This is a genomic window from Dolomitihabitans soli, assembly GCF_022213955.1.
Classification (GTDB): Bacteria; Actinomycetota; Actinomycetes; order Streptosporangiales; family Streptosporangiaceae; genus Streptosporangium_A; species Streptosporangium_A soli.
In genome coordinates this window covers 113,924-229,266 of sequence record NZ_JAKNTW010000020.1, presented here as the reverse complement: position 1 = coordinate 229,266, position 115,343 = coordinate 113,924, and the positions used below count along the sequence as shown (strand labels likewise).

89 protein-coding genes (1 of these 89 cut by a window edge) are annotated in these 115,343 nt (G+C 71.4%); 39 read left to right on the top strand and 50 right to left on the bottom strand.

Annotated elements, in window-relative coordinates; translation table 11 throughout:
• Positions 1-241 precede the first annotated feature (241 nt).
• Positions 242-1,864, top strand: a complete 1,623-nt coding sequence (locus tag MBA17_RS32635; RefSeq protein WP_238500706.1) for an ABC-F family ATP-binding cassette domain-containing protein — start codon at positions 242-244, stop codon at positions 1,862-1,864.
• Positions 1,865-1,992: 128 nt separating this feature from the next.
• Here MBA17_RS32635 and MBA17_RS32630 read toward each other — a convergent pair whose 3' ends face one another.
• Genes MBA17_RS32630 through MBA17_RS32620 form a run of 3 tightly spaced genes read right to left on the bottom strand, consistent with a single transcriptional unit; the run spans position 1,993 to position 4,101 of the window.
• Positions 1,993-2,853 carry a haloalkane dehalogenase gene (locus MBA17_RS32630; protein ID WP_238500704.1) on the bottom strand — a complete coding sequence of 287 codons (861 nt, stop codon included), beginning with the start codon at positions 2,851-2,853 and terminating at the stop codon, positions 1,993-1,995.
• Positions 2,854-2,893: 40 nt separating this feature from the next.
• Entirely contained in the window at positions 2,894-3,289 is a 396-nt protein-coding gene (locus tag MBA17_RS32625) for a pyridoxamine 5'-phosphate oxidase family protein (protein ID WP_238500702.1), read from the bottom strand.
• The gene (locus MBA17_RS32620) at positions 3,286-4,101 is read right to left on the bottom strand and encodes an NAD(P)H-binding protein (RefSeq protein ID WP_238500700.1); all 816 of its coding nucleotides are present in this window, start codon (positions 4,099-4,101) and stop codon (positions 3,286-3,288) included. Before MBA17_RS32620 ends, MBA17_RS32625 begins: the two co-directional genes overlap by 4 nt.
• Positions 4,102-4,184: 83 nt before the next feature.
• Here MBA17_RS32620 and MBA17_RS32615 point away from each other — a divergent pair, with 83 nt between their 5' ends.
• Entirely contained in the window at positions 4,185-4,763 is a 579-nt protein-coding gene (locus MBA17_RS32615) for a TetR/AcrR family transcriptional regulator (RefSeq protein WP_238500698.1), read from the top strand.
• Positions 4,764-4,833: 70 nt separating this feature from the next.
• Here the strand turns inward: MBA17_RS32615 and MBA17_RS32610 are convergent, their stop codons facing one another.
• The 4 genes from MBA17_RS32610 to MBA17_RS32595 form a co-directional block, all read right to left on the bottom strand.
• The gene (locus MBA17_RS32610) at positions 4,834-5,607 is read right to left on the bottom strand and encodes a carbohydrate ABC transporter permease (protein WP_238500696.1); all 774 of its coding nucleotides are present in this window, start codon (positions 5,605-5,607) and stop codon (positions 4,834-4,836) included.
• Positions 5,608-5,651: 44 nt separating this feature from the next.
• Positions 5,652-6,611 (bottom strand): carbohydrate ABC transporter permease, encoded by a 960-nt coding sequence (locus MBA17_RS32605; protein WP_238500694.1) that lies wholly within the window; start codon positions 6,609-6,611, stop codon positions 5,652-5,654.
• Entirely contained in the window at positions 6,601-7,929 is a 1,329-nt protein-coding gene (locus tag MBA17_RS32600; RefSeq protein WP_238500692.1) for an ABC transporter substrate-binding protein, read from the bottom strand. The genes MBA17_RS32605 and MBA17_RS32600 overlap by 11 nt, the downstream gene beginning before the upstream one ends.
• 73 nt (positions 7,930-8,002) lie before the next feature.
• Positions 8,003-9,265 carry an ROK family protein gene (locus MBA17_RS32595; RefSeq protein WP_238500690.1) on the bottom strand — a complete coding sequence of 421 codons (1,263 nt, stop codon included), beginning with the start codon at positions 9,263-9,265 and terminating at the stop codon, positions 8,003-8,005.
• Between the two features lie 89 nt (positions 9,266-9,354).
• On the opposite strand from MBA17_RS32595, the gene MBA17_RS32590 reads away from it, so the two are divergent.
• The 3 genes from MBA17_RS32590 to MBA17_RS32580 are packed head-to-tail and all read left to right on the top strand — an operon-like array spanning position 9,355 to position 13,480.
• Positions 9,355-11,562, top strand: a complete 2,208-nt coding sequence (locus MBA17_RS32590; RefSeq protein WP_238500688.1) for an alpha-N-acetylglucosaminidase — start codon at positions 9,355-9,357, stop codon at positions 11,560-11,562.
• 8 nt (positions 11,563-11,570) lie between these two features.
• Positions 11,571-12,473, top strand: a complete 903-nt coding sequence (locus MBA17_RS32585; RefSeq protein ID WP_238500687.1) for an N-acetylmuramic acid 6-phosphate etherase — start codon at positions 11,571-11,573, stop codon at positions 12,471-12,473.
• On the top strand, positions 12,470-13,480 hold the full coding sequence (locus tag MBA17_RS32580; protein ID WP_238500686.1) for an N-acetylglucosamine kinase: 1,011 nt from the start codon (positions 12,470-12,472) through the stop codon (positions 13,478-13,480). Before MBA17_RS32585 ends, MBA17_RS32580 begins: the two co-directional genes overlap by 4 nt.
• 147 nt (positions 13,481-13,627) lie before the next feature.
• Here MBA17_RS32580 and MBA17_RS49795 read toward each other — a convergent pair whose 3' ends face one another.
• From MBA17_RS49795 to MBA17_RS32560, 3 genes are all read right to left on the bottom strand, one after another.
• On the bottom strand, positions 13,628-14,611 hold the full coding sequence (locus MBA17_RS49795; RefSeq protein ID WP_274386290.1) for an isopenicillin N synthase family dioxygenase: 984 nt from the start codon (positions 14,609-14,611) through the stop codon (positions 13,628-13,630).
• A gap of 136 nt (positions 14,612-14,747) precedes the next feature.
• Entirely contained in the window at positions 14,748-15,635 is an 888-nt protein-coding gene (locus MBA17_RS32565) for a hypothetical protein (protein WP_238500684.1), read from the bottom strand.
• On the bottom strand, positions 15,632-15,988 hold the full coding sequence (locus MBA17_RS32560) for a hypothetical protein (RefSeq protein WP_238500682.1): 357 nt from the start codon (positions 15,986-15,988) through the stop codon (positions 15,632-15,634). Before MBA17_RS32560 ends, MBA17_RS32565 begins: the two co-directional genes overlap by 4 nt.
• A 96-nt stretch (positions 15,989-16,084) precedes the next feature.
• Between MBA17_RS32560 and MBA17_RS32555 the strand changes: the two genes are divergently transcribed.
• Positions 16,085-19,903: a CHAT domain-containing tetratricopeptide repeat protein gene (locus MBA17_RS32555; RefSeq protein WP_238500680.1), complete on the top strand. Its 3,819-nt coding sequence runs from the start codon at positions 16,085-16,087 to the stop codon at positions 19,901-19,903.
• Between the two features lie 71 nt (positions 19,904-19,974).
• Here the strand turns inward: MBA17_RS32555 and MBA17_RS32550 are convergent, their stop codons facing one another.
• The 6 genes from MBA17_RS32550 to MBA17_RS32525 all read right to left on the bottom strand — a co-directional run bounded on the left by MBA17_RS32550 (position 19,975) and on the right by MBA17_RS32525 (position 24,413).
• On the bottom strand, positions 19,975-21,219 hold the full coding sequence (locus MBA17_RS32550) for a cytochrome P450 (RefSeq protein WP_238500677.1): 1,245 nt from the start codon (positions 21,217-21,219) through the stop codon (positions 19,975-19,977).
• Entirely contained in the window at positions 21,216-21,824 is a 609-nt protein-coding gene (locus MBA17_RS32545; RefSeq protein ID WP_238500675.1) for a GTP-binding protein, read from the bottom strand. Before MBA17_RS32545 ends, MBA17_RS32550 begins: the two co-directional genes overlap by 4 nt.
• A complete protein-coding gene (locus MBA17_RS32540) occupies positions 21,805-22,164 on the bottom strand; it encodes a DUF742 domain-containing protein (RefSeq protein ID WP_238500670.1) in 360 nt (119 codons plus the stop codon). Before MBA17_RS32540 ends, MBA17_RS32545 begins: the two co-directional genes overlap by 20 nt.
• Positions 22,161-22,580, bottom strand: a complete 420-nt coding sequence (locus MBA17_RS32535) for a roadblock/LC7 domain-containing protein (RefSeq protein ID WP_238500668.1) — start codon at positions 22,578-22,580, stop codon at positions 22,161-22,163. Before MBA17_RS32535 ends, MBA17_RS32540 begins: the two co-directional genes overlap by 4 nt.
• A gap of 105 nt (positions 22,581-22,685) precedes the next feature.
• Positions 22,686-24,071, bottom strand: a complete 1,386-nt coding sequence (locus MBA17_RS32530) for a sensor histidine kinase (RefSeq protein WP_238500667.1) — start codon at positions 24,069-24,071, stop codon at positions 22,686-22,688.
• Between the two features lie 138 nt (positions 24,072-24,209).
• The gene (locus MBA17_RS32525) at positions 24,210-24,413 is read right to left on the bottom strand and encodes a hypothetical protein (protein ID WP_238500663.1); all 204 of its coding nucleotides are present in this window, start codon (positions 24,411-24,413) and stop codon (positions 24,210-24,212) included.
• Positions 24,414-24,757: 344 nt separating this feature from the next.
• On the opposite strand from MBA17_RS32525, the gene MBA17_RS32520 reads away from it, so the two are divergent.
• Complete coding sequence (locus MBA17_RS32520; protein WP_238500661.1) at positions 24,758-26,335, top strand: RICIN domain-containing protein; 1,578 nt, start codon at positions 24,758-24,760, stop codon at positions 26,333-26,335.
• A gap of 170 nt (positions 26,336-26,505) precedes the next feature.
• On the opposite strand, the gene MBA17_RS32515 is transcribed toward MBA17_RS32520, so the two are convergent.
• Positions 26,506-27,024 carry a MarR family winged helix-turn-helix transcriptional regulator gene (locus tag MBA17_RS32515; RefSeq protein WP_238500659.1) on the bottom strand — a complete coding sequence of 173 codons (519 nt, stop codon included), beginning with the start codon at positions 27,022-27,024 and terminating at the stop codon, positions 26,506-26,508.
• Between the two features lie 100 nt (positions 27,025-27,124).
• Here MBA17_RS32515 and MBA17_RS32510 point away from each other — a divergent pair, with 100 nt between their 5' ends.
• Positions 27,125-27,325: a pyridoxamine 5'-phosphate oxidase family protein gene (locus MBA17_RS32510; RefSeq protein ID WP_238500657.1), complete on the top strand. Its 201-nt coding sequence runs from the start codon at positions 27,125-27,127 to the stop codon at positions 27,323-27,325.
• A complete protein-coding gene (locus MBA17_RS32505; protein ID WP_238500654.1) occupies positions 27,322-27,804 on the top strand; it encodes a nitroreductase/quinone reductase family protein in 483 nt (160 codons plus the stop codon). Before MBA17_RS32510 ends, MBA17_RS32505 begins: the two co-directional genes overlap by 4 nt.
• Before the next feature lie 116 nt (positions 27,805-27,920).
• On the opposite strand, the gene MBA17_RS32500 is transcribed toward MBA17_RS32505, so the two are convergent.
• From MBA17_RS32500 to MBA17_RS32455, 10 genes are all read right to left on the bottom strand, one after another.
• The gene (locus tag MBA17_RS32500; protein ID WP_238500653.1) at positions 27,921-28,733 is read right to left on the bottom strand and encodes an aminoglycoside 3'-phosphotransferase; all 813 of its coding nucleotides are present in this window, start codon (positions 28,731-28,733) and stop codon (positions 27,921-27,923) included.
• Between the two features lie 344 nt (positions 28,734-29,077).
• Positions 29,078-29,869 carry a PIG-L deacetylase family protein gene (locus MBA17_RS32495; protein WP_238500651.1) on the bottom strand — a complete coding sequence of 264 codons (792 nt, stop codon included), beginning with the start codon at positions 29,867-29,869 and terminating at the stop codon, positions 29,078-29,080.
• A 159-nt stretch (positions 29,870-30,028) separates the two neighbouring features.
• On the bottom strand, positions 30,029-31,045 hold the full coding sequence (locus tag MBA17_RS32490; protein WP_238500649.1) for an SGNH/GDSL hydrolase family protein: 1,017 nt from the start codon (positions 31,043-31,045) through the stop codon (positions 30,029-30,031).
• A 174-nt stretch (positions 31,046-31,219) separates the two neighbouring features.
• Positions 31,220-33,055, bottom strand: a complete 1,836-nt coding sequence (locus MBA17_RS32485; RefSeq protein WP_238500648.1) for an ABC transporter ATP-binding protein — start codon at positions 33,053-33,055, stop codon at positions 31,220-31,222.
• Positions 33,056-33,422: 367 nt separating this feature from the next.
• Entirely contained in the window at positions 33,423-36,155 is a 2,733-nt protein-coding gene (gene lanL / locus MBA17_RS32480; protein WP_238500646.1) for a class IV lanthionine synthetase LanL, read from the bottom strand.
• Positions 36,156-36,581: 426 nt separating this feature from the next.
• Positions 36,582-39,347: a sugar-binding protein gene (locus MBA17_RS32475; protein WP_238500643.1), complete on the bottom strand. Its 2,766-nt coding sequence runs from the start codon at positions 39,345-39,347 to the stop codon at positions 36,582-36,584.
• A gap of 14 nt (positions 39,348-39,361) precedes the next feature.
• A complete protein-coding gene (locus tag MBA17_RS32470) occupies positions 39,362-40,189 on the bottom strand; it encodes a carbohydrate ABC transporter permease (protein WP_238500641.1) in 828 nt (275 codons plus the stop codon).
• Positions 40,186-41,106, bottom strand: a complete 921-nt coding sequence (locus tag MBA17_RS32465) for a carbohydrate ABC transporter permease (protein WP_238500639.1) — start codon at positions 41,104-41,106, stop codon at positions 40,186-40,188. Before MBA17_RS32465 ends, MBA17_RS32470 begins: the two co-directional genes overlap by 4 nt.
• A complete protein-coding gene (locus MBA17_RS32460; protein ID WP_238500637.1) occupies positions 41,103-42,482 on the bottom strand; it encodes an extracellular solute-binding protein in 1,380 nt (459 codons plus the stop codon). The genes MBA17_RS32465 and MBA17_RS32460 overlap by 4 nt, the downstream gene beginning before the upstream one ends.
• A 4-nt stretch (positions 42,483-42,486) precedes the next feature.
• Positions 42,487-43,797, bottom strand: a complete 1,311-nt coding sequence (locus MBA17_RS32455; RefSeq protein WP_238500634.1) for a carbohydrate kinase family protein — start codon at positions 43,795-43,797, stop codon at positions 42,487-42,489.
• Between the two features lie 125 nt (positions 43,798-43,922).
• On the opposite strand from MBA17_RS32455, the gene MBA17_RS49790 reads away from it, so the two are divergent.
• Together MBA17_RS49790 and MBA17_RS32450 are read left to right on the top strand one after the other, a co-directional pair.
• Complete coding sequence (locus tag MBA17_RS49790; RefSeq protein WP_274386289.1) at positions 43,923-44,051, top strand: hypothetical protein; 129 nt, start codon at positions 43,923-43,925, stop codon at positions 44,049-44,051.
• A 195-nt stretch (positions 44,052-44,246) separates the two neighbouring features.
• Entirely contained in the window at positions 44,247-45,599 is a 1,353-nt protein-coding gene (locus MBA17_RS32450) for a 6-phospho-beta-glucosidase (protein ID WP_238500631.1), read from the top strand.
• A gap of 117 nt (positions 45,600-45,716) precedes the next feature.
• Here MBA17_RS32450 and MBA17_RS32445 read toward each other — a convergent pair whose 3' ends face one another.
• The gene (locus MBA17_RS32445; protein ID WP_238500629.1) at positions 45,717-46,196 is read right to left on the bottom strand and encodes an Lrp/AsnC family transcriptional regulator; all 480 of its coding nucleotides are present in this window, start codon (positions 46,194-46,196) and stop codon (positions 45,717-45,719) included.
• A gap of 182 nt (positions 46,197-46,378) precedes the next feature.
• On the opposite strand from MBA17_RS32445, the gene MBA17_RS32440 reads away from it, so the two are divergent.
• Entirely contained in the window at positions 46,379-49,834 is a 3,456-nt protein-coding gene (locus MBA17_RS32440; RefSeq protein ID WP_238500628.1) for an indolepyruvate ferredoxin oxidoreductase family protein, read from the top strand.
• A 63-nt stretch (positions 49,835-49,897) separates the two neighbouring features.
• On the opposite strand, the gene MBA17_RS32435 is transcribed toward MBA17_RS32440, so the two are convergent.
• Positions 49,898-50,926 (bottom strand): LacI family DNA-binding transcriptional regulator, encoded by a 1,029-nt coding sequence (locus MBA17_RS32435; RefSeq protein WP_238500623.1) that lies wholly within the window; start codon positions 50,924-50,926, stop codon positions 49,898-49,900.
• 129 nt (positions 50,927-51,055) lie between these two features.
• On the opposite strand from MBA17_RS32435, the gene MBA17_RS32430 reads away from it, so the two are divergent.
• From MBA17_RS32430 to MBA17_RS32360, 13 genes are all read left to right on the top strand, one after another.
• Positions 51,056-52,927 carry a glycoside hydrolase family 127 protein gene (locus MBA17_RS32430; protein WP_238500621.1) on the top strand — a complete coding sequence of 624 codons (1,872 nt, stop codon included), beginning with the start codon at positions 51,056-51,058 and terminating at the stop codon, positions 52,925-52,927.
• A 13-nt stretch (positions 52,928-52,940) separates the two neighbouring features.
• Positions 52,941-54,311 carry an ABC transporter substrate-binding protein gene (locus MBA17_RS32425; RefSeq protein ID WP_238500618.1) on the top strand — a complete coding sequence of 457 codons (1,371 nt, stop codon included), beginning with the start codon at positions 52,941-52,943 and terminating at the stop codon, positions 54,309-54,311.
• 4 nt (positions 54,312-54,315) lie between these two features.
• A complete protein-coding gene (locus MBA17_RS32420; protein WP_238500617.1) occupies positions 54,316-55,215 on the top strand; it encodes a carbohydrate ABC transporter permease in 900 nt (299 codons plus the stop codon).
• Positions 55,212-56,114 carry a carbohydrate ABC transporter permease gene (locus tag MBA17_RS32415; RefSeq protein ID WP_238500616.1) on the top strand — a complete coding sequence of 301 codons (903 nt, stop codon included), beginning with the start codon at positions 55,212-55,214 and terminating at the stop codon, positions 56,112-56,114. Before MBA17_RS32420 ends, MBA17_RS32415 begins: the two co-directional genes overlap by 4 nt.
• Before the next feature lie 118 nt (positions 56,115-56,232).
• Complete coding sequence (locus MBA17_RS32410; RefSeq protein WP_238500614.1) at positions 56,233-57,735, top strand: Ig domain-containing protein; 1,503 nt, start codon at positions 56,233-56,235, stop codon at positions 57,733-57,735.
• A gap of 185 nt (positions 57,736-57,920) precedes the next feature.
• Complete coding sequence (locus MBA17_RS32405) at positions 57,921-59,774, top strand: glycoside hydrolase family 127 protein (RefSeq protein ID WP_238500613.1); 1,854 nt, start codon at positions 57,921-57,923, stop codon at positions 59,772-59,774.
• A gap of 32 nt (positions 59,775-59,806) precedes the next feature.
• Entirely contained in the window at positions 59,807-61,480 is a 1,674-nt protein-coding gene (locus MBA17_RS32400; RefSeq protein ID WP_238500612.1) for an ABC transporter substrate-binding protein, read from the top strand.
• Between the two features lie 9 nt (positions 61,481-61,489).
• Positions 61,490-62,446, top strand: a complete 957-nt coding sequence (locus MBA17_RS32395; protein ID WP_238500611.1) for an ABC transporter permease — start codon at positions 61,490-61,492, stop codon at positions 62,444-62,446.
• Entirely contained in the window at positions 62,446-63,435 is a 990-nt protein-coding gene (locus MBA17_RS32390; protein WP_238500610.1) for an ABC transporter permease, read from the top strand. Before MBA17_RS32395 ends, MBA17_RS32390 begins: the two co-directional genes overlap by 1 nt.
• Positions 63,432-64,232, top strand: coding sequence for an ABC transporter ATP-binding protein (locus MBA17_RS32385; protein ID WP_238500608.1), 801 nt, complete (start codon positions 63,432-63,434; stop codon positions 64,230-64,232). Before MBA17_RS32390 ends, MBA17_RS32385 begins: the two co-directional genes overlap by 4 nt.
• Complete coding sequence (locus MBA17_RS49785; RefSeq protein WP_274386287.1) at positions 64,229-65,047, top strand: ATP-binding cassette domain-containing protein; 819 nt, start codon at positions 64,229-64,231, stop codon at positions 65,045-65,047. The genes MBA17_RS32385 and MBA17_RS49785 overlap by 4 nt, the downstream gene beginning before the upstream one ends.
• Positions 65,044-66,303, top strand: coding sequence for an alpha/beta fold hydrolase (locus MBA17_RS32365; protein ID WP_238500607.1), 1,260 nt, complete (start codon positions 65,044-65,046; stop codon positions 66,301-66,303). Before MBA17_RS49785 ends, MBA17_RS32365 begins: the two co-directional genes overlap by 4 nt.
• Positions 66,296-67,630, top strand: coding sequence for an aminopeptidase P family protein (locus MBA17_RS32360; protein ID WP_238500606.1), 1,335 nt, complete (start codon positions 66,296-66,298; stop codon positions 67,628-67,630). Before MBA17_RS32365 ends, MBA17_RS32360 begins: the two co-directional genes overlap by 8 nt.
• Positions 67,631-67,703: 73 nt before the next feature.
• On the opposite strand, the gene MBA17_RS32355 is transcribed toward MBA17_RS32360, so the two are convergent.
• The 3 genes from MBA17_RS32355 to MBA17_RS32345 form a co-directional block, all read right to left on the bottom strand.
• Entirely contained in the window at positions 67,704-69,317 is a 1,614-nt protein-coding gene (locus tag MBA17_RS32355; RefSeq protein WP_238500605.1) for an NAD(P)/FAD-dependent oxidoreductase, read from the bottom strand.
• Positions 69,318-69,652: 335 nt separating this feature from the next.
• Entirely contained in the window at positions 69,653-71,107 is a 1,455-nt protein-coding gene (locus MBA17_RS32350) for a family 43 glycosylhydrolase (protein WP_238500600.1), read from the bottom strand.
• Positions 71,108-71,205: 98 nt separating this feature from the next.
• Entirely contained in the window at positions 71,206-71,397 is a 192-nt protein-coding gene (locus MBA17_RS32345; protein ID WP_238500596.1) for a GntR family transcriptional regulator, read from the bottom strand.
• A 143-nt stretch (positions 71,398-71,540) separates the two neighbouring features.
• On the opposite strand from MBA17_RS32345, the gene MBA17_RS32340 reads away from it, so the two are divergent.
• The 6 genes from MBA17_RS32340 to MBA17_RS32315 all read left to right on the top strand — a co-directional run bounded on the left by MBA17_RS32340 (position 71,541) and on the right by MBA17_RS32315 (position 75,397).
• On the top strand, positions 71,541-71,693 hold the full coding sequence (locus MBA17_RS32340; protein ID WP_238500595.1) for a hypothetical protein: 153 nt from the start codon (positions 71,541-71,543) through the stop codon (positions 71,691-71,693).
• 111 nt (positions 71,694-71,804) lie between these two features.
• Entirely contained in the window at positions 71,805-72,554 is a 750-nt protein-coding gene (locus MBA17_RS32335; protein ID WP_238500593.1) for an SDR family NAD(P)-dependent oxidoreductase, read from the top strand.
• An 8-nt stretch (positions 72,555-72,562) separates the two neighbouring features.
• Positions 72,563-72,931, top strand: a complete 369-nt coding sequence (locus tag MBA17_RS32330; RefSeq protein ID WP_238500591.1) for a carboxymuconolactone decarboxylase family protein — start codon at positions 72,563-72,565, stop codon at positions 72,929-72,931.
• A 1-nt stretch (position 72,932) separates the two neighbouring features.
• A complete protein-coding gene (locus MBA17_RS32325) occupies positions 72,933-74,162 on the top strand; it encodes a Tm-1-like ATP-binding domain-containing protein (protein WP_238500588.1) in 1,230 nt (409 codons plus the stop codon).
• Positions 74,159-74,980 carry a phosphoenolpyruvate hydrolase family protein gene (locus tag MBA17_RS32320; protein WP_238500587.1) on the top strand — a complete coding sequence of 274 codons (822 nt, stop codon included), beginning with the start codon at positions 74,159-74,161 and terminating at the stop codon, positions 74,978-74,980. Before MBA17_RS32325 ends, MBA17_RS32320 begins: the two co-directional genes overlap by 4 nt.
• Before the next feature lie 9 nt (positions 74,981-74,989).
• Complete coding sequence (locus MBA17_RS32315) at positions 74,990-75,397, top strand: cupin domain-containing protein (RefSeq protein WP_238500586.1); 408 nt, start codon at positions 74,990-74,992, stop codon at positions 75,395-75,397.
• A gap of 255 nt (positions 75,398-75,652) precedes the next feature.
• On the opposite strand, the gene pdxA is transcribed toward MBA17_RS32315, so the two are convergent.
• The 3 genes from pdxA to MBA17_RS32300 form a co-directional block, all read right to left on the bottom strand.
• On the bottom strand, positions 75,653-76,651 hold the full coding sequence (gene pdxA / locus MBA17_RS32310; RefSeq protein WP_238500583.1) for a 4-hydroxythreonine-4-phosphate dehydrogenase PdxA: 999 nt from the start codon (positions 76,649-76,651) through the stop codon (positions 75,653-75,655).
• Positions 76,648-78,003 (bottom strand): four-carbon acid sugar kinase family protein, encoded by a 1,356-nt coding sequence (locus MBA17_RS32305; protein ID WP_238500581.1) that lies wholly within the window; start codon positions 78,001-78,003, stop codon positions 76,648-76,650. The genes pdxA and MBA17_RS32305 overlap by 4 nt, the downstream gene beginning before the upstream one ends.
• Positions 78,004-78,131: 128 nt before the next feature.
• Positions 78,132-79,640 carry an alpha-L-fucosidase gene (locus tag MBA17_RS32300; RefSeq protein ID WP_238500579.1) on the bottom strand — a complete coding sequence of 503 codons (1,509 nt, stop codon included), beginning with the start codon at positions 79,638-79,640 and terminating at the stop codon, positions 78,132-78,134.
• 49 nt (positions 79,641-79,689) lie between these two features.
• Between MBA17_RS32300 and MBA17_RS32295 the strand changes: the two genes are divergently transcribed.
• Positions 79,690-81,792, top strand: coding sequence for a beta-galactosidase (locus MBA17_RS32295; protein ID WP_238500577.1), 2,103 nt, complete (start codon positions 79,690-79,692; stop codon positions 81,790-81,792).
• Between the two features lie 11 nt (positions 81,793-81,803).
• Here MBA17_RS32295 and MBA17_RS32290 read toward each other — a convergent pair whose 3' ends face one another.
• Both MBA17_RS32290 and MBA17_RS32285 read right to left on the bottom strand, forming a co-directional pair.
• Positions 81,804-84,776 (bottom strand): glycoside hydrolase family 2 TIM barrel-domain containing protein, encoded by a 2,973-nt coding sequence (locus MBA17_RS32290; protein WP_455432899.1) that lies wholly within the window; start codon positions 84,774-84,776, stop codon positions 81,804-81,806.
• On the bottom strand, positions 84,773-87,334 hold the full coding sequence (locus MBA17_RS32285) for a family 78 glycoside hydrolase catalytic domain (protein WP_238500575.1): 2,562 nt from the start codon (positions 87,332-87,334) through the stop codon (positions 84,773-84,775). The genes MBA17_RS32290 and MBA17_RS32285 overlap by 4 nt, the downstream gene beginning before the upstream one ends.
• A gap of 271 nt (positions 87,335-87,605) precedes the next feature.
• Between MBA17_RS32285 and MBA17_RS32280 the strand changes: the two genes are divergently transcribed.
• The 3 genes from MBA17_RS32280 to MBA17_RS32270 are packed head-to-tail and all read left to right on the top strand — an operon-like array spanning position 87,606 to position 92,108.
• A complete protein-coding gene (locus tag MBA17_RS32280; RefSeq protein ID WP_238500574.1) occupies positions 87,606-89,066 on the top strand; it encodes a glycoside hydrolase family 28 protein in 1,461 nt (486 codons plus the stop codon).
• Positions 89,066-90,373, top strand: coding sequence for a glycoside hydrolase family 28 protein (locus MBA17_RS32275; RefSeq protein ID WP_238500572.1), 1,308 nt, complete (start codon positions 89,066-89,068; stop codon positions 90,371-90,373). The genes MBA17_RS32280 and MBA17_RS32275 overlap by 1 nt, the downstream gene beginning before the upstream one ends.
• Entirely contained in the window at positions 90,357-92,108 is a 1,752-nt protein-coding gene (locus tag MBA17_RS32270) for an acyltransferase (RefSeq protein WP_238500570.1), read from the top strand. The genes MBA17_RS32275 and MBA17_RS32270 overlap by 17 nt, the downstream gene beginning before the upstream one ends.
• Here MBA17_RS32270 and MBA17_RS32265 read toward each other — a convergent pair.
• Entirely contained in the window at positions 92,042-94,045 is a 2,004-nt protein-coding gene (locus MBA17_RS32265; RefSeq protein WP_238500568.1) for a glycoside hydrolase family protein, read from the bottom strand. The genes MBA17_RS32270 and MBA17_RS32265 overlap by 67 nt on opposite strands.
• A 116-nt stretch (positions 94,046-94,161) precedes the next feature.
• Here MBA17_RS32265 and MBA17_RS32260 point away from each other — a divergent pair, with 116 nt between their 5' ends.
• Positions 94,162-95,616 (top strand): ABC transporter substrate-binding protein, encoded by a 1,455-nt coding sequence (locus MBA17_RS32260; RefSeq protein ID WP_238500566.1) that lies wholly within the window; start codon positions 94,162-94,164, stop codon positions 95,614-95,616.
• Positions 95,617-95,820: 204 nt separating this feature from the next.
• Here MBA17_RS32260 and MBA17_RS32255 read toward each other — a convergent pair whose 3' ends face one another.
• Genes MBA17_RS32255 through MBA17_RS32215 form a run of 9 tightly spaced genes read right to left on the bottom strand, consistent with a single transcriptional unit; the run spans position 95,821 to position 106,376 of the window.
• On the bottom strand, positions 95,821-96,774 hold the full coding sequence (locus tag MBA17_RS32255; protein ID WP_238500562.1) for a DUF5605 domain-containing protein: 954 nt from the start codon (positions 96,772-96,774) through the stop codon (positions 95,821-95,823).
• A complete protein-coding gene (locus MBA17_RS32250; protein WP_238500561.1) occupies positions 96,771-98,165 on the bottom strand; it encodes a DUF5060 domain-containing protein in 1,395 nt (464 codons plus the stop codon). The genes MBA17_RS32255 and MBA17_RS32250 overlap by 4 nt, the downstream gene beginning before the upstream one ends.
• Positions 98,162-99,238 carry a sialidase family protein gene (locus tag MBA17_RS32245; RefSeq protein ID WP_238500560.1) on the bottom strand — a complete coding sequence of 359 codons (1,077 nt, stop codon included), beginning with the start codon at positions 99,236-99,238 and terminating at the stop codon, positions 98,162-98,164. Before MBA17_RS32245 ends, MBA17_RS32250 begins: the two co-directional genes overlap by 4 nt.
• Positions 99,235-100,275 (bottom strand): ABC transporter ATP-binding protein, encoded by a 1,041-nt coding sequence (locus tag MBA17_RS32240; protein WP_238500559.1) that lies wholly within the window; start codon positions 100,273-100,275, stop codon positions 99,235-99,237. Before MBA17_RS32240 ends, MBA17_RS32245 begins: the two co-directional genes overlap by 4 nt.
• On the bottom strand, positions 100,272-101,297 hold the full coding sequence (locus MBA17_RS32235) for an ABC transporter ATP-binding protein (protein WP_238500556.1): 1,026 nt from the start codon (positions 101,295-101,297) through the stop codon (positions 100,272-100,274). The genes MBA17_RS32240 and MBA17_RS32235 overlap by 4 nt, the downstream gene beginning before the upstream one ends.
• An 8-nt stretch (positions 101,298-101,305) precedes the next feature.
• A complete protein-coding gene (locus tag MBA17_RS32230; RefSeq protein WP_238500555.1) occupies positions 101,306-102,439 on the bottom strand; it encodes an ABC transporter permease in 1,134 nt (377 codons plus the stop codon).
• A 3-nt stretch (positions 102,440-102,442) separates the two neighbouring features.
• Positions 102,443-103,444 (bottom strand): ABC transporter permease, encoded by a 1,002-nt coding sequence (locus MBA17_RS32225; protein WP_238500554.1) that lies wholly within the window; start codon positions 103,442-103,444, stop codon positions 102,443-102,445.
• An 11-nt stretch (positions 103,445-103,455) separates the two neighbouring features.
• A complete protein-coding gene (locus MBA17_RS32220) occupies positions 103,456-105,432 on the bottom strand; it encodes an ABC transporter substrate-binding protein (protein ID WP_238500553.1) in 1,977 nt (658 codons plus the stop codon).
• Positions 105,429-106,376 carry a dihydrodipicolinate synthase family protein gene (locus MBA17_RS32215; protein WP_274386285.1) on the bottom strand — a complete coding sequence of 316 codons (948 nt, stop codon included), beginning with the start codon at positions 106,374-106,376 and terminating at the stop codon, positions 105,429-105,431. Before MBA17_RS32215 ends, MBA17_RS32220 begins: the two co-directional genes overlap by 4 nt.
• A 217-nt stretch (positions 106,377-106,593) precedes the next feature.
• Between MBA17_RS32215 and MBA17_RS32210 the strand changes: the two genes are divergently transcribed.
• Both MBA17_RS32210 and MBA17_RS32205 read left to right on the top strand, forming a co-directional pair.
• Positions 106,594-107,277: a GntR family transcriptional regulator gene (locus MBA17_RS32210; RefSeq protein ID WP_238500550.1), complete on the top strand. Its 684-nt coding sequence runs from the start codon at positions 106,594-106,596 to the stop codon at positions 107,275-107,277.
• 8 nt (positions 107,278-107,285) lie between these two features.
• Entirely contained in the window at positions 107,286-109,199 is a 1,914-nt protein-coding gene (locus tag MBA17_RS32205) for a glycoside hydrolase family 127 protein (protein WP_238500548.1), read from the top strand.
• On the opposite strand, the gene MBA17_RS32200 is transcribed toward MBA17_RS32205, so the two are convergent.
• From MBA17_RS32200 to MBA17_RS32190, 3 genes are all read right to left on the bottom strand, one after another.
• Positions 109,189-111,480 carry an Ig-like domain-containing protein gene (locus MBA17_RS32200; RefSeq protein ID WP_238500547.1) on the bottom strand — a complete coding sequence of 764 codons (2,292 nt, stop codon included), beginning with the start codon at positions 111,478-111,480 and terminating at the stop codon, positions 109,189-109,191. The genes MBA17_RS32205 and MBA17_RS32200 overlap by 11 nt on opposite strands.
• A gap of 125 nt (positions 111,481-111,605) precedes the next feature.
• Complete coding sequence (locus tag MBA17_RS32195; protein ID WP_238500544.1) at positions 111,606-112,805, bottom strand: hypothetical protein; 1,200 nt, start codon at positions 112,803-112,805, stop codon at positions 111,606-111,608.
• 25 nt (positions 112,806-112,830) lie between these two features.
• Positions 112,831-114,345 (bottom strand): pectinesterase family protein, encoded by a 1,515-nt coding sequence (locus MBA17_RS32190; RefSeq protein ID WP_238500543.1) that lies wholly within the window; start codon positions 114,343-114,345, stop codon positions 112,831-112,833.
• A gap of 664 nt (positions 114,346-115,009) precedes the next feature.
• Between MBA17_RS32190 and MBA17_RS32185 the strand changes: the two genes are divergently transcribed.
• Positions 115,010-115,343, top strand: the start of a protein-coding gene (locus MBA17_RS32185; protein ID WP_238500540.1) for a hypothetical protein. It continues 1,619 nt past the right edge of the window; 334 of the gene's 1,953 nt are visible here — the first part of the coding sequence; it begins with the start codon at positions 115,010-115,012; the stop codon falls past the right edge of the window.

Genomic DNA, 115,343 nt, shown 5'->3' with positions numbered 1-115,343 from the left:
CTGAGGTCCCTTGATCTGAGGGTGCTTCCAAGATCCGCTGGTAGGCTGGCGGCATGCAGTATCTGTACTTCCTCTGAGGACGACCACCTCGGCCGCCTGTGCTGTCCCGGTTCGACCCCGATCAACGGGCCCGGGCGCGGCCGAGTCTGTGCGCTGACGTCTCTCACCTTTCGCGGGTCTCCCCGTGCCCACGCCTCTTGTCGTGCCGGCGCGCGCGGACGCCTGCGCCCTTGGAGGAAGTGTGTCCCCCCTTACTGCTCTACCGGCACATTCGCGTGCCCATCTCAACGCCACCGACCTGCGTCTCGCCCGAGGCGGCCGGCCGGTTCTGACCGGTGTGGATCTGACCGTCTCCGCCGGTGACCGGCTGGGGGTGGTCGGCGAGAACGGCCGCGGGAAGACCACGTTGCTGCAGGTGCTCGCCGGAACCCTGGTTCCCGACTCCGGCTCGGTACGGCGGGCGGGCACGCTCGGCGTCGCCGACCAGGAGATGCCGGTCGGCGACGACCGTACGGTCGGCGGCCTGATCGACGTCGAACTCGCCCAGGTACGCGCCGTGCTCCGTGAGTTCGAGTCGGCGACCCTCGCACTCGCCGACGAACGGCCCGGTGCCGATCAGGCGTACGCCGACGCGCTCGCGGCCGCCGAGTCCATCGACGCCTGGGACGCCGACCGCCGCGTCGACATCTCGCTCGCCGCACTCGGCGCGGTGGACGACCGCACTCGACCGCTGGCCGGGCTCTCCGTCGGGCAGCGGTACCGGATCCGGCTGGCCTGCCTGCTGGGCGCCGGGTACGACCTGCTGCTGCTCGACGAACCCACCAACCATCTCGACGCGGCGGGCCTCGACCACCTGACCGTCCGCCTCCGTGAGCACGCGGGCGGGGTGGTGCTGGTCAGCCACGACCGTGCGTTGCTGACCGACGTCGTCACCTCGGTGCTCGACCTCGACCCGACCAGCGACGGCCGCCCCCGGACCTACGGCGGCGGATACGCCGGCTACCGGGAGGGGCGTCAGGCCGAGCGCGAACGCTGGGAGACCGAGTACCGGGATCAGCAGAGCGAACAGCAGCGGCTCGCGCAGAATCTCTCCGCGGCGCAGAACCGGCTGTCCACCGGGTGGCGGCCGGAGAAGGGAACCGGCAAGCACACCCGCGCGACCCGGGCACCCGCTCTGGTGCGGGCGGTGCACCGGCGGCAGGAGGAACTCCAGGCACACGTCGTCGACGTTCCCAAGCCGCCGTTGCGGTTCCAGCTGCCGCGGCTCGAGGCGCCACCGGGAGCCACGCTCCTGCGGGCCGATGAGGTGATGGTGAGCGGCAGGCTCGAATCGCCTGGTTCGGTGCATCTGCGGGCCGGTGACCGCCTCGTGGTGACCGGGCCCAACGGTTCCGGCAAGTCGACCCTGCTCGCCGTACTCGCGGGGACGCTGGCGCCGGACTCGGGGGCCGTCCAGCGGAAGCGGGGCGCCCGGGTGGGCCTGCTCGCTCAGGAGTCGCCGCCGCCGTCGCGGCGGCGGGCTTTCGAGGTCTACGAAGAGGTCGTGGGCCGGCTCGTCAGCTCGGGCGAGCTCGACCCGGCCGACCGGTTCGGGCTCTCGCAGCTTGGCCTGCTTCCCGCGAGTGCCGCTCAGCGGCCGGTGACCGAGCTGTCGATCGGCCAGCAACGGCGGCTCGACGTGGCCGTCCTGCTGGCCGCGCGACCGCAGGTCGTACTGCTCGACGAGCCGACCAACCACCTGTCGATGGCCCTGGTCGAGGAACTGACGCAGGCGCTGGCCGTAACGGGTGCCGCCGTGGTGCTGGCCACCCACGACAGGCAACTGCTGCGCGATACGGCAGGCTGGCCGCGGCTCCGGCTCTGACCGCGAGCTCCGGCCACCCCCGGCCGGAGCCCACGGTGCCGTCCTGCCGGGGGCCGCCGCGGCCTCGGCAGGCACGAACGGCGTGGACAGGGCAGGCACGAGCCCGCGCTCGGGGATCGCTCCGGGGTTCAAAGCAGCCGGTGCTTGTCCGCCCATGCCGCGATGTCCGCGGCGATCGTGTGCGGCTGGTCCTCCGGGGTGTGGTGCCCGGCGATCACGTCGTGCCGCGCGATCTCGAGCCCGGCCATGTTCGCCGCGCACCAGCCGACGAGTTCCGGCCCCATCATGGCCCCGGGGCCGGGCTCGAACGTGATCAGCAGCTTCGGCACCTCCGCGCTGGTCGCCAGCCACTGGTCGTAGGCCTCGACCCTGGCCACGACGTCGGCGGGTTCCCCGCCCAGCGGCATCGAACGCGGCCACCGCAGCAGCGGCGACCGGCTTTCCCTGGTGGGGTACGGCGAGCGGTAGACGTCGAGGTCGGCCTGGCTGAGAGGGGTGGCGACGGAGCCGGGCAGGACCTGTTCGATGAAGGCGTTGTCGTCGAGGATCATGGACTCGCCGACGCCTTCTGTCTTGATCGCCTGGAACAGCTGCCGCCCGCCTTCGGGGAACTCCTCCCAGGCCATCGGCTTGACGATGGTCTCGGTGAAGGCGATGCCGCGCACCCGTCCGGGGTGGCGGGCGGCCCAGTCGAAGGCCAGCGCGCCACCCCAGTCATGGCCGACCAGCACCACGTCATCCAGGCCGAGCGCGTCGAACCAGGCGTCCAGATAGCGGGCGTGATCGGCGAAGGTGTAGTCGATGGCGGCCTTGCCTGATTCGCCCATGCCGATCAGGTCCGGGGCCAGGCGGCGGCCTGAGCCGACGGCGGGCAGGATGTGCCGCCACAGATAGGAGGAGGTCGGGTTGCCGTGCAGGAAGACCATCGGCGTGCCGGCGCCGAGTTCCCGGTAGAAGATCGTTGAGTCGAGTACCCGCTGAGTGGCCATGGGGGAGCTCCTGGGAGTTCTGGAAGTTCTGGGAAGTTTTCTAGAAAGAGGTGTTGAGTTTCAGCACGCGGTCCACCGCGATCTGGATCACGACCCGGCCGGGCGGTTCGGGCGGGGGAGAGGCGTAACGCCGGGCGTAGCGGCGTACCCCTTCGGCCACCGCCGGCGGATCCGCGCTGAGCGTCGCGGCGCCTTCGAGGGTGACCCAGCGGAATCCCGCCACCTGGCAGAGCGCGGCGCGGCTACCCGGGTCGGCGATCACGTTCCTGGCCTTACGCGAGGAGGCGACCGTCAGGACGCGCGCCAGGCTCGCGGCGCCGTCCCAGGTGAAGCGCACCGGCACCACGTGCGGCGAGCCGTCGGGCCTGAAGGTGGTCAGGGTGGCCAGGTGCGGCTCGGCGAGGAAGGCCTCGACCGAGCCGGGTGGCCTGTTCATCGGAAGGCGGCGATGTTGCGCGCGGTCCAGTCGGCGAAGGTGCGCGGTGCCCGGCCGAGAAGCCGCTCCACGTCAGGGCTGATCCTCTGCTCGGCGGCCGTGGGCTCACCCAGGATGGCCAGCGTGCCGTCGGCCACCGGTTCGGGCATGAACCGCAGCATCTGCGCCCTGGCCTCGGCGCGGGTCTGCTCGGTGAACCGCACCGGCTCGCCCAGCGCGGCACCGATGACCGCGCCCCGCTCCCGCGGGGTGACCAGCGCGGGACCGGTCAGTTCATAGGTGCGCCCGCCATGGCCTGTCTCGCGCAGGAGCACCGCCGCCACCTCGGCGATGTCGGACGGGTCGATGGCGGGCAGTCCGACGTCGCCGAACGGCGCGGCAGCCGTGCGCTGGAGTCGGACGCTCTCCGCCCATGCGTAGGCGTTGGAGTGGAAACCGCCCGGCCGCATGATCGTCCACTCCAGACCGGACAGGCGTACGGCCTTCTCGAACGCCGCAGGGTGGCGGTAGCTCTCCGGTCGCGTCCCCGCGCCCTGGGAGGAGAGCAGCACGATCCGCCGGACCCCGCCCTTCCTCGCGGCGTCGAGGACGGCCTCCGGATCATCGCCCGCGACGATGAGGAACAATGCCTCGGCCCCCTCGAACGCCGCCCGGAGGCTCGCGGGCTCGGCCAGATCGGCCTGGCGGTGCCGTACCCCCTCGGGCAGTTGCGCGGGTTGCCTGGAGACGGCGGTCACCTGCTCGCCCGCGGTGGCGAGCACCTCTACCAGCGCTCGTCCGACGTTCCCGGTGCCGCCCGTTACTACGATCATGAGTCGCGCTCCGTTATGAGTTAGTTGACTGACTTAATTGGAGACCATAGCGGATCGGAGAAGGTGTGTCTATTCTTAGTTGGGTGACTAACTCAACGAGATCGGGGTCGAGGTCGGGGAAGCGGGAGCGGCTGGCGAACGCCGCCGCGCGGGTGCTGCACGAACAGGGCGCCGAGAAGACGACCCTCGCCGACATCGCCCGGGTGGCGGACGTCCCCGTCGGCAACGTCTACTACTACTTCAAGACGAAGGACCAGCTCATCGAGGCGGCGATCGACGCGCACGCCCGCCGGCTCGACGAGATGCTCACCGAGCTGGCCGAGCTGCCCGCTCCGGAGGAACGACTCAAAACGCTGATCCGCGGCTGGGTCGATCAGCGTGACGTCGCCGCCAAGTACGGGTGCCCCACCGGAACCCTGGCCTCCGAGCTGGACAAACGCGACGACGGCCTGGACCGCGTGATAGCCGAGGTCATGGGGGTGCTGCTCGACTGGGCCGAGCGGCAGTTCCAGGCGATGGGCCGCGGTGACGCCCGCGAGCTCGCGGTCGCCCTGATCGCCGCCTACCAGGGCATCTCCCTGCTCACCAACACCTTCCGCGACCCCGAGCTCATGACGGTCGAAGGCCGTCGCCTGGAGCGCTGGATCGACTCGCTCACCTGACGGTCAGCCGGTCGCGCGCCTCACCGGCGGCGCGCGACCGGGCGTGCACGACAGCCACGGCGCAGGCGCGCTAACCCTTGATCGCGCCCTGCGAGATGCCGTTGACGAAGCTCCGCTGGAACGTGAGGTACACGATAACGATCGGCGCGATGACGATCAGGCTGGCCGCCGCCAGCAACGGGATGTCCGTCGAGTACTGGCCGACGAAGAGCCCCAGGCCGCTCGGCGCGGTCCGCCGGTCCGGGTCCTGCATCATGACCAGGACCAGCAGGAACTGGTTCCACGACCACATGAAGTACAGGACCGACAAGGTGGTGATGGCCGGCCACGAGATCGGCAGCAGCACCCTCAGCAGGACGACGAGGTCCCTGGCGCCGTCGATGCGCGCCGCCTCGACGAGTTCGTCGGGGACGCTCGAGAAGTGGGTCTGCATCCAGTACACGCCGAACGGCATGAACAGCGCGGCCTCGGCGAGGATGATGCCGATGTAGGAGTTGGTGAGGCCGACCTCGCGCAGGTTGAAGTAGAGCGCCACCACCACGAGCTCCACCGGCAGCGTGAGTCCCAGCACGAACCCGGCCGACAGCGTCCGGTTGCCCCAGACCTTGAGGACCGTCAGCCCGAAGGCGGCGAGGACGGCCAGCACCACCGCGAGCGGCACCACGCAGAACGCGATCAGGACGCTGGAACGCATGAGGTTGGTGAAGTTGCCCCGCTCCCAGGCGAGCGCGAAGTTCTGCCACGACCACTGGTCCGGAATGCTCAACCCGCTGATCTGGGCGCCGGGGGAGTGCAGGGCGGCCAGCACGATGCCGACGAACGGCAACAGCACCGTGACCGCCATCACGACGAGTGCACCGTATCGGAGGGTGACGCCGCCGCGCGTACTCAACTCTTGTCCCTTGTCACGTAGCGGATGGTGCTGACGATGGCGACCACGATCACGGTCAGCAGTACGGCGAGCGCGCTGGCGCCGCCGATGTCGCCCTCGTTGAAGGCCAGCCGGTAGACGAGCAGCGCGGGCACGTTGGTCTGCCCTGCCGGACCGCCGTTCGTCGTGACGAAGACGAGGTCGAAGCTGGCCAGCGCGGCGATCGTGGTGATGACCCCGGCGATCGTGATCTCCTTGCGCACCCCGGGCAGGGTGACGTGCCGGAACTGCCGGTACGACCCCGCGCCCTCCAGGGAGGCGGCTTCGTAGAGGGATGGGTCGATCTTCTGCGCCCCGGCGAGGAAGAGCATCATGCACAGCCCGCTCATCGTCCAGGTGCCGATGAGCCCGAGCGCGATCAGCGCCAGGTGGTAGTCGCCCAGCCAGGCCCGGGTGAACGACCCCAGCCCGGCCAGGCCGAGAAGCTGGTTGACGACGCCGTCCTCGCTGTAGAGCCACCGCCAGGTGATGCCGACGGCGACGAGCGGCAGCACCTGGGGCAGGAAGAAGACGACCCGGAAGAACGTCATTCCCCGGCGTACCTTCCCCAGCAGGAGGCCCGTCATGAGCAGGCCGGCGGCGACGGGGATGAGCGAGAAGAAGACGATCAGCACTAGGCTGTGCAGGACGGCCTCGTAGAGCGCCTGGTCCTGGAAGATCTTGACGTAGTTCTCCAGGCCCGCCCAGCTCGGCGGCAGGATCCCGTCCCAGGTCAGGAAGGACAGGCGCAGCGTGTTCAGCGCCGGCCAGATGGCGAACCCCAGGTACACCGCGAGCGCGGGGAGCACGTAGAGCCAGCCGCGCGCCCGGCGCCGGCCGCCGGGCGGGCGAGCTGCCCGCCCGGCGGCGATCCCGTCCCCGCCGCGAGCGGGCGCCGCCCGCCGCGGGGAGACGGGTGCGGCCATGTCAGGAGCCATGGTGCTCGTCCCACGACTTCTGCAGGGAGCGCAGGAAGTCGTCGGCGGTCACCGTGTCGCTGATGAGGCCCTGGACGCCAGGGGTCAGCTTGTCGATCATGCCGGGGGAGGCGAAGTCGGGGAACGGGACGATCCCGTTGCTCTGCGCCACCCTGGTGAAGCCGGTCGTGATCTCCGCGCGCAGGCCTTCCGCGTCCAGTTCGGCCTTGGTGTCGACCGGCATGAACCCCCCGTCGAACTGGATCTTCGCCGCCTCGGGTGAACTCAGGTAGTCGAGGAACGCCGCGGCGACGTTCGGGTTCGCGGTCTTCGCCGAGATGGCGTACGCGACGCTCGCTCCGGAGGCGACGGCCACCGGCTCGCCCGACTCCGAGGGCGTGAGGAAGAAGCCGACGTCGTCCCCCATCTCGTCCTCCAGGGCGGCGGCGGCCCAGTTGCCGGTCACCAGGAACGCGCTCTTGCCCTTGGCGAAGTTCGCCTGCGCGTCGGTGTCGGCCGTGGCGTTCGCCGACGCGGGGACGAACCCCTTGCGCACCCAGCCGGACAGCGTCTGGGTGGCCTTCTGCGCGCCCGGGTTCTCGATCGTGGAGCCCGCCTGGCCGTACACCCAGGGCCGGTAGGCGCCGACGTCGCCGGTGACGTTGAGCAGCGCGTTCCACAGGTGGAACCCGCCGACCTGGAGCGCGCCGACGCTCAGCGGGACCTTCCCCGAGTCCTTCACGCGTTGCATCGCGCCCTCGAAGTCGGCCAGCGTCTTCGGCACGTCCTTGACGCCTGCTTCGGCCAGGATCGATTTGTTGTAGAACACGCCCAGGACGGAAAGCCCGCCGGGTACGGCGTACAGGCTGCCGGTGCCGAACTGTTTGGCCGACTTGTCGGAGGTGAGGACCTCCAGGCCGGCCTGCGGGAACTTCTCGGCCCAGCCGTGCGCCTTGGCCCACGGGCCCAGGTCCAGGATGAGGCCGGCGGGGACCAGGGAGCTCATCGCGCCGGGGTTGTACTGGGCGATGTCCGGTGGCTCGCCGGACGACATCGACAGTTTGATCGACTTGACGTAGTCGTTGAACGGCGTCAGCTGGGGCTTGATGGTGACGTTCGGGTGCTGCTTGGTGAAGCCGTCGATGAGCGCCTTGGTGGGCGGGTCGTTGGTGTAGGCCAGGGTGAGCGTCACCGGTTCGTTGGAGATGGTCGTCGACACGTCGATCTTCCTCTCCGTGCCTCCCGCCGAGCCGCCGCTGCCCGCGCAGGCCGTCAGGGCGAGTGTCGCCGCGGTGCCGACCGCCAGCAATGTCGCGTGCCACCGGACTGGTGTCGTCATACGCATGACCTTTCTCCTATGTGCGATACCGACATCGGGCGCATCGTGTCCGCAGGCGTGGCTTTCGATGCCTTCATCGAGCCTCCTGAAAACCGTTTCTTCCCAGGTCGAACCTGGTGCGCTCGATCTCGTCCAGTGAGTGGCGCAGCGCCCCGTGGACGACGGCGTCGTCCCGCAGCGCCGAGACCTCCAGGGCCGGCTGGTCCAGAAGCTGGTCTGCGAGGTGCCGCCGGACCGCCGTGAGCAGCGTCTCGCCGCATCTCGCCAAGGGTCCGCCGATGACCACAAGCCGTGGGTTGAGGATCGCCCGGAGCACGGCCACGCCTTTGGCGAAGCGGCTCGCGACCACGTCGATCGCCTCCAGAGCCGGCGGTGCGCCGTCGGTGACGGCGTCCAGCACGGCGTCGAACGCGCGTTCCCCGGCGGCGTCGATCCGGGCCAGCAAGGGGTCATCGCCGGCGCGGCGGGCTGCGGCCGTGGCCAGGCGCACGATCTCCGCGCCGCCGACCACGGCCTCGAACGGGCCGAGGCCGTGCGGATGGCGGGACACCGTGGCGGGTGCGGCTCCCGGCGCGTCCGCGAACAGGTCGAGGAAGCCGACGTCGCCGGCGTCGTTGGAGGTGCCGCGGTAGAGCTCGCCGTTCAGCACGATCCCGGCGCCGACGCGTTCGCCCCAGTGGACCATCACCAGGGAGTCCTCGCGCCGTTCGGCGCCTCGCCATCGTTCGCCCTGGGTGGCCAGCTTGACGTCGTTGTCCAGGTAGACGGGGCAGCCGAGCGACTCCTCCAGACGGCGCACGAGGAGGTCGCCGGTCAGGCCGGGCATGCTCGGGATGAGCTTGATGACCCCGGTCGCCGGGTCGACTATGCCGGGAGTGCCCACCGAGGCGAACCAGAGGTCGCCGGTCCTGACGCCCGCCTCCTGCAGTGCCCCCCGCACCGTGGACAGGAGCGTCTCCACCACCTCGGCGCCGCTCGCCCCGCCGCCGAGCGGTGTCACGTCGGCCGCGGTGACCGTCCCGGCCAGGTCCGAGATCGCCACCCGCAGGTCCTGCGGGCTGATCGACAGGCCGAGCACGTGGCCCGCCTCCGCCCGGAACCGCACGAGCTGGGCGGGCCGTCCCGCCCGGGTGGAGTCGCGATCAACGGAACCGAACTCGACGAGCCCCTCGTCGACCAGCGCGTTGAGCGAACGGGCGACCGCCTGCCGGGACAGCCCGACCGCCTTGGCCAGCGCGGACACGCTCATGCTGGTCTCGGTCCGCAGCCGCCGCAGGATGGCCACGGCGTTGACCTCCCGCATGAACCGCGTGCCGGCGGCGACCAGCTGCTCCATGACCTCTCCCGTTGCTCGACCGATGTGCCGGTACGCTAGCATAATAATTATGTACTGTATGTAACTAATTATCGAGGGGGTGCGGTGCGATGCCGGACGATGCCGAACCGCTGTGGGCGGACGCCGTCCACGGTCTCGCCCATCGCGTTCTCGGAGCCGCGGCCGAGTCGATCCGGTTCGCCGCGTCCGACGGCACGGGACGTGACCATGGCGCGGGACGCGGCTACGAGTACGCGGCCGGTGGCGGGGAACTCACCATCGCCGCGACGGACGGGGTGAGCGCGTCCGTCGCCCTCCACCACTACCTGCGGGAACGCTGCGGTCTGTCCGTGGGCTGGGACACCGTGCTGCCGCTGCGGGTGACCGCTCTTCCGGACAGCCCGCTCCGCCGGGGTACGGCGCGCGTCCGCGAGGGGTACTACCTCAACTTCTGCACCTTCAGCTACACGATGCCCTACTGGGACTGGACCGACTGGGAACGCGAGATCGACTGGATGGCTTTGCACGGCATCACCATGCCGCTCGCCATCACCGGCCACGAGGCGGCGCTGCACGCGGCCTACTCCCGCCTCGGCCTCGACGACCACACGATCCGCGGCTTCCTGGGCGGGCCGGGCTACCTGCCGTTCCAGTTCATGGGCTGCCTGGACGGGTTCGCCGGTCCGCTTCCCGCGTCCTGGATCGAACGCCGTCGTGAGCTCGGGGCGCGCATCCTCGACCGTGAGCGCGCCTTCGGCATGACGCCCGTGCTCCCGGCCTTCACCGGACACGTCCCACGCGAGATCGCGTCGTCGTCGGCGGGGGCCGGCCGCCGCGACTGGCAGGGGTTCGAGACCTGGGTCCTCGACCCGGCCGACCCGCTGTACGAGCGGATCGGCACCGAGATCACCCGCGCCCAGATCAAGCTCTTCGGCACCGATCACCGGTACGCCGCCGATCCGTTCATCGAGATGATCCCGGTAGACGCCGACCCGGCCTTCCCGGGGGCCGTGGCGGCGGCGACGCTGGCCGGTCTGCGGGCCGCCGACCCGGACGCGGTCTGGGTCATGCAGGCCTGGCCGTTCTCCTACCAGCGGGAATTCTGGACCGAGGACCGTGTCGCCGCCTTTCTCGGCTCGATCCCGGGCAATCGGATGCTCGTGGCGGACCTGTGGGCGGAACACGACCCCCAGTGGGACCGCCTCGACCAGTTCTCCGGGAAACCGTGGCTCTGGTGCGCGCTGCTCAACTTCGGCGGCCGCACCGACCCGGTCGCCGACCTGCGCGGAGTGCCGTCCGCGATCGACGCCGCGCTGGCGTCGCCGAGCCCGCCCACCGGCCTCGGCCTGGCCATGGAGGCCACCCGCAACAACCCCGTCTTCTTCGAACTCGTCGCCGACCAGATCTGGAACCGGGTCGCCGACGTGGACGCCTGGCTCGACGCCTTCGTGACCCAGCGGTACGGCGGAGCGGGCCGGTGGACGGCCGAGTTGCGGGCGGCCTGGCACGGGTTGCTGGACACGGTCTACGACGCCCGGGGCATGCGGATCTTTCCCGAGCAGTTCAACGGGACCCTCACCGCCAAGCCCTCGTACACGGGGCTGCCCGGCAACGTGGCGGAGTCGCGCGCCGACGTCGCCCGCATGCTCTGGTACCGGCCCGCCGTCCTGGTGCAGGCGTGGGAACGGATGATCGAGGTGGCCGAGCACGATCGTGGCCTGACGGCCGGCCCACTGGGGCACGACCTCGTCGAGGTGGGCCTGGCGTTCATGAGCAGGATCGCCGACCGGTACCGCCTCGACGCCGTGGAGCGGTCGGTACACCTCGGCGCGGGCAGCCCGGCGCATCTCGGCCGGTTCCTGCGCGTCTTCGACGACCTGGACCGGATGCTGGCCGCCCGGCCCGAATACACCTTCCAGTCCTGGGAGGCGAAGGCGCTGTCCTGGGCCGCCGGCCCGGCCGACCGCGAGGTCCTGCTGGACAACGCCCGCCGCGTCATCACGGTGTGGGGCACCACGGACAGCCCGCTGCTCGACGACTACGCGGGACGGCACTGGGCCGGGCTCGTCGGCGGCTACTACCGCGACCGCTGGGAGTTGTGGGCCCGCGGCCTCGACCGCGCGCTCGCCACGCCCGGCGACCACCACGAGGCGGAACTGCGGGAACGGCTCCGCGAACGCGCCCAGCTCTTCCTGCGGGAAGGCCCGGCGTCGCCCCCGGACGATCTGGGCGACCTCGCCACGGAGTCGCGCCGGCTGTTCACCGCGTACGCGGGCCAGGCCGGCTCGCTCGACCGTCCGTCCGACCACGATCGATGAGGAGCACGATGACCCAGGTGGCACCACCGACCGAGCGCCGGAACCCACGCACCGCCGACATCGACACGATGGAGACCCGTGACGTTCTCCGGCTGCTGCGGGAAGAGGACGCCAGGGCGGTCGAGGCCGTCGGCGCGGCGACCGGCCGGCTCGCCCAGGCGGTGGACGAAGCGCATCGCCGGCTGGTCCTGGGCGGGACGGTGCACTACTTCGGCGCCGGCGCGTCGGGACGGCTGGCGGTGCTGGACGCCACGGAGATCACACCGACCTTCGGCGTGCCACGCGACCTGTTCACCGCCCACTTCGCCGGTGGGCTCGCCGCCGTCACCGACTCGTCCGCCGATCACGAGGACTCGGCGGAACTGGGCGCCGCCGACGCCGCCGCACTCGACGAGACGAGCGTGGCGATCGGGATCACGGCGTCCGGGTCCACCCCGTACGTGGCCGGCGCACTTCGCGCGGCCCGCGCCGCCGGCGCCCTCACGGTGCTGGTCACCTGCAACCCGGACGCTCCGCTGCGTGAACTGGCCGAGATCAGCGTCGTCGCCGCCACCGGCCCGGAGGCGCTGACCGGCTCCACCCGGCTCAAGGCGGGCACGGCGACCAAGGTGATCCTGAACTCCTTCTCGACGGCGCTCATGATCAAGGCCGGCCGGACGTACGGCAACCTCATGGTCGGGCTGGTCGCCACCAACGCCAAGCTGCGCGAGCGCGCGGTGAGCCTGCTCGCCGACGCGACGGGCGACGACGAGGCGACCTGCCGCACCGCCTTGACCGAAGCGGGCGGACAGGTCCCGGAGGCGCTCGTCCGGCTGCTCGCCGGTTGCTCGCCCGCACAGGCACGGACCGCGCTCGGCACCCACCCGGGCGTACGGGCGGCCGTCGCCGCGCTCGACGGACACGTTGTATGAGCCGAACCGGCTTGGCCGGCGTGGATGTCGGCGGCGGAGGGGTCAGGGTGCGGATCGAGGCCGGCGGGTCGAGCGCCTACGGGGAGGATGCGGCTCCGGTCCCACGCGAGAAGGGCAGGGTGGACCTCGACCGGCTCGCGGCACGGATCGCCGGGGTCGTCGAGGGCGCGGCGACCGGCCTGGAGGTCGACCGGTTCGCCGGTATGGCGATCGGCGTGACCGGGCTGCCGGGCCTGGTCAGGGACCCGGGCAGGCTCTGGTCCGCGTTGCGGGAGCGATTCGGCCTGGGCACGCTGGTCGTCACCGGGGACATGGTGACCACGCACGTCGGAGCGCTCGGATTCCGCCCGGGAGTCGTGGTCGCCGCGGGCACCGGCGTCATCACGCTCGGCACCGACCTGGCCGGCGTGTGGAACCAGTCCGACGGGTGGGGACACCTGCTCGGCGACCACGGCGGCGGCGCGTGGATCGGCAGGGAGGGCCTGCAGGCCGCACTGCGCGCGCACGACGGCCGGAGCGGCGGGTCGCCCGCCATGCTCGACCATCTGACGGCCCGTTTCGGGGACCCCCTCGACCTGGTGGCGCTCGTCTACGAGTCGGGATCGGCGGCCCACCACCTCGCGTCGTTCGCCCCCTCCGTCGCCGAGGCGGCGCGCGCCGGGGACCATGTGGCCCGGCGGATCTGGATCGAGGCCGGCCGGCACCTCGGCCAGACCGCGGTGGCCGCCGCGTCCGGGCTCGAACCGGACGTCTCCTGGGGCGGCCGGCTGTTCGACGCCGCGGACCTCCTGATGGAGCCGTTCCAGCACACCGTCCGGATGCTCCTTCCCGGCGCCCGCCTCACCCCACCGCTGGGGACCTCCGCCGACGGTTCGCTCGCCCTGGCACGGGCGGCCGCCGACGGTTCGATCCAGCCCCGCCACCCTTACCTCTACGTCTTCGCCGACCACCGGACCCCGGCGCCGGGCGGGTCGCGCGTTCCGCGTGCTGGAGAAGGGCCGGCATAGTGACTTCCTCGACGGTTCCGGTCGGCTGCCGTGCCGAACGGGACGAGTTCCGCTCGCCGTACGGGGGATCTCGACGACGCTCGCGAACCCGTCCGGCGAGTGTCAGGGGGCGGGGTCCCGATCGTTCGGGGTTGAGCGTTTCGCGGCTTAGAGGACGTCTTCGCGCAACGCCGGGAACACCTTCGACACCTTCCCCAGCAGATACTCCCCATAGGTGCCGGAGAACGCCCGCAGGTCCCGCCCGTCCCAGCGCGGCCGTCCACCGTCGTCCGCGACGGCGGCCCGTGACGGCAGCGGCGGCACCTCCGCGTCCCACCCCGGATCGAAGAAGAACGGGAACGACAACCGCCCCCGCCCGCTGACGTTGAGAACCCGGTGCGGCGTCGACCGATACCACCCCCCGGTCAACCGGTCCAGCATGTCACCGATGTTGCACACGAACGTCCCCGGCAACGGCGGCGCGGCCACCCACCCCCGCGGCGTCGCCACCTCCAGGCCGCCGGACTCGTCCTGCGCCAGCAACGTCAGCAACCCGTAGTCGGTGTGCTCACCCACCCCCCACGCATCGCTGCCGGGGGGAGCGGGCGGGTAGTGGAACACCCGGAACAACACCGTCGGATCCGCGGTGTACCCCCGCTCGAAGTACTCCTCCGCCAAGCCCAGGCTCAACGCCACCCCGCGCAGCACCGCCTGAGCCACCCCGCTCAGCGCCGCCAGCCACTCCAGTACCGCCTCCCGCAGCTCCGGCACCCCCGCAGGGAACAGATTGCGCCCGTGCAACGGCAACCCCGCACGAGGATCGTCCTCCGCCACCTCGGTGCCGAAGTAGATCCCCTCCTTCAAATCCGGTCGCCCCGACGTCAGCTCCCCGCCCACCGGGAAGAACCCCCGCCACGCCCGCCCGCCCCGCGCCATGGAGATCTCCATCTTCTCCGCCGGCGGCAACGCGAAGAACCTGCGGCTCGCCTCCTCCAGACGCGCCGGCAATCCCTCCGGCACCCCGTGTCCCGCCACGTAGAAGAACCCGCTGTCCCGGCACGCCCGCTCGATCTCCGCCGCGACCCGCCGCCGCTCGGCGACCGCCCCTCCGCCCGTCAACGGCCCGACATCGATCACCGGCAACGTGTCCATGACCATTAGCCTGCCCCCACCTCGCCGGCCCGCAACCCCCGGCCCCGCTCGAACTCCGCCGCGAAGGTCTTCTCACGCGAGTCCACAGCGCCGCCGCCCACGGTACGGCCGACCCCGCGGGTGCGTCGAAGCGTGGTCAGGCGCCCTTGCGCAACGTCCGGGTGACCTGTTCCCCTACGTCAGGGGTCAGCGGAGCCTCGCCGGAGGCCACGCCCAAGGCGGTCGCGAGGTCCCGGCCGTGGACGTCGACCGTCGCTTCGAGGAGTTCCGCGAAGCCGGCGGCGGCGTCTCGTCCGGTCCGCCATGCCAGGAGGGACATCACCGCTCCGGCCGTCAGCGCGGGCCACCACCAGACGCCGAGCAGGAGGTAGAGGACCGCCCAGGCGGCCGTGTTCGTCGCCTGCTCCAGCCGGCCGTGCGCCAGCCGCAGCTCGCTCCGGGTGGTGTCCGGGATCACCAGCCACAGGCGCGGCCAGACGGTGACCAGGTCGAGCCGGTACTGGCCGTGGACACGGGTCTCCACGGCGCCGATCCGGTCGCCCATCCACGTCGCCCGGCCCGGCCTGGCCGGCGCGATCCGGTTCCTGGCGGTGGCGAGTCCGGCGGCGTACGGCGACGGCGGACCGGGCGAGCTCACCAGCGCGGCGTGCTCGTCGTGCAGCCGTTGCCAGCGTGCGCGCCGCCGCGCCACCAGCGAGCGCGCCGGGGCGCGGTCCGGCGGCGGCCACTGTCCGAGCCAGATCCGCTGGACGCCCCGGGCCAGGCCGCGCACGGCCAGGCCGACGGCGGCGGACGCCAGCAGTACGGCCGGCAAGGCCAGTCCGACCGCGGCCGGACCCTGCCGATCGAGGGCGGTCGTCAGCTTCGTCGCCGCCGCGACGAGGCGCGGGACGTCGTTCCAGGCGCCATGTCCGAGCGTTCCGCCGGCGGCGCACATCCCGAGGAACAGCAGCCCGGGAAAGAGCGCATGGGTCAGCCACCGGTCGGTCAGCTTCTTGGCCAGCTCGGTGAGGAAGGCGTTCATGATCCGAAGGGTCGGTGACTCAGCGGCGCGCCGTACACCGAGCAGAGGGCCACCGGATCACCGGGCGGCCTGACCCAGGTTCGCGAACAGCGAGCTTCCGGGCACCCGTACAGTTCCGTGGCGGGCCGGCCGTCGCCCAGTCCCGGAATGCGCAGGCCGGGCTGACGCGTGGTGCCCGCCGGGATGCCGAGGCGCCGCAACAGCTCGATCCGCCGATCGCGCACTTGCTGGCCGGCGCGGACGGCGGTGAGGAGGGAGTCGAGCGCCCGGCTCAGCCCATGCCGGGACGCGAGGTCGCGCAGTTCGGTCAGCTCCGCGCACAGCAACCCGAGCTGGTGGCCGTCGTCTTCCATGAGATATGCCTCCGCAGGACTCCGACCGTGCGAAACTTCACCAACAATAAGGGCATAACCGGCTGACTCGCGGGAATTTGCTGAAGGCACAGGGACGTGAAACGGCGGACATCCTGGATCGAGCGCGTTTACCGATATCGGCTGACGGCGGCCCTGTTCCGGCTGATGGCCATCGTGTATCCGTTCCGGGCCATTCGACTGCTGATGACGCAAGGGGAGCGGTTCGCCTGCCGGGCGCGGCTGGGCGAGGAGGCGGACCCGGCCCTGCTCGATCGGATCGTCGGGGTGAGCCGGCGGCTGGTGGCGTATTCACCCGAGTCCGGGAAACGCCACCCGCTATTCCTGCTCTGGCTTTCCCACGACCTGAGAACGCGTTTTCTGCATACCAGTGCCCAGCACGACCTGGACGAGGCGATAAGCGCGGCGAAAAGCTCCCTGCGAGCCATCGCGCCGGAGGATCCCACGCGCCTGCGGCACCTGGCGGCCGTGAGTGAGTGCCTGGCCCTGCGCGGGTTCTGGCTCAAGGACGCGGACGCGCGCGAAGAAGCGATCGGACTGCTGGTCGACGCGATGTCCGGGGCCACCGGCGCGATCGCCCGCGAGCGGCTGAGCCTGCTCTGCGAGACCCTGCGGGAACGCGTCGAGCAGGGCGTTACGGCAGGGCTGACCGGTCCGTTGCGGGCCGTCCGGGAGGCCGTGGCGCGACTGCCGCCGAACTCGCCGACGGATGACCTCGCGGGGCTCGGCGACGCGCTGTGCGGCGGGGTCGCCGACACCGGGGACCGGGCACTGGTCGGCGAATCCGTCGCCTTCGCCAGGGCGGTGCTGGCGCATCTGAGTCCCGCGGACCCGGCGCGGCCGTCGCACCGCGCGAACCTGGCCGGGCTTCTCTACACCCAGGGCGTCAGGGACGGTGCCGCCGAACCGCTCGCCGAGTCGGCCCGCCTGCGGCGGGAGACGGTGGAGACGACCCCGGCCGACGACCCCGGACTGCCCTCGCGGCTGGCCGTGCTGGGCGAGGTCCTCCTGACCCTGCACGATGTGGGCGGCGCCACGGAACCGCTGGATGAGGCCGTCACCGTGTATCGGCGGGCACTCGAGCTGAGCCCCGACGGCGATCCGGGCCGTCCCGCTCATGCCGCTCACCTCAGCAACGCGCTACGGCAGCGGTACGGCCGGCACGGCGACCGGTCGGCCCTCGCCGAATCGGCCGACCTGGCCCGGCAGGCGCTGGAGGCGACTCCCGGCCACGATCCCGCCCGTCCCAACCGCCTGAACCTGCTCGCCATCGCACTGTGGTGCTCCTTCGAGGCCGGCGGCGGGCTCGCCGTCCTGGAGGAGGCCGTCGGCCTGTCCCGGCAGGCCGTTCGAAGCGGTGCCGGCGACGATCCAGACCATCCGGTATATCTCGCCAACCTGTCCGGGATGCTGAACGCGCGTTACGGGGTCGCGGGAGCCGTACAGGACGCGCGCGAGGCCGCCGATGCCGGGCGCCGGGCGGCCGCGGCCGCGCAGGACGGGAACCGGCACCTGGCGTTGTCCACCCTCGCCCGCGCCCTGGCGAACCTGTACCGCGCGACCGGCGACGCGGACGTTCTCGACGACGCCGTGGCAGCCGGGCGGGACGCCCTCTCGGCGATCCCGGTCCATTCCTCCTACCAGGAGGGATATCGCTCGGGGCTGGCCCAGCACCTGCTCGTGAGATTCCTGTGTTCGGGGAATCCGGCCGATCTGGACGAAGCCGTCCGCCTCGCCGGGCAGGCGGTGACCGCCGCTCAGCCGCAGGCGCCGGACCGGTGGTGCTACGCCCTGAACCTCGGTGACGCCCTGTTGCTCCGCTCGGTGGCCGAGGACGACGACGCCGCACTGACGGAGGCCGTCCGGGTCCTCCGTGACGGGGCCGCCGGCACACCTTCGGAAGATCCCGACCGGGCGCTCTGCCTCAGCTCACTGGGCGGCGCCCTGTGGCAGCGGTTCCACCGCACCGGCGACGCCTCGGTGCTGGACGAGGGCGTCGAGGCGCTGACCGAGGCCGTCGCCGGCACCCCGCGCGGCAACGGGATCCGCAGGGAGGCGCACGCCAATCTGGCGCTCCTGCTGTGGGCCCGCTTCCAGGCGGCGGGGGACCCGGCCGACCTCGACCAAGCCGTCGCCACAGCGCGGCGGGTCTGCGCGGACATTCCCGACGGGCACCTGCATCGCCCGCTGGCGCTGATGAACCTGGGTGAGATCCTGGACGGCCGCTTCCAGGCCGGCGGCGATCCGCGGGACCGCACGGCGGCGGTGACCGCGCTCCGGCAGGCCGTCGCGGCCGGGCCGGGGGAGATCCGCATCCGTATCGAGGCCGGCGGCAAGCTCGCCGACCTGGCGGCGGACGCGCGCGACTGGTCGCTGGCCGTGGAGTCGCTGAACGCCGCCGTTCGCCTCCTCCCGCGACTGGCTCCCCGTCACTTCCGGCGGCACGACCAGCAACGCGTGCTGACCCGCTTCCCCGGACTGGCCTCCCGCGCGGCGGCGGCCGCGTTGCACCTCGACGAGCCGCACCTGGCCTTGGAACTGCTCGAACACGGACGAGGCGTCCTGCTCTCCCAGGCGCTCGACGTCCGCGGTGAGCTGACCGACCTTCGCGGGCGGTCACCGCGACTCGCCGAGGAGGTCGACCGGCTCAGGGACGCCCTCGACGGGACGGCCGGCTCCCTCTCCGCGCCGGTCACCCTCGGGCGTTCCGCCGCCCAGCCCTCCCCGCGGCTCGGCGACGCCTGGGACCGGCTCGTCGGGGAGATCCGCCGGCTCCCCGGCATGGAACGCTTCCTGCTGCCTCCGTCGGCGGACGAGCTCACCGCGATCGCCGCGCGGGGACCGGTGGCCGTCGTCAACACCAGCCGCTACCGCAGCGACGCGATCCTGCTCACCCCGGCGGGCGTTCAGGTGGTCCCGCTGCCCGGACTGCACCCGGACGAGGTGCCCGAACGCGTCAAGGCGTTCGGCGACGCCATCGAGATCGCCCGGGACGACCACGCCGGCCTGCACGCCCGCCGCCGCGCCGAAGACGACGTACGGGAGACTCTTGGCTGGCTGTGGGACACGATCGCCGAACCGGTGCTCGACGGGCTGGGCCTGCACGGCCCGCCCGATCACGGTGCGCCGCCGCCCCGCATGTGGTGGATGCCGACCGGGTCGCTCGGTTTCCTGCCCCTGCACGCGGCCGGCCACTACTCCCGTCCGGGCGAGACCTCGGACACCGTGCTCGACCGCGTCGTCTGCTCCTACACGCCGACCCTCCGGTCACTGGCACGGGCGAGGTCGGCACCCGGTGACCGGGGAGAGGCGCGCCCGCTGGTCGTCGCGGTGCCCGGCGCCGCCGGCCACCGGCCGCTCCCTGACGTCCGGGCCGAGGCCGACATCGTCACGGCCCGCTTCGCCGGCGCCCGCAGACTCCTCGCGGACGAGGCCACCCGGGAACGGGTGATGGCGGAGATGGCATCCGCCGGATGGGTGCACTTCGCGTGCCACGGCGACAGCGATCCCGCCGATCCCTCCGCCGGCCACCTGGTGCTCCACGACCGGCCGCTGTCCGTGCTCGACATCGCCGGGCTGCGCATCCGGCACGGGCAGTTCGCGATGTTGTCCGCGTGCGGCACCGCCCAGGGGGCCGTCACACTGGCCGACGAGTCCATCCACCTGGCGGGGGCGTTCCAGCTCGCCGGATACCGCCACGTCATCGGCACCATGTGGCCCATCGCCGACGACGTCGCCGGCATGATCGCCACCGAGGTGTACGCCACCCTCCACGCGAGCCCCTTCCCCCGTACCGACGCCTCCGCCACGGCCCTGCACACCGCCGTTCAGCACGCGCGCCGGCTGTGGCCGCACACCCCGTCGATGTGGACCTCGTGGCTGCACGTCGGTGCTTAGCGCCGTCCGCCGACGAGACGCGGATCAGTGGTGGACCGGCCACCGGTCCACCGCGGCGATCGACGCCCGGCTCATCTGACCCCTCCCACGACGTAGCCGGGGGTGAACTCGACCGGCAGGCTGGACAGGCCGCGCATCTGGAGGGAGGTCCGCCAGACGAGTGCGTCGGCGGGGACGCTCAGCATCACGTCCGGGAGCCGGTCGAGGAGTACCTCGACGGCCGTGTGGGCGATGATCTCGGCGATCTCCGGGGCGGGGTGCGGACACCCGTGCTCGCCGTGGCCGAAGGCCATGTGCGCGTGATTCCCCGCGGATCCGCCGTAGGAGTCCGGGCGCACCTGCGGATCGGCGTTCGCGGCGGCGAGGCCGAGAACGAGCGCGTCTCCGGCCCGGATGCGCTGCCCGCCCAGGTGGGTGTCCTGAACCGCCCAGCGGCCGATGGTGCTCTGGCCGGGGGGGTCCTCCCACAGCACTTCGTTCAGCGCCTGGCCGGCACTGCGGCGGCCGCCCGACAGCGTCACGGCGAACCGTTCGTCGGTCAGCATCAGCCGCAGGGTGTTCCCGATCCAGTTGGCGGTGGTGTCCTGGCCCGCGGTCATCGTCACGATCAGGTCCTGGATGAGCTCGTCCTCGGTGAGTTTCGCGGGGTGCGCCAGCAGACGTGAGCACATGTCCGGGCCGGGGCGCTCGCCCTTGGCGACCAGCAGCCGCTGCATCGTGGCCTGGACCCGCTGGAAAGCCTCCATGGCGCCCTCGCCGCCGTTCAGCGACGCGCTCACATCCTCCACCAGGTGCGGCGCGTCGGCGTCGGACAGACCGAATATCGTGGCGACGACCAGCAGCGGCATCGGATGCGCGTAGTGGGCCATCAGGTCGGCCTTGCCGCTTCCGGTGAACGCGTCGATCAGGCGGTCGGCGGTCCGTTCGCACTGGGATCTCAGCTCGAACTGATCGACGGCTGCGAGGGCGTCGCTGATGGCCCCGGCGCGCCGTTGGTGATCGGCTCCCTCGGTGAACAGCATGGACGGCTGGTAGCTGACGAACGCCAGCAGGGGCCAGTCGGGCGGAATGCGATCCCAGGCGTTCCAGCGGCGGGAGTCGCGACCGAAGAGCCGCGCGTTGCTGACGACGTGGCGGAGCTCGCGATACCCGATCACCAGCCACGCGGGTATGTCGCCTTCGAGCAGGATGGGGACGACGGGCCCATGCCGCTGCCGCATCTCCCGATACAGCCCGGCCGGATCCTGGTGGAACCGTGGTCCGTACAGCTTCATGGCTCCCGCGTGCGCGTCTGGCGAGTGGTGATCGTTCGTCATGAAATGCTCTCCCGGGCGGAGGACAGTGTGGAGAGGTGGTTGACGAGAGCGATCAGCACGGCCTTGCTGGACTCACGCCGGCGAGCGTCGCAGTCGATCAGCGGAACGTCGCCGGAGAGGGACAGCGCGTCCCGGACCCGTTCCAGCGGATGCGCCGGTTCGCCGAAGTTGTTGCGGGCGACGATGAACGGCATGCCGTGGTGCTCGAGGCGGTCGATGGCGTACCAGGAATCCGCCAGCCGGCGGGTGTCCACCAGGACGACCGCGCCCAGGGTCCCCGAGAACAGCCGGTCCCACAGGAACCAGAACCGTTCCTGACCCGGCGCGCCGAACAGGTACAACACCATCTGCTCGTTCAGGCTGATCCGCCCGAAGTCGAAGGCGACCGTGGTCGTGGTCTTGGTCTCCACGCCGCTCGCGTCGTCGACTCCGACGCCCGCCCGCGTCATGGTCTCCTCGGTGCTGAGCGGGCGGATCTCGCTGACGGAGCGGACCATGGTCGTCTTGCCCACGCCGAACCCACCGACGACCACGATCTTGAGACCGGTGGTCGTCGTGCTCCGTAGCGGCGTACGGGCGGGTTGCTCAGAGCTTCTGAAGTCCAACGAGCACCTGCTTCAGGATTTCGAGGTCGGGCAGTTGCGCCTTGGCGGGAGCCGAGGGCGGATGACGGGCGGTGATGCGACCGGTGTCGAGCAGGTCGCACAGCAGGATCCGCACGACGCTCACCGGCAGTCCCAGCTCCGCGGAGATCTCCACGACCGCCGTCGGCCGGTGGCACATCCGCAGGATCCTGACGTGCTCGGACTGCATGCCCGGCGTCGGCTCGCATTCGCTCACGATCAGCGAGACCACGTCCAAGGAGTTCTCGTCGGCGCGGCTGCGGCCGCCCGTGACGGTGTACAACCGGTCCGGGTTCTCACTGTCGACCCGCCATGAGGTCATAGCGGCCGGCTGCTCTGGCGTGGGTCACGCGGTGGGGCGGTCAGATACTCGCCGATCTGCTCCACCAGCTCGTTCATGTTGTGACCGATGACGCCGGGGTCGGCGTCGTCGGCCGCCACGACGGCGAGGTGCGCCCCTTCTCCCGCTTCCACGATGAACAGCAGCCCGCCGTGGAACTCCGTCATGGACTGCCGCAGCCCGCCGGTGCCATCGCCGAACTCGACGGACGCGCCATGCGACAGACTCTGGATGCCCGAGGCGATGGCGGCCAGCTGATCGGCACGGTCCACACTGAGCCCGTAGGTGTGGGAGAGCTTGAGGCCGTCCTTCGACAGCACCAGGGCGTGCCGGGTCTGGGGCGTCCTCTCCAGAAGGTTCTCCAGCAACCAGGCGAGGTCGCGATCTGAGGTTCTCATCGGGTATCCGGGGCGGTGATCCGGGCGTTGGCGCCGGACGGACGGCCCCTCCCTCCAATCTGTCGTTCTTGCTTCATGCGGTCCGGTGGCGAGGGTCGGGGCCGATCACCGGGTGTCGTCCGCCGGGGGCGTAGTGGGACCGCCTCCCCGGCTGGCCTGGCGGAAGGCGCTGAACCTCGCTCCGGGATCGGAGTGGGGCCGCTCGGTTTTCGCCGTCGGGGGAGGCGGCGAAGGGGGCGGTGACGCCGGGGACGCCGCCGCCAGGGTCTGCCCGCGGCGGCGTTTGGGCAGCCCGTACAGGTCGTCATCCGTACTCGTCTCGGCGGGCGCGGCGGCCACGGGACGGGCGGGGCGCGCGGCGGGAACCCTCGCCGCGCGCGGCGCGTCCATCCTGGGGCTTCGTGCGACCTGTGTGACCAACTGCTGCGGGATCATGACCACGACGCCGGTGCCGCCGCGCGAGGACGGCCGGAAGGAGACGGTCAGGCCGTGCTTACGAGCCAGGCAGCCCACCACCGCCAGACCCAGCCGGGTGCCGGACAGCGTCGTCAGGTCCAGCGGCTCGGCGGAGACGGCCTTCTGGGCGCGGCTCAGCGCGGCGGCGCTCATGACCAGACCGCAGTCCTCGACCGTGATCACGACACCCGCGCTCACGTCCTCCACGTACACGTGCACCTCCTCGGACGGAGGCGAGAAGCTGGTGGCGTTGTCCATCAGTTCGGCGAGGGCGTGCATGACGCCTTCGGCGGCGTACCCGGCGACCGCGACGGTGCTGGCCGAGTGCACCCGCACCCGCTGGTACGCGCTGATGCGGCCCACCGCCCCGCGCAGAATGCTCTCCATCACGATCGGCTTGGTCCAGCGCCGGCCGGAGCGCGCACCGGTCAGCACGGCGATGCTGTCCGCCAGCCGACCGGCCTGCGCGGTGCTGTGGTCGAGCTTCAGCAGGTCGCCGAGGACCTCCTCGCTGTGCCGGTCCTCCATCGCCCGCAGGTCGGCGAGCATGCTGGTCGCCAGAGCCTGGACCCGGCCCGCGGCGTTCGCGCAGGCGGACATCGCGGCCGCGCGCATGCGCTCACCCTTGCCGACCTCCTGGGCGAGCGTCCACAGGATGCGCTGCTGGTTCCGGTCGGCCGGTTTCGGTATCCCGGCGAGCGCGGTGTCCGCCGACGCCCCGTCGCGCAACCGCTGCACCAAGACGGGCAGCGTGTCATCGGCCAGCCGGGCGACGTCCGCGTCCATCTCCGCGAGACGGTCGCGGAGGTGACGTGTCCGCTGCGCGCCGTACACGGCGAACGAGACGGTGACGCACAACAGGACGGCCGCCGCCCCGAGACACCAGGCCACGAGCGTCTGCCCCGCGGCCGGCGTCTCCGCCACCACCCACAGGCACACCCCTCCGGTGATGATCACAGCAGCCGGCAGCACGAGCAGGACCTGACCCATCGGCGGACGCTCTGCCAGACGGCGAATGGGGGTGTGTGCTGACATCTATCAGTTCCTCGTCGGCGGTCGGCGGCCCAGGTGTGGTCGCCCCAGATTCGGGAAAGGCCGGGTTGTACGGCAATGCGGTATTGAAACTCTTGATCGGATCGTAGTGGAGATATGCCGTACTTTGTTAGCGGATGGTCACTGATCGCGACAGGTGGCGATCGAACGGGCCGCACTGGATTCCGCGGACGGCGAGTCGCTGTGCAGGAGGGTCTGAGGACCCAGACCGGCCGACTCCAGTGATCGCCAGAGGGTCCGGTAGAGATCTTCGTGGGCGATGGCTTCGGGCGGCACGGAGTGGGCGCGCTGGACGCCGACGACGCCGCTCGCACCAGTGCCCACTGACCGGTCTCCTTGTTCGCAGGGTGGCCGAATTGACAGTGGATCTTACTCTATGCGCACTAGATCATATCAAGTCTGCATGAGTGGTGAATCTACGGGACATATGGGTTGATATTGCCCCCGCCGGCCACCAGTCGCTCGTCCTACGCGGACGAAGGACGAGGTCGGCGGGGACGGCCCTCGGCCGTCGTGAAAGTTTCAGGCGGGTGCGGTACGGCGGCGCAGCTCAGGGCGTTTTCTGGATGAAAGCTGTTCCATTACATCGAACGCCGTTCTACCTTATGCCATCAGGGAGGCGGTAAGCGCTTTCCTGGAAGGGAGCATCCTTCATGGTGCGTAAAGCGATGACGCGGGGGCGAAAGCTCGCCGGCATCCTCGTGGCGGCGGTCGTCGGTGTCGGTGGAGCGGGGGTGGTCGCCGGCATGGCGACCGCGGCGGCGGCGCCCTCGGCCGGCGTTCACACGATCGTCAACGCGGGGAGCGGCCTGTGCGCGGACATCCCCGGCGGGAGCTCCGCGGCGTCGGTCCAGCTCGTCCAGCAGAGCTGCGCGGGAGCGGCGAGCCAGCGGTGGACGCTGTCCAGCCAGGGGAGTGGATACAAGCTGGCCTCCGTGCACAGCGGCAAGTGCGCGGGCGTCGTCGGGGCGTCGACCAGCGCGGGCAAGGCCGTACAGACCGAGGATTGCAGCGGCGCCGCCTCCCAGACGTGGCGGTTCGAGGAGAACGGCGACGGCTACCGGCTGGTCAACGTGAACAGCGGCAAATGTCTCAACGTCAAGGACGGCGCCTCCTCCTCGGGCGCCGGTCTTCAGCAGAACTCCTGCGACAACGTGACGAGCAAGCAGTGGCGGCTGAGCCCGACCGGCGGCCCGACCGAAGAGCCGACCGGAGAGCCGACCGGAGGGCCAGAGCCGACGCCGACACCCACCCCGACCAGCCCTGACGGCAACGCCGGCGGCCTGGTGGGCTTCGCGACCATGAGCGGGTACGGCCGTACCGGAACGAACGGCGGAGCCGGCGGTCCGACCGTGACCGTCGGCGACTACGCCCAGCTGGCGGCGGCCGTCGCCGACGACGCACCCCGGATCGTCCGGGTGTCGGGCACGATCAGCGGCAACGGCGCGGACATGCTGGACGTCGGATCGAACAAGACCATCATCGGCGTCGGGTCGAACGCGACGATCAGCGGGTTCGGGCTCGATGTGAACGGGTGGGGCCCGGAGGAGGTGGTGTGGGGTGGTTCGCTCTGCGACCCCGCCGAGAAGGACCGGTTCGGGCACGTCCAGAACGTGATCATCCGCAACCTGTCGTTCAGGAACTCCCCGGATGACTCGGTCAACGTGCAGTGCTACTCGCATCACGTGTGGATCGACCACAACACGTTCTACGCGTCCGCCGACGGCTCGGCGGACATCAAGCGCGGCTCGGACCTGGTGACGGTCTCGTACAACCGGTTCGTCGGCACGGACAAGTCGATGCTGCTCGGTCACAGCGACAACAACGGCACGCAGGACAAGGGCTATTTGAAAGTCACGTATCACCACAACTGGTTCGACGGGTCGAACACCCGCCACCCGCGGGTGCGGTTCGGCTACGCCCACCTGTTCGCCAACTACGTCGAGGTCGACGACTACTTCATCGGCCTCGGCGTGGACGGCAAGATCTACGCCGAGAGCAACTACATGAAGAGCGCCAAGACGATCACCCAGGACTTCGGCAACGCCGGCCTCACGTGGACCGGCTCCAACTTCTACGACACGGCCACGATTCGCCGGGCGAACAGCAGCGGAAGCACCATGAGCGACTGGCTTCGCGCCGACGGCAGCGTGTCGCCGCCGCCGTACGCCTACTCCGCCGGTTCCGCGTCCTCCAGCCCGCCGCCTGCGGGCGCCGGTGTCGGGGGCGCCGACACGATCCCCTAACGATCACCTGGGCCGCGGCCTCGCCCTCGGCGAGGTCTGACCGGGGCGAACGCCCACTCCGGCGGGCTTTCCCGTCCGTACCCCCACGGACGGGAAGGCCCGCCGCGTTCGTGGTCGGCGAAGAGGGATCTTCGTTTCTGAGCTCGCCGGACTGCGGGTGAGTCCTGGCCTCAGCACCGGCCCCGGAAAGACGCCGCCCTGCACTCTGTGATGATCTCGGCCATCGCGCCGAGGAAGTGCTTGCGGCCGTCGGGTGTGAGCGGCGAGATGAGGCGGTTGAGCTCCGCGGTAACCTCGGCGTGGAAGGCGACCGCCGCCTGGTGGCCGGCGTCGGTCAGCGTCACCTGCAGGGCGCGCCGGTCGCCTGGCACGGGTGAGCGCCGGGCGAGGCCGCGCCGCTCGGCCCGGTCCGTGAGGCCGGTGAGCGCGGCCTTCTCCACGCCGAAGCAGTGGGCCAGTTCGGCCATGCCCCTGGGGCCGTTGAGCAGGACGCACAGGAGCTTGGCCTGCACGGGAGTCAGATCGTGGCGTTCGGAGACGCGCGCGTACATGCTCTGCACGAGGCCGGTGAGCTGAACCAGCCCGGTGGCGACGTCCAGCTGGGTGTCGTCCGTGCCGGTGTGTTCCGTTGCGGGTCCTTGCCCTGCTGCCGCCCCTGTGGCCGCGATCGTTTGCCCCGTTTTGGTCACATCGCTATGGTACACGGCGAATATGGTTAATGGCGCGTACAGTATGCTTCGTTAATGATTGCGGCCGTGTGTCGCTCATGGCGTGAGGAGGAGGCCCGAGATGTCGTTCAGCGAAGCAGAGATCGCCTATCTGCGGTCCCAGCGGCTGGCCCGCATCGCCACCGTCTCGGCCGATGGCCAGCCGGACGTGGTGCCGGTGGGGTTCGAGTTCGACGGGACGTACGTGTACGTGGGCGGCGTCGATCTCGTGGTGCGACCACGCCACCGACCGACGAGGCACAACCAGGGAGAGGTCACATGAGCTTCGACACACCTGCGGGAACCCGTGGCAGCCGCCAGCCTGGCGGATGGGCGTTCCGATGGTTGAACAAGGTGATGGCCAGGCGGATCCGCCGTACGAGCGGCGGCACGTTCATGGGCATGAACGCCCTGATCCTGACGACCACCGGCCGTAAGAGCGGACTGCAGCGAACGACTCCGGTCGGCTACTTCCCCGGCGAGGAGGGCAGTTGGCTGATCGTGGCGTCGGCGGCCGGGGCGGCGGGCAACCCGGCGTGGTACTACAACCTCGGCGCCCATCCCGACAAGGTCCAGGTAGAGGTGGCGGGCCGCACGGTGTCGGTGATCGCCGAGCAACTCCATGGCGGAGAACGCGAACAGGCCTGGGAGCAGATCATCGCCGCTGCGCCCCGTTTCGCTCAGTACCAGGAGAAGACCGACCGGGAACTACCGATCATCCGTCTGGTGCCCCGATCCGGCGGAGAGGCATCGCAGGAATAGAGCCATGTAGCTCCGGCCAAGCGCACTGCCCCGGGGCGGTGGGCTCCTCATGGCTGCCACCGCGGCTGCCCGGTCTCGTCATGACCGGGCACTCCCCGGCGGCCGGGGCGACCGGGTCAGGCCATGTCCCAGAGCAGGCGGTAGTAGGCGATGCGCTCCGGGTCGGGGGCGATCCCGTACGCGTCGTACACGACGCCGTCGTACCCCGGGCCGTAGTTCCACTCCGTGCTCCACGCCGCCACCGCGAGGTCGGCCCACCGGTCGGCCACCCCGAGCGAACCGAGGTCGACGTGCGCGGCGAACGCGCCGTCATCGTGCAGCAGGGTGTTGGGGACGCACACGTCCCCGTGACAGACGACGAGGCGGTCGATCGCCGGCGGCTCGCCGATGCGCGCCCGGGCCTCCGTGAGGCCGAGGCGCCGGTGCTCGGGGAACCAGTCGGCCGGTCCCTCGCCGTCGGCGATGCGCTCGTCCGCACGTTCGAGCCGTCGATCGATGCTCCATTCGAAGGGGCACTCCGCCACGGGCAGGGCGTCGTGGAACAGACGCAGCCCTCGGCCGATCGCGGCCGCCGCGGTCTCCGGTGCGGCGATCCACCGAGGGTCCACCGCCGACCGGCCGGGCACCGCCGCCGTCACCAGCCACCCGCCGTCGGCGTCCGTGCCGTGCTCGATGACTCGCGGGACGGTCACCCATCGCTGCGCCCAGGCCAGGCGTTCCGCCTCAGCGGGAAGGTCGATCTCCGGGGTGCCGGCGGCGATCCACTTGACGTATCTGAGGCCGCCGGCGCCGTCCTCGACGCGGAACGTCAGGCCGCCGAGTTGGTTGCGCCACACCGGAGTGATGGTGCCGCCGCCGGCGAGCGTCGTGACCACGTCGGGGACGGTCACGGGGCCGGTCGGGATCTCTGCGATGACAGGGTGGCTCATGAAGACCTGATCCTCCCAGCGCGGCGGCCTCGGCCACAAACGGGTTTCGGGCCTGGAAGATCCGCCGGGTGTGCCGGAGGGCCGACGCGGGCGGGCCGGAGCACCCGAGATCGCGATGGCCGTCCTCGGATGGGTGCGCTCGGCCGACTCCCGCCGTGCGGGATGCCGATGCCCTGTGCCGCGATCATGCCGGAGTCCGCGAGGCCGACCGCCTGTCCGCGCACCTGGCCGGAGACGCCCCTGGCGACCTCGCCGTTGAGCGCGACAGGGTCCGCGCCCATCCCGCTCACCTCCTCCGAACGGGAGGACATCGTCCTGGACCGGTCCGGACACTCACCAGATGGTCATCCCTGGTCCGCCGGCCGATGCGGACCGGCTGGTCCACGGGTCGTGGCGGGGTTCACGAACCACTCGCGGCCGAGGAACAGCCCGAAGACCGGCACCGGAAGCCGGACAAGCAGCCGCATGACGGAGGCGAGCCGGCCGCGCCCGTTCACCTCGGAGCGGTGCGCGGCCAACGCCGCCTGCTTCTGCCGGGCGAACCGCCGCACGTTCACCCGGTGCGTGATGGCCGAGGCGGGGCTGTAGGCGGCGCCCAGCGCCTCGTCGTCGTAACGGAACGGGATCCGCAGCGCACGGATCAGCCGCACCAGGCGCACGACGACGTCACGGGGCATCGTCGCCTCCAGCACGGTGCCCACTCCCGCCAGTACGGCGGCGCGCCTGCCGACCTCGTGCACCTTGACGTGGTCGCGGTGGCCGTATCCGCCGTTGGCGTCGTAGCTGAACAGCACGTCGGCGTGCTCCTCGCGCAGCAGCACGGCGAGCCGCTCCGCGGCCTCCTCGGTGTCGGCGCGGACGAAACGGGTCCGGTCCGGCGGATCGGGGTAGAGGATCGCGCCGTGCCCGCTGCAGGCGTAACCCAGGTGCTCGACCCGGTGCGCGCCGAGCACGGCCGCGCTCGCGCGCAACTCGCCCATCCGCCCCGATCCCTCCGCCGGGACGGGTCCCATGAGCCCGTCGGTGGCCACCACGATCACCACCCGATGGCCCTCCGCCGCGGCGCGGGCGAGGGTGCCACCGGTCAGCAGCACCTCGTCGTCGGGGTGGGCGTGGAATGCTACGACGGTCGCCATCGCCCTATTATCGGGCGCTGCGAACCCCGAGGATCATCGAGCCGGAGTCCTCGGTCGCGTCGTAGACGACGGTTGCGGAGGGGTGGTTGATCCGGGCGGCCGTACGCCCCTCGCGGATCATGCGTTCCCTCAGCTCCGCGCGACCGGTGGCGGGCGGTGTCAGGTACGAGACGCGAGGATGGCCGCTGCCACCTTGGCGGCGGCGTTTCGGTGGCCTTTGGCGTTGGGGTGGACCAGGGCGGGCCGGAGGGTGGTGTCGTAGATGCCTTCGGCCCAGTTGGCCCCGCCGGCCTTTTCGCAGATGCTGTGGCCGCGGCTGGACTCGTACAGGTCGACGTAGTGGTCGTTGTGCCGGGCGGCCTGCTCGCGGATCATCTGGTTGAGCGGTTCGAGGGCGTCGGTGCGCAGCCAGTTCAGGTCGCCCCGGGTGACGGTGGCGAAACCGACGATGCTCGCGTAGACGCATTTGGTGGTGTCGGTGGGGATGAGGTACGGGTAGCCCACGGCGATCACTTCGGCGTGGGGGGCGTCGAGGTGGATCCGGGTGAGCATCCGGTCGTACTCGCCCCGCACCTCCTGCAGCCGGGTGTGGATCCGGCCGGCGTAGTGGTCCTTGCAGGGGGTGCCCCGGCCGCCGTTGGCCAGGCCGCGCTGGACGCAGGTTCGGAGGATCTCGCCGAAGCCCAGGCTGTTGCCGCCGATGCCGACGGTGACCACGTCGGTGGCGGGGGAGACCGCTTCGATCTGGGCGGGCACCGCGGCGAAGGGGTGGTCCGGATCCCGGGAGACGGGCGGGGCGTGACGGCCGTTCGGCTTCTGCTTCTCGGTGACGACGTCGGCGATGGTGGCGCCGCCGCAGCTCACGTTCGTCAGCTTGACCAGCGGGCCCAACTCGCGGAGGGCCACCTGCGGGTAGGACTGGTCGGTGCGCCCGCAGCCGTCCCGGGGGGTCTCGAACTCCTGCCCGGCGGCTTTGATGAGCCCGGCGGTGTAGGAGTCGCCCAGCGCGACCCAGTCGAGGGCCTGCCCCTGCGCGGCCTGCCCCTGCGCGGCCTGCCCCTGCGCGGCCTGCCCCTGCGCGGCCTGCCCCTGCGCGGCCGGCGCGGGCGCGATGGCCAGCGCGCCGGCGGCGACGGTGGCCATGACGAAGGTGAGGGCTCGGCGGGCAGGACGCATGAGGGATCCTCTGTGGGTCGACATCGTGGGCCGCCCGCCACAATACGTCTCCGAGAGTAGTCGTACAACTACTCTCAGTGGTCATATTGATGTGGCCGCTGAGCCCTGAGCGTCCACCGGGGAGAGTCGTCCGTGCCGGTTCGCCGGGCCGTTCGGATCCGCGTCGGCGTGAACCTAGACGGCCTGGGCACGGAGCATCCGCGCGTACAGCCCCTGCCGGTTCCCCAGCAGCTCGGGGTGGGCGCCACGCTCGACGACGCGGCCCTCGTCCAGGACGACCACGACGTCGAAGGAGTCGAGGCCGCCGAACCGATGGGTGATCATCACCGTCGTCATCCCCGCGCGTCGCCGCAGAACCGCGCGGACGACCTCCCGTTCGGTCAACGGGTCGAGCGCGGAGGTCGCCTCGTCGAGGACGAGGATGGGGGCGTCGCTGAGGAGCGCGCGGGCGAGGGCGACGCGCTGGCGCTCACCGCCGGAGAACAGCGCCCCCCGCTCGCCGACCACGGAGTCGTAGCCGTCGGGCAACGCCGTGATCCGGTCGTGGATCATGGTCGTCTCGCAGACCGCGACCAGGTCGTCCAGGCTGGCGCCGGGCGCGGCATAGCGGAGGTTCTCGGCGATGGAGCCCTGGAAGAGCAGGGCCTCCTGCGGAGCCAGGCAGACGCGTCCGCCGCTTCGCACCGATCCCTCCGCCGGCCGGTGCAGCCCGGCGAGCAGGTGGCCGAGGGTCGTCTTGCCCGACCCGCTCGGGCCGACGATCAGCGTCGCGGAGGCGGCCGGCAGATCGAGGGTCACCTCGCGCAGCGCCCACCGCGCCTCGTCCTCCGTCCCCGCGTAGGCGAAGGAGGCCCCGGAGACGCTCAGCCCGCCTCCTGCTCCCGCCCCGCCCGCCGCTTCGGCTCCGTTTGCTCGGTCTGGTCCGCCCGCTGCTCCTGGTCCGCCTGCTGCTCCCGCCCCGCCTGCTGCTTCCGGTCCGTTTGCTCGGTTCGGTCCGCCCGGGGTGGCGGGCCCGGAGGCGGCGGTCCCGATGGCGGTTTCGGTGGCGGGTGGTTCCGGTGGCAGGTCCAGGTAGTCGAAGACCCGCTCGAAGGCCGCCTGGGCGGTGCGGAACTCGGTGGAGATGTGCAGGATCTGCCAGAGCGGCTGGTAGAGCCGCGACTGCAGGACCACGAAGGCGATGAGCGTGCCGGGAGTGATCCCGTCCATCAGTCCGGCCGCGACGAACACGATGTAGGGCGTCAGCACGAAGAAGATGTGCCCCGCGCTCAGCACCGACTGAGCCGCCAGGCTGGCGCGGACGCCCAGCCGGGCCAGCCGCTCGCTCTCCGCGCCGAACATCGCGGCCTCGTGGTCCTCGCGGTCGTGCACCCGCGCCAGCGTGACACCGCCCAGCGAGAGGCGTTCCGCGGCGATGGAGGCGATCTCCGCGCGGGCGCGCTGACCGGCGGCGGAAAGGTTCTTGAGCGCCCGTCCCGAGCGGGCCGAGACCCACAGGATGGCCGGCGCGAGGCACAGGGTGACGCTCGCGAGCGGCGGGGACAGCGAGAACATGGCCCCCAGGGCGAACAGGAATCCCAGGAGGCCGCCGAGCAGGCTGGGCAGCGTGTCCTTGATCGCGTCCTCGATCTGGTCCGTGTCGTTGGCCAGCCTCGACTGGATCTCGCCGCTCCTGGCGGCGGCGAAGAAGCCGAGCGGCATCCGCTGCAGGTGGCCGAAGAGCCGGGTGCGCAGCGCGTGGATGACCTGCTGGGCCAGGCGGGCCGAGATCCAGGTCTGGCCCAGGTCGACGGCGGCCGCGGCGGCCGCCGTCAACGCGGCGGCACCGGCGATCAGGGCCAGCAGGTCCGGCCGCGGGCCGTCCGCGCCGAACAGGGCGCGGTCGAAGACGACCTGGGTGAGCAGGGGGATGGCGGCGTTCAGCGCCGAGTAGATCGCGACCAGCAGTGCGACGAGGAGGACGGCGCGGCGATGCGGCCGGAACAGCCGGATGATCCTGCGGGTCGTCACGGCTGCCGCCCTCTCGGAGATCTGAAGTGGCCGTCCTGGACAACCGGTCCGGCCGGTGGACGGTGCTCGTGAGGGAAACGGCGTGCGGTCCGATGCCGGTCGCACGCCCGTCTGAGGTGGCCGTTCTTGGACGAGCCGGCCGGTGGGGTGGCGCTGGTGCGGAGTACGGCGTGCGGTCTGATGGCGGCCGCACGCCGCTTCGCCGTCTGAAGCGCCGTTCTTGGACGAACGGCCGGTGGACGGTCCTGGTGAGGGGGACGGCGTGCGGTCTGATGCCGGCCGCACGCCGCTTCGCCATCAGTTGGTGTCGGTGCAACCCGGGTGCTTGATGCAGTGGCTGAGCAGCGCGGACTCCGAAGTGCTCGGCTCACGCTCCTGCAGGTTCTGCAGATCCTGAACGTCGAAGGACATGGTTTTCCCCCTCTCTGATTCCGTTTCTCGTGTCACCGTGCACGGGGGCACGGTGAGATCGGTGGGCGTGCCCGACGACGTCGTCGAGCATCCACAGGCGCGGATGTCCGTGCCGCAGGCGCAGCAGGAAGGCGAGCACGCCCGCGGTCCCGCCGAGGTAGGTGGGTACGACCTTGCCCAGGCGGTCGGGTACGTGCAGCCGGCCCGCGCGCACGACGGCCCGCGCGGTCAGGCACTCCGCCAGGTCCTCGGCCCAGCGCCGGTACCGTTCGTCCGCGGTGAATCGGGCCATGTCGAGCAGGAAGTCGCCCTCGCCGGGCAGGCCGTGGCACAGCGCCGAGCCCGACTGCCACCGGGTCCGATGGACGGCTGCCGCCGCCAGTTCCGCGAATCCCCGTGCGGTCGGATCGCCCGTCGCGTCCCAGTAGCGGATGAGGAAGGTGCCGACGCCCGACGATCCGCTGCACCAGTGCGGGCGGCGGGGCCGTACGGACTCGGGTTCGTCGCGTCTGAACGGCCACCAGGCCGTGTCCCCCTCGACCTCGGCGTACTCGTAGAGGGTGTGGGCCACCTCGCGTACGGTCTCCATCCAGTCCGCCCTGCCGAGGACGATGCCGCCGTAGAGCAACGCGGTGCCGACCCCCGCCAGGCCGTGCGCGAAGCCGAAGTGATTGGCGCCGGCCAGGCTGGAGTCGTGGGTGGCGCGGGTCGGCCACTGCGGACGCCCGTCGAGCGAGGACCGGGCGTCGTGCAGGTTCTGGAACATCGCCGCGGCCCGCTCGCGCAGCGCCGGGTCGTCCGCGCGTACGGCGAGGCGCAGCGTGGCCATCGCGCAACCGGCTAGGCCGTGGGTGATGTCGGGGCTGGGATGACCGGTCGGCAGCCGGTGCGCGGATCGCACCGCGAAGGCTCGTGTCTCCTCGTCCCCGGCCGACTCGTACAGGGCCCAGAGGGTGCCGGAGCGCCCGGCGTACAGGCCCGGCGGCCAGACGTCCTCCTCGGTGAGACGCCGGCGGAGCCAGCGCGAGACCACGCCGGTCTGCTCGGGCGGAAGGACGGCGAGGACGCCCGCGGCGCCGGCGCTCACCGAGCACGGATCGGCTTCGAGCCCGTGGGAGACGTTGGGCCAGAGCGTCGGGCTGTCGTCGCGGTCGTCCATCGTTTCGGCCAGCCAGGCGAGCCCGTCGGAGACGAGGTCGTCGATGCTCACCGGGGGGCGTGGGGCTCGGGGCGGGCCGGGCAGTCCGAGGTCGTCCAGGAACCGCGCGCACGCGTCGAGCGTCCAGCGGTCGCCGGGCTCCGTGATCAGGCCCGCCACCATCGGCCGCAACAGCGCCAGGGTGGGGTTGCTCGCGGCGACCCTGGCCAGGTGGCCGGCGACGCGCCCGCCGTACGCGGGGCCCCCCACCTCGTCCTCCGCCAGGCCGAGGTCGGCGCCGGTCGCCAGGAAGTACACCAGGGCGCCGAGGCTGAAGAGGTCCGCCGTCGCCGCGGGGGCCGGGCGGAGGGCTCCGAGGTGGGGGACCAGCTCGGGCGCGAGATAGCCGGGGGTGCCGCCGATCATGACGGTCTCGCCCCGCTTGGCCGCGTATTCGAGGTCGACGAGCCGGATCTCGCCGCCGGGCAGGATCATCACGTTGCCGGGGGAGAGGTCGCGGAAGACGTAGCCGCAGAGATGCACCTTCCGCAGGAGGCCGACCAGGCGGGAGACGACCGGCACGACGTCGTCGACCGCGCACCCGAAGCCGTCGGGGCCGAGCGGTACCACGTGGGCCTCCGACCACCGCTGCGCGGTGTGGCCCGGCACCAGCTCCTCCGCGAGGAAGGCGTGGCCGCCCTGCTCGAAGTAGTCCACCACGGCGGGCACCCCGCCGGTGGCGGCGAGGTCGTCAAGGGCGGCTCGTTCCGCGGCCAGCCGGTCTCTGGCGTCTCTGCCGCCGAGGTCGGAGGAGGCGTGCGGGCGGCCCTCCTTGACGATGACCTCGCGTCCGGTCTTGGTGTCCTCGGCGAGGTACACGCCGCCCTTGTTCGCGTGCCTGATCGCCTCCCGCACCACGAACCGGTCGTTGAGCATCACCGCCGGCGAGCCGGCCTTCTTCGCCGGTGGGTCGGCGAAGGGGGAGACGGCGAAGCCCGGCGGCGTGAAGGCGGCCACCCGCTGGTCGCGGACCAGCTCTCCGCCGGGCGCGCGCAGCCGGATCTCGTAGAACCCGTCGTTGCCCAGAATCCGGTGCCCGGAGAACGCCCCGTAGCGGTAGTGGACGACGCCGCCGGCGCGGTAGGGCCGGTCGGAGAGGATCGCCGGGCCGGGCAGCCCTCTGGTGGCCTCGTCGAGGAGGGCGGCCAGCCGTACCGACTCGGGGTCGCCGACGGGGTAGGCGGTGACGAACTTGCCCGCCTGCGCCCTCGCGCAGTGCGGCGTGAGCAGGTCCCAGTAGTCGCCGAGCCGGGCGGGGAACTTGAATGCGCAGCCGGCCTCGACGAGCACCCGGGCGACCTGCGCGAGCACGATGGGAGCCGACAGCATCGTCGCGGAGACGTGCAGCTTCCATCCCTGGCCGGGCATCGGATAGCCGTCGGGGGTGATCCTGCACCAGAAGCCGGACTCCTCGACCGACCAGCCGGCCCCGCCTGACCGCGCCAGCTCGGCGGTCACGAGGTCACGCAGGATGGTCGCGTCAGTCCGCATGGCACTGCCTCCAGGCTCCCGGCACCTTGCCGGCACCGGAGACGAACGTCGCCGACGGTTCTTGCAGACGGCTGGCAAACGAATCGCAGCCGAGATCAGCGGCCCTGCGGGCGGGCGGATCCCGGGCGGCGCGGGCACTGGTTCCGCGCGACCAGAGATCGTGGTGAGCGGTGAGGGGGCGCCGGCTTCCGGCACGTCCCCCCGGTCCGCACCGTTCCGGCCAGCCGTACCATCCCCAGGTAGTGCGCCGCGAACAGGTCGGCCGGCGTGGCTCGATCGCGGGACTCTGTCATGAGGTCACTCACGTATCAGAGACACACGGGCGGCGTGCAGGTTGACAGGGCGGGACGCCGGATCGCCGCCGGAGGGCGCCCCGCGTGGGGCGGAGCGCCGCTCCGGTGGCATCGCCTGATCGGCGGGTGGCCGTCAGCGCACGCGGGTCCGGGAGGCCAGCGTGCCCCCGCCGGCCGCCTCCCAGCCGGTCACCACCGCCGGGTGGGCGGCCGTGGCGCGGGTCAGCGGCACGCTCACGGTCGTGCTGCCGCCGCGCGGGACGGTGACGACACGGCTGCCCGCCGTCCCCTGGTCGTCGCGGACGAACAGGTGGGCCGTGCCGGCGGCGTTGGCGCGGAGCGTCACCCGCACGGCGTCCCGGACGCCCTTGGCGGAGGTGACCCAGCCGCCGTCCGACGCCTTCGCCGCGGGGCCGCCCGCGAGCGGGACGTCGATCCGGATCGCCTGCTCCAGCGACTGCGGCGAGTCGAGGCTGGCCAGCGCGGCGTCGGGGATCACCGGGGCGGGCGGGGTGGTCGGGCGTCCCGGGGGAGGCAGGTAGCCCGGCAACGTCGCCACGCCCCACCGGTAGGGATCTCCCTGCACGCCGCCCCACGTCGACCAGCCGATCCGGGTCTGGCCGGTCTTGTCCTGGGTGTCGGAGTCGTACACCAGGATGTTCAGCCCGAGGTGCCCGGGATCGACCGCGCCCGGCAGCACCTCCATCGGGACCGACATCTCCACGGTGTACGCGCCGGCGGTGACCTTCGAGGCGACCCGCATTCCCGGAGCGGTCTCCCCGCCCGGTCCCTGACGGTTGTCGGCGTCTCGTTCGAAGCACGGCGGTCCCTCGGCCGTCACCGGCAGCACCGCGGTCTTGAACGTCGTGGAGGTGTTCTCCGACAGGCCGCGCGGATCGAGGGTCACCTCCACCGAGTCGGTGCGCCAGTGCCGCTTGCAGTCGGACGCGGGCAGGCGGGTGCCGATCACGTCGTCCTTCACCTGGACCAGCAGGAACAGCGTGTCATCACGCCAGGCGACCTTGGCGGTGCCCGAGCAGTCGGCCGCCGACGAGCACGCGGCGCCCTCCCACAGGCGGGAGACGTCCAGGGCGGGGCCGGGGTACTCGCCGTCGCCCTCGGCGCCGTCGACGTCCGCCGCCCGCGTGGCCTGCGGGATGGACGTCGCCGGGACCAGTTCGAGCGCGGGCCTGCTCACGCTCGACCCGTCGGCGCTGGTGGTGGTGATCGTGTAGGCGTGATCGCCGCCCTCGTTCGAGGTCTTCAGCGAGGGGTCCGCGTTGGTGACGGTGAACGGCACCGTCGTCGCGGCCCCGGCCGCCAGCCCGCTGTAGGGGGCCTCGGCGCGGTCGGCGGTGAAGCCGGCCGGGAGGTCCAGCCGTACGGTCCCCGACTGGGGGGCGCCGCTCACGTTGGTGACCACGACGCCCACCTGACGGGAGCCGCCGGACGGGACCGTGAGCACGGGCGTGACCAGGCCGCGAAGCTGCGGCGCGGCGAGTTCCGCGGCCCACTTCTCGTACTGGCCGACCTGGGGGAGCCACTGCTGTCCCCCTCGTACGGCCGGGCTGACCTCGACCTCCCTGTCGGTGTGGCCGCCGCCCTTCTCGGTGGTCAGGGTCGCCGCGATGCGCGCCCGGTCGCCGGGGCTCGCGTTCCGCGGCGGCAGCACCGTGAACGTCGCCGATCCGGTGCGTCCCGGCGCGAGCCCGCCGAGGTCGCCGGTCCCGCCGACCTGCCAGCCGTCGGGGACGCGCAGCGTCACGGACGACCGGCCCAGCGATTCGCGGGACGGCGCGGTCGCGGTGACCTTGACGGTGAAGGCCGTCCCCGGGCGAACGTCGAACGTGCTGGGACGCAGCCCGAGCAGGGTGCCGAGCGGGACGGTCCCGCCCGTCCGGACCAGTGCGCCGTCGAGGACCGCGGTCGGCGCGGCGGCCGCCGACGAGCCCGGTGCGGGGAACGGCGCCCGGGAGTCCATCTGGGTGAAGAAGTCGCAGCCGAGCTGGGCGGGGTCGGACGGCACGTCGGGGAAGACGGCCCAGCCCTGCGACCGGTACGAGCGCTGGGCGTCGCGTTCGACGGCGGCCCAGGTCGTGCCGTTGCGTTCGGAGGTCCGTCCGCTCCATACGCCGAACACGTTCTGCGCCGGGTTGGCCGGGCGGAACGTCGAGGCGCAGGCGGGGCCGTTCTGGGAGGTGCCGCGTGCGCGGGAGAGGAGCACGCGGGCCGGTGCGAAGGGACGCAGTCCTTCGCGCGAGATCTGCTCGGGGAACGCCTTGGGGTCGGCCGCCGCGTAGAACGCCTCGACGGCGAGCCGCGCCGCCTGCTGGTGGTTTCCGTGGTTGCCGGGGGAAGGCGCCGGGTCCATGGTCAGCAGGATCTCGGGCCGGGTCTGGCGGACGATCCGGACGACCTTCGCCAGCGTGTCGCCTCCCCAGATCTGCTCGGTCAGCGGGGCGCTCACCGTGTAGTAGAAGTCGACGTCGTCGAGGTTGAACACCTCCCCGACGGCGGCCTTCGCGACCGCCGTACGCTCCTCGGCCTCGCGCACCAGGCCGAGCTCCGGGCCCTCCTCCGGCCCGACGGCGTTGCCGCCGCCCTCGCCCCGGGTGACGGTGAGGACGCCGGACCGGATGCCGTGGTACTCGTTCCACTGGCCGAGGGTCGACAGGGTGGAGGCCTCGTCGTCGGGGTGGGCGCCGACGAACAGCGCGTCGAGGTCGACGGGGGAGCCGGCCGAGGTGGCCGGTCCCGGCGGAGCGGGGGTCGGGGCCGCCGACGCGGGGGTGGCGGGGAACAGGGCGAGCACGGTCGCGGTGACCAGCACCGCCAGACGGCCGGGCGATCTGGAGAGAAGGGATGTCTGCCTGGCTCGGGACAGGTGCGCTGTTGGCATGGAACCTCCGGAAGCTACTCGCGCACCGCCCCTTGGAGCAGCCCGCGGATGAAGTGACGCTGGAGGAACAGGTAGAAGATCACGACCGGGGTCGCGACGATGACCGATCCGGCCGCGAGAAGGGTGAAGCCGGAGGTGTGCTGGCCCTGGAAGAAGGCCAGCCCCAGTGGCGCGGTGCGCAGCGACTCGCTGGTCACCATGATCAACGGGATGAGGAACTCGTTCCACGTCCACATGAAGACCAGGAGGGTCAGGGTGACGATGGCGGGCCGGGCCGGGGGCACCAGCACCTGCCACAGGATGCGCCAGTGCGACGCGCCGTCGATGCGGGCGGCCTCGACGATGGCGCGGCTGCCGGCGCGGAAGTAGGCCCGCATCCAGAAGGTGCCGAACGCCACCGACAGCGCGACCTGCGGCAGCGCGACCGACCAGAAGGTGTCGATCAGGCCGAGCGCGCGCAGGTCGAAGTAGAGCGGCACCGCGATGGCCTCGCTCGGCATCATGATCCCGAGCAGGAACAGGTAGAACAGCACCGCCTGCCCGCGGAAGCGCATGGTGCCGAAGGCGTATCCGCTCATGATCGACAGTACGACGCTGACGACCACCACGAACGACGACACCGCCAGGCTGCTTCGCAGATAGGTGCCGAACCGCCCGATCTCCCAGGCGGACGCGAAGTTGCCCACGTGCAGCCCGGCCACGCTGAACCCCGGTCCGGCCGAGGCGGCGCTGTCGTCGGGACCGAGCGCGGCGAGCACGATCGTCAGGATGGGGAACAGCGCGAACGTGGCGAACGCCGTCAGGATGACGTAGTTGGCCAGACGCTCACCACGAGAGATCACGACTCCCTCCTGTCGGCGAAGCGGTTGATCACGAGCGAGATCGCGAAGATGACGACGGTGAGGGTGACGCCGATCGCCGCCGCCGAGCCGACCTGGCCGAGTCCGAAGGCCCGATGATAGATCTCGTACGACGGCACCGACGTCGAGTCGCCGGGACCGCCCCGCGTGGTGATGTACACCAGGTCGAACGTCCGCAGCGCGGCGATCACGGTCAGCGTCAGCGCGACCGCGATCTCCCCGCGCACCGACGGCAGCGTGACCGCGAAGAACTCCTTGACCGCGCCCGCCCCGTCGAGCCGCGCCGCCTCGTACAGCTCCACCGGGACGCGGCTCATCCCGGCCAGCAGCAGTACGGTCACCAGGCCGGTCTCGAACCACGTGCCGACCACGCCGACCGCCGGCAGCGCGAAGGCGTGGTCGCCCAGCCAGCCTCTCGTGAGGGCGTCGAGTCCCACCGCGCCGAGCAGGTCGTTGAGGGTGCCGTCGGGGGCGTACACACGCCGCCAGGCGACGGCCACCACGACCATGGCGACCACCTGGGGCAGGAACACCACCGTCCGGAAGAAGCCGAGCCCGCGCACCTTGGCGTGGTTGAGTATCGCGGCCAGGACCAGCCCGATGGCCAGCGGCGCCAGCGCGTAGAACACGATGAGCACCAGGGCGTGGCCGAAGGCGGCGCGCAGCCCTTCGTCGGCGGCGATCGCGGCGTAGTTGGCCAGTCCCGCCCACCGGCCGAGGGTCAGCCCGTCCCACTCGTACAGCGACAGGTGCACCGCGCGGCCGATGGGATACAGCAGGAACGCCGCGTAGACGACGAACGCCGGCAGCAGATAGAGGTAGGCGACCCGGCGGGGTTCCCCGGGCGGGTGGCCGGTTCCGGGACCGGCGCGGCGGCGCGGCCGCGTGCCCGTGGTCACCCGTTGCTGTCCGCGAAGGTCTTGTAGTCCTTCTCCAGCGTGGCCAGGAACTCCTCGGGGGTCGACTTCTCGGCCAGCAGATCCTGGAGCGCCGCGCCCAGCGTGTCGGCGAAGGTCGGGGTGGCGTAGTCGAGGTAGGGCACCAGGCCGTCGTTCTTGGTGGCGGTGCCGAACGCGGTGAACACGTCCTGTTGCGGGCCCGCGTTCACGGTCTGCCGGTCCGTGTCGGCCACCGGCAGGTTGCCGGTGGCGGTGAGCACCTTCATGGCGTCGGCGTTGGTGATGAAGTCGATGTACGCCGCCGCCGCGTCCGGGTGCGGGCTCTTGGCCGTGATGGCGAACGGCAGGCCGGTGCCGCCGGTCGCCACGGGGGCGGCGTCGGCCGTGGGGCCGGGCGGCAGGACGAAGCCCAGGTCCTTGCCCAGGGACTTCTCCAGGTCGGCGAGCAGCCAGGTGCCCGCGATCAGGAAGACGCCCTCGCCCTTGCCGAACGCCTGCCACGCCGCGTCGTAGCCCTGGCCGTTGAAGCCCTTGTTGAAGTAGCCCTTGTTCACCCAGTCGACGAGTTGCCCGGCGGCCCTGGTGTTCTCGGGCGTGGTCCACGAGGCGCCCTTGCGGCCGAAGGCCAGCGTGCTGATCTGGTCGGCCGGTACGGCCCGGCCCTGCACGGTGCCGAACAGGTGGACGGCCGGCCACTTGTCGAGGTTGCCCAGCTGGGCCGGCACCTCGCCGGCCTCCTTGGCCTTCGCCAGCGCCGCCTGGAACTCGTCCCAGGTCTTCGGCGGGCCCAGGCCGAGTTTCGACAGCTTGGCGGCGTTGTAGAAGATGCCGACGACCTCGCCGACCTGCGGCAGGCCGTACAGGTCGCCCTCGCCGAACAGCTTGCCGTCCGGGCTGTACCGCGAGTAGCGCAGGACCGACTCCGGATAGCGCTTCTTCCACCCGTACGCCTCGGCGTAGGCGTCCAGCGGGCGGAGTTGGCCGGCCTTCACGAAGGCGCCCATCGAGGACCGGCCGTTGTTGGCCTCGACCACGTCCGGCGGTTCGTTGCCGCTCAGCGCCAGGCGCAGGGTGGTGTTGAGGTCGTCGAAGGAGCGGGACACCCGGTTGAGCTTGATGTTTGGATATTTCGCCTCGAACGCGGCGTTGAGCTGCTTCATCTGGGCGGCCTGCCCGCCGCGTACCTCCTGGTCCCAGATGGTCAGGGTCACGTCGCCGAGGGCCGCGGCGTCGGTGCGCACCGCCGAGGCCTCCGGTCGCGCCGGGGGCGCGGCGGGCGGCGCCGAGGACCCGGGTGCGCACGCCGCCGCGGCGAGGGCCACCAGACCGGCGGAGAGTACGGCGCGCGTCCGGCCGGCTCGGATCGAGGCGATCATGGAGTTACTCCTTCTGGGCGGGCACCCGGGGGGCGTCCGGATCCTCGGGCTCGTCTGGATCGTCGTGTGCTCCGGACGGGACCCCGGCGTCGGTCTCGGCGGTGGCCCATGTCTCGGGTCCGGTCTCGGGTCCTGCCTCGGGTCCGGTCTCGGCGGTCCTCGCAGGTGGCTCCTCCGGTGTCCGTGCGGCCCTCCCGACGTCGGCGTGCCGGGCGATGGTGGCGGCCGCCCGGCGTACCGCGCCCATCGGGACGGTGGGGACCAGCCGGTCGAGGAAGGCGTACCGGCGGGCGAGCGAGTCGGCGTAGGCGCTGCCGCGGCCGTTCGCCGCCCGCACCTCGTGCCACCAGTCGGCGATGTCCCCCCATCCCGGCGCGGCGAGCGAGCCGCCGAACTGCTGTACGGCCAGCGCCGCGCAGAGCCCGGCGAACGCGAGCCGGTCGGGCAGCGGCCAGCGGCAGAGGGTGCCGAGCACGATTCCCGCGCCGAACACGTCGCCCGCGCCGGTCGGGTCGAGCGCCGACACCCGCGGAGCGGGGACGAACGCCTCCTCGCCGGTCATGGAGTCGATGGCCATCGCGCCGTCGGCGCCGTCGGTGACCACGGCGAGGGGCACCCGGTCGGCGAGCGCGTACAGCGCGTCGCGGGGGGTGTCGGCGCTGGTGTAGGCCATCGCCTCGACCGCGTTGGGCATGAACGCGTGGCAGCCCGAGAGCTGGTTCAGCAGGTCGGGGGACCAGGCGCCCGACGGGTCCCAGCCCACGTCGGCGAAGATGAGCGCGCCGTTGCGATGCGCCAGCTCGGCCCAGCTGCACCTGCCGGGCACGCCGAGCGGTTCGTCGGCGGAGAGCGCCACGATCACGGCCCTGGACCGCGGCGGGGAGCCGATCATCTCGGACGCGGACATGGGCGCCGGGTGGCCGTGGGTCACCATGCTGCGGTCGCGGTCGACGGCCATGGACACCGTCACCGGGGAGTGCCAGTGCTCGAATCGCCGTGACCTGGACAGGTCGACCGACTCCTGCTCGGCCAGCGTGCGCCAGCAGAAGTCGCCGTAGTCGTCGTCGCCGAACGCGGCGGCGAGTGAGGTGCGCAGGCCCAGCCGGCTGGTCGCGATGGCGAGGTTGGCGATGCCGCCGGGACAGGAGCCCATGCCCTCGGCCCACACCTCGGTCCCCGCGGTGGGCATCGCGGGCAGGCCGGTGAAGACGATGTCGAGGAAGACGGTACCCGCCAAGAAGACGTCGAACTGCGGCCCTTGCGGGGTTCGCTGATCGGCGAGAGGGTCGTAAGCCTGGACAGACACGCGTTTCATGCCCTCCTCGACAGGGCGAGATGTGCGCAATCTTGCATGTTTGATGCGCACATATCAAGTGTTTTGGTCAGTAGGTTGGCGCATGTTGCTCACTTATGCGCAGTCATGACTGATATAATTCGGCTGTGCTGCAACGCTCCGGCGTCCGGCTGGACGACCCGTTCATGGACATCATCCCCGCCGAGACACCGTCGAAGCTCTTCATGCTCGATGCCGCACCCCGCGGACACACGGTCTCCAGGACCGCGACGTGATCGTCAGTACGGCAAGACCGAGCCATCTCGACCGTGGACCCCAAGAGGCGGGCGCTGGTGCGGGCATGAAGTCTCCCTTCACGGGCGACCGGGCGCCGCTCACGTGATCGCCGCCCACACCGCGCGAGCCGGTCAGCGCAACCGAATCGGGACCGAATCGGGTGCCCGAGCTCCGTGGCAGGTGAGGGGACCCCGATGAAACTGGCCGTTCTCGGCGGCGGAGGCTTCCGGGTCCCGCTCGTGTACCGCGCGCTGCTGCGCGACACCGCGACGCCACGCGTGACGGAGGTGGTGCTGCACGACGTGTCGGCGGAGCGGCTGACGGTCATCCGGCAGGTGCTCGACCAGCTCGCGGCCGGGCACGACCACCCGCCCGCGGTGCGGACCACCACGGACCTGGACACCGCGCTGCGGGACGCCGACTTCGTCTTCTCGGCGATCCGCGTCGGCGGCCTCGCGGGCCGTACCGCGGATGAGCGGGTCGCGCTGGAACTTGGCTGTCTCGGCCAGGAGACGACCGGGCCCGGTGGCATCGCCTTCGGCCTGCGTACCGTACCGGTGGCGGTGCGTGTGGCCGAGCGGGTGGCCGCCCTCGCGCCCCGCGCCTGGGTCATCAACTTCACCAACCCGGCCGGCATGATCACCGAGGCGATGCGGACCGTGCTCGGCGACCGGGTGGTCGGCGTCTGTGACTCCCCGGTCGGGCTGATCCGGCGGGCGGCCGCCGCCCTCGGGCTCGATCCGGCGCGGGTGTCGCCCGACTACGTGGGGCTGAACCATCTCGGCTGGCTGCGCGGGCTCACCTACCAGGGCCGCGACGTGCTGCCCGCCCTGCTCGCCGACGACGTGGCGCTACGGCGGGTCGAGGAGGCCCGGATCTTCGGCGCCGACTGGGTGCGGACTCTGGGCGCGTTGCCCAACGAATACCTGCACTACTACTACTTCACCCGCGAATCCATCGCCGCGATCGGCGACGCCGAGCACACCCGCGGTGAGTCCCTGCTCGACGGGCAGAACCGGTTCTACGCGGCCGTGCGGGAGCGGCCCGAGCACGCCCTCGACGCGTGGGAGCGGGCCCGCGCCGACCGCGACGCGACGTACATGGCCGAGACCCGCGACCTCGCCGACGCCGGCGAACGCGACGCCGCCGACCTGGAGGCGGGAGGGTACGAGGGCATCGCGCTCGCCCTGATGGCCGCCATCGTCCGCGGCGAGTCCGCCACCATGATTCTCAATGTCCGCAACGGCGCCGCGGTGCCCGGTCTGCCTCCGGAGGCGGTCGTCGAGGTCCCCTGCGTGGTGAACGGGTCCGGAGTCCGGCCGCTGGCCACCGACCCGCTCCCCGGCCGTCTCCTCGGTCTCGTGCAGCAGGTGAAGGCGGTCGAGCAGACGGCCATCGCGGCCGCCCTGTCCGGCTCGTCGCGCCTGGCCGTCGAGGCGTTCGCCCTGCATCCCCTGGTCGACTCGGTCGGTACGGCGCGCAAGCTGCTCGACGGCTACCGCGCCCGCATCCCGGAACTGGCCGCCGTCCTCCCCGGCTCCCCGTAACGCCCACGACCGGGGCCGCCCTCGCCCCCCTGGAGGTCACCGATAGCGCGCCCACGACCTGGCCCTCCTGGGGAGATCACCGCCGGCGACCACCGGCCGGATCTGCGGTCCGGCCGGTCAGCCTGGACGGCGCTGGGGAGACCTGGACTCCTGGAGGACGAGGGGGAGCACCCGGTGGGCGACGCGCTCGCTGAGCATCACCTCGGTCTTGGTGCGGACCATGCCCGGCAGCTTGATCACCTGCTGGATGACCTCCTCCAGGTGCGCGTTGTCCCGGGCGACGACCCGGCACACCAGGTCGCCGTCCCCGGCGATCGTGTGCGCCTCGATCACCTCGGCTATGCCGGCGAGCAACCCGGCGATCTCCTCCAGCCGGCCCTGCGCCAGGTGCATGTGGACCTGGGCGAGCACGGGATATCCCAGTTTCTCGGGATTGAGCTGCGGCGCGAAGGTCGCGATCACGCCGTCGCGTTCCAGCCGGGCCAGGCGCGACTGGACCGTGCCCCTGGCCACGCCGAGGATGCGCGCGTACTCCCGCATGCCGGCCCTCGGCTCCTCCAGCAGGAGCCGCAGGAGGGCGGTGTCGAGGTCGTCCACAGTGCTACCGATGGCCTTTCCGGTCGAACGCGGCAGGGGAGGCGACTGGGCCATTGGCCCGATTTCCCGCGTCGGTCATTGACCGAAATAGGTATCAGACTCTTAACATGTGCGCCAGATGCCCGTCTCGACAGGATCGGCAGTTTCGGCAGTTCCGACAGTCTCGACAGTGAGGTGGCCCCATGTCCGCAGTGCCCGCCAGGACGCCGGCCGGCTTCTCCCTCGACGACCGTTACCTGCGCGAGGACGGGACCGTCTATCTCACCGGAACCCAGGCCCTGGTGCGGATGCTGCTCGACCGGGTCAGGCACGATCGGCGGGCGGGACGGGACACCGCCGCGTTCGTCTCCGGCTACGAGGGGTCCCCGCTCGGCGGGTTCGACCTGGAGCTCGCCCGCCGGGCGAGCCTGCTGGCCGAGCACGAGGTGGTGCACCGGCCCGGCCTGAACGAGGAGCTGGCGGCGACGTCGGTGGCGGGCAGCCAGCTCGCGGCCGAAGTGGCCAGACTGCGGCCGGACGGCGTGACCGGCGTGTGGTACGGCAAGGCGCCCGGCCTGGATCGGGCGACCGACGCCCTGCGGCACGCCAATCTCGCGGGCACGCATCCGCGTGGCGGCGCGGTCGCGCTGGTCGGCGACGACCCGGCCGCCAAGTCCTCGACCGTGCCGTGCGCCTCCGAGGCGGCGCTCGCCGAGCTGTCCATCCCGACCTTCTTCCCGGCCGACGTGCAGGACGTGCTCGACTACGGCCTGCACGCGGTGGAGCTGTCGCGGGCCAGCGGGCTGTGGGCCGCGATGAAGTTGGTGGCCGGCGTCGCCGACTCCGCGGGCACGGCGGTGGTCGGGGCGGACTGGGCCGCGCCGGTGGTCGAGCCGGCGGGTTCGGCGCGGCCGTACTCGCATCGTCCCAGCTCGCGGATGCTCGGCGCGGAGCTGGCCGCGCTCGAACGCGGTCTGTACGAGACACGGCTGCCGCTCGCCCTGAGCTACGTGCGGGCCGCCGGCGTCAACCGGGTCTCCGCCGCCGCCGAGGGCGCCCGGATCGGGATCGTCAGCGCGGGCAAGTCATACCTCGACGTACGGCAGGCGCTGCACGAGCTGGGGCTCGACGACGGGGCACTGGAACGGTACGGGATCAGGCTGCTCAAGCTGGGCGTCATCCACCCGCTCGACCCCACCGTCGTGCGGGAGTTCGCCGCTGGCCTGGCCGAGATCGTCGTGGTGGAGGAGAAGCGGTCGTTCATCGAGTCCGCGGTCAAGGAGATCCTGTACGGCCGGCCCGCCGCGCCCGCCGTACACGGGAAGACCGGTCCCGACGGCCGGACGCTGTTCGCCGAGGCCGGCGAGCTGAACCCGGGGGCGATCGCGGCGGGGCTCGCGCGCAGGCTCGCCGACCACGGCGAGATCGAGCCGGTCACGGCCTGGCGGGGACGGCGGCGCGAGGCACGGGTCTCCCTCCCGCTGCTGGCCCGGACGCCGTACTTCTGCTCGGGCTGCCCGCACAGCTCCTCGACGAAGGTGCCCGAGAACACCCTGGTGGGCGCCGGCATCGGGTGCCACACGATGGCCCTGTTCATGGAGCCCGACCAGGTCGGCACCGTCGTCGGGCTCACCCAGATGGGCGGCGAGGGCGCCCAGTGGATCGGCATGGCCCCGTTCGTCGAGGACCGGCACTTCACGCAGAACATCGGGGACGGGACGTTCACCCACTCGGGCAGCCTCGCCGTACGGGCGGCCGTCGCGGCCGGGGCGAACATGACCTTCAAACTGCTGCGCAACTCAGCGGTCGCGATGACCGGCGGTCAGCACCCGGTCGGCGCCATGCCGGTGGACCGGCTGGCCGCGTGGCTGCTCGTCGAGGGCGTGGCGAAGGTGATCATCACCACCGAGGCCCCCGAACGGTTGCGCGGGGCGGACCTGCCCAAGGGCGTGCAGGTCCGGCACCGTGACGAGCTGGTCCGCAGCCAGGAGGAACTGGCCGCGACGCCCGGCGTCACCGTGCTCATCCACGACCAGGAGTGCGCGGCGGAGAAGCGCCGCAAGCGGCGGCGCGGCAAGGCGCCCACCCCGGCCGCCAAGGTCGTGATCAACGAGCGGGTGTGCGAGGGGTGCGGCGACTGCGGAGTCAAGTCGAACTGCCTGTCGGTGCAGCCCGTGGACACCGAGTTCGGCCGGAAGACACGGATCCATCAGGGCTCGTGCAACGTCGACTACTCGTGCCTGGCCGGTGACTGCCCCTCGTTCCTGACCGTGGTGCCGGGCGAGCGGGTGATCGCCACGCCCGCCGATCCGGGACCGCTGCCCGAGCCGGAGAAACGCGACGGCGACTTCACCGTGCGCATCACGGGCGTCGGCGGCACGGGCATCGTCACGGTGGCGCAGATCCTCGGCACCGCCGCGGTGATCGACGGCAGGCAGGTCCGCCTGCTGGACCAGATCGGCCTCGCCCAGAAGGGCGGCGCGGTGGTCTCCGACATCAAGATCACATCCGGCCCGGTGACGGGGGCCGCCAAGCTCGCCGCGGGGGAGTGCGATCTGTATCTGGCCTGCGACGTGCTGGTGGCCGCCGACCCCGCCTACCTGGAGGCGGCGGATCCGGGCCGGACGGCGGCGGTCGTGTCCACCGCGGAGGTGCCGACCGGCCGCATGATCGTCGATCCCGGGGTGTCGTTCCCGGCGCAGCGCAGCGTGCGGTCGGCGATCGAGGCGGCCAGCGCGCGGACCTGCTACCTGGACGCGCGCGAGCTGGCCGAGCGGCTCTTCGGCGACGACCAGTACGCCAACATCCTGCAACTCGGCGCGGCCTACCAGTTCGGGGCGGTCCCGCTGGCGGCGGAGGCGATCGAGCACGCCATCGAACTGAACGGCACGGCCGTCGAGCGCAACCTGCTGGCCTTCCGCTGGGGACGGCAGGCCGTCGCCGACCCCGCCGCGATCACCTCGGACGGTACGGCCGCGCCCCCGCCCGCCCGTACGGCGGCCGCCACCGGGACGCTCGCGCTCGTCCACGCCCCCGAGGACGGCGAACTGGCGCGGCTGCTGGCCGTCCGGGTGCCGGAGCTGATCGCCTACCAGGGCGAGCGATACGCGCGTGACTACGCCGAGTTCGTCGAGCGGATCCGGGTCCTTGAGGCGGGGCCGACGGCCGTCACCGAGGCGGTGGCCCGCAACCTGTACAAGCTGATGGCCTACAAGGACGAGTACGAGGTGGCGCGGCTGTCGCTGAGCGAGGAGTTCACCGCCGGCCTGGAGGCCCGATTCGGCACGGGCGCACGCTACTCCTACCGGCTGCATCCGCCCGTGTTCAGGGCGCTCGGGATGAAGCGCAAGCTCAGTCTGGGGCGGTGGTTCCGGCCGGTCCTCCGGCTGCTGCGCGCGCTGCGCCGGCTCCGCGGAACCCGCCTCGACCCGTTCGGCTACGCCCGTGTGCGACAGGTCGAACGCGCGCTCGTCGTCGAATACCGCGACGCCGTACTCCAGGCGATGTCGGCCGCCGACCCCGCCACCGTGCTGGAGATCGCGGAGCTCCCGGACATGGTCCGCGGCTATGAGCACGTCAAGCTGGCGAACGTGGCGGCCTATCGGGAGAAGCAGGCGAAGCTGCTCGCGGATTCGGAGGCTCCCGCCGGGGCCCGGTGACCGAACGATCAGGTGCCCGGCACCCGGGTGACCGTGCCCGCCCCCGGGAGTCCCGCGCGCCCCTCACGTGCCGAGCCTGGTGGACTCGCGGACCACCAGGCGCGCGGGCACGGTCCGCACGCCCGTCTCGCCCGCCTGCCCGGCGATGACGCCGAGCAGGTGGCGGGCGGCGAGCCGGCCGATCTCGCCGAGGTTCATGTCGACGGTCGTCAGCGGCGGGCGGCAGCCGAGCGCCATCGGCGCCCAGTTGTCGAAGCCGACCAGTGCCACGTCGCCGGGGACCCGCCGGCCGCGCTCGCGCAGGGTCTCGGCGACGCCGCGGGCGATCTGGTCGCTGCCGCAGAAGATCGCCTCGACGTCGGGGTCGGCCTGGAGCAGGATGTCCGCGCCTTGGCGGCCCCATTCCTCGCTCCACTCGCCGTGCAGGACGTCGCCGGCCACCCGCAGGCCGGCCTCGCCGAGCACGCCGCTCAGGCCGGCCGCCCGCTGCCGTGCGGCCCGGAAGCCGTGCGGCCCGGTGATGTGGCCGATCCGGGTGCGGCCGGTGGCCAGCAGGTGCCGCGCGGCGAGGGCTCCGCCGCCCTCGTCGTCGGGTAGGAGCGACAGGTCGGAGGGGTCGAGTGACTGCGTCATGGCGTAGACGACGGGCACGGGCAGGTCGCGGCCGATCCCGGGGCGCGGCTCGGTGCGCCTGCCGGTGACGATGATGCCCTCGACCCGGCGGTCCAGCAGGCGCTCGACGTGGTGCCGTTCCCTGAGCGGGTCGTCGCGGGTGTCGCACAGCAGTACCGAGATCTGGCCGTCGCCCAGCGCGTCCTCCGCGCCCAGCATCACCGGGATGCTGAAGCGGCCGAAGCTGTCGCAGGTGATCAGGCCGACCGTGTAGGTGCGGCCGCCGAGCAGTCCCTGGGCGAGGGGGTTGGGCCGGAAACCCAGCCGGCGAGCGGCGGCCGTCACCCTGGCCCGGGTCTCCTCGCGCATCCTGCCGACGCCGTTCAACGCTTTGGACGCGGTACCGATGGACACGCCGGCGGCGGCCGCGACGTCGCGGATCGTCACGGTACGGCCGGCGTCCTGAGTTGAGTTGGACAATCGTTTTCCTCCCTGATCGCCGCACCCTACCGTCTCGTTCACGTGGGGGAGCTCTCATCCCTTGACGGGTGATGTATCACATCCTACTCTCCCCTTGAGAAAACCTATTCTCACCGTGCGAGGAGCGCGATGCCCGACTTTGACGACCACGTCCGCGGTCCGCTGGCTCCCCTGACAGGTGTGCGGCGGCCACTCGGCATCACTGACGTCGAGATCGACGGCGGCCCGCTCGGCCGCTGGCAGAAGATCAATCGCGAGGCCAGCATCGCGCTCGGCATCGAGCAGATGGAGCGGTCGGGAGCGGTGCCCAACCTCCGGCTGGCGGCGGGGGAGGGGAGCGGGCCCTTCCAGGGCTACCGCTTCCAGGACTCCGACCTCTACAAGCAACTGGAGGCGGTCGCCTGGGAGCACTGCCGGCTGCCCGACGAGAGCTACCCCGCCTTCGTCGCCGAGTCGGCGGCCCTGCTGGGCCGGGCACAGCGGGCGGACGGCTACCTGAACTCGCACTACCAGGTGGTCAAGCCGGACAAGATCTTCACCGAGCTGGAGTACAGCCACGAGATGTACTGCGCCGGGCACCTGTTCCAGGCCGCCGTGGCGAGCGCGCGCGCCGGTGTCGGCGACGAGTTGCTGGCGGTCGCGCGGCGGTTCGCCGACCACCTGGTCGAGGTGTTCCTGACCGGCGGCGACGACGGCATCGACGGGCACGCGGAGGTCGAGACGGCCCTGGTGGAGCTGTACCGCCTGACCGGGGAGCGGGCCTACCTGGAGCTCGCCGGCAAGCTGATCGACAACCGGGGCAAGGGCCTGATCGCCGACAGCGGCATGGGTTCGCTCTACGCCCAGGACCACCTGCCCGTGCGCGAGGCGGGGACCGCGGTCGGGCACGCCGTACGCCAGCTCTACCTGGAGGCCGGCATCGTCGACGTCTACCTGGAGACGGGCGACGAGTCGCTGCTCGAATGCTCGGTCCGCCGCTGGGAGGACATGGTCGCCACCAAGACCTCCATCACCGGCGGCCACGGCTCACGGCACGACGGCGAGGCGTTCGGCGAGCGGTACGAGCTGCCGCCCGACCGCGCGTACAACGAGAGCTGCGCGGCCATCGCGAGCATCCACTGGAACTGGCGGCTGCTGCTCGCCACCGGGCAGAGCCGGTACGCCGACCTGATCGAGCGCACGCTCTACAACGCCTTCGCGGCCTCGACCTCCGCCGACGGCCTCCGGTTCTTCTACGTCAACCCGTTGCAGCGCAGGGCCGACCTGATCGAGGACGCCTACCTGGGCCGGCGCCGGGAGTGGTTCGCCTGCGCGTGCTGCCCGCCGAACATCATGCGGCTGGTCTCCTCCCTCGGCCATTACGTCGCCACGACCGGCGGCGAGGGACTGTCCGTGCACCAGTACGTCCCCGGCGTGATCCGCTCCGGCGAGATCACTCTGGCCGTCGAGACCGAGTACCCGTGGGACGGCCGGGTCCTGTTCACCGTCCAGGACGCGCCGGGCACCGAGTGGACGCTCAGGCTGCGGGTGCCCGCCTGGAGCTCCTCGACCGAGCTCACGCCCGATGCCAGCGGGTACGCCGAGATCCGGCGCGCCTGGCGTCCGGGTGACACCTTCACCCTGGACCTGGACATGTCCCCCCGGCTGGTCCGCCCGGACCGCAGGATCGACGCGCTCCGGGGGGCCGTGGCGATCGAGCGCGGCCCGCTCGTCTACTGCCTGGAGCAGGCCGACCAGAGCGCCGACGTCGAGGATCTGGCGCTCGCCCCCGACGCGGAACTGCGCGTCGTACCGCACGACGACCTGCCCGGCGTCGGCAGGACCGTGCTGATCGAGGCGGACGCCGTGCGCCTCCCCGCCTCGCCCAGAGACGGCCTGCCGTACACGGCGGCCGTCGCAGACCCCCCGGCCGGCACCCCCGTCATCGCCACGGCCGTCCCCTACTACCAGTGGGACAACCGCGACGGCGGCGTGATGCGGGTCTGGATCCCCCTCGTGTAAGGAACACACGCAGATGAGAAGACGAGAGCTGTTCAGGATGGGTGGGCTGGCCGCCCTCGGGGCCGCCGCTGCCGCCTGTGGCGGGGGCGCCGGTCCGACCCCGGCCGGCGCCGCTGAGCTGCAGTTCATGTACTGGGGCTCGACGTTCGAGCGGAAGGCCGTGGCCAAGATGCTGCAGGCCTTCGAGAAGCAGAAGCCCGGGGTGCGGGTGGAGGCGCTGTTCACCCCGGACGAGTACGACGTGAAGCTGAACGCGCTGGTGGCCGGGAACCGTACGCCCGACGTCGGCTATGTGCCGATGGCGATGTCGTTCCGCCTGGCCGAACAGGGCAAGCTGGTCAACCTGCACCCGTACATCAAGAAGTATCCGCAGCTCGGCGGCTACCTCCCCGACGCGTACCTCTGGTACGGGCCGGACAAGCTGCACGGTGTGGCGACCGCCAACGAGAGCATGCTGCTCTGGTACAGCAGGGCGGCCGTCACCGAGGCCGGCATCGCGCCGCCCCCGGCCGACGCGGCGAGCGCGTGGACCTGGGACCAGCTGGTGCAGAACGCCTTCAAGCTGACCGTCGACCAGAGCGGCAAACACCCGGACGAGGCGGGCTTCGACCCCAAGCAGGTCCGCCAGTTCGGCGTCTCGTGCAGCTTCACCTACCCCGCGGCGTGGTACGGCTTCCTGCGTGGCAACGGCGGCGACTTCGCCGACGAGGCGGGCACGAAGTGCCTGCTCGACAGCCCCGAGTCGATCGAGGTGTTCCAGAACCTGCAGGATCTGGTGTACAAGCACCGCGTCGCGCCCGGTCCGGGGCAACTGGCGGCGACCGGCGACGAGGTGCCGGGCACGAGCATCCTGCTGAAGACCAAGCGGGTGGCGATGGTGGTCGACGGGCACTGGAGCCTGCTCGACATGAACGAGAGCAAGGTCGACTTCGGCATCGGCGTGCTGCCCAAGTACGACCAGCCGTACACGACCACGCAGGTGGCCGGGGCGTCGTCGGTCTTCGCGACCACGAAGCACGTTGAGGAGGCGGTCGAGCTCTTCGCCTTCCACATCGACCCGCGCTACGTCGACCTGTACGCGCAGGGCCTGTGGATGCCGCAGGAACGCAAGTACTACGAGGATCAGGCCGCCGTCGACTCCTGGACCAAGAACGCCGGCCATCCACCGGAGTTCAGGACGGCGGTCGTCGACTACACCCGCGACCACGGCGTGCCGGCCTTCGGCAACCGGGTCAAGAACATGACGGCGATCGCCTCCGACGTGCTCACTCCCGCGCTGCAGGAGATCGAGAGCGGCAAGCGGTCCGCCGCCGAGGTGCTCAAAGAGGTCACACCCAAGATCACCGAAATGCTGCAGGGCTGGCACCACGCGCAGGAGGTGTGACGGGGTGCCCGCCCTTTCCGGCCAGCGGCGTATGGAGCGCCGCTGGGGCCTGCTCATGGCCGTGCCCGCGATCCTCGGATTCGTGATCTTCACCGCCGGGCCGATGGTCGCCTCGGCGCTGTTCAGCCTGACCGACTGGCAGATCGGCGGCACCCCGTCGTACGTCGGCTTCGACAACTACACCGCGCTCGTCGACGACGAGCTGTTCTGGAAGTCGCTCAGCGCCACGACGTACTACACCCTCGGTGCGGTCCCGCTCGCGCTGATCGTCGCCTTCGCCGTGGCCATGCTGCTCAACCAGCGGGTGCGCGGCCTGTCCATCTGGCGGACGATCTTCTACCTGCCGACGCTGGTGCCGGCGATCGCCAACGTGGTCCTGTGGATCTGGATCTTCAACCCCGACTTCGGGCTGCTCAACTCCCTGCTGCGCCAGGGCGGGCTGCCCACCGCGCAGTGGATCTACGACGAGGCCACGGCCATCCCCTCGCTGATCATCATGAGCACCTGGGGGTTCGGCAACACCATGGTCATCTTCCTGGCCGGGCTGCAGGGCGTGCCACGGCACCTGTACGAGGCGGTGTCGATCGACGGCGGCGGCCCGTGGCGGCGCTTCTGGCACGTGACGCTGCCGATGATGACCCCGACCATCTTCTACAACCTCGTCGTCGGCGTGGTCGGCACCTTCCAGGTCTTCAACCAGGCGTACGTCATGACCGAGGGCGGGCCCAACCAGTCGACGCTCTTCTACGTCTACTACCTGTTCCGCAAGGCCTTCCACGAGAGCGAGATGGGCTACGCGAGCGCGCTCGCCTGGGTGCTGTTCATGGTGATCATGGTGGTCACGTTCCTGATGTTCCGCAACGCGCGGCGCTGGGTCTACTACGAGATGGCGGGCGCCCGATGACCGCCGTGGCGGCTCCGGAGAAGCCGCGCACCGGGCGGGTCGCCCCCACCGCCGGGCTTCGCCGGCCCAGGCGGTTCGGCAAGGCGCTGCTCTACCTGGCGCTGGTGGCAGGGGCGGTGCCGACGCTGCTGCCGTTCGTCTGGCTGGTGCGCAGCGCGCTGATGCAGGACGCGCAGATGTTCACCGCGCCGCCCGAGTGGATCCCCGCGCCGTTCCAGTGGTCGAACTTCACCGAGGCGCTCACCGCGCAGCCGTTCTGGCTGTACTTCGTCAACACGGTGGTCATCGCGGTCATCAGCGTGCTCGGCACGGTGCTCACCTGCTCCATCGCCGCCTTCAGCTTCTCCCGCCTGCGCTGGCGCGGCCGGAACGTCGTCTTCGCGGTGCTGCTCAGCGGGGTGATGCTGCCCTACGCCGTGACGCTCATCCCGACGTTCGCCATGTGGCAGCAGCTCGGCGCGCTGGACAGCATCATCCCGCTCACCGTGCCGAGCTGGTTCGCCGGGGCGGGCGGCGGCGTGTTCAACGTGTTCCTGCTGCGGCAGTTCTTCCTGACCATCCCGTTCGAGCTGGACGAGGCCGCCTACATCGACGGCGCGTCACCCTGGCGGGTCTTCTGGACCGTCGTCATGCCGTTGTCCAGGCCCGCGATCGTGGTGGTGACCATCTTCACCTTCATCGGCACCTGGAACGACTTCCTCGGGCCGCTGCTCTACCTCACCGATGAGGACAAGTACACGCTCTCGCTCGGCCTGGCGTCGTTCCAGAGCGTCTTCATCACCCAGTGGGGCTACCTGATGGCCGCCTCCGCCGCCGTCATCGCGCCGATCATCGCGCTGTTCTTCTTCCTGCAGCGCTACTTCATCGAGGGAATCACCCTCACCGGCATCAAGAACTGATCGGCGGCCCCGACCGCGCCTTCACCTTCCAGCTCTCCCCGACCATGACGGCCCCGGCACGAGCCGGGGCCGTCGTCGAACCCTGGATCGCCTCGCCACTCCCCGACGAAGGAGCCGTATGAGAAAGACCGGTGTCGCCGTAGTACTCACCGGGCTGGCGCTCGCGCTGAGCGTGCCCCTGCCCTCGGCGGCGCAGGGACGCGCCGCGCCCGAGCTGGACGTGTTCGACATCTTCTACCGCAACGTCAAGGAGTACGGCGTGCAGCTGGTGGACTGGCAGGGCTACCTCGCCAATCCCTCCATCGAGCTGACCGTCCGCGCCCCGAAGGTGGCGGGCGTCGCCTACCCGCTGAAGGTCGACCTGAAGGCCGAGGGCACCTCCCGGCTGATGTTCAACCTGCCCAGCGAGCTGACCGCGACCGGCGCCACCAAGAGCTTCACCCTCACCGGCCCCGCCGACCGGGAGATCGTACGGCTGGCCATCCACTCCAAGCAGGGGCCGGGCCGTGACGAGCGGCACAAGTGGACCATGAAGACGACCGACGCGAAGGGCGCGACGGTGAAGCAGACCCTGCCGATCCGGGTCCAGCAGGACGAGAAACGGAAACTCGAGCCCTCCGTGCCCATCGACTTCGACTACCGCTACGACACCATCACCGGTTACTTCGCGGACCCCGGCACGCGGAAGGCCGCCGAGACGGCCGTGCGGAACTGGTTCGCCTTCTTCGACCTCGAACCCTTCGACACCGTGCCCGCCGGCGACGAGGTCAGTCATCTGCCGGGCGACGACTGGCAGAACGAGGTGAAGACCAGCAACGCCAAGCCGTACGACGGCTTCTACGTGTTCTTCCGCGGCATCCAGACGCCCTACTCCACCGGGTATCCGGCCGACAACGGCAAGAAGCACACCCGGAACGGGGAGGCCACGCCGTACCACCGTTCGTTCTCCACGATCCTGGAGTACGACGAGGCGTTGATGAAGCTGTTCACCTCCCTGTCCGACGACGACTGGTACCGGTCCGACCTCGGCGAGGTCATCGACGTGCACGGGCTGGTGATGCACGAGTTCGGGCACGCCGTCGCCTATCACGACTGGTGGGAGGGGATGGCGAAGTACAAGGAGAGCAAGGGGCGGGACGATCAGGAGGTCATCGACTACCAGGGCTATCCCATCCCGATCGACGGCAGCGGCCACATTCCGGGCGATCAGCCGTACTGGGACCGGATCAGCGGGCAGAGCGGCGGCTGGCACCACGTCTTCCCGACCCGGCGGTGGGAGCTGACCAAGCTGGCCCTGCTGGTGGCGGAGAACGCCGGCTGGAAGCTGAACCGGTCGCTCACCCCGTTCCTCGCCCCGTCGATCGAGACGGCCGCGCTGCGGAACGCCACCGCCGGCACGGCCTACTCCGAGCAGCTCCGGGCCAAGGGCGGCGTGCCGTTCTACGACTGGCAGGTCGCCGGCGGGGCCCTGCCCGAAGGGCTCACCCTGGACCGGTTCACCGGCCGGATCAGCGGCACCACCACGGCCGCCGCCGGGTCCTATCCCGTCACGGTGCAACTGCGTGACTACGACAAGCTCGGTACCCCGCTGACGAAGCAGTTCACCATCACCGTCGGCTGAGGGGCGTCATACACCGCGCCAGGCGTCTCCGGATCGGGAGGCGCCTGGCTTTCGGTCCGGGCGTTACGGTCTGGTAAATAAGGCCGATTTAGCCGGTCGACTCCCTTGGCTGCCTCTTTACTCGGGTCTACAGTGCAATGCTACATAGTACAGATGAAGTGCTGTGGGCGCGGATCGGGGATTCCATGACGTTCGAGCAGGTCAATGCGCGGGTCACCAAGGGCCTGCTGCATCAGTGGCAGGTCCGCAACAGCACGGCGACGATTCCGCACACCATCGGGCAACTGCGCTCAGCCGGCAATGTGGACAACCTGCGGCGCCTCCTCGTGGCGGACGCTCCGCCGTACCGTGGCCGTTATCCGTTTCTGGACACCGACCTGTACAAGACCCTCGAAGGGCTGGCGTACGAGATCGGCGCCGGCACCGCGCCGGACGGGGCACCGGAGTTCTTCGACGAGGTCGTCGAGCAGATCGAGCGGGTGCAGGCCGAGGACGGCTACCTGAACTCCTACTTCCAGGACCCGGCGTGCGCCGGAAAGCCGTGGGAGGACCTGGCCTGGGGGCACGAGCTCTACAACCTGGGCCACCTCATCCAGGCCGCGGTCGCCGCACGGCGGCGGATGGGCGACGGGCGGCTGCTCGCGGTGGCGGTGAAGTTCGCCGATCTGGTGGTGGCACGGTTCGGCCCCGGCGGGGAGGAGGTCACCTGCGGCCACCCCGAGGTCGAGATGGCCCTGGTCGAGCTGTTCAGGGAGACCGGCGACCGTGCCTACCTCGTCCAGGCGGGCCTGTTCGTGGACCGGCGCGGCCAGGGCAAACTGAAGCACCGGATCTTTCCGCCCGAGTACTTCCAGGACCAGCTCCCGTTCCGCGAACTCCCCTCGGTCACCGGGCACGCCGTACGGATGGCCTACCTCGCGGCGGGCGCGGCCGACATCTACCGGGAGACCGGTGACCGCTCGTTGTTCGAGGCGCTCGACCGGCTCTGGGACGACATGACGGCCACCAAGCTTCACCTCACCGGCGGCCTCGGCAGCCGCCACTCCGACGAGGCGATCGGCGACCGCTACGAGTTGCCGCCGGAGCGCGCGTACGCGGAGACCTGCGCCGCGATCGCCACCATGCAGTGGGCCTGGCGGATGTTCCAGGCGACCGGAGGCGCGAAGTACCTCGACGTGTTCGAGCGGGTGCTGTTCAACGCGTACGCCGTGGGCCTGTCCGCGGACGGCAAGGCGTTCTTCTACGACAACCCGCTGCAGCGGCGCCCCGACCACGAGCAGCGCAGCGGCGCGGAAACGGGCGGCGAGGCGCTGCGCCGGTCCTGGTTCGGCTGTGCCTGCTGCCCGCCGAACATCGTTCGCTGGACGGCGCAGCTCGGCGACCACATCGCCGCCGAACTGGACGGCGCGCTCCACATCACGACCTATGCCGGGGCGCGGATCGAGACCGGTCCGATCGCCCTGGCGATGGAGACGGAGTACCCCTGGGACGGCGACGTGCGCGTCGTCGTCGAACGGGCGTCCGGCGAGCCGTACGCGGTCCGGCTGCGCATCCCCGGGTGGGCCCGCTCGGTGACGGCGTCCGTGAACGGCCGGCCGGTCGAGGAAGCCGAGGACGGCTGGCTCACCGTCGAGCGGGTCTGGGCGGCGGGCGACGAGCTACGGCTCCGCCTGCCGATGCCGGTCAGGGCGCACGGCTCGCACCCCTACCTGGACGCCACCCGCGGCACGGTCAGCGTCGCACGCGGGCCGCTCGTCTACTGCGTCGAGCAACAGGACTGCCCGGTACCGGTGGACGATCTCGTCCTCTCCGCCGCCCAGGTCGCCGGCGCGGCCGCAGGGAGGCAGGACGGCCTGCCGGGCGCGGTCGTCCTCCAGGTGACGGCCGGGACGGCTCCGCCGCCGTCTGCCGAGCTCTACCCCGAACTGCCGGCGGAACAGCCGGAACCCGGCGAGACGGTCCCGGCGACCTTCGTCCCCTACTTCCTCTGGGGCAACCGCCGGCCTGCGGCCATGCGCGTCTGGGTCAGGAACAAGTGAGCCGTCGCGCTCATCCATCGAAAGAAGGCGCAATGAGAAGATCGGCAGTCATCGCCGCCGGCGCGGCGCTCAGCGCCCTGGCGCTCACCGCGTGCGGCGGCGCCTCCACCCCGGCCTCCGGCACCGGAGCCACGGGGCCCGCCACCACGGGAGGAACCGTCCACTACCTGCTTTCCTCTGACTACTCCCATCTGGATCCGGTCCGGGGCTGGGACGGCGGGGTCAACAACTTCTACCGGCTCATCTACCGCGGCCTGACGACGTTCGGCGCGGGCCCCGGCAAGGAGGGCACGAAGATCGTCCCCGACCTCGCCACCACCACCGGCACCGCCACCGACGACAACAAGACGTGGACGTTCACCCTCAAGGACGACATCTTCTTCGAGGACGGCACGCCGATCACCAGCGAGGCCATGAAGTTCGGCGTCGCGCGCGCCTGGGACCCGGAGGCCGGGATCGGCTCGCCGTACGCGCGGCTGCTCATCGACGCCCCCAAAAGCTACAAGGGCCCCTACGTCTCCGGTGACCTCGACACGATCGAGACCCCGGACCCCAAGACGATCGTGTTCCACCTGAAGAAGCCGTTCGCGGACTTCGCCAGCGCGCTCGCGCAGCCCAACTTCGTCCCCTTCCCGAAGGGCACGGGGGCGGCCAACGCGTTCGACGCCAAGCCGATCGCGTCCGGGCCGTACAAGGTGGAGAGCTACCAGCGCGGGGCGTCGCTGAAGCTGGTCCGCAACCCGCACTGGAAGGCCGCCACGGACACCGTCCGCGCGGCCAAGCCGGACCGGTTCCAGATCACCTTCGGGCTCGACGGCGCGACCATCGACGAGCGCATGCTGGCGGGGCAGGGCGCCGACGCGAACGCCATCGCGGGCGCGATCCAGGCCGCCACGGTGGCCCGGATCCAGGCTCCGCAGTTCAAGGCGCGCACGCTGTCCACCTACATGGGCTGCACCACCTACATGAGCTTCAACACCACGAAGAAGCCTCTCGGCGACGTGCGGGTCCGGCAGGCGATCAACCACGCGATCAACAAGGACACCGTGGTCGCCGGGGACGGCGGGACGGCCCTGGCGACCAGGGCGACCTCGATCCAGCCGCCGACCATCGTCGGCCGGGTGGACTACGACCCGTACCCGACCGACCTGGCCAAGGCGCGGCAGTTGCTGGAGGAGGCCGGGCTCGCCGACGGGTTCGACCTGACCCTGGACGTCCGCCCGGTGCCCCGCCAGCAGGGCATGGCGGTCGCGATCCAGGAGGCGCTGAAGCCGCTGAAGGTGAACGTCAAGATCAACAATATCGACACGTCCACCTTCTACGAGGTGATCGCCACCCCGGCGCAGCAGCACGACGCGGCCCTCACCGGCTGGTGCCCGGACTGGTCGTCCGGCGCGACCTTCCTGCCGCCGCTGTTCGACGGCCGGAACATCTACGACAAGGGCAACCAGAACCTCGCCCAGATCAACGACAAGGCCGTCAACGAGCGGATCGACGAGATCGCCGAGATGACCGACGTCGACGCCGCCAACGCCGCCTACGCCGAGCTGGACAAGCAGATCATGGAGCTGGCGCCCATCGTGCCCCTCCTGTACGAGAAGAACGTGACGGTCATCGGCGACAACATCGCCGGGGCCTATCTGAGCGACGCGTACTCCGGCGGCATCGACCTGGTCTCCGTCGGTCTCAAAACCCCGGGCAAGTAGGCGCGCACCATGACCACCGCCGCACCCTCGCGCGATGCGAAGGCCGGCCCCGAGGCGGGCGCGACCGGCGCGCCCGCCTCCGCGGGACGCCGGATCGCGGGCGCGCTCCTGCACGACTGGGCCGCCGTCCTCAGCACCGGATTCCTCATCCTGGTCGTCCTGATGGCGATCTGCGCGCCACTGATCACCGCGATCACCGGATACGGGCCGAGCGACTTCGACGCGGCGGCCGTCGACTCCGACCTCGGCGGCCTGCCGCGGGGCGCGTTCGGTGGCGTCAGCGCCGAACACTGGCTCGGCGTCGAGCCGCAGAACGGCCGCGACATCCTGGCCCGCATCATGTACGGCGCGCGCGTGTCGTTCCTGATCGCGTTCTCGGCGACCGTGCTGACCACCCTGCTCGGCGTGGTCTTCGGCATGCTCGCCGGGTTCTACCAGGGCTGGGCCGACCAGGTGATCTCCCGGGTGATGGACTTCCTGATGGCCTTCCCGTCGCTGATCTTCATGATCGCCATCCTGTCGTCGCTGCCGGCCGGGAACCGGTCGGTGCTGCTGGTCGTGGTGATCAGCGTGTTCGGCTGGCCGTACCTCGCGCGGGTGGTGCGCGGGCAGACGATGACGCTGGTGAACCGGGAGTTCGTCGAGGCGGCCCGCGCGTCGGGCGCCGGAGCCGGAGCTTTGGTGTTCAAGGAGATCCTGCCCAACCTGCGCAGCTCGCTCATCGTCATGACGACCCTGGCGGTGCCCGGCTACATCGGCACCGAGGCGGGGCTGTCCTTTCTGGGCGTCGGCGTCACCCCACCGACCCCCTCGTGGGGTCAGATGATCGCCAGTTCGGTGAACTGGTACGCGGTGGACCCGATGTACTTCGCGGTCCCCGGGCTCTTCCTCTTCCTCACCGTGCTGTCCCTCACCGTGCTCGGGGACCGGATCCGGGCCGCCACCGACGCGGGGGAGGCCTCCTGATGGCCCGTTATCTCGCCGGCCGGATCGCCGGGCTCGCGCTGATCCTCTTCATGGTCTGCCTGTTCACGTATCTGATCTTCTTCCAGCTGTCGCCGGACCCGGCGGTGATGATCTGCGGGAAGACCTGCACGCCGGAGCGAATCGTGCAGATCCGCACGATTCTCGGGTTGGACGAGCCGTTCCTCAGCCAGTTCCGGGACTTCCTGGTCGGGCTGTTCGCCGGGCGCGACTACGGGTCGGGCGCGAACCTCATCCACTGCCCGGCGCCCTGTCTCGGGTACTCCTTCCAGACCAGCCAGTCGGTGTGGGAGATGATCGTGGACCGGCTCCCGGTCAGCGCCACCGTCGCGGTCGGCGCGGCCGTGCTCTGGCTGCTCGCCGGCATCGGCGCCGGCCTGCTCAGCGCGGTCAAGGAGGGCACCTGGTGGGACCGGACCCTGATGGGCCTGGCCCTGGGCGGTGCCAGCATCCCCAACTACGTGCTCGCGCTGTCCCTGCAGTACGTCCTGGTGGTCCATCTGCAGATTCTGCCGTTCCCCTCGGCCGTGGCGTTCTCCGACGGCCCGGTCCTGTGGTTCCAGTCGTATCTGATGCCGTGGGTCGTCCTGGCGACCGGGTACGCCTGCCTCTACGCCCGGTTGACCAGGGCGAACGTCATCGACACGCTGGCCGAGAACTTCATGCGGACGGCCCGGGCCAAGGGCCTGTCCCCGGTCCTCACGATGCGGCGGCACGCGCTGCGGCCCGCGCTCACGCCGATCACCACGATCTTCGGCATGGACTTCGCCGCGCTGCTGGGCGGCGCGCTGATCACCGAGACCGTCTTCGGCCTCAACGGCGTCGGCAAGATGGCCGCCGACTCGATCGCCAAGAACGACCAGCCGGTGATCATGGCCGTCACCCTGCTCGCGGCCACGTTCGTGGTGGTGGGCAACGTCGTGGTCGACCTCGTCTACACCGGCCTCGACCCGAGAGTGAGGATCCGTTGAGTGAGCTGCTCGTCGTGGAGGGCCTCACGGTGACCTTCCCGACCACGCGTGGCCTGGTGGACGTGGTCAAGGAGGTGTCGTTCACGGTCGGCAGGGACGAGACCGTCGGCATCGTCGGCGAGTCCGGCTCGGGCAAGTCGATGACCAGCCTGGCCATCCTGGGCCTGTTGCCGCGCGGGGCCGTGACCAGGGGCAGCATCCGGCTGGACGGCGTCGAACTGCTCGGCCGGACGGACCGGGAGATGCGGCGCGTCCGGGGCGAACAGGTTTCGATGATCTTCCAGGACCCGTTGTCGTCGCTGAACCCCTACTACACGGTCGGCCTGCAGATCGAGGAGATGTACCGGGCCCATCGGGGAGGGTCGCGGAAGGCGGCCAGGAAGATCGTCACCGAGGCGCTGACCCAGGTCGGCATCCCCGAGCCGGAGCGGCGGGCGAGCTACTACCCCCACCAGTTCTCCGGCGGGCAGCGCCAGCGCATCATGATCGCGATGGCGCTGGTCTGCTCGCCCGCGCTGCTCATCGCCGACGAGCCCACCACCGCCCTCGACGTCACCGTCCAGGCCCAGATCCTGCGCCTCCTCGCCGGACTCCAGCGGGAGACCGGGACCGGGATGGTCTTCGTCACCCACGACCTCGCGGTGATCAGCACGATCGCCGCCCGGGTGCTCGTGATGCGCCGGGGCGAACAGGTCGAGTACGGCACCGCCGAGCAGATCTTCGCCGAGCCGCGACACGAGTACACCCGGATGCTGCTGGAGAGCATCCCGCGGATCGACGACGAGGTGGCTTCATGAGCGAACCCCTGCTGCGCGCCCGGGACCTGACCAAGCGGTTCACCGTGCGCGGCCCGTTCGGGCGGAAGGCGGAGTTCACCGCCGTCGACACGGTGAGCTTCGACCTGCGGCTCGGCGAGACCCTGGCCGTGGTGGGCGAGTCCGGCAGCGGCAAGTCCACGACGGCCCGCATGGTGGCCAAACTGATGGAACCCACCGGGGGCACCCTGGAGTTCGAGGGCCGTGACGTGACCCGCGCGAAGGGCGCCGAGCTGGCCGGCTTCCGAAACGACGTCCAGGTGGTGTTCCAGGACCCCTTCTCCTCGCTCAATCCCCGGCACACGGTCGAGCGCATCCTGCTGGCGCCCCTCATCTACCAGGGGATCCAGCCCAAAGGCGGAAAGCGGGCGCTCGCCAGGGAGCTGATGGAGCGGGTCGGCCTCGATCCCGATCACTCGCAGCGCTATCCCGCGCAGTTCTCCGGCGGGCAGGCGCAGCGCATCGGGATCGCCCGCGCGCTCGCCGTCGACCCCAAGCTGGTGATCTGCGACGAGGCGGTCTCGGCGCTCGACGTGTCGGTGCGGGCGCAGGTGATCGAGTTGTTGCGGCGCCTTCAGCGGGAGAGTGGCTTCAGCTACATCTTCATCGCGCACGACCTCGCCGTCGTCCGCCAGATCGCGCACCGGGTGGCGGTCATGAGCGAGGGAAGGGTCGTCGAGCAGGGCCCGTGCGAGCAGATCTTCACCGATCCCGCGGACCCGTACACCAGGACGCTGCTGGCCGCGATCCCCCGGATCGACCCCGAGTGGGACCGCAGAAGGAGGGCCGCCGGATGAACTACACGATCCCGGGCATGCACGTGCGGGAACACACGGTGCGGGTGCCGCTCGACTGGGCGGACCCCCGACAGACGATCTCCGTCTTCGCCCGCGAGCTGGTCGACCCGGCCCGGCGCGGCGAGGACCTGCCCTGCCTGCTCTACCTGCAGGGCGGGCCCGGCGGGAAGGGGCCGCGCCCGCTCAAAGCGGACGGGTGGATCGGGCAGGCGCTGCTGACCCACCGGGTCGTCCTGCTCGACCAGCGCGGCACCGGCCGCAGCACCCGGGTCGACGGCCGCGGGATGGGCGGATTCGACGACGCCGAGCAGGCCGCCGACCATCTCGCCTGCTTCCGCGCCGACTCGATCGTGGCCGACGCCGAGCACCTGCGGAAAACCGTCTTCGGCGGTCGCCGCTGGGCGACGCTCGGGCAGAGTTACGGCGGGTTCCTCACGATGACCTACCTGTCGTACGCGCCGGAGGGCCTGAGCGCGTGCTACGTCACCGGTGGCCTGCCCAGTCTGGCCCCGGACGCGGCCGAGGTCTACCGGCGGACCTATCCGCGCGTCGCGGCGAAGAACGCCGAGTTCTACCGGCGCTACCCGCAGCACCTGGATTCGGTCGCACGGATCGCGGACCGGCTGGCCGAGGGCGACGTCCTGCTGCCCGACGGCGACGTGCTCACGGTGCGCCGGCTGCAGTCGCTCGGCGTCGACTTCGGGATGAAGCCCGGGTACGAGCGGATGCACTGGCTGCTCGACGAGGCGTTCAACGACGGCGAACCGTCGTCGGCCTTCCTGCACCAGGTGCTGGCGCGCTCGTCGTACAGCGACAATCCGCTGTTCGCCGCGCTCCAGGAGGCCATCTACGGGCGCGGCTCCTGGACGGCGGCCGAACGGGAACGCGATTCGCGCTTCGCGGAGACCGCGCGGCCGTTGCTGTTCACCGGGGAAATGATCTACCCCTGGATGTTCGAGGAGATCCGTGAGCTCCGGCCGTTCCGCCCCGCGGTGGAGGCGCTGGCGGGACGGGACGACTGGCCGCCGTTGTACGACGCGGACCGGCTGGCCGCCAACGAGGTGCCGATCGCCGCGGCCGTCTACTTCGACGACATGTACGTGGACGCCGGGCTGCAACTGGAGACGGCGGCCCACGTCGGCAACCTCCAAGCCTGGGTGACCAACGAGTACGAACACGACGGGCTCGGCGATGAGCGCGTCTTCACCCGCCTGACCGGGCTGGTCCGCGATAGAGGAGGAGAAATAGGTGAATAACCTGCCGAAGCTGGCGGAGATCCCGGCCTTCAACGCGTACATGGGGCAGGGCTGGGGGATGCCCGACCGGACACCGCCCGTCGTCCCGGGCGCGCCCGGGGCAGCCGCCGCGCACCGGGCGCGGCTCGCGGCGGCACTGCCCGGCAGGGAGATCACGGTCGCCGCGGGGCACGCCCCGGTACGGAGCAACGACACCTCCTACGACTTCCGCCCCGACAGCGACTTCTACTGGCTCACCGGCTGCGCGGTCGAGGCCGCGGTGGTCGTGCTGCGCGATGGCGACGCGACCCTGTACCTGCCGCCCCCGGCGTACCCCGGCGATCCGGGTTTCTTCGGCGACGCCGCGCGCGGCGAGTTGTGGGTCGGCGCCGCGCCGGCGCTCGCCGACTGGTCGGCCGCACTGGGCATCGAGGTGCGCCCGCTGGACGAGGCGCCCGCCGCGGAGAACCCCGAGGAACTCCGCCGTGTCCTGGCCGAACTGCGCATGATCAAGGACGACTGGGAGATCGGCCAGCTCCGCGCGGCCGTGGACCGTACGGTCGAGGGGTTCGCCGCGGTTCTCGCGGAGATCCCTGCGGCCGTCGAGGGCAGGGGCGAGCGCTGGCTCCAGGGCACGTTCGACCGGCACGCCCGGACGTACGGCAACGGCCCCGGCTACGCAGGCATCGTGGGCGGCGGCAAGCACGCGGCGACGCTCCACTGGGTGCGTTGCGACGGCCCCGTCGTGCCGGACGAGCTGGTGCTGCTCGATCTCGGCGTGGAGGTGCACAGTCACTACACCGCCGACGTCACCCGGACCTTCCCCGTGTCCGGCCGGTTCTCCCCGGCGCAGCGGCAGGTTCACGACCTGGTCGAGAGGGCGCACCGGGCGGCGCTCGCCCAGGTGGCTCCCGGCCACCGTTACACCGACTTCCACCACGCCGCGATGGAGGTCATCGCCCACGGGCTGCACGACTGGGGGCTGCTGCCCGTCTCCGTGGACGAGGCGTTGTCGGAGCACGGCCAGCACCACCGCCGCTACCTCATCTGCGGCATCGGGCACCACCTGGGCCTCGACGTGCACGACTGCGCCCAGTCCCGCCCGGAGGCCTACCAGGGCGCGGACATGGCTCCCGGCATGGTGCTCACCGTCGAGCCCGGCCTGTACTTCCACGCCCACGACCTGACGGTTCCGCCCGAGCTGCGCGGGATCGGCGTCCGCATCGAGGACGACCTCCTGGTCACCCGGGACGGCGCCGAGGTGCTGTCCGCGGAACTGCCGCTCGGCGCCGACGGCCTCGAACACTGGATGTCCCAGACCCGGCCCGTGAGCGTCCAATCCAGGTGAACGGGCCCCGGAGCCCTCGCCGTAGCGCGACCCGCCGGCGCCCGACAGGCGCCGGCCGTCTCCTGGGTCGTGGCTAGGCGGCCACGGTGAGGCAGGCCGTGCCCGTCTCCGCCAGCACGGTCCTGGCCAGCGTGTCCGCGGGTGCGGAGAGTCCGGCCGGTTCTCCCGCGAGCACCCACGGACCCAGGGCGAAGCGCCGGGGGTGTACGGCCTGCGCCCGGTCGATCAGGCGGCGGTCCGACGGCCGTACGGCGAGCAGGCCGGACTCCTCCTGGCACTCGCCGCGCGCCCAGAGCCGGGAGAGCAGCGGATCGGTGGTCCGGCTCACGCTCGGCGCGGACGGCCGGGCCTCTACCAGGGTCCTGGCGGTGAGGGCGCCGGGCAGGGTGCTGCCGCGGGCCCGCCAGGCGCGGCGTTCCTCGTCCGGTTCGGCGCGCAGACCCGCCCCGAGGAAGGTGACCACCCCGGCGCGTGCCAGCGCGCGCAGCTCCGCCGTGCGCAGCCAGGACGGGCCGTCGGCGACGAAGCGGGACAGGCTGTCGAACCACGGGTCCGGCGGCCGCCCGCTCAGCACCGCCCGGACCGCGTGCATCCCCTGGATCAGGGCGAGGTCGGCGCTGTACGCGGGGTCGGCGCGTCTGCCGAGGTCGGCGGTCAGATAGCCGTGCATCCACCGCTGTAACCCCGCCGTGTCGCCGAACCGGATCCCGTGCAGCGGGCGGTCCAGCCGGTCGAGACGCAGCCGGTCGGCGTGCCGGGGCACGGCGTTCCTGATCAGCGCGCGCATCGCTCCGTCGTCCCACTCCGCCGCGGCGAACGCGGCCTCGAACTCCGGCCAGTCCATCCTCGCCCGCTCCGGGTGCCCGGTGATCAGTCCGTGGTAGTAGGCGAATGCCAGCTCCTTCGCGATCAGCGTCCGGAGCCCCCGCCCGGCGTCCACCGCCCCGCGTGCCGGCGGGTCCGGGGTGAGGAACCGGGGAATCGGCGGCCGGGCGCCACGCGACGGGTAGCCGGGCGCGGCGTGGTACGGCACGCCTCTGCGTGATCCCACGTGCAGCAGCGGTTCGCGACCGCTCGGCAGATAACCGAGCTCACCGTCCCGGTCGTGGACGAACCGGCCGCCACGTCCGGAGGTCAGCGGCCCGACCAGCTCGGCGAAGACGTGTCCGATGCCCCGGACGATCACCGGCTCGCCGCCGGGCACCAGGTCCGGGCGAAGCTCTCCGGTGGGCAGGTAGGTCAGGCCGTGCCGTACGGCGAAGTCGTCCAGCGCCTGTTCCTCCGGGGTGGGCGGCACACCTCGGCGGCCCTGTGCCAGGATCACCGTCTCGACGTCGTGGAATCGGCCGGTGGACAGTGCCACCCGCTGCCTGCCGAAAACATCGGCCAGGTCCACGGCGGTCGCCCGGTGCAGGTGGACGCGTACGTTCCCGGTGTCCGGCCGGTCGAGCGGCCGGTCCGAGTCCGGCGGGTGCGGATCGACGAGGTGGATGTCGAGGGTGACGCCCGGGAGCGACTTCGGCGCGTTGGCGCGGAGCCGTTCCACCAGGCGGACGCCGGTGCGGCCCGCGCCGATGACGGCCACCGCCGCACTCCGGCCCGTCCGCCGTTCCCGGCGCGTGCCGGGCGGGCCGATCGGGGCGGCCCGGTGCTGGGTCGCGCCCGTGGTGCGGGATTCGACGGGCATCGATCGTGCCTTTCGTCTGGGAGGCGCGGAGGTCGATCCGGTATGGCAGGCGTGCATGCATGTATTACCTACTTAAAAAGTAGGTAATACATGATTCATTGTCAACGACGATCGTAGCCCGGGTTCGGCGGGTCCGGCGGCTTCGTCTCCGCGATCGTCTCCGGCCGCCCGTTCACGGCCGAGTCTCTCGTCGTGGCCTGACGCTCCCGGCTCACGGGGTGGGAGGTTCGGGGATCCTCCCACCCGTGAACGTCCCTGCCCTGACGACGGGCCCCGGCTCGCACGTGACCGTGGAAGCCGGGGTTGTCGGACGTTCACCGGTAGGAAGGGGCGTCTCAGCCCCCGTACACCTCGATGCGGTCGAGACTGATCACGGTGCTGCCGGAGGCGGGGTTCCGGTCGCCGGTGACGCGGACCCGCAGCGTGTGCGCGCCGGGCGGCAGCACGGGGCTCAGGTAGTTCAGCTGCTCGCCGACCCGGATGCCGCTGTAGTAGTCGACCCGCTGCTCCGGGCCGCCGTCGATGGAGATGCCGGCGATGCCGTTGCCGACGTCGCGCACGCTCAGCAACGCGACCCGCGTGCCGGTGAAACGGATCGTCGCGGTCGCGCCCTGCTGGCCGCTCCAGTGGTCGTTGCTCCAGAAGCACTGGTTGCCGCAGCCGGAGCCGGACAGCCACGACCCGCCGTACTCGACCTGGTTCTGGCCGGTGCCCTGGTCGAAGTCGTTGATGACGGAGGTGGGCGCGCCGGGATCGCCGGAGGGCAGTTGCTGGGTGGCGCCGGCGGCGAGAGGACGGCCGAAGTTCGGTGTGCCGTCGGGGTTCCAGCCGAACCTCTGGACCCGGGTGGTGCGGAAGGAGTAGGTGTTGGTGCTGGTGTTCTTGCCGTGGTAGGCGATCCAGTCCTCGGTGCCGTCCGGTGAGCGGAAGAACGAATGGTGCCCCGGACCCCACACGCCGGTCGCGTCGTTCCGGGAGAACACCGGCCCGGCGTGCTGCGTCCAGTTGGCCGCTGTCATCGGGTCCGCGCCGTTCGCGATGCTCTTCATCCACAGCTGGTAGTCCGGTTTGCCGGTGTCACAGGTGGAGTAGGTGAGAAAGGTCCTTCCGTTGCGGTACAGCGGTGTCGGTCCCTCCCGCACCTCGCCGCAGCCGCCGCTCGCGGTGATGGCGACCCGGCCGCCCGTCACCGTCCACGCGTTGCTCATCCGGGCGATGTAGAGCTGCGCCGGGCCGCCCTGGCCACGACCGGGGCCGGTCCAGACGAAGTACGACTGCCCGTTGTGGGTGATCGGCTCGCCGTCGATGGCGTACTCGCCGAAGTCGGCGATCTTGGCCTTGAAGCTGTAGGGGCCCATCGGATCGTCCCCGGCCGACTCCAGCACGTACATCCGGTGGTTGGCGTCGACCCCGTCGGAGGCGGTGTAGTAGACGTACCAGCGCGAGCCCACGTGGCGGAAGGCCGGCGCCCACATCTGCGTGTTGCGGCTGGTGTCACTGTCGCGCCAGACCACCTGCTCGGGTGCGGCGAGCAGGGTGGCCAGGCTGGGCGACTTCCAGATCCCGATCCGGTCGCCGCGGGTGGTGGCCACGTAGTAGTTGCCCGCGTGGTACATCAGGCTCGGGTCGGCACTCGGATTCACCGGGTTCCGGAACGACGACGCCAGTGCGGCGCGGGCTCCGTCCGCCGGCGGCTCGACCGCGGCGGCGGCCGTCGGACCGGCTCCCAGGGCGACGATCAGGCCGAGGGCCAAGGCGGCGCAGGCCGTACGTAAAGGTGACCGGAGCATCGGCGTTCCTCCGAACTAGGTGACCGCATCCCCGTCAACATCATTTGTCATGCGACTTCCAGATAGTGACCGACGCGGGTTCCCCCAGTCAACGGCGATCAACCGTTTGCACCGCCGCCGGACTGATCCGGGTCGTCCCGCGGCGAGCGGGGCAGCCGGTCGCCGGCGGCGTCCAGGTGGGCGCGCATGGCCGCCGCCGGTGAGTGTTCCTCGATCGCGGCCGGCACCGCCGCGTGCTCGGCGATGGTGCTCCGCGTCTCGCCGGCTGGGCGGCGCGTGTTCCATGACATGGGACGGTACGACGCAAAACCGGCATTGGTCAATCGGTTGACCGATCGCGCGAGATCGCTGTACGGTCGCCCCACCTCCTGTCGAGCGGCCTCTTAAATCGATTCACATCGACGATCGGCTGCGAAGGGAAGTGGTCAGGATCATGCCCAGCCTGTCTCCCTGCGACCTCACCTGCGCGTTCCTCGACCGGCCCCGCGGCGTCGACGAGACCGTCCCCCGCCGGGCGTGGAAACCGCGCTCCACCGCCCGAGCCGGCGGCCCGGCCGCCGCGGCCACGCCGAGCGCCCGCGGCTGATGCCGGACGCGTCCACATCATCCTCCTCGATCTCGTCCTCGATCTCGTCTTCCAGCGGCACTTCATCCAGGGCGTGACCGCCGGGGTACCCGACTGAAAGGTTCACCGCACATGCGATTGGCAGGCAGGAAAGCGGTCGTCACGGGCGCGGGCGGGGCCATGGGCAAGGTGTTCGCCCAGGTTCTCGCCAAGGAGGGCTGCGACGTCGCGGGCCTCGACGTGGCCGCCGACGGACTGGAACGGTTCGGCGCCGCCGTACGGGAGACCGGGCGTGCGGCGCTGGAGGTCAAGGCGGACATCACCGACCTGGACGCGACCGAGAACGCGATCGAGGAGGTGCGCGCGGCCTGGGGCGGGATCGACATCCTGGTCAACAACGCCGGCGGCGGCATGGTCAGGCGGTTCCACGAGATGACCGCGGCGGAGTGGCGGCAGATGGTCGACGTCAACCTGACCAGCGTCTTCAACGTCACCCGCGCGGTCGTCCCCGCGATGCTGGAGCGCGGCGGCGGGCGGATCGTGAACATCTCCTCCATCGCCGCGCTGCGCGGCGGACGCCTGGTCCGGCACGCCAGCGGTTACGTGGCGGCGAAGGCGGGCGTGGTCGGCCTGACCAAGGCGCTCGCGATCGAGTACGCCACCGACGGCATCACGGTCAACTGCATCGCCCCCGGCGCGCAGCGAACGCCGGGCCGAGACGGTGACACGCCCGAACAACGCGAGGCGCTGCTCGCCCAGATCCCCACCCGTACGCTGGGCAGTCCTGAGGACCTGGCGGAGAGCATCGTGTTCTTCTGCCTGCCGTCGGCCGCCTACCTGACCGGCGTCATCCTGCCCCAGGACGGAGGTCACTCGATCTGATGGACGGCATGGCGAAGGGCAGAGCGAAGTACGACGAGGTGTACGGCGAGGGCGCGGCCGACCGGCTGCTCGACGCGTTGTCCGGGCCGGGCTCCGACATCGGGCGCTACGGCGTGGAGTTCAACTTCGGGGAGATCTACTCGCGCCCCGGGCTGGATCTCCGGCAACGCCAGATCGCGTCCATCGCCTCGCTGGTCAACATCGGCGGCTGCGAGCCACAGCTGACCGGCCACGTCAACGCGGCGCTCAACGTGGGCCTCACCGCCGCGGAGATCATCGAAGTGATCATTCACTGCGTCCAGTACGCCGGGTTCCCCAGGACCATCAACGCGATCAACGTGGCGAAGAAGGTCTTCGAGCAGAGAGGTGTGGCGTGAGATGCCGTCCGTCGTCCTGATCGGGACCCTCGACACCAAGGGCCAGGAGTACGGCTGGCTCCGCGACCGGCTGCGCGACCTCGGCTGCGAGGTCGTCCTGGTCGACGCCGGAGTGGGCGAGCCTCGGGCGGACGCCGACATCGGCAACGAGCGGGTGGCCCGCGCGGCGGGGACCGACCTCGCCGCGTTGCGCGCCGCGGGCGACCGGGGCGCCGCGGTGACCGCGATGGGGGAGGGCGCGGCCACGGTGCTGGCCGGGTTGCACGACGCGGGCCGCCTCGACGGCGTCCTCGCGGTGGGCGGCAGCGGCGGCACCTCGATCGCGGCGCGGGCCGTACGCGACCTGCCGATCGGCGTGCCCAAGGTCATCGTGTCGACCATGGCGTCCGGAGACGTGTCCCCCTACGTCGGGGTCAAGGACGTGACGCTGATGTACAGCGTCGTGGACATCGCGGGCGTCAACCGGCTGTCCGGGGCGATCCTCGGGAACGCGGCGGCGGCGGTCGCCGGCATGGCCGCCGCCGGGCCGGTCGCCACCCGGGAGGGGGACGACCGCCCGCTGGTGGCCGCGTCGATGTTCGGGGTCACCACCCCCGCCGTGGACGCCGCGCGGGAGAGGCTCGACGAGCTCGGCTACGAGGTGCTCGTCTTCCACGCCACCGGCTCCGGCGGCCGGGCGCTGGAAGGGCTCGCGGCGAGCGGCCTGCTGGCGGGGGTGCTCGACCTCACCACCACCGAACTGGCCGACGACCTGGTCGGCGGCGTCCTGTCGGCGGGCCCGGAGCGGCTCACGGCGGCGGGCGCGAACGGCGTGCCGCAGGTCGTCGCCCCCGGCGCCCTGGACATGGTCAACTTCGGCCCGCGCGACACGGTGCCGCCGCGTTTCGAGGGCCGCCTGCTGTACGTGCACAACCCGACGGTGACGCTGATGCGGACCACGGCCGAGGAGATGCGCGAACTCGGCCGCCGGGTGGCCGCCAGGCTCCGCGACGCGACCGGCCCGGCCGCGTTGTTCGTCCCCCGTCGCGGCGTCTCCGCCCTCGACGCCCCGACCGCCGCCTTCTACGACCAGCAGGCCGACGCCGCCTGCTTCGAGGCCCTGGCGGACGGGGTGCGCGACTCCCGGGTCACGGTCGACGAACTCGACCTCCACATCAACGATCCCGGCTTCGGCCGCACCATGGCGGATCGGCTGCACCGAATGATCTCCGGCTCGGAAGGAGCCCCGTGAACAGGCAGGACATCCTCGCCGGGCTCCGCCGTACCGTCGCGGGCGGGCGGCCGATCATCGGCGCTGGCGCGGGCACCGGCCTGTCCGCCAAGTGCGCCGAGGCCGGCGGCGCCGACTTGATCATCATCTACAACTCCGGCCGCTACCGGATGGCCGGTCGCGGCTCGCTGGCCGGGCTGCTGCCGTACGGCGACGCCAACCAGATCGTCGTCGAGATGGCCGGCGAGGTGCTGCCGGTCGTGGCGGACACCCCGGTGCTCGCCGGGGTCTGCGGCACCGACCCGTTCCGGCTCATGCCCGAGTTCCTCGACCGGCTCGCCGCCATGGGCTTCGCCGGCGTCCAGAACTTCCCCACCGTTGGCCTGTACGACGGGGTCTTCCGGCAGCATCTGGAGGAGACCGGCATGGGCTACGACCTGGAGGTGCTGATGGTACGGCTGGCGCACGAACGGGACATGGTGACCGCCCCCTACGTCTTCGACCAGGACCAGGCGCGAGCCATGGCCGAGGCGGGCGCCGACGTCCTGGTCCCGCACGTCGGGCTGACCACCAAGGGCAGCATCGGCGCGAGCACCGCCCTGACCCTGGCGGCCGCCGCGGAGCGGGTGCAGGCGATGCGCGACGCCGCGGTGGCGGTACGGCCCGACATCCTCGTCCTCTGCCACGGCGGGCCGATCGCCGAACCCGAGGACGCCGCCTACATCCTGTCGCACACCGAAGGCGTCGCCGGCTTCTTCGGCGCCTCGTCGGTCGAGCGGCTGCCGACCGAACGCGCCATCACCGAGCAGGTCCGAGCCTTCAAAACCATGCAGAACTGAGGAGACACCGTGCATGTCACGCCCGACACCGTGCCCACGATGGCCTTCGACTGGGGATCCATCAAGTGGTTCGTCACGCCGTCCACCGTCGAGGGGGCGGGCTGCACCCTGGGCGAGGTCATCGTCAACCCCGGCCAGGGCCATGCCCGGCACAACCATCCGGACGCCGAGGAGATCATCTACGTGATCTCGGGCGAGGCCGTGCAGATGGTCGACGACGGCGAGCCGTTTCCGATCAAGGAGGGCGACACCGTGCACATCCCGGCGGGCGCCTACCACTCGACGTTCAACGCGACCTGGCGTCCGCTGCGCCTGATCGTCACCTACACGCCCGGCGGCGCGGAGAAGGCGCTGGAGGGAGCACCCGACCTGCGCCTGCACGCGGCCGGCGGCGTCGCGGAGTGGCGCCAGGCCTGACGAGCGTCGCGGCGCGGCCGATGTGACACGCGGCCCGCGCCCCAACCAACTGCGCCAGCCGTGACACGGGGCGCGCGTCCTCAATCATCTGCGCCGGGCCGTGACAGGCGGCCCGCGCCATCAACCATTTGCGCCGGTCGTGACACGCGGCCCGCGCTCTCAACCGTCTGCGCCGGGCCGTGACACGCGGCCCGCGCCATCAACCGTCCGCGCCGGTCGTGACACGCGGCTCGCACTCCCCAGCGGGGGCCGGGGTCATGAGGCGGGGACGGGGGCCATCTCGGCGGCCTGCCGCAGTGCCTGGACCATGCTGGCGGCGTCGGCCCTGCCGCTGCCCGCGATGTCGAAGGCGGTCCCGTGGTCGACGGAGGTGCGGATGACGGGCAGGCCGACGGTGATGTTCACCCCGGCCTCGATGCCGAGCACCTTCACCGGGCCGTGCCCCTGGTCGTGGTACATGGCCACGACCAGGTCGTAGTCGTTCCTGCCGGCGAGGAAGAAGAGCGTGTCGGCGGGGAGCGGGCCGCGGGCGTCGATGCCGTCGGCCCTGACCGCCTCGATCCCCGGCGCGATCTTCGTGGCCTCCTCGCCGCGGCCGAACAGGCCGTTCTCCCCGGCGTGCGGATTGATCCCGCACACCCCGATCCGGGGCTTCGGCACCCCCGAGCGGACCATGGCCTCGTGACCCCTGCGGATCGTCCGCTCCACCAGCGGCGGGTCGATCCGGTCCACCGCGTCGAGCAGCCCGAGGTGGGTGGTCACGTGGATGACCTTGAGCCGGGGCGCGGCCAGCAGCATCGAGACCTCCTCGGTGCCGGTCAGCTCGGCCAGCAACTCGGTGTGGCCCGGGTAGACGTGGCCGCCCGCGTGCAGCGCCTCCTTGTTGAGCGGCGCGGTGCAGATCGCCTGCACCTCGCCCGCGACGGCGAGCTCGCACGCCGCCTCGACGTACTGGTACGCGGCGTCGCCGGCCACTGCGGACACCTTCCCCCAGGGCAGGTCGCGGGGGAGCAGCCCGAGGTCGATCACGTTGATCCGGCCCGGCGTGAACGACGCGTCGCCGGCCGTCGCGACGGGCGTGATCTCCGGCCGCAGCCCGAGGATCCCCGCGGCCTGTTCCAGCCGGGCGGCGTCCCCGATGACGATCGGGCGGCAGCAGGCCGTGACCTGCTCGTCGAGCAGCGCCGCGACGATGACCTCGGGGCCGATGCCGGCGCCGTCGCCCATGGTGACGGCGATCAGAGGGGTGTTCAAGGGATGCGCCTCTCGTTCGTGATGGTCCGGGCGTGGCCCGGAGGCCGTAGCGCCCGCATGATCCGGGTGAGACTGTCCTGGCCGCCGAAGCTTCCCGGCCGGGTGACGACCGACCGGCCGTCCCCGGTGACGCTGTGGACCGCGCCCGGGTGGATCTCCCGCACCGGCCTGAGCGAGTTGACGCCCAGTGCCTGGAGCACCCGCCGCGCCGTCTCGCCGCCGGTCAGCACGAGATCGCAGGCGGAGATCGACGGGATGTCGCGGACCACGTCGGCCAGCTCGCCCGCGAGGGTGCGGGCCCGCTCCGGGACGAGCCCGCCGTCCGGGTCGATGGTCAGGACCGCCGGGCCCCGGTCGAGCGCGGCCCTGATCCGGCCCGGCAGCCCCGCGTCGGTCGCCGGCCCGCCGAGGGACAGCGGCAGGTGCGTGACCCCCATCGCGACCAGCCGCCCGACCTGCGCCCGCGCCCCCGGATCCGCCGTCCCCACCACGACCAGCAACCCTCCGGCCGCGCCTCCCCTCCGAACTCCGCGAGGAGCCACCGCGCCCTCGTGTTCTGTACGGCGGGCCGTACGGGACGCCTGGTCCGCGCCCGGTTCGCCGGTGTCTGGTTCGTCCATGTCCGGTTCGCCTGTGGTCGGTTCGTCCGCGGGCGGGCGGGCGAGGTGGCGGCCGAGGGCCGCGGCGAGGCCGCCGGAGCCGACCAGGGTGAGCCGGGGCAGGCCGATCGCGGCGGCGACGACGCGGTCGAGGTCGTCGTCGGTCTCGGCGTCGCAGATCGGGGAGACCCCGTCGGCCGCGGCGCGGGCCAGCCGCCGTGCCAGTTCCTCCTGGCCGGCACGCACGACGTCCAGGCCGATGAGGCGGGTGGGCAGCGGGCGCACCGCGCCGGCCACGCTCTCCGGTGCCGCCGCCCGCTCCAGGCGCCACGCCGCCGTCTCACGCAGCGGCACCCCGCCCACCCGGGCGACGCCGCCGACGACGGTACGGCCCAGGGCCGGCAGAGCCGTCGCGATGACGGCCACCCGCACGCCCGGCCCGTTCCCGGCGGGACGGCGCAGGACGGCGGTGAGTTCGGCGGCGAGGTTGCCGCGCAGGAGGGAGTCGACCTTCTTCAGAATGATCGACGAGTCGCGGGCGAAGCGGCCGAGGGCCGACCCGACCCGGGTGGCGGCGGCGGAGGGCGGCAGCTGCCGGCTGTCGGTGTCGATGACGGGGAGATCGCAGGTCGCAGACGGCACGACCACGCCGTCGTCGAGCACGATCTCCGTGCGCAGGGCGCGCACGATGAGATGGCAGGCGACCTCGGCCGCACCGGAGAGATCGTCGGCGACCGCGAGTACAGCGCGCATCCATCCTCACAACGGCTCGTGGAACAGGTGGTCAGGGCATCGCCGAGCGCGGGAGACGGCGGCGCGACGCGTGCATGACGCTATCCGCTCCGCGCCGCCCCTCCAGACGGCCGCAGCCGGGCGGCGGCTCACGGGCTGATGCGCAGCACCTGGACGTACGGGGTCGGCGGGTGGGCGGGGAGCGTCACCACCAGCGCGTCGTCGAGGGCCGTCCACCGCGTCGGGCCGGGCGAGCCGAGCAGGGTGACCTGGCTCGGGCCGCGGCCGAACAGGCCCTTCGCGGTGCCGAGGGAGTGGATGCGGACCACCCCGTCCTCGGGCCAGGCCATCAGGAAGGCGAAGAGGACCCCGTTCGACTGGGTGAAACGGATGTCGCGGGAGGTGTAGGCGAGGGCGGACTCGCGGGCGCGGTCGCCGGTGACCCTGGTGGGGCCCTCGCCGTACACCGTCCAGGGGCGGGTGCCGAACACGGCCTCGCCGCAGGTCCCGGTCCAGGTTTCGAGGGAGTCGAGGACGGCGGCGGTGGCGTCGTCCAGGGTGCCGTCGGGGAGCTGGGGGACGTTCAGCAGCAGGCAGCCGTTCTTGCTGACGGTGTCGACGAGCAGGTGCACGATCTCGCCGGGCGTCTTGTACCGCTCGCCGTCGTTGTAGAACCAGTCGCCGATGCTGGTGTCGTACTGCCAGGGCTCGGGGTCGAGGTCGCCGAGCTGGTGGCGTTCGACGTCGAGGAGCACGGCCCCGCGATCCTCCCGGGGGATCGTCTTGATGCTCACGGCGCTGTCGGGGACGTCGTTGTAGTAGCCGGCGAGGAACTCCAGGCCGCGTGGGCTGGGCGGGGCCGCGGTGCACACGCTGCCGTCGTCGAAGGGGAGCCGGGCGTCGTCGAGGTAGACCAGTTCGGGCCGGTGGCGGGTGGTGACGTCGCGGAGCCGGGCGTAGAAGTCGTCGATGAACTCGGCGTCCGGTTTCTCGCCGGGGCGGCGCGGCCGGCCGTACAGGGCGCGCGGGTCGAGGCCCTCCCACCAGGTGCCCCGGCCGTCCTCGGCGGTGAGATGGCCGTCGTAGGGCACGCCCGCGTGCGGTCCCGACTCGTCGGCGGCGAAGGCGGCGTCCAGCCAGCGCCAGGTCCAGGAGCCGGCGTGCATGCTCACGCCGAAGCGCAGTCCCACGGCGCGCGCGGCGTCGGCCCAGCGGCCGACGATGTCGCTGCGCGGGCCGACGTTGACGGCGTTCCAGGGCTGGTGGGCGGAGTCCCACAGGTCGAAGTTGTCGCAGTGCGCCGCCATGGAGACGAAGTAGCGGGCGCCGGCCCGCCGGAAGCGGTCCATCAGGTCCTCCGGGTCGAACCTCTCGGCCCGCCACAGGTCGCACAGGTCCTTGTGGCCGAACGTGGACGGATGGCCGTACCGCTCCCGGTGGAAGGCGGTCTGACGGGCGACGCGCTCGGTCTCGAAGCCCTCGGTGCCGTCATAGGGGCCGTACAGGTGACGGGCGTACCAGTCGCCCCTGCGCGCCGCCGACTGCGGTCCCCAGTGCGACCAGATGCCGAGCTTCGCGTCCTGGAACCAGCCCGGGATCCGATGGCGGCGCAGTGACTCCCAGTCGGGCCGGTACTCGGGTGCTTCGCTGCTGTTCACGGAGTTCTCCTCGATTGACGTTCCATGGGTGGCATGCCACCTTCGAGGCATGTCGATGCCGCATCTGGACAGAGTTTCCACAGGGACCGCCTACTACCACGAGTACCAGCCCCATGATCGGCTGGAGACGGATCTCGACCTGCTGGCCGAGTCGGGTCTGAAGCTGATCCGGGTCGGGGAGTCGGTGTGGTCCACCTGGGAACCTGAGGATGGAGTCTTCGATCTGGACTGGATCCTGCCGGTGCTGGACGGGGCCCGCGAGCGGGGCGTCCAGGTGCTGCTCGGCACCCCCACCTACGCGGTCCCGCCGTGGTTGCAGCGGGCGCACCCGGAGATCGCGGCGGTGCTGGCGGACGGTCGCCCGGTGCCCTGGGGAGGCCGCCAGGAGGTGGATTTCACCAATCCGGTATTCCGTCGGTATGCCGAGCGGCTGGTGCGTCGCATCGTGTCCCGCCACGCCGCGCACCCGGCGGTGGCCGGCTATCAGGTCGACAACGAGCCGGGGCTGCACCTCCTGCACAATCCCCAGGTGTTCGCCGGCTTCGTGGCCCGGCTCAAGGAGCGGTACGGGCGGGTCGAGGCGCTCAACGAGGCGTGGGGGCTCACCTACTGGTCGCACCGGCTCTCCTCGTGGGACGAGCTGTGGCGGCCGCCGGGCGACACCACCCCGTCGTACGACCTGGCCTGGCGTCGCTACCAGGCCGATCTCACGGCCGGGTTCATCGCCTGGCAGGCGGGCATCGTGCGGGAACTGGCCCGCCCCGGCCAGTACGTGACCACCTGCCTGGCCGTGACCCGGCCCGCCGTCGACGAGGTGGCGGTGACCCGCGCGCTGGACGTGACGGCCGGCAACGTCTACTACCTCGCGCAGGACGAGCTGGCGCTGCCCGACGAGGAACGGCGGCACGAGGGCGGCTGGTTCGGGCAGGGCGTCTGGCAGCTGTACCAGTCCGCGGACCGGCTGTGGGGCGCCGGGCAGGCGCCGTTCATGGTCACCGAGACGAACGCGGCGTCCATCGGCGGCTCGCACACCAACCACCCCGGCTACGAGGGCCAGTTGCGGCAGGTCGCGTGGGCGCTGGTGGCCCGCGGGGCGCGCCTGGTCCAGTACTGGCACTGGCACACGCTCCACTACGGCGCCGAAACCCACTGGGGCGGGCTCCTCGGCCACTCCCTCCAGCCGGGCCGCTTCCTGCGCGAGGCACGGCGGATCGCCGGGGAGTTCGACGTCGCGGGTACGGCGCTGCGGGGCCTGGTGCCCGACGCCGACGTCACGTTCGTCCGGTCGGTGGAGAGCGACTGGGCGCTGCAGTGCCAGCCGCCGCTCGCCCGCCCCGGCTCCCTCGCCCCCGACCCGCGCGCGTACGACCGGATCTTCGGCGCCTTCTACAAGGGCTTCTTCGACGCGGGGGCGCAACTGCGCGTCGTCTCCCCCGAGCAGCTCACCGGGTCGCCGGAGGAGCTGGCCGCCGCCCATCCCGTCCTGGTCGTCCCCGCGCTGTACGCGGCCGGCGACGCCGTACTCGCCCTGCTGGACGGCTACGCCCGGGCCGGCGGCCACCTGGTGCTGACCTTCCGCACCGGCTACGCGGACGAGGAGGCCCGCGCCAGGGCCGAGGTGGCGCCCGGTGCGCTGCGCGACGCGGCCGGCCTGCACTACCTGGAGTACGCGAACCTCTCCCGGCCGGTCGAGGTGCGAGCCGCCGACGGGTCCGGCCTGGAGCTCGGCGCGGGCGCGCACGCGACGGAGTGGGCGGACGGCCTCACCCTGGACGACGCCCGGCCGCTCGCCCACTATGTCCACCCGCACTTCGGGCAGTGGCCGGCCGCGGCGGAGAAGGAGTACGGGCGCGGGCGGGTCACCTACGTCGGCACGCTGCCCTGCTCGCGGTTCGCCACCGCCCTCGCCCGGCACGTCGCGCGCCCGTCCGCCCGCCCCCGCTGGGCCGGGCTCCCGCCGTCCGTGACGGTGACGTCGGCCCGTGACGCCGGCGGCGGGCGGATCTGGTTCGCGCACAACTGGAGCTGGGACCAGGTGCGCCTGACGACGCCCGAGCCCGTCTCGGACCTGCTCGGCGGCGGCAGACTGGCGGCGGGGGAGGAACTGCGGCTGGACGGCTGGGACGTGCGGGTGCTCGCCGCCGGCGGGTGATCCCCGAAGGGTCATGAAAGGATCCGCAGCCGGAAGGCGAACGTGCCGGCCAGGGGGTGCAACCGGTGCTCGGGGAGCGGCCCGGGGCCGCAGGAGGCGCTGCCCAGCCCGTGCTGGCCGTGGTCGAGGTGGAGGTGGACCCGGCCGTCCGGCACCAGGTCCGTGGGGTGCGCGGCCGCTTCGAGGGCCTCGGCGCCCCACGGCCGCGCCGTCAGCCCGAAGTGCGGCGACGGGCCCGCGCCCGCCACCCGCAGCCCGGCCCCGGTCGCCGGATCGGTGAGCTCGGCCCACCGTACGGCGGCGCGGCGGCCGTTCTCCTGGGGGACGACGTACGGCGTCTGCAGGCCGGCGACCGTCGCCGTGAACAGGCCCACCCGGGCCGCCTGTTCGCTGTCCGGATACGCCTCACCGGGGCCCTTGCCGTACCAGCGGACCCGGTCGAGGCCGCCGGGCAGCGCGAAGCGCACACCGAGGCGCGGGAGGGTCAGCTCCTCCCACGGACCTTCGGGGGCGACGTGGACGGCCAGCCGCAGCCCGTCCCCTTCCGGCGTCCACTCGTACCGGACCCGCAGGCCGTGCGGCAGCCCGGCCGGGGCCGCCCGCATCTCGGCGATCAGCCCGTCCGGCCGCTCCTCGACGCGCACGGTACGCGTGACCATCCGGTCCAGACCCGCGGCCAGCCAGGTGCGCAGCACGGAGTTGTCCCCCATGCCGCGGTCGTTGTCGGTGGGCGCGCGCCAGATGTCGAGGTGCGGGCCGTCGAGCGGGAGGCCGCCGAGGGCACGGAGCGCGCCGGTGCGGGGATCGAACTCCGCGCCCGCACGCTTGAGCCCGCCGCCGGACGCGCCCGCCTGCTCGGGTTCGTCGCCGGATTCCGTGCGCCGGGCGGCGGAGGGGGCCACCCGCGCCTGCTCCGGGGCGGCCTCGTGCCCGGCGGCGATCCGTGCCTGCGCCCAGGCGACCTCGTGCCCGGCGTCGGCCCACGGCGTGCCCGCCGCGAGCACCGCCCGGACCGTCAGCCACAGTTCCCCGGCCGGCCGGTCGGGAACGGGCAGCCGGGGCAGGGGGAGGTCGGCGGACTGCCGGGCGGCCACGTGCGGGACCTTCAGCTCGCCGTACCCGATCGGGACGCCCTCGTCCTCAAGGGTCCAGGCGAACCGCAGGTGGGACAGGTCGCACACGTCATGGCGGTTGCGGACGCGGACGCGCCCGTCGGCGGCGGACACCTCGATGCCGACCGGCTCGACGGCCTTCCCATAGGCGGCCAGCCCAGGCGACGGCGTCCGGTCGGGGAAGACCAGGCCGTCGATGCAGAAGGTGCCGCCGTGCGGAGCGTCGCCGAAGTCCCCGCCGTACCCGAAGAACTCCCGCCCGTCCTCGGTACGGCGGCGCAGGCCGTGATCCATCCACTCCCACACGAACGCCCCCGCGCAGCGCGGATGCTCCTCGAGCACACGCTGGTAGTCGGTCAGCGATCCCGGGCCGTTCCCCATGGCGTGCGCGTACTCGCACAGCAGGAACGGCAGGGCACGCCGGCGTTCCTCCAGTTCGGGCCGGTCGGCGGTCTCGGGCGGCGCCTCCTCCTCGTGGCGTCCGATGCGGGCCACCTCGTCCACGGGGGCGTACATGAGGCTGTAGAAGTCGGAGTGGCGGTAGGTGCGGTCGCGCTCGTAGTGGAGGGGGCGTGACGGGTCGCGGTCACGGGTCCAGCCGGCGAGGGCGGCCAGGTTGCGGCCGTCGTCGCTCTCGTTGCCCAGCGACCAGATGACGACGCTCGGATGGTTCTTGTCCCGCTCGACCATGCGGCGCACCCGGTCGAGCAGCATCGGCTCCCAGCGCGGGTCGTCGAGCGGGTTCCCCTGGAAGCCGGAGTAAATGAAGCCGTGGGTCTCGATGTCGCACTCGTCGACGACCCACAGGCCCAGCTCGTCGCACAGGTCGAGGAAGGCGGGGTGCGGCGGATAGTGGGCGGTGCGGACCGCGTTGATGTTGTGCCGTTTCATCATCAGCAGGTCCTCGCGCAGGGTGGCGAGGGGCACGGCCCGTCCGTGGTCGGGGTGGTGCTCGTGGTGGTTGACGCCGCGCAGCAGGACGGGGACGCCGTTGACGGTGAACCTGCCGTCCCGGATCGCCACGGTGCGGAAGCCGATGCGCAGCCGGATCCGCTCGTGGTCGGTGAAGAGCTCCCCGTCGTACAGCGTCGGGCTCTCGGCGCTCCACGGCTCGACGCCGGGCAGGGTGAGGGGCTCCCCGGCCGGGTGCCGCGTGACGCCGAGCCCCGGAACGGTCAGCAGGGCCGGCACGTCGGTCTCGACGCGCAGCAGCCCGTGCCCGTCCCGGTAGCCGGCGTGGACGAAGAAGTCGTCGATGCCGCCCGCCGGACGTTCCAGCACCGTCACGTCGCGGAAGATCCCGGGCAGCCACCACATGTCCTGGTCCTCCAGGTAACTGCCGGAGGACCAGCGGTGCACCCGTACGGCCAGCACGTTGCGGCCGGCGCGCAGGGCCGGGGCCGCCTCGAACTCCGCCTGCAGCCGGCTGCCCTTGGAAGTGCCCAGTTCCCGGCCGTTGAGCCAGACCCGGAAGCACGAGTCGACGCCGTCGAAACGCAGCACGCTGCCCGCGACGCGCCAGCCGTCCGGCAGGTCGAAGACGTGCCGGTGGTCGCCGGTCGGGTTGTCGTCCGGCACGTACGGCGGGTCGATGGGAAACGGGTAGGCGGTGTTGGTGTACCTGGGCACGCCGTGGCCGTGCAGCACCCAGTGCGACGGCACCGGCAGCCGTGACCAGCCGCCGCCGGGCTCGTCGGGGCCCAGGAAGTCCAGCGGCGCCCCGTCCGCGGTCGGCGAGAGGCGGAAGGACCAGTCACCGTTCAGGCTCAGCGATCCGGCGTCCGACAGGGCGTGGGCACGCGGCGCGCGGCGGCCGGTGCCGGGTTCGAGGTCCTCGTAGTACGCGGCCATCTTCTCCCCTGGAGACGTCACGGTGTGCCTTCGGTTTCCGCCCACCGGCCGGGCACGCTGAACTCCCAGCTCCCCGGGGCGACCTCGCGCAGGTCCCGCCCGCCGTCCGGCAGTGGCAGCTCGACGCGTGACGGCCCGCCGGGCGGCAGCGTGACGGTGAGCCGGAACTCCTCCGCGCCGCGGTGCCAGGTGGCTCCGGCCCGGCCGCGCGGGGTGTCGTACCAGGCGCTCGCGTACGTGAGGTCGCCGACCGGGCCGGGCCGGATGACGATGCGCTCGTAGGCGACCGAGTCCGCCGCCTGCCGGATGCCGGCCAGCGAGGCGGTGAACCATTCGGCGGCGGCGCCGAGCATGAAGTGGTTCTGCGAGGAGCCCCGGGTCGGCCCGTCCCAGCGCTCGGTCAGCGCGGTCGCGCCGTGCGCGAGCTGGTAGCCGTAGCTGGGACTGTCGGTACGGCTGAGCAGGTCCCACACCACGTCGTCGCGGTCGTGCGCGGACAGCACCCGCAGCAGCGAGGGGAGCGCGATCTCGCCGACCGTGACGTGGTTCCCGGCCGCGCGGACGCCGGCGACGAGATGGGCGACGACGGCCGCCCGCTCCTCCTCCGGCACCACGCCCATCTCCAGCGCGAGCGCGTCGCAGGCCTGGCTGCCGGTGGCGTAGGTGTGCCGTTCGGCGTCGAAGAACGCGGCGTGGAAGGCGCGGGCGACGCGGGCGGCGAGCCGCCGGTGGTCCGCCGCGTCGTCGTCCTCGCCGATGACCTCGGCGATCCCGGCGAGGGCGGTGGCGATGGCGTGGTAGGCGAACGTCGCGGTGACCGCCTTGGGCGTCGAGTCGTCGAACGCGATCCAGTCGCCGAGCCCGTGGTGGAGCAGGTCGCCGTCGGCTCGCGAGCGCAGGTGGGCGAGGTAGCGCAGCATGTGCGGGTAGTGGGCGCGCAGGGTGGCGGTGTCGCCGTAGGTGCGGTAGAGGTGCCACGGCGCGAGGACGATGGCGCCGCCCCAGTTCGGGTCGTCGCGGAACTTGTCCTCGAAGACCGTGTACTCCGGGGCGATGCCGGGGACGAGGCCGGTCTCGGTCTGCGCGTCGGCCATGTCCCGCACCAGCTTGCGGTAGTACGCGGCCACGTCGTAGCCGTACGCCACGGCGGGGAAGACGAGGTGCGTCTCCTCCAGCCAGCCGAGTTTCTCCCGGTGCGGGCAGTCCGTGAGGACGCTGTACATGTTGCCCTGCACGGCCCGGTCGATCAGCCGGTGGACGCCGTTGAGCAGGTCGGACGAGCAGGTGAAGCCCCCCGCCCGCGCGTTGGCCGCCCGCAGCACGAGCCCCCGCACGGTGTCCAGCGTGGGCGGCTCGGGGAGCCCTTCCACCTGGAGGTAGCGGAAGCCGTGGTAGACGGTTCCCGGCTGCCACACCTCCGTGGTCCCGTCGCCGCGCAGGGTGTAGCGGTCGTAGCAGGGGGTGCCGGTGAAGCGCTGGTTGACGGTGCCGTCGGCGGACAGGAGTTCCGCCGGGTGGATGACCACCGAGGTGCCGGCCGGTCCCGCCACCCGTAGTCGCGGCCAGCCGGCGATGTTGACGCCCAGGTCGAAGACGTACACCCCGGGACGCGGTTCGATCATCGAGACGGGCACGACGGTGTCCACCACCTCGATGGGCGGATGGGCCCGGGCGGTGAGCAGCCGCGGCCCGTCGAGCGGCGCGACGACGGCGGGCAGCCAGCCGCCGAGGTCGGCGTCCGGGGTGTCCCAGCCCGGCAGTTCGAGCCGGGCGTCGTACTCCTCGCCGCCGAACCACGCGGAGAGCGTGACGGGACCGGGGGCGGTCCGCCAGTCGGGGCCGGTCACGACCGTGGTGGACGTCCCGTCGGCGTACTCCGCGCGCAGCAGCGCGAGCACTCTGGGCTGCCCGTGGCTGACGCGGAGCTTCTGGTAGCGGCCGGGTACGTCGGGGACGTGCGCGATGCCGTTGCCGAGGCGCACGCCGACCGTGTTGGCGCCGGCCCGCAACGCGTCCGTGACGTCGTAGGTGGCGTACAGGAGACGCTTGTCGTAGGCGCTGTAGCCCGGCTCCAGCACGGCGCGGCCCACCTCGGCGCCGTTGACGGACGCCTCGAACACGCCGAGGGCGGTGGCGTACAGGCGGGCCCGCACCGGCCGGTCCGCCAGGTGGAAGTCTCCTGCGAGCAGCGGCATCCGGGCGTCCAGATCGGGTGCGGTCACCCACTGCGCGCCCTCCCAGTCGGCGGCGGACGGCAGGCCCGTCTCCCAGACGGCGGCCTCGCTCCACGGCGAGGGCCGGCCGGCCGTCCAGACGCGCACCCGCCACCAGACCCGCTGCCCGGCGCCGGGCGTCTTGCCGCCGTAGCGCACATCGGTGTGGCGCTCCCCGTCCACCCGCCCGCTGTCCCACAGGTCGGCCTCGCCCGAGGCGAGCGGTTCCGGGCCGGTGGCGGCCTGGACGCGGTACGCCTGCTGCCGGCCGTACGTCGGCTGCCAGGACAGGCCGGGATGCTGGTCGTCGAGGCCGAGCGGGTCCGTGAGGTATCCGGTTTTCAGGGCATGTGGTGCGGTGGTCACGGTGTCACCCTCACTGGTATGCCACCTTGTCCGGTGGATGACCTCGACCGTAAAACGGCTGCTGTGGCCGGGTCAACACCTCTTGACTACGTTCGATGCCATGCCTAGCGTTCATGTCGGGCGCGCTCGCAAGCGTTCATCCCGGTTACGAGACGGCGTTGTTGACCATGACTGGCATACCACTAATCCCGCTCTTGCTCGCCGACCCGGCCGTGCCGCCGAGGGTTCCGGAGCGTGAGCACCTGCACATTCCAGCCGAGGGGTGGTCCCGATGAAGGCTCCCGACCGCAGAACGGTGTTGCTGGCGGCGGGCTCCACCGTCGCGTACCTGCTGACCGCGGGGACCGCGTCCGCCGCCGCGTCGGCGGGGTCGGCGGTGCCGGGCGCGGACCGCGCCGCCGCCGACCGGCAGGCCGCGCGCATCCTCGCGGGCGTGCGCGAGCCGCGCTTCCCCCGCCGCCGGGTGCGCATCACCGACCACGGTGCGGTCGGCGACGGCGTGACCGACTGCACCGCCGCCATCCGCGACGCCGTGGCGGCCTGTGCCGCGGCCGGCGGCGGCCGTGTGATCGTCCCGCCCGGCGACTGGCTGACCGGCGCGGTGCATCTGCGCGACCGCATCGACCTGCACCTGGAGGAGGGCGCCACGCTGCGCTTCAGCCGGGACCCGGCCGCGTACCTGCCGGCCGTGTACACGCGCTACGAGGGAACGGAGTGCGTCAGCTACTCGCCCTTCATCTACGCGCGCGGCTGCCGGAACATCGCGATCACCGGGCGCGGCGTGATCGACGGTCAGGCCGACGCCGAGCACTGGTGGAACTGGACCAAGGGCGTCGACGGCGGCCCCTCGGTCGAATCGGCGGCCAAGAAACAACTGCTGGCCTGGGGAGAGGCCGGCACACCCGTCGAGGAGCGGGTCTTCGGCGCCGATCTCCGCCTGCGGCCCAACCTGATCCAGTTCTACGAGTGCCGCGACATCCTCATCGAGGGGGTCACCGTCCGCGACTCCCCGATGTGGAACATCCACCCGGTGCTGTGCCGTAACGTCACCATCCGCTCGGTGACCGTGGACAGCCCGCACGGCCCCAACAACGACGGCTGCAACCCCGAGTCCTGCGCCTACGTCCTCATCCAGGACTGCCTGTTCGACACCGGTGACGACTGCGTCGCCTTCAAGGCCGGCAAGAACGCCGACGGGCGGCGGGTCAACGTGCCCTGCGAGCACGCCCTCGTCGAGCGGTGCGAGATGCGCAACGGGCACGGCGGCGTCACCATCGGCAGCGAGACCACCGGTGGCGTGCGCGACATCCTCGCCCGCGACTGCCGGATGGACAGCCCCGACCTGGACCGCGCGATCCGGATCAAGTCCAATCCGCTGCGCGGCGGTTACGTGCGCGACATCACCTGCCATGACATCACGGTCGGCCAGGTCGGCGAGACCGTCATCGAGGTGGCGCTCAACTACGAGCGGGTGGACGTCGGCGACTACTACCCGGACGTGCGGAACATCTCCGTGCACCGGCTCACCGCCCAGAACGGCCCGCGCGCCTGGACCCTGCTCGGCAACGACGCCAACCCCATCCGCGACGTGTCGTTCAGCGACTGCGACTTCGTGGCGATGACCGGGCCCAACGAGCTGCGGAACGTGACGGGTCTGGTGCTGCGGCGGGTGCGGATCAACGGGGAGTACGTCCCGGACTCGGCGGCGGCCCGCAAGGAGGTCACGTCCTGATGGGCGACTGGAAGGAGGCGGACGCCATCGTGGCGCGGGTGCGCCGGCCGAACTTCGCCGACCGCACCTTCACGATCACCGACTTCGGCGCCCGGGGCGACGCGGGCACCGACTGCACGGCGGCCATCCGCGACGCGATCACGGCCTGCCACGACGCGGGCGGCGGCCGGGTGCGGGTCCCCCCGGGGACGTACGCGACCGGGCCGGTACGGCTGCGCAGCCACGTCGAACTGCACCTTGAGCAGGGCGCGACGCTGCTCTTCAGCCGCGACCCGGCCGCCTACCTGCCGCCGGTCCTCACCCGGTTCCAGGGCGTGGAGTGCTACGGCTACTCGCCGTTCGTCTACGCCCAGGGGCAGCGTGACGTGGCGATCACCGGGCGCGGCGTCCTCGACGGGCAGGCCGACGAGGAGCACTGGTGGCCCTGGTCCGGGCAGGCCGAGTTCGGCTGGCGGCCCGGCATCCGGCAGCAGGAGGACGACTGGCCGAGCCTGTGGCGGCAGGCGGAGGACGGCGAACCGGTGGAGCGGCGGGTGTACGCCCAGGGCCACCGGTTCCGGCCCAACTTCGTGGAGTTCCAGAGCTGCCACGGCGTGCTCGTCGAAGGCGTGACGATCGTGCGCTCCCCGATGTGGGAGATCCACCCCGTGCTCTGCACCGGTGTCCTCATCCAGGACGTGACCATCGACAGCCCCGGCCCCAACAACGACGGCATCGACCCGGAGTCGTGCCGGGACGTGGTGATCCGCCGCTGCGACATCACCGCGGGCGACGACTGCATCGCCATCAAGTCGGGCCGCGAGGCCGACGGCCGGCGGGTGAACACCCCCAGCGAGAACATCGTGATCGAGGACTGCGTGCTGCGGCACCGGTACGGCGCGATCACCCTGGGCAGCGACATGACGGGCGGCATCAGGAACGTCTACGTGCGCCGCTGCCGGATCGGCGGCCCCGGGCTCTACTTCGGTCTCTACATCAAGACCAACTCGGTGCGCGGCGGCTTCGCCGAGAACATCCAGCTCGCCGACATCACCGTCACCCATCTCACCAAGGAGTTCCTCACCTGCGACTTCCATCGCGGGGAGGGCGACAGCGGCGACTTCCCGCCGCTCGTCCGCGACATCGGGATCAGCGACGTCACGGTGGGCCACGCCCGGCGCGCGGTGCTGGCCCGCGGCTACGAGCACGCGCCCATCCGCGACCTGCGGCTGTCCGGCTGCCACTTCACCGCCGTGGACGAGCCGGACCGGGTCGAACACGTGCACGGCCTCGTACGGGAGGGGGTCACCGGTGGACACCGGGAATGAGCCCGAGCACGACCGGGGGGCACGCCCGGGGAACGAGCACGACCGGGGGGCGCAGCCGGGGAACGAGCCCGGCCGTTACGACTACTGCCCCTGGGAGTTCTGGAGTACGGCCGGCGAGGAGCAGCGCGCGGAGCAGCTGGAGCACCAGCGGCGGCTGGCCGGCCGGATCGAGGCGGAGGGCGGCGAGGCCGAGCTGGGGGAGCGGGTCTTCGTCTCGCCGTGGGCGGGAGTGCACCCCCGGCGGCTGCGACTGGGCGACCGCTCCTACATCGGCGCGCACGCCGTGGTCACCGACGACGTGCGGATGGGCGCCCACTGCACGCTCAACCCCTTCAGTACGGCGCGCGGCACGCTGCGGCTCGGCGACGGGGTACGCGTGGGGGCGCACACCTCGCTGCTCGGCTTCAACCACACTTTCGCGCCCGACACCCCCGTGCACCGGCAGCCTCTCGTGTCCAAGGGGATCGTGATCGGCGACGACGTGTGGATCGGCTCGAACGTGGTCGTCGTCGACGGCGTGACCATCGGCGACCACTGCGTGATCGGCGCGGGCTCGGTGGTCACCCGGGACCTGCCGCCCTGGTCGGTCGCCGCGGGCAACCCGGCGCGCCGGCTGCGTGACCGGCGCGACACGGGACGCGATACGGGACGCGATACGGGAACGGCACGGCCGGCGGGCCTGGACGCCCGGTTGGAGCGGTTCGCCGCGCGCGCCCGCGAGCAGGCGCAGGACGTCCTGCTCCGGTGCCGCGACGGCGACACCTGGATCGACCGGCCGGGCGCCGGCCGTACGGTGCGGGCGGTGTGCGACGCCGTGGAGGTGTCCGCGCTGCTGCTGGACGGGCCTCCGCCGGGATCGGACGGGCCGGAGCTCGCCGAGCGGCTGCGTGCCCTGCAGGACCCGGCCACCGGGCTGGTCCCGGAGTACGCGGCCGGGCCGCCCTCACTGGACGACGACACGGCGATGTACCACATCCTGTCCGTCGGCTACGCCCTCGACCTGCTGGGTTCCCGGTTCGCGCACCCGCAGCGCGCGGTCACGGAGCTGACCGCCGAGCGGCTGACGGAACGGCTGGACGCCCTGCCGTGGCGGACCGAGGCGTGGCGGTCGGGCCATTGGGTGGACGGGATCGGCACCGCGCTCCGGCGTGAGCTGGACGTGTCCGGCCGCCGCGCGCCGGCCGCGGACGCGCTGTTCGGCTGGCTGCTCACCCGCGCCGACCCGGTGCACGGGTTGTGGGGGCAGCCGCGCGGGTCCGACCGGTGGCGGCAGCCGGTGAACGGCTTCTACCGTGTCACCCGCGGCACGTTCGCCCAGTTCGGGCTGCCCCTGCCCTACCCGGAGCGGACCGTGGACACCGTGCTCACGCACAGCCGTGACCCGGCCTGCTTCGGCCCCGACCGGGGCAACGCCTGCGACGTCCTCGACGTCGTCCACCCGCTGTGGCTGTGCGCCCGCCAGACCGGGCACCGGATCGGGGAGGGCCGCGACTGGGCGCGCGCGCAACTGGAGCGGCTGCTCGGCCGGTGGCAGGACGGCGCCGGATTCTCCTTCGCCCTGGAGCCCGGCGCGCGCCCGCCGCACGTCGCCGGCCTGCAGGGCACCGAGATGTGGCTGGCGATCGCCTGGCTGCTCGCCGATCACCTGGGGGTCGGCGAGGCGCTCGGTTACCGTCCGAGAGGGGTGCACCGGCCGGAGCCGGCTCCCATCCGCAGCGCCTGCGACAGCACCTGAGCGGTCACCCACGACGGGTTCCAGGTGTTGGCCGTGCCACGGGTCTGCCAGTTCGTGGGGAAGAAGCCCTCGGCCTGCTCGCCGGGGTCGTCGAAGCCCCACTCCCCGGGGCGGGTGCAGATGCCCTGCCCGAAGGCGTGCAGCACCAGCTCGCCGAGCCTGCGGTAGACCCGGTTCCCGGTCAGCTCGCCGAGCCCGGCGAGCTCGCAGGCCGGGAAGAACACGTCGACGTGGTGGTTCTGCACGCTGACCCCCGGCCAGCCGGTCGTCTCGAAGCCGTGCTGGAACGGCGGGTTCCACTGGTAGACCCAGGTGAGCAGCCAGTCGGCGGCCTCCTCGGCCCAGTCGCGGTAGCGGTCCCGCCCGGTGAGCAGCAGGAGTTCGTACACGCACTGGAAGTAGGCCATGCCGCCCTCCTTGTCCTCGCAGGCGGCGTCGAGGGTGGCGCGGGCGAACGGGCGGGCGTAGTCGTCGGCGTGCCGGTGGCGGTAGTGCTCGACGAGTTCCTCGGCGCGCCGCAGCATCCGGGGCTCGCCGGTGACGCGGTGGGCCTTCAGCAGGGCCAGGACGCACGGCAGGCCGGCCGCCCCGGGATCGCCGGGCAGCGGCGTGCCGTCCAGCCGCCAGCCGAACGGCGGCACGGTGGCGCAGGCGGTGTCCACTCCGGCGGTCAGCGCCTGGATCCAGCGCGGCGGCACGGCGTGCCCGCGGGAGCGCAGGAGTTCGATGATGTCGGCCAGGTCGCCGAGCGTGTCGCCGTACGCCCGGGCGGAGATGAACTCCTTCTCGTCCCGCCGGAACCCGGACCAGGTCCGGTCCTCGGTGGCGTAGAAGCTCATCCGCAGGCCGGGCGGCGCGCCGGTCGCGCTGCCGTCGAGGTAGAAGTCCACGGCCCGCCGGCAGCGGTCGATCCGCTGGGGCAGGTCGGCGTCGAGGCCGATGCGGGCGTCGCACCAGGCGAGTTTGAGGCTCTGGCCGGTCCAGCCGTACATGAAGCCGGGGGTGTGGCCGGGGCCGGTGAACTTCAGGTAGCCGGCGGCGCGCTCGGCGTCGTGCCAGCGGCGGTCCAGCGCGGACGTCTTGTGGTGCACGATCTGGTCCAGGGTCAGCGGCCGGGCGCCCAGCGGGTCATAGAGATCCAGTCCCCGGCGCACGATTTCCCGGAAGCCGTGTCCCGGCTGCGTCGGGCGTCCCCAGTCGAGGGCGTGGCGGGTGCGGTGGACGGCGCCCGGCGGGAGGTCCCGGTAGCCGCCGTCGTAGGGGGCCGTGCGGTTCTTGTGGACGTACGCCGTGTCCGGCACGCCGTTGAACATCAGCGCGCCGCTCATCGCCAGCAGCGCCACACGGTCGCGCTGGACGGCGCCGAGGGAGCCCTCTCCGGGAGTCTCGGCGTAGAGGGTGGCATACCAGTTGCCCTCGGGTGTGGGCCACTCGGCGTGAGCACAGGGGATCGGCAGCCGGTGGTCCTCGACCACCAGGCCGCGCCCGGGGCCGACCCCGAGGCGCGGCACCACGCGGTCGCGCTCGGCCGACGGGTTGCCCCGGTAGAACACCTGCGGCAGGGTCACCGCCTCGGGCGTGCGGCACGGCAGGGGCAGCACCAGGCCGACGACGGCGTCCTGGTGCGTCGCGGCGCCCGGGTTGCGCCAGGTGATGTCGAGCAGCAGCAGGCCGCCCGCGAAGGCCAGGTCGAGCTCGACCGCCAGGCCGCCGATGCCGCAGGTCACCGCCAGTCCCTTCGCGGTGCGCCGGATCCGGGGGTCGCTCACTCCGGGCAGGGTGAGGTCCCAGGGGCGGCCGGTGGAGAAGGCGAGCATCTCGCTCAGGCGGGCGGTGAGACCGGCGTCGCCGTCGGCCGTCCGCCGGCAGGCGAACCGCACGTCGCCCGGCTGCTCGGTCAGTTCCAGGATCTTGTCGCCGTTCGCGATGCGGAACATTGACAACTCCTATCCGTCATAGGTGTTGACCGTTGAAGTCCAGCGGGACGATTATGGCATGCAAGTGGTATGCCAGTGGAGTACCTACTGCTGACCCCCTTCAGGAGGCACGAAGCATGCACCAGACCCCCCAGGACGGCGACGGTTCCCGGTTCGGACTGAGCCGCCGGCGGTTCGTGACGGCCGGAGCGCTCGCGGGCGGCGCGGCGATGGCCGGCCTCTCCGTGCCGGCCACCGCGCGTGCGGCGACCCGTGCGGCGGCCTGCGTCCAGATCCCGAACAAGTACGGCACGCCGTTCGAGGTCTGCGACGACGAGCTCTTCATCTTCATGGCCAACTACAAGCCCTTCGAGAACGAGGGCTTCTTCGACAGGGTCATCGGCGACAAGCTCAGAGCGGCGTTCCCGGGCCTGAAGATCAAGGCGGCCGCCTGGGACTACCCGATCCGCTACGAGGACCTGGAGAAGGCCGGCGTGGTGCCGGACATCATCATCGAGGACCCGCGCCGGCGCATCGACCGCGACCTGGAGCCCCGAGGCTGGGTCCGCGACCTCACCGACGACCTCAGGACCTCCGGGATCGACGTCGGCTCGCTCAACAAGGGCGCGGTCGAGATGGTCAAGTCGCGCTCCGACGGGGGGATCTACGGCGTTCCGCTGTTCGTGGACGAGTTCGTGCTCTTCCACAACAAGAAGATCTTCGACATGCAGGGCCTGCGGACCCCGTCGAACGGCATCACCTACGACGAGGCGTTCCGCCTCGCCAAGAAGCTCACGTTCGAGAAGGACCTGACGGCGTACAAGGGCTACCTGCAACACCCCGACCTGTACCTGGAGTACAACCAGCTCGGCCTCTACCCCTTCCTGCCCACCGGCAGCGAGAGCCCGAAGCCCGAGGACGTCAAGATCGGCATCACCTCCAAGGGCTGGCAGCAGCTCGGCGCGAACATGGAACGCTTCCTGCTGCTGCCGCGCAACATCTTCACCACCGTCGACGACTACCTGCTGACCGGCCACGTGGCGATGGCCGTGGACAGCCTGTGGAAGCTCAACGCCTACGCGCTCAGCCCGCACTACCTCCAGGCGGACGACGCCGAGGAGTGGCGTGAGCTGAGGAAGAACGTCGAGCTGGGCGTCTCCTCCGTCCCCGTCCTGGGCAGCGGGCAGAACTCGATCTACCAGCCCAACACCATCGCCGCCTTCCTGCCGCCGCAGTCGACCAAGAAGGAACAGGCGCTCGCGGTCCTGAAGTGGCTGGTGTCCCAGGACGGGCAGATCGAGCTGTCCAAGCACGGCATGAAGCCCGCCCTCCAGTCCGACGCCGTCAAGTCGGCGTTCGGCGCCCAGATCCCCGAACTGGCCGGGGTGGACACCTCGGGCGTCTTCTGGGGCGACAACGCCGTGATCAAGGACTACCAGCAGACCGAGTACTGGGACATCCCCATGTACATGGTGTTCCGCCAGCACGTGCTCAAGGACGGCCTCTCGGTCCGCTCGGCGCTCACCGTGGCCGAGACCCGGGACATCCCGAACTACATCAAGGCCCAGGCGGCCTCCGGCAAGGACTGGTAACCACCACGTCCGGCGGAGCCGCGCCGCGAGGTACGGCTCCGCCGCGTCCACCGAGCCGGCCCGGGCGGAGCCGTACGGTCCGGGCCGACCCGGGCGGAGCCGTACTGCCCGGAATCGCGGGACACGGCTCCGGCGGAGCCCGGCGGAGCCGTAGGCGGGGGACGGCTCCGCCGGGGACACCGGATCAGACCCGGCTCCGGCGGCTCAGGCCCGGCGCAGCCGTATCGCGAGGTACGGCTCCGCCGGGAGCTCCACCTGGAAGGCGCCCGTCCAGGTGCCGTCGAGCGGGCGGGTGGTCATGTTCCAGGTGTCGATGACGTCCACCCGCCAGTCGCCGGACAGGTCGAAGGGGCGGCGCGGATAGCGGTGCGGGCCGAGGTACTGAAGCCCGTACTCTCCCGGCGCCTCCAGCGTCGAGGCGTCGTACGTCTCCGGGGTGTGCGCCAGGCCGGGCGGGGCCTCCTCCAGGATCGCGCGCAGGAAGGCGATGCGCGGCGCGCTCACGCCGCGCAGCCGGCCGCCCCGCCGCTTCCACGGGTCCGGGCCGTACGCCTCGCCGTGCGCGACGTAGCCGCCGCGGCACACGCCCTCCCAGACACGCGACACCATCTCCCGCCCGTACAGGGCGTCCGCCGGCTCCTGGACGTCGCCCTCCGCGCCGCAGTCGTCGATGAGCACCGGCTTGCACAAGTGCTCGACCAGGCCGGACACGGCCCGCGCCTGCGGGTGACGCACGGAGGCGTGGGTGATCCAGGGCGCGCCGAAGTCGGTGCCGACCGGGCCGTGCACGGTGAGCGGATGACGGCCGTGGTCGTACTCCTGGATGTCGGTCTGCGTCTCGTGGTCGGCCGGGGCGCACCACCACACGTTGGGGTGGCCCGCGAGCCGCGACACCGTCTCCCGGACGTCCCTGCCGTGCAGCATCACCTCGGCCTGCACACCGATCGCGCCCAGCGCGCCGACCTGCTGGTCGAGCCGGTCGAGCGGGAGCGCGGCCGACGCGGTCAGCCGGACCCGGTTGAACGGCGAGCCGGCCAGCTCGCGCAGCGTGCCCGGGTCGGCCTGCGGCACGGAGGTGGTCCAGGGGTGGAAGGGGGTGCCGTCGTGGTGCCGGAACCGCGTTCCGTCGATCCGGACGGGGCCGTGGTCGGGGGTCATGTCGCCTTCCGGAGCCGCAGGGCCAGGTCGGGGCGGTGGTCCAGGGGGACGCGGACCCGGTCGCGGTGCGGGCCGGGCAGCGGGGTGACGGTCATCTCCCAGGTGTCGACGAGGTGCGCGTCCCAGGAGCCGTCGGGCAGGTCGATGTCGCGGTGGGCGTGCTGGCGGTCGCCGAAGTAGACGAACGTGTCCTCCGGCCCCTCCTCCCAGAGCCCGCGCAGGAAGGCGATCCTGGGCGCGGTGTCGCCGTGCAGCCGGCCGCCGCGCGAGACCCAGGCCGCCCCGTCCGGGTCCTGCTCCGGGTAGCACTCGCCGTGGCCGACGTAGCCGCCGGCCACCATGCCGTGCCAGAACTGGCGCAGCAGCGCGCGCGGGGTGATGTTGCCCCACCGGCGGCCGATCTTCCCCTCGTAGCCGATCTCGTCGAGCACGACCGGCTTGGGGCAGGCGGCGAGCCAGCCGGAGGTGAAGGTGGCGTCCCAGTGCTGGATGGACTGGTGGGTGGTCCAGGGCTTGCCGAAGTCGTAGATCCGCTCGTACTCGTACATCCGGGTGCCGTTGTGGATGGACCGCAGGTGCTGGTAGGGATCGGCGCGTTGCACCAACCGGCCGATGCGGTCCCAGTCCTCGACGGTCTTGGCGTTGTTGAAGTCGTACTCGTTGGCGATGGACCACCACACGTTGCGGTACGCCGCGAGGCGGGCGAGGGCGTATCTGACGAAGAAGGCGTCCTCGTCGGGGGTCATGTCGTCGACGCCCCAGTGCCCCCGGTCGTAGGGGTGGAAGAGCACGATGTCCGCCTCGACCCCCAGTTCGCGCAGGTCGCGCACGCGTTGCTCGAAGTGGGTGAAGAACACCGGGTCGAAGCGGGTCTTGTCGAGCGCCCCCGGCGTACGCCCGGGAAAGGGCAGCCGGGGCGGATCCATCGCCTGGGTCGGCAGCAGGCACATGCGGACCTTGTTGAACGGCGAGGTCGCGAGGCTGCGCAGGGTCTGCTCCTCCAGCTTCTCGTCCTCGTCGTGGGTCCAGTGGTAGCAGGTGGTGCCGAACGGCAGGTACGGCGAGCCGTCGGCGTACCGGAAGTGCCGGGGACCCGAGACGCGGACCGGGCCGTGGTTGCCGGGCCCGGCGGGGGTGCAGGTGAACCCGGCTTCGACGCCGTCGAGCCCGGCCGCGCTGGAACGGGTCGTGCAGGTCCAGTCGCCGGTCCTGTCCGGCATGAAGCGGACCCGGTAGACGCCGTCTCCGTCGTAGAAGCCGTCGGCGGGCACGACGCGGTGGCCATGGCGGAACTCCGCGCCGAACCGGACGTCCTGGTACGGATTTCCGTCCTGCGGGCCGTTGAGCGTCAGCTCGTACACGTCCCACATCTCGACGTTCGGTCCCGTCACGGGCGGCCCTCCCGGACCCAGTCCTCCGACACCGTCACGTGTTTGATCGTCTTGCGGAGGTAGGAGTAGGCGATGTGCAGCAGCCCGTCCCGGGTCTGCGTGACGCTCGGGTACGAGTAGCCGTACTCGGTGCCCCAGTACTCGTCGTCGGCGGTCTGCACGTCGCGCCGGAAGGGCCAGGTGCGGCCGCCGTCGTCGGACAGGGCGAGGGTCAGCGGGGTGCGCAGCGCCTTCTTGCGCCGTCCGGCTCCCGAGCCGACCCAGCGGAACTCCCCGCGTTCAAGGCTCGCGTGGTTGTAGATCAGCGCGAGGGAGCCACCGCTCAACCGGGTCAGCTGCACCGCCGAGTTGTTGTTGGGCAGGTCGGTACGGACGGGCGGCGTCCACGTGCGGCCGCCGTCCACCGACTCGGCGGCGTGCACGCGGTCGGCCGCGCGGCTGCGGAACATCGCGAAGAGCGACCCGTCGTCGCGCCGGACCGCGGTCAGCTGCACCAGATGGTCGGTGCCGGGCAGGTCGATCTCCTTCCAGCCGTCACCCCCGTCCTCGCTGACCAGGACGGTGCTGTGCTCGGCGCCGCGGCGGCAGCGGTAGCCGGGCAACAGCCAGGTGCCGTCGTCGAGGTCGAGAGGGGGATTGCGGACGAAGACGCCGGGCCCGTCGGCCAGCACGCGGGGCGCGTCCCAGGTGCGGCCCTCGTCGGCGGAGGTGCGGGCGACGAGGCGGGCGGTGGTCTGGTCGTGCGGTTCGTTGGAGGGATGGAAGAGCCAGACGGTGCCGTCAGGCCGCTGGGCCAGCACCGGGTTCTGCTCCGCCCGGTCGGGATCGGCCGACAGCGCCATCGGGGTGCTCCAGCGGCCGGTGCCCCGGTCCAGCCGCGACAGCACGACGTTCGTGTCACGGTCGCCCTCGTCGGGGCCGTTGAACCAGGTGCACAACAAGTCGCCGCCCGCGAGTTCCAGGAGGTTGGCGGCGTGGCTGTCGCCGGGATGCAGGACGGGCAACAGCGCCTCACCGAGCACGCCGTCGCTCGCGGACGGGCGGACGACACCGTCGAACCGGGGGTCGCTCAAGATTCTTCGACTCCTTTCAGGTCCAGCTCTCCGGCGAAGTGGCAGGCCGCCGTACGGCCCGGCCGGATCTCGCGCAGAGCCGGGATCTCGGTGCGGCAGCGGTCCTCGGCGTAGAAGCACCGCGGGTGGAACGGGCAGCCGGCCGGGATCCGCGATGGGTCGGCGACCTCGCCCTTCAACACGATGCGTTCCCGCCGCCGTCTGCTGGGGTCCGGGTCGGGGACGGCCGACAGCAGCGCCTCGGTGTAGGGGTGCAGCGGCCGGCCGTACAGGTCGTCGGTGTCGCCGGTCTCGACGACCCGGCCCACGTACATCACCGACACCTCGTCGGCCATGTACTCCACCACGCCCAGGTCGTGCGAGATGAAGAGATAGGTGAGGTCGGACTCCTCCTGGATGTCCTTCAGCAGGTTGAGGATCTGGGCGCGGATCGAGACGTCCAGCGCGCTGACCGCCTCGTCGGCCACCACCAGCCGGGGCGCGAGCGCGAGCGCGCGGGCGATGCCGACGCGCTGACGCTGGCCGCCGCTGAACGCGTTCGGATAGCGGTGCAGGTATTCGGGGCGCAGCCCGACGCGGCGCAGCAGGTCGGCCACCCGCTCCTCGGTCTCCGCCGCGGAGAGACCCAGGTTGACCCGGAGGGGTTCGCCGACGATCTGCAGCAGCGTCATCCGCGGGTTGAGCGAGGCGAACGGATCCTGGAAGATCAGCCGGATCTCGCTGCGGTACGGCTTGAGCGCGCGCTCACCGAGGGCGGCCAGATCGACGACGCCGCCGTCGGGACGGTGGTAACGGATCTCCCCGGAAGTCGGCTCGTACACCCGCAGCAGGCAACGGCCCAGCGTGCTCTTGCCGCAGCCGGACTCCCCGACCAGCGCGACGGTACGGCCCGACCGGATCCGCAGATCGACGCCGTCCACGGCGCGGACCTGGCCGACCGTACGGCCGAGCAGCCCGCGGCGGATGGGGAAGTGCTTGGTCAGGCCGCGCGTCTCCAGCAACGCGGTGTCCTCGCGCGAGGCGAGCGGGGTCGTCATGCCGAAACCTCCTCGTACAGCAGGCAGCTGACCACGCGGGAGGGCTCGGGGCCGGGCACGGGCGACGGCACCGTCACGTCACAGCGTCCGGCGATGAACTCATCACAACGTGGGTGGAACGGGCAGCCGGGCGGCCGCCGGTAGGCGTGCGGCACCATGCCGCGCACCGGCTGGAGCCGTTCCCGGGAGCGGGACCCCAGCTTGGGCACCGACCGCAGCAGCGCCTTGGTGTACGGGTGCCGCGGCTCGCGGAACACCTCGGCCACCGGCCCGCGCTCGACGACCGAGCCCAGATACATCACCGCGACCTCGTCGGCCATCTGGGCGGCCACCCCCAGATCGTGCGTGATCAGCATGACCGCCATCCCCGTGTCCTGCTGGAGCGAGCGCAGCAGGTCGAGGATCTGGGCCTGGGTGGTGACGTCGAGCGCGGTGGTCGGTTCGTCGGCGATGAGCAGCTCGGGACCGCAGGCCAGGGCCATCGCGATCATCGCGCGCTGCAGCATGCCGCCGCTCATCTGGAACGGGTACTCGTCGGCCCGCCGCTCCGGCGCGGAGATGCCGACCCGGCCGAGGAGTTCGACCGTGCGTTCGCGCGCCTCCGCCTTGGTGACGGACTCGTGCAGCATGATCGCCTCGCCGATCTGGTTGCCCAGCGTGTGCATCGGGCTCATCGACGTCATCGGCTCCTGGAAGACCATCCCGACGCGTTTGCCGCGCACGGAACGCACCACGCGGGCGTCGGCGGTCACCATGTCGGCCATACCGTCTGTGCCTTCTGTGCCGTCGCCCGTGCGCACCCAGATGTGCCCGCCCGTGATGCGGCCCGGTCTGTCGATCAGCCGCAGCACGGAACGGGCCATGACGCTCTTGCCGCACCCGGACTCGCCGACCACGGCGAGCACCTCGCCGCGCCGGATGTCGAGGTCCACGCCGTCGACGGCGTGTACGACGCCGTCGTCGAGCTCGAAGTGCGTGTGCAGGTCCTCGATCCGGAGGACCGTCTCGTCGGATGCGGCCACGTGTGCTCCTACTGCTTGTACGGGTCGGCGGAGTCGCGCAGCCCGTCGCCGACGAAGTTCATGGCGAGCACGGTGACCAGGACCGCGACGCCCGGGATCAGCAGCCAGGGGGCCGTCTCCACCGCCCTGATGTTCTGCGCCTCCTGCAGCAGCACGCCCCAGCTGACGGCGGGGGACTGCAGGCCGAGACCCAGGAAGCTCAGCGCGGTCTCGGCGAGGATCATCCCCGGCACCGCCATCGTGAGCGAGGCGATGACGTGGCTGGACATGGACGGCACCATGTGCCGGAAGATGATGCGGCCGCGACCGCACCCGTCCAGGCGGGCCGCGACCACGAAGTCCTCCTCGCGCAGGGAGAGGAACCGGCCGCGCACCACCCGAGCCAGGCCCGTCCACCCGATCACCGACAGGATCGTGGTGATCGCGAAGTAGCGCATCAGCGGCCCCCAGTCGGAGGGGACGGCCGCCGAGAGCGCGAGCCACAGCGGCAGGGTCGGAATGGCCATCAGGAACTCGATGATCCGCTGGATGATGGTGTCCGGGACGCCCGAGTAGTAGCCGGAGATGCCGCCGAAGAACAGCCCGAGCACGAAACTGACGGCGACGCCGATGAGCCCGATGGACAGCGACACCCGCGCGCCGTGGATGATGCGCGAGAACACGTCGCGGCCCGCCCGGTCCGTGCCGAGGAAATAGACCTTCTGCGCCGGGTCGGCCGAGCCGATGAGGTGCCGGTCCCAGGGGATGAGCCCCCACATGTGGTAGGAGTCGCCGCGGGCGAAGAACGTGATCGGGACGCGCTGCCGGGGGTCGATGGTGTGGATCTGCTCGAAGGTCTCCGGATCCCGTTCGGTACGGAAACCGTTGACGTACAGCTGCACCCCGTTGTCCCAGCTGAGGTCCACCTGCACCAGCTGCGGCGGCGCGTACGTGTGCCTCTCGTCGACGGCGCTCGGCGAGCCCGGGGCGAGGATCTCGGCGAAGGCGACGACGAAGTAGGCGAACAGCATGACGATCGCGCCGGCCACGGCCAGTTTGTGCTTGCGGAATTTCCGCCACACCAGCCGCCAGGGGGAGGCCCGCCCGGCCTCGGGGTCGAAGTCGTCCGCCTGCGGCGACGTGTGTTCCGACTGCATGAGCATCTGTCACCCTCCCTGGTACCGGTGCCGGATCCTGGGGTCCCACCAGGCGAGGACCAGGTCGCTGATCAGGGTCCCGATGACGGTGAGGGTGGAGAGGATCAGGATGAAACTGCCGACCAGATACATGTCCTGGTTCTCGACCCCGCTGAGCAGCAGCGGCCCGGTGGTCGGCAGGCTCATCACGATGGAGATGATGGTCTCGCCGCTGATGAGGCCGGGCAGCAGCCAGCCGACCGTGCTGAAGAACGGGCTGAGCGACATCCGCACCGGATACTTGACGAGCAGCTTCCACTCCGGCAGCCCCTTGGCGCGGGCCGCCACCACGTACGGTTTGTAGAGCTCGTCGAGCAGGTTGGCGCGGGTGATCCGGATCAGCCCGGCCGTCCCGGATAAACCGATGATGAGGATCGGCAGCCACAGATGGCCGGCCAGGTCGAGGACCTTCCCGAGGTTCCAGGCCGCGTCCTGGTACTCGGGGGAGAAGAGACCTCCGGGGCTCTGCCCGAAGTAGCGCATGCCGACCCACATCAGGACCAGCGCGAGCAGGAACTCCGGGACGGCCATCCCCAGGAAGCCGAAGAAGGTGGCCAGATAGTCACCGGCCGAGTACTGACGCACCGCGGACAGGATGCCGATCGGGAAGGCGATGGCCCACACGAACAGCAGCGTGGAGAGGGACAGGAAGAAGGACAGGCCGACCCGGTCCCAGATGAGGTCCGCGACCGGGCGGCTGTTCCAGGCGAAGGCCTGGCCGAAGTCGCCGTACAGCAGGATGTTCGAGATCCACTTCAGGTACTGGGTGAAGAACGGCTGGTCGAGCCCGTACCGCGCGCGCAGCGCGACCAGTACGGAGTCGTCCAGCATCTCGCCGCGGCTCTCCGCCTGGGCCTGAAGGGTGGAGACGTAGTCGCCGGGCGGCAGGCTGATGATGAAGAACGACGCCAGGGATACGGCGCCCAGCGTCAGCACCATCAGCAGCAGCCGACGCATGAGGTAGGACAGCATGCGTGCCCCCCTCAGGCAGTGCCCGAGATGAAGTAGGTGGAGGGGTTGCTGGGTCCCGGCGCCTGGTGCACCACGGCCCCGCTGAACCTCTTGGGCACGTTGTGCATGGTCCTCTTGACGATGCCGTACTCGCCGGGCGGCGTGGAGATGCCGATGTAGTAGAACTGCTCCTTCGTGATGGTGAGGACCTGCCGGGCGAGGGCGAGGGCCTGGGTGGCGTCGAAGGTGGCGCGCATCTCGTCGAAGAGGTCGAGCTGCTTCTGGATCTCCGCGGGCGGCTTCTCACCGTCTCTGCCGCCGCGGGTGTACCACCTGGCCCACGCGCCCCCGAAGCGGGACGAGCCGCGTGGGTTGTTCGGCACGTAGTAGTGGTTGCCGCCGGTGCCGGTGCGCAGCGCGAAGGGGCCTCCCGACCAGGTGGCGGCCTCCGACTCGCCGGCCTCGACCCGTTCCCAGTACAGCGTCTCGGCGACCCGCTGGACGTTGGCGTCGACGCCGACCTTCCGCCAGTCCTCGCGGATCAGGTCGAGCGCGTCGACGTGATCCGGCGAGTCGGAGACGACGAGCACGGTGAAGTTGACCGGCATGCCGTCCTTGACGAGCCGGATGCCGTCGCCGTTGCGCTTGGTGAATCCCGCCTTGTCGAGGAACTCGTTGGCCAGGTCGACGTCGTACGCGGTGTACTGCGAGCCGAGTTCGGCGTCCGACAGTTCGTCGCCGGGCACCGGCCCGCACTGCCAGGGCTTGCCCTGGCCGCCGTAGATCGTGTCGATGATCTTCTGGCGGTTGATCGCGTGCGACAGGCCGATCCGGAAGTCCTTGTTGCTGAAGAGCTTGCGCTTGTCCGGGTCGGGGTGGGTCTGGTTGAACCCGATGATCATGGTGTTGGCCAGGTCGGGAACGAAGTCGACCAGGTCGTAGCCGCCCTTGTCGCGGTTGCGGACGACCACCGGCTTGTTGCGGATCGTGCCGAAGTTGTAGAGCTGCATGTCCAGGTCGCCGTTGGAGACCTTCAGCACCTCCACCTCGACGTCCTGCACCACCTCGGCGATGACCCGGTCGATGTAGGGCAGCTGGCTGCCCTCCGGGTCCACCTTCCAGTAGTACGGGTTGCGTTCGGCGACCACGTTGCTGCCCTTGCCGACCTCGTTCTTGGCCACCCACGCGTTCAGGGTCGGCAGTTCCGGGTTGCCCCAGGGCTCGGTCCGGAGCGGGAGGTAGTCGATCCACCTGTCCAGGCCCGCCTTCTTGGCCAGGGCGTCCGCATCGGGGTTGTACTTCTTGTGGAACTGCTTCATGTAGTGCGCGGGCAGCAGCATCAGCACCCCGGAGGTGCCGGCGAGCTCCTCCATGAATCCCGGCTTGGGCTCCTCGTACGTCAGGCGCACGGTGAGATCGTCGACCTTCTCGAAACGGGCGGGCTTGCCCGACTTGGACAGCCACAGGTCGTACATGGACTCCGGGTGCAGCTCGGCGTTGACGTTGTAGTCGTCGAAGGCGAAGGCGAAGTCGTCGGTGACGACCGGCTTGCCGTCGGACCATTTCAGGCCCTTGCGCAGGGTGAACTCGAACGCCTTGCCGCCGTCCAGGACCTGGTACTTCTCGCAGATGTTCGGCAGGATCTCGGTCTGGGCGACGCCCTTCCATTCGGGCGCCCAGCTGACCAGCGGCTCATAGCCCATGCTGTAGCGCAGCCACATCATGTCCTCTTGGGTGAGCATGGCCGAGTGCCAGGTGCCGCCGTAGACGCCGCTCCGCTCCAGCGGGGTGACGACGAGCGGCTTGTCGGGCAGCCTGGCCGCGACCGCGGGCAGTTTGCCGTCGTCGGCCAGCTTCTTCAGCGAGGGCGCCTCCTTGCCCTTCGCCCCGGCCGTTCTCTCGGTTTCCGGCGCGGTCTCGAAGAACCCGCAGCTCGTCAGCGAGACGGCGGCGAGCAGGCCCGCGCCGGCTCGCAGCAGGGTGCGCCGATCCAGTGGGTCAGGAGTCATGTGGTCTCTCCTTTGTGTGCTGCCGCCTCCAGCTCGCGGATCATCGGCACCACGGTCGAGGAGAGGCGATGCCGCTCGTCCTCGTCCAGGCGGGCCAACGGGGGAGCGGCGTGTGACTCGTTGATGAGGCCGAGTGAGACGAGGACGAACTTGTAGGTGGTGACGAACGAGGAGAGGGTCGGCGCACGCCGTGCCGCCCGCATCGCCTCGAGAAGGTCCTCCAGTTGTTCCTGCAGTGCGCGGGCGCGCGCCCAGTTCCCGGCGCGAGCCGCGTCGTAGAGCGCGACCAGGGTCCGTGGAGTGACGTTGGCCAGCGAGGACGTGGCTCCGGCCGCGCCGGCGTACAGCGAGAGGTCGGTGAGGCTGCTGGCGCCGGTGAAGCACCGCAGGCCGGCCTCCTCGGATCCGCGCAGCAGCTGACGCAGCCAGGTCATGTCGCCCCCGCTGTCCTTGATGCCGCTCAGGACGCCCTCCCGGGCGAGGCGCAGCACGCAGTCGACGCTCAGGCTCGACTTGGTGAGCTGGGGCATGTGGTAGGCGAGGATCGGGAAGCCCACGGCCTCGGCGATCAGGCGATAGTGATCGAGTAGTTCCTCGCGCCCGTAGGTGGCGAAGTACGGGGCGATGACCGCGATCTCGTCCGCTCCGGCGTCGACGGCGGCCCGGGCGTGGTCCACCGCCAGGCGCGTGGCCGCGTCCCCGACGTGGGCGATGACCGGGATGCGACCGGCCGCCGCCCGCGCGGAGGCGCTCACCGCGAGCGCTCGATCCTCGGCGTTGAGGGCGTGGAACTCACCGGTGGTGCCGTTGATCCAGAGCCCGTGGACGCCCGATGCCACCAGGTGTTCGACGTGGCATTCCAGAGCGGACCGGTCGAGTGCCGCGGAAGCATTCATGGGTAAGACCGTCGGAGTGATGATTCCGTGCAGCAGATGTCTCGCCATTGTAACCTCGCTGGCATGTCAGTGGTATGCCATGAGTGTGTTAGTAGCTCCTTGAACCGTCAACCCCTCTGGGCCATGATTCCGTTGACGTCCTACAGTCCTGCGGACGCACGGCTCTCCGGCGGCATACCATGGAGCGGTAACGGATCTCTTAGTTTGGGACGGGGGAAGCGGCATGATCCGACCGCGAACGACAGCGACTCGGGAGGAGGCCCCGGTGCCGGAGCCGAGTCTTGAAGAGAGCCTGGAGAGCCGTGCCAGCCGGGCGATCATGGAGTGGCTGACCAAGGAGAACCCGGCGCCCGGCCAGGCCGTGCCGGTGCGGGAGTTCGCCAGGCGCCTCGGCATGAGCCGCACCCCGGTGCGGAGCGCGGTGGGCCGGCTCTACGAGCGCGGCCTGCTGGCGTACGACGCCTCGGTCGGCTTCACCGTCGCCATCCCGTCGCTCTCCAGCCTCTACGAGCTGTTCGAGCTGCGGCTGATGCTGGAGTCGCACGCCCTGCGCCTGTTCGCCGAGCGCACCGACCGCGAACCGCCGGCCCGGTTGCGGGAGCTCGTCGACGAGGCCGAGGCACTGGCCGCGCAGGCGCTGGCGGATCCGGGCCGCTACACCGAGTTCCGGGAGAACGACACCCGCTTCCACCGGGAGATCGTCAAACTGGGCAGCCTTCCCATGCTGCTGGAGCTGCACGAGGATCTGCACCTGAGCATCCACGTCACCCGCGCCGGAATGGAGGCGCCGATCACCGCCTCCCGGCTGAACATCGCCGTCGAGGAGCACCGCGCGGTGGTCGACGCCCTGGAGAGCGGCGACCGGATGCGCGCCCGGGATCTGCTGGAGGCGCACATACTGCGAGTCCGCGACCAGACGATCGCCTTCCTCGCCCGTCCCCGTATGTAGGAGGTTCCATGCACGGCCCGGTAGTCCCCTCCCCGGACGCGCACGTCGCGCACCGGCCACCGGACGACCCGCACATCCGGCTCACCGGCGGGCTGTGGCAGACGTGGCAGCACGTCAACCGCGCCACCAGCGTGCCGCTGGCCCTGGGCTGGCTGGAGAAGTCCGGCGCGCTGGCCAATTTCCGGATCGCCGCGGGCGAGGAGGAGGGCGCTCACCGCGGCCCCGTGTACGCCGACTCCGACGTGCACAAGATGCTGGAGACGGCGGCCTGGGAGCTCCAGTACGGTCCGGACGACACCCTGACCGCGTTCCTCTCCGATACGGCGAGCCTGCTGGAACGGGCCCAGCAGGACGACGGCTACCTCGACTCGCACTACCAGGTGGCCGAGCCGGGCCGCCGCTACACCCGCCTCGTCGACAGCCACGAGCACTACTGCGCGGGCCACCTCTTCCAGGCCGCCGTGGCCGCCTGCCGTACGACGGGCGGCGAGCGGCTGCTCGGGGTGGCGCGGCGGCTGGCCGACCACCTGTGCGCGGAGTTCCTGGCGGACGCCGGGCCCGGCCTGGACGGCCATCCGGAGGTCGAGACGGCACTCGTGGAGCTGTTCAGGGCGACGGGTGAGGAGCGCTACCTGACGCTGGCGGCGCGGATGGTCGAGCGGCGCGGGCACGGCCTGGTGGGACGGCACAAGCACGGTGCGCGGCACCGCCTCGACCATCTCCCGGTCCGCGAGGCGCCCGCCGTGACCGGTCATGTCGTACGGGCGCTCTACCTGGAGGCCGGGGCCGTCGACCTGGCCGCGGAGACGGGTGACACCGCGCTGCTGGAGGCGTCGGCCGCTCGCTGGGAGGACATGGCGGCGACCCGGACCTCGCTCACCGGCGGACTCGGTTCGCGGCACGTCGGCGAGGTGTTCGGCGAACGCTACGAGTTGCCGCCCGACCTGTCGTACAACGAGACCTGCGCGTCGGCGGCGAGCATCCAGTGGAGCTGGCGGCTGCTGCTGGCCACCGGCGAGGGGCGGTATGCCGACCTGGTCGAGCGCACCCTCTACAACGCGTTCGCCGCGGCCCGCTCGGTCGACGGCCGCACCTACTACAAGGGCAATCCGCTGCAACGCCGTCCCGACCACGCCGAGGCCGTCGGCGATCCGCGCTGCCGGGACGAGTGGTTCTGGTCGGCCTGCTGCCCGCCCTCGGTCACCCGGCTCGTCGCCTCGCTGCCGCACTACGCCTCGACCACCGCCGGCGACACCGTCTTCCTGCACCAGTACGCGCCGATGGAGCTGTCCTGCGCCCACGCCGGCGGCACCGTGGGCCTGCGGATCGACACGGACTACCCGTGGGACGGCGTCGTCACCGTCACCGTGGACCGCACCCCGCCCGGCGAGTGGGCGCTGGGGCTGCGGGTGCCGCCGTGGAGCACCCGCACCTGGCTGACGGAGCCGGGCGGCGCCCGGCGCGAGGTGGTCCCCGACGCCCAGGGCCGGGTCCTGGTACGGCGGAGCTGGCGAGCAGGGGAGCAGGTGGTGCTGGAGCTGGACATGACGCCGCGGCTGACCGTGCCGCATCCGCGGATCGACGCGGTACGCGGCAGCGCGGCCGTCGAGCGGGGCCCGCTCGTCTACTGCTTCGAGCAGGCCGACCAGCCCGCCGGCACGGAGGTCGACGAGCTGGCGCTGCCCGCCGGCGCCGAACTGCGGGTGCGCGACCACGCGGATCTGCCCGGCCTCGGCCGTACGGTGACCATCGAGGCGGACGGCCTGGCCGTCACCGGTGCGCACGAGGCCGGCCTGCCGTACCGCGCGCTGGGGGCCGTCGACGAGCGGCGGCCCGCCGTCGTCACCGCGGTGCCCTACTTCCAGTGGGACAACCGCGGTGACGGGGCGATGCGGGTGTGGGTGCCGCTCGTCAGTTCCTGATCCTCAGTTGGCTGAACGTCGCCGTGGTGTAGTGCGCGACGGCGTTCGCCTCCTTGTTCCCCTCCACCACCAGGCCGGCGTAGACCTGGTTGCCCATCGGGATGCGCTCGTAGCCGACCCGCGTCCACTGCAGGGAGTCCGGGGAGACCTCGGAGGTGAACTCGTCGCCGCGCAGGGTGATGCGCAGCCAGTACGGCCGGTCGTTCAGCACCTCGTCCTCCTCCCACGGGTAGTTGCCGACGTTCATCTCGGTGCCGTAGGAGTGCATCCGCTTGGCGGTGGCCTTGATCCCGCCGCCCTCGGAGACGTAGATGCCCATCAGGCAGAACGGCGAGTCAGGCGTGAGGTTCTCGCGGATCATCAACCCGGCGAGCACGTCCTGGTACACCGCGCTGATCGAGTCGAGCCGCGCGATGATCTCCACCACCTCGTCGTCGGGGGCCTCGATCGCCCGGTAGACGAAGTGGCACGAGTCCTGGCGTCCCTTGACCTTCCCGGAGCCGCGGACGGTGTAGACGTTCTCGTCGTCCACCGCGGCGGCGCCCGCGATGGGCACCTTCCCGATGTCCATGGACGTCCAGGACCCCAGCGCGGTACTGCGGTTGACGTGCACCGGCACCATGCTCGACGTGGTGGTGGTGCCGGTGGTGTCGATGGCGCGCGCGGTGAGGTGGTGGGTGCCCTCGGGCGCGCCCGTCCACGCGACCGCGAAGGGAGCCGACGTGGACTCGCCGATCTTCTTGGCGTCGGCGTAGAACGCGACGGAGGCGATGCCCGCGCCGGCCGCCGCGGCGGCGTCGGCCCGCAGCGTGAGATCGGCGGTGCCGGTGGCGTTCACGAAGACCTGGTCGATGGCCGGGGAGGTGAGGGCGACGGTCGGGTTCGGGGCGCCGACGGGCACGATGGAGTTGAGGTAGCGCTCCAGGTTGCTGTAGCCGCTGGCGGGGTCGATGGCGCGGCCGTCCGCCGGGTCCTCGGGGTTCAGGCCCTGCGCGACCTCCCAGACGTCGGGGATGCCGTCGTGGTCGCTGTCGGCGGGGGCCTCGGTGGAGGCGAGCGGCACCACGCCGCCGACCTCCTTCTGGGAGTTGATCAGCCGTCCGGTGCCGTTGCGGACGTCGTTGATCAGCCGTGCGTCGACGGCGTCCCGGCGCGGCAGGATCGCCCCCGCGCCGCGCAGCACCGCCGCGTACGCGTCCCTGGGCGTCTGCGCCTGGATGGGGTCGGGGAACGTGAACGGCTCGGGCCTCAGCGAGATGCCCCCCGGCGGCAGGTCGATGCCGCGCCGGTTGTCGGCGGTGACCGCGTTGTTCCCCTCGACGACGTTGCCCGAGACGTGCCACAGGCCGCCGCGGTCGGGCGAGACGATCACGGGCGCGATCTCGGCCAGGGTGTTGGGGCCGGGTTTGTAGTAGTTGCCAATGATGTTGATGCCGTCGGCCCACTCGCCCCCGTAGCAGGAGGTGTAGCCATGGTTGTAGATCACGTTGTTGCGGTGGTCGACCTTGAGGGCCACGTCCTCGACGAAGCTGAAGCGCGGGTTGCGGCCGCCCTGGTGGACGAGCAGGTTGTGGTGGTACGTGACGTTGTCGCCGCCCCACAGCCCGCCGTAGCCGTGCCTGCCCTTCTCGTGGGCGGACATGGTGAGACCCTCGGAGATGATGCACCACTGCATCGTCATGTTCTCGTTCCCGTACGGCGAGCAGACCTCGTCGACCGCCCAGCTGAACGAACAGTGGTCGATGATGACGTTCTCGCAGCCCTCCATGCCGAAGGTGTCGATCGGGGTGCCCAGGGTGTCCGTGCCCCGGAACCGGATATACCGCAGGATGATGTTCTTGCGGTTCTCGATCTTCGTCTCGTTGCCGATGACACAGATCCCGTCACCGGGCGCGGTCTGGCCGGCGATGGTGATGTTCGACCCCAAGACGTCCAGGCCGCCCTTGAGTTCGATGTTGCCGGAGACCCGGAAGACGATCGTGCGGTTGCCGGCCGAGACCGCCTCGCGCAGCGAACCGGGCCCCGAGTCGGCCAGCGTGGTGACCTCGTACACGTCGTGGCCCCGGCCTCCGGTGGCATACCGCCCGCCGCCCTCCGCGCTCGGAAAGGCCAGGACGTCGCCCGCGGCCGCGGCGGCCACGGCCATCTTCCCGGCCGCGCGCGCCGCCGGGATCCCCATCGCGGCGGTACCGAGCATCGCGCCGGCCCCGACGACGAACGCCCGGCGGCCGAGCGCTCGATCCCCCGTGTCATCCGTCACGCTGTGCTGCTCGGTGGTCATCGGCGTCTCCCAGTGCTCAAAAGGGTGCTCAAAAGGGCGGTGAGGGTGTACGGCCGGCCGCTTCCGCGACCGGTCGGCGATAAGAAGATCGATGTGGTGCTCACGGGCTGGCCGCTCATGGGTTCTCACGGCTCCTTGGAGCAGGCGACGTCGAGATCCCAGAGGATGACGTCGAGGGCGTGCGGGCTGATGGCGTGACCGCCGTGGGTGGCGTCCTCCAGCAACTCCCAGTGCCCGTTGCCGATGACCTGGACGCGGTGCCGTACGACCGGTTCGTAGCTGCGGTGGCTCACGCCGTTGAAACAGCACCCGTCGAACCGGTTGAGGATCTGGATCTGGCGGCGGTCGTCGCCCACCGCGGCCAGGGCGTACAGGTCGAGGAAGTCGGAGATCCCGTAGAAGACGGGATGCCGGTCCAGCCGCTGCTCCCAGTCGCCGGTCGTGGGGCTCGGCTTGGGCGGCGCGGATCGCAGGTAGAACGGCAGCGACCCGGCCGCCGGATAGCTCCGGGTGATGCGCGGGTCGAGCGCCGGGTAGACGGTGGCCGCCCACCCGCCGCCCGACAACCCGATCATCTGCAGCGACGGCGGCCGGTACTCCCGCCGCACATGGTTCACGGCCACGGCGAGCGGCTCCAGGAAGAAGCGCAGGGTGGAGAAGCCGCTGCTCTCCCAGGGCCCCAGGTCGTTGTGCGACTCGACGGTCACGATGACCTCCGGGTCGGCGGGGCTCTGCAGCTGCTTCGGATTCCAGTGGTAGAACGGCATCGCGAACAGCAGCACGCCGTACCCCGCGTCCAGCAGCGCCTGGGCGGTGGGCTGCATGGTCTCCGGCGTCTCGCCGTGGCCGTTGTGGTAGAGCGCGAACCGCCCGTGCTGCGCGCCCCGGCGGGGAAGCAGCAGGTAGACGATGGAGGACAGCCCGTACGGGAGCCGTACGGTGAGCCTGTCGATCCGCCGCACGCCGGTGAAGGCGGGCAGTTCCGGAACGGTGACCCCGCGCTCGACCTCGGGCAGGGTGTCCGGCAGCCGGCCGTCGGCCGACTTCCACACCTCGGCGACCAGCGCGGCCCGCAGGCGCTCGATGTCCGCCGCGGATCGAACGGTCATCAGCGCCTCGGCGTCCACCCCGACGACCTGCTGGGGGAGCGTCTTGTACGTGATGGCGTGGGCATCGGCCACCGCCTGGTTGACGGGCCCCACCGGGCGCGGCCGGGCGGCCGTCGCCGCGGCGTGAGCGGGGCTCCCGCCCGCCGTGCCGACGGCGCCGAGCGCGGCGAGCGATCCGATGGACCCCAGCAGAGTTCTCCGACCAAGACCGGACATGACGGTCCTCACCTTCTCTGTGTTCCTAGTCCTGGTGCTGCGTCTGGCCGGTCGTGTCACGCGGGTCCCAGCCGTCGAGCAGGTGGGCGGGGTCCCGCCACGGCTCCGCCTCGGCGGCGGTGAGCACGCGCGAGCAGGCGAGCCGGGCACTGGTGTCCACGGGCTCCCCGGCCAGGTCCCTGCTGTTGTACTCCCAGAACCGCAGGCCCTGGCCGGTCGAACAGTCGAACCCGGTCAGGCCCCAGCCCACCGGCGCCACGTGGGAGTCCATCGTGGTGTCGATGAAGACCGCCTGACTGGTGGGGAAGCGGCTGTCGATCCGGCTCAGCAGCACGCTGCCGTCGGCGACGCCCTCGCCGCGGGTCAGCCGGGTGTTGACGAACACGTTGCCCGGACCGTCCCCGCTGTTGCGTACCTGGCTCATGTAGCCGAGGTCGAGCGCCTTGAGCTCGGAGTTCTGGAAGAAGACCCCGCCGGTTCCCCACACGAAGTCGACGTCACCCTCGACGTAGCTGTCGGTCACGAAGGCGCGCCCCTGTATCCGCAGACTGTCCTGGAAGCTCAGGATGCGGACATGGTCGAGCACGATGCGGTCACCGTTGCCCCGGAACGCCTCGGCCTGCGAACCGCCCTCGGGGGTCAGGTTGTGGATGGTGAGGTCGCGCATCCGGAAGTCGTCCGCGTCCACCCCGAAGGCCGCTCGCCAGCAGTTGAACCGGTCCGGCTGCGGCAGCACCCGGCGCGGGCAGTAGCTCTGCTCCGGCGGTACGTCGGCCATCGCCGCGTCCCCGTTGAGCAGGCTGTTGTTCGGATAGCCGATGACGGTACGGCCGGCGCCCGCGCCCCGGACGCTCAGGTGCGGCCGCGACTGCCCGACGTACACGATCTCCCGGTACATCCCGGGCGCCACGTCGATCCGCACCGGCCGGGTGTTGCCTTCCGGCACGAAGTCGACCGCGCCCTGCACCGTGCAGAAGTCGCCGCCGCCGCGCGCGTCCACGGTCAGCCGGGCGCGGCCGGGCGCCGGGTCCGCCTTGGTCCGGAAGCGCCAGGTGTGCGGTGCGGAGATGCCCTGGTGGCCGCGGAAGAAGCCCGGGTCCACCGTCACGTGGTATTCCTGGGCGGGGTCCAGCCGCCGGTGCAGGAGGACGGAGGCGGTCCGCCCGTCGATCACCACCGGCTCGTAGGTCCAGCGGTGCGGTTCGCCGTAGTCGGACCGGGCCCCGCCGATGAGCCGCTGGTTGGTCGCCGGGTCGGCGAGGTCCACGGTGTCGGCGACGCTCCCGTCCGCACGGTGCACGCGGAGGGCGCCCTCGGTGCCGAGCTGGACGGGCCGGTCGAAGGTGAGGCGCAGTGGGGTGTCCGCGCACGCGGCCCGGTCCAGGCCGCGCGGCGACACCTCCGCCATGGGACGGCCCTCCGCCGGCGCGCGGGCTCCGGCGGCAGGGGCCACGGCCATCGAGACGACCAGGGTGGCGAGGACCACCCCGGCGCGCACCACGGGCCGGGCCAGGAAACCGAGCAGACGATTGGATGTCATGCACACGCCCTATCTCTGGCATTCCTCTGGTATGCCACAGATGGAACCATATCGGCCACGCTCTGGACAGACCTGTTCTCCAATCCGCGGATGAAAGTCACGATCCGGCGGCTCGCGACGGATGCCGTCCGGCGCCCACTTCGCCGGAGTCCTGGCTGAACCAGGTGTAGCCGACGCCGGCCGCCGCAATGCGGTCCGGCGGACCGTTCATCACGTCATCGCGGTCGCTCCGCTCCCGGGCTCCCGCGTAGAACGAAACGGGTCGAGGTGATGCGCGATGAGCGGCTCGCGGACGTCATGCGGCTACTCCACGAAACATCCGCTCGAGCATCTCCCCTGGGATGGGCAAGGATCGCTGATTCCTGACTTCTCCGATGTGTCGCAGGGCGGGTTTACCGCGGTTTGAGGCGGCTTCGAGCCGTCACTCATGCGCCGGACTTCGCGACGGGCAAGCATGGTGTACAGAATGGCCACTTGTCGTCTCCGCGCCATAAACGCGACATTTCCACATCATTTGCTTCATGGGTTGACGGGGGCCTCCCGCCGGACGGACACTTCGTTCGGGTCGCTCCAAAACTAGGCCAAAGTTATTATCTTGGCGAAGTGCTGGCGAATGCCTTACGGCGAAATCAATCACCTAATCCATGAAGAAATCGGGAGTGCCATGTCGATGCAGCAGGATTTCTCCTCGCCGTCCGCCCCGATTCTGGAGGTGAACCAGCTCGTCACCGTCGCCCGGCAGCCCGGAACCCACACCATCCGCGCGGCCGAGGGCGGCGGCGAGGACACGCGACCGGCCTTCTACCTGGTGGACGTCTACGGCGAGCTCAGGAGGATTCCCGCCGCTGACGTGCGCCCGCACCCCGGATCGAGCGGCGTCACCAGCCCGCACAAGGTCTGTACGGCGGAGGGCTCCGGGGTGTCGACCGCGGCCGCCCTGAACTTCAACCGCGACGCGGCCAGGGAGGCGATGTTCGGCACCGACAAGGCGAAGCACC

What these genes read in the sequence shown, in the direction of transcription:
- MBA17_RS32630 (WP_238500704.1), bottom strand. Translation starts at nt 2,853, where the DNA reads ATGGCCACTCAGCGGGTACTCGACTCAACGATCTTCTACCGGGAACTC.
- MBA17_RS32625 (WP_238500702.1), bottom strand. Translation starts at nt 3,289, where the DNA reads ATGAACAGGCCACCCGGCTCGGTCGAGGCCTTCCTCGCCGAGCCGCAC.
- MBA17_RS32620 (WP_238500700.1), bottom strand. Translation starts at nt 4,101, where the DNA reads ATGATCGTAGTAACGGGCGGCACCGGGAACGTCGGACGAGCGCTGGTA.
- MBA17_RS32610 (WP_238500696.1), bottom strand. Translation starts at nt 5,607, where the DNA reads ATGGCGGTCACGGTGCTGTTGCCGTTCGTCGGCATCGTGCTGGCCGCC.
- MBA17_RS32605 (WP_238500694.1), bottom strand. Translation starts at nt 6,611, where the DNA reads ATGGCTCCTGACATGGCCGCACCCGTCTCCCCGCGGCGGGCGGCGCCC.
- MBA17_RS32600 (WP_238500692.1), bottom strand. Translation starts at nt 7,929, where the DNA reads ATGACGACACCAGTCCGGTGGCACGCGACATTGCTGGCGGTCGGCACC.
- MBA17_RS32595 (WP_238500690.1), bottom strand. Translation starts at nt 9,265, where the DNA reads ATGGAGCAGCTGGTCGCCGCCGGCACGCGGTTCATGCGGGAGGTCAAC.
- MBA17_RS32590 (WP_238500688.1), top strand. Translation starts at nt 9,355, where the DNA reads ATGCCGGACGATGCCGAACCGCTGTGGGCGGACGCCGTCCACGGTCTC.
- MBA17_RS32585 (WP_238500687.1), top strand. Translation starts at nt 11,571, where the DNA reads ATGACCCAGGTGGCACCACCGACCGAGCGCCGGAACCCACGCACCGCC.
- MBA17_RS32580 (WP_238500686.1), top strand. Translation starts at nt 12,470, where the DNA reads ATGAGCCGAACCGGCTTGGCCGGCGTGGATGTCGGCGGCGGAGGGGTC.
- MBA17_RS49795 (WP_274386290.1), bottom strand. Translation starts at nt 14,611, where the DNA reads ATGGACACGTTGCCGGTGATCGATGTCGGGCCGTTGACGGGCGGAGGG.
- MBA17_RS32565 (WP_238500684.1), bottom strand. Translation starts at nt 15,635, where the DNA reads ATGAACGCCTTCCTCACCGAGCTGGCCAAGAAGCTGACCGACCGGTGG.
- MBA17_RS32560 (WP_238500682.1), bottom strand. Translation starts at nt 15,988, where the DNA reads ATGGAAGACGACGGCCACCAGCTCGGGTTGCTGTGCGCGGAGCTGACC.
- MBA17_RS32550 (WP_238500677.1), bottom strand. Translation starts at nt 21,219, where the DNA reads ATGACGAACGATCACCACTCGCCAGACGCGCACGCGGGAGCCATGAAG.
- MBA17_RS32540 (WP_238500670.1), bottom strand. Translation starts at nt 22,164, where the DNA reads ATGACCTCATGGCGGGTCGACAGTGAGAACCCGGACCGGTTGTACACC.
- MBA17_RS32535 (WP_238500668.1), bottom strand. Translation starts at nt 22,580, where the DNA reads ATGAGAACCTCAGATCGCGACCTCGCCTGGTTGCTGGAGAACCTTCTG.
- MBA17_RS32530 (WP_238500667.1), bottom strand. Translation starts at nt 24,071, where the DNA reads ATGTCAGCACACACCCCCATTCGCCGTCTGGCAGAGCGTCCGCCGATG.
- MBA17_RS32520 (WP_238500661.1), top strand. Translation starts at nt 24,758, where the DNA reads ATGACGCGGGGGCGAAAGCTCGCCGGCATCCTCGTGGCGGCGGTCGTC.
- MBA17_RS32510 (WP_238500657.1), top strand. Translation starts at nt 27,125, where the DNA reads ATGTCGTTCAGCGAAGCAGAGATCGCCTATCTGCGGTCCCAGCGGCTG.
- MBA17_RS32505 (WP_238500654.1), top strand. Translation starts at nt 27,322, where the DNA reads ATGAGCTTCGACACACCTGCGGGAACCCGTGGCAGCCGCCAGCCTGGC.
- MBA17_RS32500 (WP_238500653.1), bottom strand. Translation starts at nt 28,733, where the DNA reads ATGAGCCACCCTGTCATCGCAGAGATCCCGACCGGCCCCGTGACCGTC.
- MBA17_RS32495 (WP_238500651.1), bottom strand. Translation starts at nt 29,869, where the DNA reads ATGGCGACCGTCGTAGCATTCCACGCCCACCCCGACGACGAGGTGCTG.
- MBA17_RS32490 (WP_238500649.1), bottom strand. Translation starts at nt 31,045, where the DNA reads ATGCGTCCTGCCCGCCGAGCCCTCACCTTCGTCATGGCCACCGTCGCC.
- lanL (WP_238500646.1), bottom strand. Translation starts at nt 36,155, where the DNA reads ATGCGGACTGACGCGACCATCCTGCGTGACCTCGTGACCGCCGAGCTG.
- MBA17_RS32475 (WP_238500643.1), bottom strand. Translation starts at nt 39,347, where the DNA reads ATGCCAACAGCGCACCTGTCCCGAGCCAGGCAGACATCCCTTCTCTCC.
- MBA17_RS32460 (WP_238500637.1), bottom strand. Translation starts at nt 42,482, where the DNA reads ATGATCGCCTCGATCCGAGCCGGCCGGACGCGCGCCGTACTCTCCGCC.
- MBA17_RS32455 (WP_238500634.1), bottom strand. Translation starts at nt 43,797, where the DNA reads ATGAAACGCGTGTCTGTCCAGGCTTACGACCCTCTCGCCGATCAGCGA.
- MBA17_RS32450 (WP_238500631.1), top strand. Translation starts at nt 44,247, where the DNA reads ATGAAACTGGCCGTTCTCGGCGGCGGAGGCTTCCGGGTCCCGCTCGTG.
- MBA17_RS32440 (WP_238500628.1), top strand. Translation starts at nt 46,379, where the DNA reads ATGTCCGCAGTGCCCGCCAGGACGCCGGCCGGCTTCTCCCTCGACGAC.
- MBA17_RS32430 (WP_238500621.1), top strand. Translation starts at nt 51,056, where the DNA reads ATGCCCGACTTTGACGACCACGTCCGCGGTCCGCTGGCTCCCCTGACA.
- MBA17_RS32425 (WP_238500618.1), top strand. Translation starts at nt 52,941, where the DNA reads ATGAGAAGACGAGAGCTGTTCAGGATGGGTGGGCTGGCCGCCCTCGGG.
- MBA17_RS32415 (WP_238500616.1), top strand. Translation starts at nt 55,212, where the DNA reads ATGACCGCCGTGGCGGCTCCGGAGAAGCCGCGCACCGGGCGGGTCGCC.
- MBA17_RS32410 (WP_238500614.1), top strand. Translation starts at nt 56,233, where the DNA reads ATGAGAAAGACCGGTGTCGCCGTAGTACTCACCGGGCTGGCGCTCGCG.
- MBA17_RS32405 (WP_238500613.1), top strand. Translation starts at nt 57,921, where the DNA reads ATGACGTTCGAGCAGGTCAATGCGCGGGTCACCAAGGGCCTGCTGCAT.
- MBA17_RS32400 (WP_238500612.1), top strand. Translation starts at nt 59,807, where the DNA reads ATGAGAAGATCGGCAGTCATCGCCGCCGGCGCGGCGCTCAGCGCCCTG.
- MBA17_RS32395 (WP_238500611.1), top strand. Translation starts at nt 61,490, where the DNA reads ATGACCACCGCCGCACCCTCGCGCGATGCGAAGGCCGGCCCCGAGGCG.
- MBA17_RS32390 (WP_238500610.1), top strand. Translation starts at nt 62,446, where the DNA reads ATGGCCCGTTATCTCGCCGGCCGGATCGCCGGGCTCGCGCTGATCCTC.
- MBA17_RS49785 (WP_274386287.1), top strand. Translation starts at nt 64,229, where the DNA reads ATGAGCGAACCCCTGCTGCGCGCCCGGGACCTGACCAAGCGGTTCACC.
- MBA17_RS32365 (WP_238500607.1), top strand. Translation starts at nt 65,044, where the DNA reads ATGAACTACACGATCCCGGGCATGCACGTGCGGGAACACACGGTGCGG.
- MBA17_RS32355 (WP_238500605.1), bottom strand. Translation starts at nt 69,317, where the DNA reads ATGCCCGTCGAATCCCGCACCACGGGCGCGACCCAGCACCGGGCCGCC.
- MBA17_RS32350 (WP_238500600.1), bottom strand. Translation starts at nt 71,107, where the DNA reads ATGCTCCGGTCACCTTTACGTACGGCCTGCGCCGCCTTGGCCCTCGGC.
- MBA17_RS32345 (WP_238500596.1), bottom strand. Translation starts at nt 71,397, where the DNA reads ATGTCATGGAACACGCGCCGCCCAGCCGGCGAGACGCGGAGCACCATC.
- MBA17_RS32340 (WP_238500595.1), top strand. Translation starts at nt 71,541, where the DNA reads ATGCCCAGCCTGTCTCCCTGCGACCTCACCTGCGCGTTCCTCGACCGG.
- MBA17_RS32335 (WP_238500593.1), top strand. Translation starts at nt 71,805, where the DNA reads ATGCGATTGGCAGGCAGGAAAGCGGTCGTCACGGGCGCGGGCGGGGCC.
- MBA17_RS32330 (WP_238500591.1), top strand. Translation starts at nt 72,563, where the DNA reads ATGGCGAAGGGCAGAGCGAAGTACGACGAGGTGTACGGCGAGGGCGCG.
- MBA17_RS32325 (WP_238500588.1), top strand. Translation starts at nt 72,933, where the DNA reads ATGCCGTCCGTCGTCCTGATCGGGACCCTCGACACCAAGGGCCAGGAG.
- MBA17_RS32305 (WP_238500581.1), bottom strand. Translation starts at nt 78,003, where the DNA reads ATGCGCGCTGTACTCGCGGTCGCCGACGATCTCTCCGGTGCGGCCGAG.
- MBA17_RS32295 (WP_238500577.1), top strand. Translation starts at nt 79,690, where the DNA reads ATGTCGATGCCGCATCTGGACAGAGTTTCCACAGGGACCGCCTACTAC.
- MBA17_RS32280 (WP_238500574.1), top strand. Translation starts at nt 87,606, where the DNA reads ATGAAGGCTCCCGACCGCAGAACGGTGTTGCTGGCGGCGGGCTCCACC.
- MBA17_RS32275 (WP_238500572.1), top strand. Translation starts at nt 89,066, where the DNA reads ATGGGCGACTGGAAGGAGGCGGACGCCATCGTGGCGCGGGTGCGCCGG.
- MBA17_RS32265 (WP_238500568.1), bottom strand. Translation starts at nt 94,045, where the DNA reads ATGTTCCGCATCGCGAACGGCGACAAGATCCTGGAACTGACCGAGCAG.
- MBA17_RS32260 (WP_238500566.1), top strand. Translation starts at nt 94,162, where the DNA reads ATGCACCAGACCCCCCAGGACGGCGACGGTTCCCGGTTCGGACTGAGC.
- MBA17_RS32255 (WP_238500562.1), bottom strand. Translation starts at nt 96,774, where the DNA reads ATGACCCCCGACCACGGCCCCGTCCGGATCGACGGAACGCGGTTCCGG.
- MBA17_RS32240 (WP_238500559.1), bottom strand. Translation starts at nt 100,275, where the DNA reads ATGACGACCCCGCTCGCCTCGCGCGAGGACACCGCGTTGCTGGAGACG.
- MBA17_RS32230 (WP_238500555.1), bottom strand. Translation starts at nt 102,439, where the DNA reads ATGCTCATGCAGTCGGAACACACGTCGCCGCAGGCGGACGACTTCGAC.
- MBA17_RS32225 (WP_238500554.1), bottom strand. Translation starts at nt 103,444, where the DNA reads ATGCTGTCCTACCTCATGCGTCGGCTGCTGCTGATGGTGCTGACGCTG.
- MBA17_RS32220 (WP_238500553.1), bottom strand. Translation starts at nt 105,432, where the DNA reads ATGACTCCTGACCCACTGGATCGGCGCACCCTGCTGCGAGCCGGCGCG.
- MBA17_RS32215 (WP_274386285.1), bottom strand. Translation starts at nt 106,376, where the DNA reads ATGGCGAGACATCTGCTGCACGGAATCATCACTCCGACGGTCTTACCC.
- MBA17_RS32205 (WP_238500548.1), top strand. Translation starts at nt 107,286, where the DNA reads ATGCACGGCCCGGTAGTCCCCTCCCCGGACGCGCACGTCGCGCACCGG.
- MBA17_RS32200 (WP_238500547.1), bottom strand. Translation starts at nt 111,480, where the DNA reads ATGACCACCGAGCAGCACAGCGTGACGGATGACACGGGGGATCGAGCG.
- MBA17_RS32195 (WP_238500544.1), bottom strand. Translation starts at nt 112,805, where the DNA reads ATGTCCGGTCTTGGTCGGAGAACTCTGCTGGGGTCCATCGGATCGCTC.
- MBA17_RS32190 (WP_238500543.1), bottom strand. Translation starts at nt 114,345, where the DNA reads ATGACATCCAATCGTCTGCTCGGTTTCCTGGCCCGGCCCGTGGTGCGC.